The 115,343-nt window shown below is 41.0% G+C and carries 113 protein-coding genes, 8 pseudogenes and 2 other annotated features; of the genes and pseudogenes, 97 read left to right on the plus strand and 24 right to left on the minus strand.

The window, feature by feature from the left end; translation table 11 throughout:
- The first annotated feature begins 129 nt into the window (after positions 1–129).
- The 3 genes from G574_RS0100120 to G574_RS0100130 all read left to right on the plus strand — a co-directional run bounded on the left by G574_RS0100120 (position 130) and on the right by G574_RS0100130 (position 4,192).
- On the plus strand, positions 130–684 hold the full coding sequence (locus G574_RS0100120) for a hypothetical protein (protein WP_029690412.1): 555 nt from the start codon (positions 130–132) through the stop codon (positions 682–684).
- 12 nt (positions 685–696) lie between these two features.
- On the plus strand, positions 697–3,801 hold the full coding sequence (locus tag G574_RS0100125; protein WP_029690413.1) for a type I restriction endonuclease subunit R: 3,105 nt from the start codon (positions 697–699) through the stop codon (positions 3,799–3,801).
- A 61-nt stretch (positions 3,802–3,862) separates the two neighbouring features.
- On the plus strand, positions 3,863–4,192 hold the full coding sequence (locus G574_RS0100130) for a hypothetical protein (RefSeq protein WP_029690414.1): 330 nt from the start codon (positions 3,863–3,865) through the stop codon (positions 4,190–4,192).
- 820 nt (positions 4,193–5,012) lie between these two features.
- Here the strand turns inward: G574_RS0100130 and G574_RS11165 are convergent.
- From G574_RS11165 to G574_RS0100155, 4 genes and pseudogenes are all read right to left on the minus strand, one after another.
- Positions 5,013–5,536 (minus strand): annotated as a pseudogene (locus G574_RS11165) (transposase); the annotation flags it as partial.
- 218 nt (positions 5,537–5,754) lie between these two features.
- Positions 5,755–5,973, minus strand: a pseudogene (locus tag G574_RS0100145) (DinB/UmuC family translesion DNA polymerase); the annotation flags it as partial.
- Complete coding sequence (locus tag G574_RS0100150; RefSeq protein ID WP_281167038.1) at positions 5,970–6,482, minus strand: DinB/UmuC family translesion DNA polymerase; 513 nt, start codon at positions 6,480–6,482, stop codon at positions 5,970–5,972. The pseudogene G574_RS0100145 and the gene G574_RS0100150, both read right to left, overlap by 4 nt.
- Positions 6,483–6,700: 218 nt before the next feature.
- Positions 6,701–7,558, minus strand: a complete 858-nt coding sequence (locus G574_RS0100155) for a LysR family transcriptional regulator (RefSeq protein ID WP_029690419.1) — start codon at positions 7,556–7,558, stop codon at positions 6,701–6,703.
- Positions 7,559–7,676: 118 nt separating this feature from the next.
- On the opposite strand from G574_RS0100155, the gene G574_RS0100160 reads away from it, so the two are divergent.
- The 8 genes from G574_RS0100160 (at position 7,677) to G574_RS0100195 (ending at position 14,563) form a co-directional block, all read left to right on the plus strand.
- Positions 7,677–8,540 (plus strand): aldo/keto reductase, encoded by an 864-nt coding sequence (locus tag G574_RS0100160; RefSeq protein ID WP_029690420.1) that lies wholly within the window; start codon positions 7,677–7,679, stop codon positions 8,538–8,540.
- A gap of 297 nt (positions 8,541–8,837) precedes the next feature.
- On the plus strand, positions 8,838–9,269 hold the full coding sequence (locus G574_RS0100165) for an Rrf2 family transcriptional regulator (RefSeq protein WP_029690421.1): 432 nt from the start codon (positions 8,838–8,840) through the stop codon (positions 9,267–9,269).
- A 79-nt stretch (positions 9,270–9,348) separates the two neighbouring features.
- A complete protein-coding gene (locus G574_RS0100170; RefSeq protein WP_029690422.1) occupies positions 9,349–10,350 on the plus strand; it encodes an NADP-dependent oxidoreductase in 1,002 nt (333 codons plus the stop codon).
- A gap of 26 nt (positions 10,351–10,376) precedes the next feature.
- A complete protein-coding gene (locus G574_RS0100175; protein ID WP_029690423.1) occupies positions 10,377–11,222 on the plus strand; it encodes an alpha/beta fold hydrolase in 846 nt (281 codons plus the stop codon).
- On the plus strand, positions 11,215–12,087 hold the full coding sequence (locus G574_RS0100180) for an SDR family NAD(P)-dependent oxidoreductase (protein ID WP_029690424.1): 873 nt from the start codon (positions 11,215–11,217) through the stop codon (positions 12,085–12,087). Before G574_RS0100175 ends, G574_RS0100180 begins: the two co-directional genes overlap by 8 nt.
- Complete coding sequence (locus tag G574_RS0100185) at positions 12,080–13,291, plus strand: NADH:flavin oxidoreductase/NADH oxidase family protein (protein WP_029690425.1); 1,212 nt, start codon at positions 12,080–12,082, stop codon at positions 13,289–13,291. Before G574_RS0100180 ends, G574_RS0100185 begins: the two co-directional genes overlap by 8 nt.
- Positions 13,292–13,474: 183 nt before the next feature.
- Complete coding sequence (locus tag G574_RS0100190; protein ID WP_029690426.1) at positions 13,475–14,104, plus strand: NAD(P)-dependent oxidoreductase; 630 nt, start codon at positions 13,475–13,477, stop codon at positions 14,102–14,104.
- Positions 14,105–14,113: 9 nt separating this feature from the next.
- Positions 14,114–14,563, plus strand: a complete 450-nt coding sequence (locus tag G574_RS0100195) for an Rrf2 family transcriptional regulator (RefSeq protein WP_029187645.1) — start codon at positions 14,114–14,116, stop codon at positions 14,561–14,563.
- Between the two features lie 319 nt (positions 14,564–14,882).
- Here the strand turns inward: G574_RS0100195 and G574_RS11055 are convergent, their stop codons facing one another.
- Positions 14,883–15,452, minus strand: a complete 570-nt coding sequence (locus G574_RS11055) for a TetR/AcrR family transcriptional regulator (protein WP_029690427.1) — start codon at positions 15,450–15,452, stop codon at positions 14,883–14,885.
- A gap of 117 nt (positions 15,453–15,569) precedes the next feature.
- Here G574_RS11055 and G574_RS0100205 point away from each other — a divergent pair, with 117 nt between their 5' ends.
- Positions 15,570–16,550, plus strand: a complete 981-nt coding sequence (locus G574_RS0100205) for an NAD(P)H-dependent flavin oxidoreductase (protein WP_029690428.1) — start codon at positions 15,570–15,572, stop codon at positions 16,548–16,550.
- A gap of 1 nt (position 16,551) precedes the next feature.
- Positions 16,552–17,868: an NtaA/DmoA family FMN-dependent monooxygenase gene (locus tag G574_RS0100210; protein WP_029690429.1), complete on the plus strand. Its 1,317-nt coding sequence runs from the start codon at positions 16,552–16,554 to the stop codon at positions 17,866–17,868.
- A 98-nt stretch (positions 17,869–17,966) separates the two neighbouring features.
- Here G574_RS0100210 and G574_RS0100215 read toward each other — a convergent pair whose 3' ends face one another.
- Entirely contained in the window at positions 17,967–18,476 is a 510-nt protein-coding gene (locus G574_RS0100215) for a TetR/AcrR family transcriptional regulator (protein WP_029690430.1), read from the minus strand.
- Between the two features lie 141 nt (positions 18,477–18,617).
- Between G574_RS0100215 and G574_RS0100220 the strand changes: the two genes are divergently transcribed.
- Both G574_RS0100220 and G574_RS0100225 read left to right on the plus strand, forming a co-directional pair.
- On the plus strand, positions 18,618–19,736 hold the full coding sequence (locus G574_RS0100220; protein ID WP_029690431.1) for a pectin acetylesterase-family hydrolase: 1,119 nt from the start codon (positions 18,618–18,620) through the stop codon (positions 19,734–19,736).
- Between the two features lie 9 nt (positions 19,737–19,745).
- The gene (locus G574_RS0100225; protein WP_029690432.1) at positions 19,746–20,765 is read left to right on the plus strand and encodes an alpha/beta hydrolase; all 1,020 of its coding nucleotides are present in this window, start codon (positions 19,746–19,748) and stop codon (positions 20,763–20,765) included.
- A 46-nt stretch (positions 20,766–20,811) separates the two neighbouring features.
- Here the strand turns inward: G574_RS0100225 and G574_RS11980 are convergent, their stop codons facing one another.
- From G574_RS11980 to G574_RS0100235, 3 genes are all read right to left on the minus strand, one after another.
- On the minus strand, positions 20,812–20,937 hold the full coding sequence (locus G574_RS11980) for a hypothetical protein (RefSeq protein ID WP_425423275.1): 126 nt from the start codon (positions 20,935–20,937) through the stop codon (positions 20,812–20,814).
- 833 nt (positions 20,938–21,770) lie between these two features.
- Complete coding sequence (locus tag G574_RS0100230) at positions 21,771–22,133, minus strand: DUF1304 domain-containing protein (RefSeq protein ID WP_029690433.1); 363 nt, start codon at positions 22,131–22,133, stop codon at positions 21,771–21,773.
- A gap of 74 nt (positions 22,134–22,207) precedes the next feature.
- Positions 22,208–22,840 carry a nitroreductase family protein gene (locus tag G574_RS0100235; RefSeq protein WP_029690434.1) on the minus strand — a complete coding sequence of 211 codons (633 nt, stop codon included), beginning with the start codon at positions 22,838–22,840 and terminating at the stop codon, positions 22,208–22,210.
- A 137-nt stretch (positions 22,841–22,977) separates the two neighbouring features.
- Between G574_RS0100235 and G574_RS0100240 the strand changes: the two genes are divergently transcribed.
- The 10 genes from G574_RS0100240 to G574_RS0100285 all read left to right on the plus strand — a co-directional run bounded on the left by G574_RS0100240 (position 22,978) and on the right by G574_RS0100285 (position 30,725).
- Positions 22,978–23,421 carry a MarR family winged helix-turn-helix transcriptional regulator gene (locus G574_RS0100240; RefSeq protein WP_029690435.1) on the plus strand — a complete coding sequence of 148 codons (444 nt, stop codon included), beginning with the start codon at positions 22,978–22,980 and terminating at the stop codon, positions 23,419–23,421.
- Positions 23,422–23,705: 284 nt separating this feature from the next.
- Positions 23,706–24,671 carry an alcohol dehydrogenase catalytic domain-containing protein gene (locus tag G574_RS0100245; protein WP_029690436.1) on the plus strand — a complete coding sequence of 322 codons (966 nt, stop codon included), beginning with the start codon at positions 23,706–23,708 and terminating at the stop codon, positions 24,669–24,671.
- A gap of 1 nt (position 24,672) precedes the next feature.
- Entirely contained in the window at positions 24,673–25,131 is a 459-nt protein-coding gene (locus tag G574_RS0100250) for a MarR family winged helix-turn-helix transcriptional regulator (protein ID WP_029690437.1), read from the plus strand.
- Positions 25,124–25,855: an ABC transporter ATP-binding protein gene (locus G574_RS0100255; protein WP_029690438.1), complete on the plus strand. Its 732-nt coding sequence runs from the start codon at positions 25,124–25,126 to the stop codon at positions 25,853–25,855. Before G574_RS0100250 ends, G574_RS0100255 begins: the two co-directional genes overlap by 8 nt.
- Positions 25,852–27,366 carry an ABC transporter permease/substrate-binding protein gene (locus G574_RS0100260; RefSeq protein WP_211209666.1) on the plus strand — a complete coding sequence of 505 codons (1,515 nt, stop codon included), beginning with the start codon at positions 25,852–25,854 and terminating at the stop codon, positions 27,364–27,366. The genes G574_RS0100255 and G574_RS0100260 overlap by 4 nt, the downstream gene beginning before the upstream one ends.
- 10 nt (positions 27,367–27,376) lie before the next feature.
- Positions 27,377–28,138, plus strand: a complete 762-nt coding sequence (locus tag G574_RS0100265; protein WP_029690440.1) for a nuclear transport factor 2 family protein — start codon at positions 27,377–27,379, stop codon at positions 28,136–28,138.
- A 96-nt stretch (positions 28,139–28,234) separates the two neighbouring features.
- Positions 28,235–28,366: a hypothetical protein gene (locus G574_RS11870; protein WP_281167009.1), complete on the plus strand. Its 132-nt coding sequence runs from the start codon at positions 28,235–28,237 to the stop codon at positions 28,364–28,366.
- A gap of 264 nt (positions 28,367–28,630) precedes the next feature.
- Entirely contained in the window at positions 28,631–28,951 is a 321-nt protein-coding gene (locus G574_RS0100275; RefSeq protein WP_051130505.1) for an ArsR/SmtB family transcription factor, read from the plus strand.
- Positions 28,941–29,834, plus strand: coding sequence for a cation diffusion facilitator family transporter (locus tag G574_RS0100280; protein ID WP_037590497.1), 894 nt, complete (start codon positions 28,941–28,943; stop codon positions 29,832–29,834). Before G574_RS0100275 ends, G574_RS0100280 begins: the two co-directional genes overlap by 11 nt.
- Positions 29,835–29,906: 72 nt before the next feature.
- Positions 29,907–30,725, plus strand: coding sequence for a glycosyltransferase family 8 protein (locus G574_RS0100285; RefSeq protein WP_029690443.1), 819 nt, complete (start codon positions 29,907–29,909; stop codon positions 30,723–30,725).
- A gap of 281 nt (positions 30,726–31,006) precedes the next feature.
- Here the strand turns inward: G574_RS0100285 and G574_RS0100290 are convergent, their stop codons facing one another.
- Entirely contained in the window at positions 31,007–31,273 is a 267-nt protein-coding gene (locus G574_RS0100290) for a chorismate mutase (protein WP_029690444.1), read from the minus strand.
- Between the two features lie 322 nt (positions 31,274–31,595).
- Between G574_RS0100290 and aroD the strand changes: the two genes are divergently transcribed.
- The 3 genes from aroD to G574_RS0100310 are packed head-to-tail and all read left to right on the plus strand — an operon-like array spanning position 31,596 to position 34,549.
- Positions 31,596–32,276, plus strand: a complete 681-nt coding sequence (gene aroD, locus G574_RS0100300; protein WP_029690445.1) for a type I 3-dehydroquinate dehydratase — start codon at positions 31,596–31,598, stop codon at positions 32,274–32,276.
- On the plus strand, positions 32,273–33,439 hold the full coding sequence (aroC, locus tag G574_RS0100305; protein WP_029690446.1) for a chorismate synthase: 1,167 nt from the start codon (positions 32,273–32,275) through the stop codon (positions 33,437–33,439). Before aroD ends, aroC begins: the two co-directional genes overlap by 4 nt.
- A gap of 6 nt (positions 33,440–33,445) precedes the next feature.
- The gene (locus G574_RS0100310; protein WP_029690447.1) at positions 33,446–34,549 is read left to right on the plus strand and encodes a prephenate dehydrogenase; all 1,104 of its coding nucleotides are present in this window, start codon (positions 33,446–33,448) and stop codon (positions 34,547–34,549) included.
- Positions 34,550–34,866: 317 nt separating this feature from the next.
- Here G574_RS0100310 and aroB read toward each other — a convergent pair whose 3' ends face one another.
- Genes aroB through G574_RS0100330 form a run of 4 tightly spaced genes read right to left on the minus strand, consistent with a single transcriptional unit; the run spans position 34,867 to position 38,907 of the window.
- Positions 34,867–35,934, minus strand: a complete 1,068-nt coding sequence (aroB, locus tag G574_RS0100315; protein WP_029690448.1) for a 3-dehydroquinate synthase — start codon at positions 35,932–35,934, stop codon at positions 34,867–34,869.
- A 12-nt stretch (positions 35,935–35,946) separates the two neighbouring features.
- Positions 35,947–36,816, minus strand: a complete 870-nt coding sequence (locus G574_RS0100320) for a shikimate dehydrogenase (protein WP_029690449.1) — start codon at positions 36,814–36,816, stop codon at positions 35,947–35,949.
- A gap of 27 nt (positions 36,817–36,843) precedes the next feature.
- Entirely contained in the window at positions 36,844–37,869 is a 1,026-nt protein-coding gene (locus G574_RS0100325) for a 3-deoxy-7-phosphoheptulonate synthase (protein ID WP_029690450.1), read from the minus strand.
- A gap of 18 nt (positions 37,870–37,887) precedes the next feature.
- The gene (locus tag G574_RS0100330) at positions 37,888–38,907 is read right to left on the minus strand and encodes a 3-deoxy-7-phosphoheptulonate synthase (protein ID WP_029690451.1); all 1,020 of its coding nucleotides are present in this window, start codon (positions 38,905–38,907) and stop codon (positions 37,888–37,890) included.
- Positions 38,908–39,132: 225 nt separating this feature from the next.
- On the opposite strand from G574_RS0100330, the gene aroA reads away from it, so the two are divergent.
- The 6 genes and pseudogenes from aroA to G574_RS0100360 all read left to right on the plus strand — a co-directional run bounded on the left by aroA (position 39,133) and on the right by G574_RS0100360 (position 43,948).
- Positions 39,133–40,413 (plus strand): 3-phosphoshikimate 1-carboxyvinyltransferase, encoded by a 1,281-nt coding sequence (gene aroA / locus G574_RS0100335; protein ID WP_029690452.1) that lies wholly within the window; start codon positions 39,133–39,135, stop codon positions 40,411–40,413.
- A 21-nt stretch (positions 40,414–40,434) separates the two neighbouring features.
- The gene (locus G574_RS0100340) at positions 40,435–40,926 is read left to right on the plus strand and encodes a shikimate kinase (protein WP_029690453.1); all 492 of its coding nucleotides are present in this window, start codon (positions 40,435–40,437) and stop codon (positions 40,924–40,926) included.
- Positions 40,917–41,744 carry a prephenate dehydratase gene (gene pheA, locus G574_RS0100345; RefSeq protein WP_029690454.1) on the plus strand — a complete coding sequence of 276 codons (828 nt, stop codon included), beginning with the start codon at positions 40,917–40,919 and terminating at the stop codon, positions 41,742–41,744. The genes G574_RS0100340 and pheA overlap by 10 nt, the downstream gene beginning before the upstream one ends.
- A gap of 901 nt (positions 41,745–42,645) precedes the next feature.
- Positions 42,646–42,747 (plus strand): annotated as a pseudogene (locus tag G574_RS11590) (alpha-hydroxy-acid oxidizing protein); the annotation flags it as partial.
- A 115-nt stretch (positions 42,748–42,862) separates the two neighbouring features.
- Positions 42,863–43,660 (plus strand): annotated as a pseudogene (locus G574_RS10610) (ParA family protein).
- Positions 43,661–43,714: 54 nt separating this feature from the next.
- Positions 43,715–43,948 (plus strand): hypothetical protein, encoded by a 234-nt coding sequence (locus G574_RS0100360; RefSeq protein WP_029690456.1) that lies wholly within the window; start codon positions 43,715–43,717, stop codon positions 43,946–43,948.
- 49 nt (positions 43,949–43,997) lie between these two features.
- On the opposite strand, the gene G574_RS0100365 is transcribed toward G574_RS0100360, so the two are convergent.
- Positions 43,998–44,690 carry an ABC transporter permease gene (locus tag G574_RS0100365; RefSeq protein WP_029690457.1) on the minus strand — a complete coding sequence of 231 codons (693 nt, stop codon included), beginning with the start codon at positions 44,688–44,690 and terminating at the stop codon, positions 43,998–44,000.
- Positions 44,674–45,570 carry an ATP-binding cassette domain-containing protein gene (locus tag G574_RS0100370; protein WP_029690458.1) on the minus strand — a complete coding sequence of 299 codons (897 nt, stop codon included), beginning with the start codon at positions 45,568–45,570 and terminating at the stop codon, positions 44,674–44,676. The genes G574_RS0100365 and G574_RS0100370 overlap by 17 nt, the downstream gene beginning before the upstream one ends.
- A gap of 96 nt (positions 45,571–45,666) precedes the next feature.
- Between G574_RS0100370 and G574_RS0100375 the strand changes: the two genes are divergently transcribed.
- The 18 genes from G574_RS0100375 to rpmA all read left to right on the plus strand — a co-directional run bounded on the left by G574_RS0100375 (position 45,667) and on the right by rpmA (position 60,573).
- Positions 45,667–46,527 (plus strand): Rgg/GadR/MutR family transcriptional regulator, encoded by an 861-nt coding sequence (locus tag G574_RS0100375; protein WP_029690459.1) that lies wholly within the window; start codon positions 45,667–45,669, stop codon positions 46,525–46,527.
- Between the two features lie 253 nt (positions 46,528–46,780).
- Complete coding sequence (locus G574_RS0100380; protein ID WP_029690460.1) at positions 46,781–47,053, plus strand: hypothetical protein; 273 nt, start codon at positions 46,781–46,783, stop codon at positions 47,051–47,053.
- 24 nt (positions 47,054–47,077) lie between these two features.
- Positions 47,078–47,875: an IS982 family transposase gene (locus G574_RS0100385; RefSeq protein WP_156828083.1), complete on the plus strand. Its 798-nt coding sequence runs from the start codon at positions 47,078–47,080 to the stop codon at positions 47,873–47,875.
- 592 nt (positions 47,876–48,467) lie between these two features.
- Positions 48,468–49,421, plus strand: a complete 954-nt coding sequence (locus G574_RS0100390) for an aromatic acid exporter family protein (RefSeq protein WP_029690462.1) — start codon at positions 48,468–48,470, stop codon at positions 49,419–49,421.
- Between the two features lie 93 nt (positions 49,422–49,514).
- The gene (locus tag G574_RS0100395; RefSeq protein ID WP_029690463.1) at positions 49,515–50,453 is read left to right on the plus strand and encodes a nucleoside hydrolase; all 939 of its coding nucleotides are present in this window, start codon (positions 49,515–49,517) and stop codon (positions 50,451–50,453) included.
- A 144-nt stretch (positions 50,454–50,597) separates the two neighbouring features.
- Complete coding sequence (locus tag G574_RS0100400; RefSeq protein ID WP_029690464.1) at positions 50,598–51,158, plus strand: histidine phosphatase family protein; 561 nt, start codon at positions 50,598–50,600, stop codon at positions 51,156–51,158.
- A gap of 14 nt (positions 51,159–51,172) precedes the next feature.
- Positions 51,173–51,577, plus strand: coding sequence for a PaaI family thioesterase (locus G574_RS0100405; protein WP_029690465.1), 405 nt, complete (start codon positions 51,173–51,175; stop codon positions 51,575–51,577).
- A gap of 12 nt (positions 51,578–51,589) precedes the next feature.
- Positions 51,590–52,309, plus strand: coding sequence for an SDR family NAD(P)-dependent oxidoreductase (locus G574_RS0100410; protein WP_029690466.1), 720 nt, complete (start codon positions 51,590–51,592; stop codon positions 52,307–52,309).
- A gap of 402 nt (positions 52,310–52,711) precedes the next feature.
- Positions 52,712–53,941, plus strand: a complete 1,230-nt coding sequence (locus tag G574_RS0100415; protein WP_029690467.1) for an MFS transporter — start codon at positions 52,712–52,714, stop codon at positions 53,939–53,941.
- A gap of 363 nt (positions 53,942–54,304) precedes the next feature.
- Positions 54,305–54,757: a MarR family winged helix-turn-helix transcriptional regulator gene (locus tag G574_RS0100420; RefSeq protein ID WP_029690468.1), complete on the plus strand. Its 453-nt coding sequence runs from the start codon at positions 54,305–54,307 to the stop codon at positions 54,755–54,757.
- 209 nt (positions 54,758–54,966) lie between these two features.
- Entirely contained in the window at positions 54,967–55,689 is a 723-nt protein-coding gene (locus G574_RS0100425) for a GDSL-type esterase/lipase family protein (protein WP_029690469.1), read from the plus strand.
- 105 nt (positions 55,690–55,794) lie between these two features.
- Entirely contained in the window at positions 55,795–57,141 is a 1,347-nt protein-coding gene (locus G574_RS0100430; RefSeq protein ID WP_029690470.1) for a metallophosphoesterase, read from the plus strand.
- Between the two features lie 10 nt (positions 57,142–57,151).
- Entirely contained in the window at positions 57,152–57,724 is a 573-nt protein-coding gene (locus tag G574_RS0100435) for a uracil-DNA glycosylase family protein (protein WP_029690471.1), read from the plus strand.
- Positions 57,725–57,804: 80 nt separating this feature from the next.
- A complete protein-coding gene (gene rpsU, locus G574_RS0100440; RefSeq protein WP_002884573.1) occupies positions 57,805–57,981 on the plus strand; it encodes a 30S ribosomal protein S21 in 177 nt (58 codons plus the stop codon).
- A 241-nt stretch (positions 57,982–58,222) separates the two neighbouring features.
- Positions 58,223–59,398 (plus strand): CapA family protein, encoded by a 1,176-nt coding sequence (locus G574_RS0100445; protein WP_029690472.1) that lies wholly within the window; start codon positions 58,223–58,225, stop codon positions 59,396–59,398.
- 96 nt (positions 59,399–59,494) lie between these two features.
- Positions 59,495–59,568 (plus strand) — a sequence feature (ribosomal protein L21 leader region).
- A gap of 35 nt (positions 59,569–59,603) precedes the next feature.
- Positions 59,604–59,918, plus strand: coding sequence for a 50S ribosomal protein L21 (rplU, locus tag G574_RS0100450; RefSeq protein ID WP_017770476.1), 315 nt, complete (start codon positions 59,604–59,606; stop codon positions 59,916–59,918).
- Positions 59,919–59,923: 5 nt separating this feature from the next.
- Entirely contained in the window at positions 59,924–60,259 is a 336-nt protein-coding gene (locus G574_RS0100455) for a ribosomal-processing cysteine protease Prp (RefSeq protein WP_029690473.1), read from the plus strand.
- A 20-nt stretch (positions 60,260–60,279) separates the two neighbouring features.
- Positions 60,280–60,573 carry a 50S ribosomal protein L27 gene (rpmA, locus tag G574_RS0100460; RefSeq protein WP_000916503.1) on the plus strand — a complete coding sequence of 98 codons (294 nt, stop codon included), beginning with the start codon at positions 60,280–60,282 and terminating at the stop codon, positions 60,571–60,573.
- 84 nt (positions 60,574–60,657) lie between these two features.
- Here the strand turns inward: rpmA and G574_RS10615 are convergent.
- The 3 genes and pseudogenes from G574_RS10615 to G574_RS0100475 all read right to left on the minus strand — a co-directional run bounded on the left by G574_RS10615 (position 60,658) and on the right by G574_RS0100475 (position 63,818).
- Positions 60,658–61,761 (minus strand): annotated as a pseudogene (locus G574_RS10615) (site-specific integrase).
- 252 nt (positions 61,762–62,013) lie between these two features.
- A complete protein-coding gene (locus tag G574_RS0100470; RefSeq protein ID WP_029690474.1) occupies positions 62,014–62,979 on the minus strand; it encodes a DUF3644 domain-containing protein in 966 nt (321 codons plus the stop codon).
- 119 nt (positions 62,980–63,098) lie between these two features.
- On the minus strand, positions 63,099–63,818 hold the full coding sequence (locus G574_RS0100475; RefSeq protein WP_029690475.1) for a LexA family transcriptional regulator: 720 nt from the start codon (positions 63,816–63,818) through the stop codon (positions 63,099–63,101).
- 382 nt (positions 63,819–64,200) lie between these two features.
- On the opposite strand from G574_RS0100475, the pseudogene G574_RS11985 reads away from it, so the two are divergent.
- Positions 64,201–64,494 (plus strand): annotated as a pseudogene (locus G574_RS11985) (ImmA/IrrE family metallo-endopeptidase).
- Here G574_RS11985 and G574_RS11595 read toward each other — a convergent pair.
- Positions 64,478–64,648 carry a hypothetical protein gene (locus G574_RS11595; RefSeq protein WP_169343448.1) on the minus strand — a complete coding sequence of 57 codons (171 nt, stop codon included), beginning with the start codon at positions 64,646–64,648 and terminating at the stop codon, positions 64,478–64,480. The pseudogene G574_RS11985 and the gene G574_RS11595 sit on opposite strands and share 17 nt — an antisense overlap.
- A gap of 58 nt (positions 64,649–64,706) precedes the next feature.
- Between G574_RS11595 and G574_RS11600 the strand changes: the two genes are divergently transcribed.
- From G574_RS11600 to msrB, 10 genes are all read left to right on the plus strand, one after another.
- On the plus strand, positions 64,707–64,850 hold the full coding sequence (locus G574_RS11600; protein WP_169343449.1) for a hypothetical protein: 144 nt from the start codon (positions 64,707–64,709) through the stop codon (positions 64,848–64,850).
- 426 nt (positions 64,851–65,276) lie between these two features.
- A complete protein-coding gene (locus G574_RS0100505; RefSeq protein ID WP_029690477.1) occupies positions 65,277–66,182 on the plus strand; it encodes a LysR family transcriptional regulator in 906 nt (301 codons plus the stop codon).
- A 9-nt stretch (positions 66,183–66,191) separates the two neighbouring features.
- On the plus strand, positions 66,192–66,653 hold the full coding sequence (gene lspA / locus G574_RS0100510) for a signal peptidase II (RefSeq protein WP_029690478.1): 462 nt from the start codon (positions 66,192–66,194) through the stop codon (positions 66,651–66,653).
- Entirely contained in the window at positions 66,637–67,533 is an 897-nt protein-coding gene (locus G574_RS0100515; RefSeq protein ID WP_029690479.1) for an RluA family pseudouridine synthase, read from the plus strand. The genes lspA and G574_RS0100515 overlap by 17 nt, the downstream gene beginning before the upstream one ends.
- Positions 67,534–67,714: 181 nt before the next feature.
- Positions 67,715–68,236 (plus strand): bifunctional pyr operon transcriptional regulator/uracil phosphoribosyltransferase PyrR, encoded by a 522-nt coding sequence (gene pyrR, locus G574_RS0100520; RefSeq protein ID WP_017770481.1) that lies wholly within the window; start codon positions 67,715–67,717, stop codon positions 68,234–68,236.
- A gap of 59 nt (positions 68,237–68,295) precedes the next feature.
- Positions 68,296–69,222 carry an aspartate carbamoyltransferase catalytic subunit gene (locus tag G574_RS0100525; RefSeq protein WP_029690480.1) on the plus strand — a complete coding sequence of 309 codons (927 nt, stop codon included), beginning with the start codon at positions 68,296–68,298 and terminating at the stop codon, positions 69,220–69,222.
- Positions 69,223–69,264: 42 nt separating this feature from the next.
- On the plus strand, positions 69,265–70,347 hold the full coding sequence (locus G574_RS0100530; RefSeq protein WP_029690481.1) for a carbamoyl phosphate synthase small subunit: 1,083 nt from the start codon (positions 69,265–69,267) through the stop codon (positions 70,345–70,347).
- 534 nt (positions 70,348–70,881) lie between these two features.
- Positions 70,882–74,061, plus strand: a complete 3,180-nt coding sequence (carB, locus tag G574_RS0100535) for a carbamoyl-phosphate synthase large subunit (RefSeq protein WP_029690482.1) — start codon at positions 70,882–70,884, stop codon at positions 74,059–74,061.
- A gap of 285 nt (positions 74,062–74,346) precedes the next feature.
- Positions 74,347–75,702 carry a glutathione-disulfide reductase gene (gorA, locus tag G574_RS0100540; protein ID WP_029690483.1) on the plus strand — a complete coding sequence of 452 codons (1,356 nt, stop codon included), beginning with the start codon at positions 74,347–74,349 and terminating at the stop codon, positions 75,700–75,702.
- Between the two features lie 363 nt (positions 75,703–76,065).
- On the plus strand, positions 76,066–76,500 hold the full coding sequence (gene msrB / locus G574_RS0100550) for a peptide-methionine (R)-S-oxide reductase MsrB (protein ID WP_029690484.1): 435 nt from the start codon (positions 76,066–76,068) through the stop codon (positions 76,498–76,500).
- An 89-nt stretch (positions 76,501–76,589) separates the two neighbouring features.
- On the opposite strand, the gene G574_RS0100555 is transcribed toward msrB, so the two are convergent.
- Positions 76,590–77,033: a DUF6556 family protein gene (locus G574_RS0100555; protein ID WP_029690485.1), complete on the minus strand. Its 444-nt coding sequence runs from the start codon at positions 77,031–77,033 to the stop codon at positions 76,590–76,592.
- Between the two features lie 290 nt (positions 77,034–77,323).
- Here G574_RS0100555 and G574_RS0100560 point away from each other — a divergent pair, with 290 nt between their 5' ends.
- The 14 genes from G574_RS0100560 (at position 77,324) to G574_RS0100625 (ending at position 93,362) form a co-directional block, all read left to right on the plus strand.
- Positions 77,324–78,466, plus strand: a complete 1,143-nt coding sequence (locus G574_RS0100560) for a cysteine desulfurase family protein (RefSeq protein ID WP_029690486.1) — start codon at positions 77,324–77,326, stop codon at positions 78,464–78,466.
- 24 nt (positions 78,467–78,490) lie between these two features.
- Positions 78,491–79,708 carry a tRNA uracil 4-sulfurtransferase ThiI gene (thiI, locus tag G574_RS0100565; protein WP_029690487.1) on the plus strand — a complete coding sequence of 406 codons (1,218 nt, stop codon included), beginning with the start codon at positions 78,491–78,493 and terminating at the stop codon, positions 79,706–79,708.
- A gap of 62 nt (positions 79,709–79,770) precedes the next feature.
- Positions 79,771–81,279 (plus strand): accessory Sec system glycosyltransferase GtfA, encoded by a 1,509-nt coding sequence (gene gtfA, locus G574_RS0100570; protein ID WP_029690488.1) that lies wholly within the window; start codon positions 79,771–79,773, stop codon positions 81,277–81,279.
- Positions 81,272–82,594 carry an accessory Sec system glycosylation chaperone GtfB gene (gene gtfB, locus G574_RS0100575; RefSeq protein ID WP_017770493.1) on the plus strand — a complete coding sequence of 441 codons (1,323 nt, stop codon included), beginning with the start codon at positions 81,272–81,274 and terminating at the stop codon, positions 82,592–82,594. The genes gtfA and gtfB overlap by 8 nt, the downstream gene beginning before the upstream one ends.
- A 154-nt stretch (positions 82,595–82,748) precedes the next feature.
- On the plus strand, positions 82,749–84,098 hold the full coding sequence (gdhA, locus tag G574_RS0100580) for an NADP-specific glutamate dehydrogenase (protein ID WP_029690489.1): 1,350 nt from the start codon (positions 82,749–82,751) through the stop codon (positions 84,096–84,098).
- A gap of 65 nt (positions 84,099–84,163) precedes the next feature.
- Positions 84,164–85,042 carry an acetamidase/formamidase family protein gene (locus G574_RS0100585; RefSeq protein ID WP_029690490.1) on the plus strand — a complete coding sequence of 293 codons (879 nt, stop codon included), beginning with the start codon at positions 84,164–84,166 and terminating at the stop codon, positions 85,040–85,042.
- Positions 85,043–85,394: 352 nt separating this feature from the next.
- Positions 85,395–86,327 (plus strand): hypothetical protein, encoded by a 933-nt coding sequence (locus G574_RS11060; protein WP_051130506.1) that lies wholly within the window; start codon positions 85,395–85,397, stop codon positions 86,325–86,327.
- A gap of 75 nt (positions 86,328–86,402) precedes the next feature.
- The gene (locus G574_RS0100595; RefSeq protein ID WP_029690492.1) at positions 86,403–86,813 is read left to right on the plus strand and encodes a peptide deformylase; all 411 of its coding nucleotides are present in this window, start codon (positions 86,403–86,405) and stop codon (positions 86,811–86,813) included.
- An 81-nt stretch (positions 86,814–86,894) separates the two neighbouring features.
- Positions 86,895–87,455 carry an NADPH-dependent FMN reductase gene (locus G574_RS0100600; RefSeq protein ID WP_029690493.1) on the plus strand — a complete coding sequence of 187 codons (561 nt, stop codon included), beginning with the start codon at positions 86,895–86,897 and terminating at the stop codon, positions 87,453–87,455.
- A gap of 308 nt (positions 87,456–87,763) precedes the next feature.
- Positions 87,764–88,975, plus strand: coding sequence for a quaternary amine ABC transporter ATP-binding protein (locus tag G574_RS0100605; RefSeq protein WP_100244370.1), 1,212 nt, complete (start codon positions 87,764–87,766; stop codon positions 88,973–88,975).
- 15 nt (positions 88,976–88,990) lie between these two features.
- Positions 88,991–90,715, plus strand: a complete 1,725-nt coding sequence (locus tag G574_RS0100610) for an ABC transporter permease/substrate binding protein (protein ID WP_029690494.1) — start codon at positions 88,991–88,993, stop codon at positions 90,713–90,715.
- A 99-nt stretch (positions 90,716–90,814) separates the two neighbouring features.
- Positions 90,815–91,432 (plus strand): GTP pyrophosphokinase, encoded by a 618-nt coding sequence (locus G574_RS0100615; RefSeq protein ID WP_029690495.1) that lies wholly within the window; start codon positions 90,815–90,817, stop codon positions 91,430–91,432.
- Positions 91,433–91,441: 9 nt separating this feature from the next.
- Positions 91,442–92,134 carry a response regulator transcription factor gene (locus tag G574_RS0100620; protein ID WP_029690496.1) on the plus strand — a complete coding sequence of 231 codons (693 nt, stop codon included), beginning with the start codon at positions 91,442–91,444 and terminating at the stop codon, positions 92,132–92,134.
- Positions 92,127–93,362: a sensor histidine kinase gene (locus G574_RS0100625; RefSeq protein WP_029690497.1), complete on the plus strand. Its 1,236-nt coding sequence runs from the start codon at positions 92,127–92,129 to the stop codon at positions 93,360–93,362. Before G574_RS0100620 ends, G574_RS0100625 begins: the two co-directional genes overlap by 8 nt.
- Before the next feature lie 10 nt (positions 93,363–93,372).
- Here G574_RS0100625 and G574_RS0100630 read toward each other — a convergent pair whose 3' ends face one another.
- Positions 93,373–94,266, minus strand: a complete 894-nt coding sequence (locus G574_RS0100630) for a LysR family transcriptional regulator (protein ID WP_029690498.1) — start codon at positions 94,264–94,266, stop codon at positions 93,373–93,375.
- A 194-nt stretch (positions 94,267–94,460) separates the two neighbouring features.
- On the opposite strand from G574_RS0100630, the gene G574_RS0100635 reads away from it, so the two are divergent.
- The 9 genes from G574_RS0100635 (at position 94,461) to fni (ending at position 102,967) form a co-directional block, all read left to right on the plus strand.
- On the plus strand, positions 94,461–95,600 hold the full coding sequence (locus tag G574_RS0100635) for an amidohydrolase (RefSeq protein ID WP_029690499.1): 1,140 nt from the start codon (positions 94,461–94,463) through the stop codon (positions 95,598–95,600).
- Positions 95,601–95,684: 84 nt separating this feature from the next.
- A complete protein-coding gene (locus G574_RS11725) occupies positions 95,685–96,065 on the plus strand; it encodes an iron-containing alcohol dehydrogenase (protein WP_281167039.1) in 381 nt (126 codons plus the stop codon).
- An 87-nt stretch (positions 96,066–96,152) separates the two neighbouring features.
- Entirely contained in the window at positions 96,153–96,668 is a 516-nt protein-coding gene (locus G574_RS11730) for a dehydroquinate synthase/iron-containing alcohol dehydrogenase family protein (protein ID WP_245540380.1), read from the plus strand.
- Between the two features lie 151 nt (positions 96,669–96,819).
- Positions 96,820–97,689 (plus strand): aminotransferase class I/II-fold pyridoxal phosphate-dependent enzyme, encoded by an 870-nt coding sequence (locus tag G574_RS0100645; RefSeq protein WP_281167040.1) that lies wholly within the window; start codon positions 96,820–96,822, stop codon positions 97,687–97,689.
- A 207-nt stretch (positions 97,690–97,896) separates the two neighbouring features.
- On the plus strand, positions 97,897–98,583 hold the full coding sequence (locus tag G574_RS0100650) for a gamma-glutamyl-gamma-aminobutyrate hydrolase family protein (RefSeq protein ID WP_029690501.1): 687 nt from the start codon (positions 97,897–97,899) through the stop codon (positions 98,581–98,583).
- A 398-nt stretch (positions 98,584–98,981) separates the two neighbouring features.
- Positions 98,982–99,857 (plus strand): mevalonate kinase, encoded by an 876-nt coding sequence (mvk, locus tag G574_RS0100655; RefSeq protein ID WP_029690502.1) that lies wholly within the window; start codon positions 98,982–98,984, stop codon positions 99,855–99,857.
- Positions 99,839–100,771: a diphosphomevalonate decarboxylase gene (gene mvaD / locus G574_RS0100660; RefSeq protein WP_029690503.1), complete on the plus strand. Its 933-nt coding sequence runs from the start codon at positions 99,839–99,841 to the stop codon at positions 100,769–100,771. Before mvk ends, mvaD begins: the two co-directional genes overlap by 19 nt.
- A 1-nt stretch (position 100,772) precedes the next feature.
- The gene (locus tag G574_RS0100665; protein ID WP_029690504.1) at positions 100,773–101,771 is read left to right on the plus strand and encodes a phosphomevalonate kinase; all 999 of its coding nucleotides are present in this window, start codon (positions 100,773–100,775) and stop codon (positions 101,769–101,771) included.
- Positions 101,772–101,950: 179 nt separating this feature from the next.
- Entirely contained in the window at positions 101,951–102,967 is a 1,017-nt protein-coding gene (gene fni, locus G574_RS0100670; RefSeq protein ID WP_029690505.1) for a type 2 isopentenyl-diphosphate Delta-isomerase, read from the plus strand.
- Positions 102,968–102,977: 10 nt separating this feature from the next.
- On the opposite strand, the gene G574_RS0100675 is transcribed toward fni, so the two are convergent.
- Together G574_RS0100675 and G574_RS0100680 are read right to left on the minus strand one after the other, a co-directional pair.
- The gene (locus tag G574_RS0100675; protein WP_029690506.1) at positions 102,978–104,258 is read right to left on the minus strand and encodes a hydroxymethylglutaryl-CoA reductase, degradative; all 1,281 of its coding nucleotides are present in this window, start codon (positions 104,256–104,258) and stop codon (positions 102,978–102,980) included.
- Positions 104,251–105,426: a hydroxymethylglutaryl-CoA synthase gene (locus G574_RS0100680; protein ID WP_029690507.1), complete on the minus strand. Its 1,176-nt coding sequence runs from the start codon at positions 105,424–105,426 to the stop codon at positions 104,251–104,253. The genes G574_RS0100675 and G574_RS0100680 overlap by 8 nt, the downstream gene beginning before the upstream one ends.
- 200 nt (positions 105,427–105,626) lie before the next feature.
- On the opposite strand from G574_RS0100680, the gene G574_RS0100685 reads away from it, so the two are divergent.
- The 11 genes and pseudogenes from G574_RS0100685 to G574_RS0100735 all read left to right on the plus strand — a co-directional run bounded on the left by G574_RS0100685 (position 105,627) and on the right by G574_RS0100735 (position 115,168).
- Positions 105,627–106,466, plus strand: a complete 840-nt coding sequence (locus tag G574_RS0100685) for a thymidylate synthase (protein ID WP_029690508.1) — start codon at positions 105,627–105,629, stop codon at positions 106,464–106,466.
- A gap of 65 nt (positions 106,467–106,531) precedes the next feature.
- Entirely contained in the window at positions 106,532–107,035 is a 504-nt protein-coding gene (locus G574_RS0100690) for a dihydrofolate reductase (protein WP_029690509.1), read from the plus strand.
- A gap of 190 nt (positions 107,036–107,225) precedes the next feature.
- Positions 107,226–108,455 carry an ATP-dependent Clp protease ATP-binding subunit ClpX gene (gene clpX / locus G574_RS0100695; protein ID WP_017768796.1) on the plus strand — a complete coding sequence of 410 codons (1,230 nt, stop codon included), beginning with the start codon at positions 107,226–107,228 and terminating at the stop codon, positions 108,453–108,455.
- A 14-nt stretch (positions 108,456–108,469) separates the two neighbouring features.
- Entirely contained in the window at positions 108,470–109,069 is a 600-nt protein-coding gene (gene yihA, locus G574_RS0100700; RefSeq protein ID WP_029690510.1) for a ribosome biogenesis GTP-binding protein YihA/YsxC, read from the plus strand.
- A 7-nt stretch (positions 109,070–109,076) separates the two neighbouring features.
- Positions 109,077–109,718 carry a deoxynucleoside kinase gene (locus G574_RS0100705; protein WP_029690511.1) on the plus strand — a complete coding sequence of 214 codons (642 nt, stop codon included), beginning with the start codon at positions 109,077–109,079 and terminating at the stop codon, positions 109,716–109,718.
- A 402-nt stretch (positions 109,719–110,120) separates the two neighbouring features.
- Positions 110,121–110,257 (plus strand) — a sequence feature (ribosomal protein L10 leader region).
- 28 nt (positions 110,258–110,285) lie between these two features.
- Entirely contained in the window at positions 110,286–110,789 is a 504-nt protein-coding gene (gene rplJ, locus G574_RS0100710; RefSeq protein ID WP_017769382.1) for a 50S ribosomal protein L10, read from the plus strand.
- A gap of 74 nt (positions 110,790–110,863) precedes the next feature.
- Positions 110,864–111,232: a 50S ribosomal protein L7/L12 gene (gene rplL / locus G574_RS0100715; protein ID WP_017769381.1), complete on the plus strand. Its 369-nt coding sequence runs from the start codon at positions 110,864–110,866 to the stop codon at positions 111,230–111,232.
- Between the two features lie 663 nt (positions 111,233–111,895).
- Positions 111,896–112,318 (plus strand): cupin domain-containing protein, encoded by a 423-nt coding sequence (locus tag G574_RS0100720; RefSeq protein ID WP_029690512.1) that lies wholly within the window; start codon positions 111,896–111,898, stop codon positions 112,316–112,318.
- A pseudogene (locus G574_RS11610) lies at positions 112,318–112,973 on the plus strand (ABC transporter ATP-binding protein). The gene G574_RS0100720 and the pseudogene G574_RS11610 overlap by 1 nt, the downstream one beginning before the upstream one ends.
- A pseudogene (locus G574_RS10635) lies at positions 112,954–113,717 on the plus strand (ABC transporter permease). Before G574_RS11610 ends, G574_RS10635 begins: the two co-directional pseudogenes overlap by 20 nt.
- A gap of 488 nt (positions 113,718–114,205) precedes the next feature.
- Positions 114,206–115,168, plus strand: coding sequence for an ABC transporter substrate-binding protein (locus G574_RS0100735; protein ID WP_029690513.1), 963 nt, complete (start codon positions 114,206–114,208; stop codon positions 115,166–115,168).
- The last annotated feature ends 175 nt before the right edge of the window (positions 115,169–115,343 follow it).

Raw genomic sequence — 115,343 nt, forward strand, 5'->3', positions numbered from 1 at the left:
TTTCCATTCTGAGGGTAAAGTGCCACCAAAAGGTACATAATCAACAAACCAAGAGTTGAAAATAGCTTGTACTATGACCGATAAATGATGATTTAGAGGATAAAAATAGGTATAGAACGGAGGTATTACATGGAAAATCAAAGTAGTTATTACAAAAATTTGATTAAGCAAGTGCTAGAAAGCTCAGAATCTGACACTTGGAAGTCAGCGGTTACTGAATGGGAAATTTATGATGTAGAGGAGGACGAAAAACAGTTAGAGTCTTGTATCTGTGGTAAAGAAAACTTCCGATACCTATACACAATTCGAAATAAGCTGAACGATAATCAGCTTTATCCTATTGGAAGTCAGTGCATTAAGAAGTTCAATCAAGAAGATTTGACGGATGAGATAAATGTGAAAGAGCAAATGTTTAAACTCTTGCATGCAGTTGAAGATAATGCTTTTCTTAAATTATCCTCGGATTTCTTTTCAAGAAAATTATTATTGCATCTGTATGAACAAGGAGCGTTTAAAGAAACACCTTATAATCATTTTGATGCACGTAAAGAATACCAATTTATGTTAGATATGTTTAATAAACGTTCTCGTTCAGAAAAACAAGATAAAAAAGCTACAGCTATTATATTAAATTCAATAAAGCCATTTCTTCAAGCGCAGCTTGCTGAAAAGGTTAGAAAGTAAGGAGGTGTGAAAATGGCCTATGCTGAGAGCAATTATGAAGAAGCAATACTAGAGTTCTTTGAAGAACTGGGGTACAACCGTGTACTCGGATATGACATTAACCATGACTATTACAATCCATTATTTATGGATGAACTGGAGATTTCTCTGCAACGAATTAATCCTACTTTGCCATTTGTCGCAATTGAGGAGGCAGTTGGGAAATTACAACATTTTGAAAATGGTTCTCTTTTACAAAAAAACAGAGTATTTATGGATTACCTTCAAAATGGACTACCAGTTTCCTATTATCATGCGGGTGAGCAGAAGACTTCGATTGTCTATCTAGTTGATTACGATGAAGTTGAGAATAATACGTTTACTGTTGCGAACCAATGGACAATTATTGAGCAACAAGAACATCGCCCGGATGTCCTCGTATTTCTGAATGGGATACCAGTTGTGGTTTTTGAATTGAAAAGCCCATCAAGAGAAGAAACGGATGCATCCGATGCTTACTTACAGTTGAAGACGTACCAAAAGAATATTCCGATTCTCTTTAACTACAATGCCTTCAATGTCATGAGTGACATGGCAATTTCAAAAGCTGGAACGATTACCGCTGGTGAAGACCGCTTCATGGAGTGGAAAACAAAAGATGGAAGCTATGAGAACACTCAATATGCCCAATTCGATACTTTTATTGAAGGAATGTTCGACAAGAAGCGGTTTTTGGACATTTTGAAAAACTTTATTTGTTTCTCAGAAGATGCCAAAATCCTATCAGCCTATCATCAATACTTTGCAGTTAGAAAGGCAGCTGACTCAACTTTTTCGGCAACAAAAGGTGATGGACGAGGTGGTGTTTTCTGGCATACACAAGGTAGTGGGAAATCGCTATCAATGGTTTTCTATGCTCATTTACTTCAAAAGGTATTGGAGTCGCCAACGATTGTTGTAATCACGGATAGAAATGATTTGGACGACCAATTGTTCAGCCAATTCTCAAAGTGCTCAGATTTCTTGAGGCAGAAACCAATTCAGGCTGAAAGCCGTGAAAATCTGAAAGATTTGCTTGCAGGTCGTGTAGCAAACGGCATTATTTTCACGACAATGCAAAAGTTCGAGGAAACTGACGAAGCGATATCAGACAGACGTAACATTATTGTGATGGCTGATGAAGCGCATCGCGGACAGTATGGTCTTGAAGAAAAAGTAGGAACAGATGGGAAAATACGAATTGGGACAGCTCGCATTATTCGTGATCAGCTTCCAAACGCAACGTATATTGGATTTACTGGGACACCTATTTCAAGTAAAGATAAATCAACTACTGAGGTTTTTGGTAACTATATTGATGTTTACGATATGACTCAAGCTGTCGAAGATGGCGCCACAAGACCTGTCTATTATGAAAGCCGCGTTATTCATCTCAAACTTGATGACAGCGTACTTAAGCTGATTGATGATGAGTACGAGGTCTTAGCAGATCAAGCGGAAGAACACGCTATTGAAAGGAGTAAGAAGGAGTTAGGAAAGCTTGATTCTATTCTTGGTGCTGATACGACTATCAATGCTTTGGTAGATGACATCATTTCACATTATGAAGAAAACCGTGCCAATGAACTAACTGGAAAAGCCATGGTTGTGGCATATTCTCGTCCAATTGCGATGAAGATATACAAAATGATGCTCGAAAAACGCCCCCTTTGGAAAGATAAAGTAGGCGTGGTGATGACTTCCGGGAATAATGATCCTGAAGAATGGCATGATATTATCGGTAATAAACGCCATAAAGAAGAAATGGCTAAAAGGTTCAAAGATAATGACGACTCCTTCAAAATAGCAATCGTTGTTGACATGTGGCTAACTGGATTCGATGTACCAAGCCTCGCAACCATGTATGTTTATAAGCCGATGCAGGGGCATAACCTTATGCAAGCAATTGCCCGCGTTAATCGTGTTTATAAGGACAAAGAAGGTGGGTTGGTTGTTGACTATGTTGGCATCGCTAGTGCATTAAAGCAAGCGATGAACGACTACACCAAGCGTGATAGAGGTAACTTTGGTGATACTGATATCGCTAAGACAGCCTATCCTAAGTTTGTTGAGAAGTTAGAAGTCTGCCGTGACATGTTCTTTGGGTTTGATTATTCGAAATTCATGGATGATTCAGCCACAGACTTGGTACGTGCTAAAACAATCAGTGGAGGGGTTAAGTTTATCACTGGAGTGAAGGAAGAAAAACATAAGGAAACCTTTATTAAGGAATCAATGTTACTCCGCCAAGCACTTCAGCTTTGTAGGTCATTGCTTACGCCAGAGGAACGTTTCGAGGCAGCTTACTTTGAAGCAGTTAGGACACTCCTAACCCGTGTGACAGGCAACTCAAAACCACTGTCTCTTAAAGAAATTAATGCTCGAATTAACGAACTGCTTAAAGCAAGTATTAAGAGTGAAGGTGTAATAAACCTGTTTTCTGATGTAGACACAGGATTTTCGTTGTTTGATCCGAAATTCTTAGATGAGATAGCTAGGATGAAGGAGAAGAACTTAGCTGTTGAATTATTGAAGAAATTGATTGCCGAGCAAGTGGCATTGTATAAGCATACCAATCTCGTTAAGTCCGAAAAGTTCTCTGAAAAACTTGGACGGGCGATGAAAGCATATCTTAATGGGATGTTATCCAATGAAGAAGTTATTCAAGAGCTTATGAAGATGGCAAAAGAGATGGCTTCGGCTAGTGAGGAAGCAAATTCATTAGGGTTAACGGATGAAGAACTTGCCTTCTATGATGCCTTGACCAAACCTGCTGCCATTAAGGATGTTTATGAAAACGACCAATTAGTAGCTTTGACACATGAACTTACAGAAATGCTACGTAAGAGTAGAACGATTGACTGGCAACAGAAAGAATCTGCCCGTGCTCGAATGAGAATGATGGTTAAGCGACTACTTAAGAAATATAAGTACCCGCCAGAAGGTGAAGAAGAAGCGATGAAGACGGTAATCAGCCAATGTGAAATGTGGACGGATACTGGGGCAGAGTATTTTGATGTTCATGCAGTAAAGCCAGCTTATCAGCAGGACCTAGCGATGGTCGCTGAAGATAAGGCTGAATATAAAACAGATAAATAAAAATTCGGCTGTAGTGGATTTACCTCTACAGCAAATGCATAAAGGTTAGGGGAAGAGAGTCATGGTACAACAGCGTTCATTTCAAAAATATGTAAGTAAGCATCACGAGAATGATTTGTTTGATGCCGTGGCGTCTTTTATTTCGGGTAATATCGATGATTTAGAGTTATGGTCAAACACGATTGATGTAGATAATCTTGATGAAGAAAATGTATCTTTTGAAGATATAGTGGTCAAATATGTTTATGTGAACGGGGATAGCATGAGCAATGATATTGAGTTCGATGTTGTCGTATTTGGAGATGTTTGCTTCAAAGAAGTGTCTAGGAACAATGATGAAGAGGGGAGTTGCACCAAGTGGTTCAGGTTGAATTGTCAAGCCAACACTTGATGGTGAACTTTAAAACTTCACGGTTTTGGAAGTAGAACCCTATGATAAAAAGCAGAACCATTTTCAAAGAAGACTATCTGATGCTTTAGTCCCAATCATTTCAAAAGATGATATTGATTTTGAGGCTGAACAATTCTTATGTCAGTATTTCCCAGACGCATTGATGACACCTCAGTTCATTGATCCACTGTATATTGCAGAAAGAATGGGGCTAAATATTGTCTATCATGAAATCTCAGATGATTGTAGCATCTTCGGGCAGATTTACTTTCATGATGCTGCTATCAACGGGAAGGAATTCAAAGCAAGAACCATTCTGATTGACCCTAGAATTACAGACGAACGTGGAATTGGTGGACTGGATATTACAATTATTCATGAGTGCCTCCATTGGCACAAGCACCGACTGGCATTCGAGTTGGTGTGTCTGTATCATCCTGATCTTTCAAATATCACGACAAGTGTTGACGAGTTCAGAGAAATTGTTACTTCTAACATGACACCAACGGATTGGATGGAACTTCAAGCAAGAGTCATAACTCCTAAAATTTTGATGCCAAGAAAAATGGTTGCTCAAGAAATTGAGATGAAGCAACGTGAATTGTCAGCTCAGGGTGTTAGCGACCTAGATGCAACAAATTTGACAATTGAGTATCTTGCAGGCTATTTTGGTGTTTCCATTCTGTCAGCTAAGATTCCTATGGTTGAATTAGGATATGAAGAGGCTATTGGAGCTTTTAATTATATCGATGGCGATTATGTCCCACTGCATCGCTGGAAGAAAGGTGCTCTTGAGACTAATCAAACCTACTTGCTAGGGCTTATTGATGCGACACATCCGCCGGCGAGACAAGGTGATCCCTTGTGCTTCCAGACATTTCTAAATCTTTCTAGCGCCGTATCTGGACTTACTGTCAAGAAAAATGTTCTTCACCATTTCTTCAAGTTGTGCCTCAGATACTGGCACTACAGCTTTGTAGTAATAGCTAGAGAGAGGAATCTTCAACCAACGACACATGGCTGAAATGCTGTATTTATCCTTGTTAGCAGTGATTATTTCCCTTTTCGTGCCATAATCACTGCCGCTTGCTTTAGAATGTCTAATTGCATTTCGAACTCTTTATTTCGTTTTCTGAGTTCTATCAACTCACGTTGTTCATCTGTCAGATTATCGACAGCTTTAAAGGAACCAGTTGTTCTTGCTTGTTTAACCCACTTATCGAAGGTTGAGGGTGTTAAATCATATTCTTTGATCAGTTCACTGCATTTTCTACCTGCATTGTGCAAGTCAACGATTTGTTGTTTGAAGTCATCTGTGAAGTAACGGCGAATTTTTCTAGACATATCTGTTCTCCTCTTTTCTTTAGTGTAGAACACTTTATAAATTCTGTCTAGTTTAGTGTAACCTATTCAGAGTACTACCTTACTGATGTTGAGGACCTAGAAACTAATACATATTACATAGATTCTAGATGGGCGCAATCATTCTCTCGTATCAGTTTGGCATAAATATAAAAATGATGGAAGAACAAAATGACCTAGTATTAATATTAGGTCATTTTAGTTTTCGGACTTTTGAAAGAATGTGGTAATGGTAATCGGTTTTCAGATTTAGCATGTACTAGTCGTATCGATATTTCAGTTGTTTTGAGTTTTCTCTGACGAAGTTTTGAAGTTGCTGTTTCAACGATTCCATGTAAAAATCTTTCAAGCATTTCAATATCATTACATCCTTTGCTATGGATTTCTGAAAATTGTACTGTGTTTTTTTCTTGTTTCATTTTAATCCCTCCAATCCACCAGCGGAATGTCCACCGATAAGTTTACTACGTTCAATATTTCTGGAACCTTCAGTTAGGACGGTTCCTTTTTGTATGGCTAAAAAGCCAAACTGTTCTCTGACAACATCAATAGCTGTCTGAAGTCTATTATCTTTTTCAATTTGTTCTACATCATCAAAGAGTGATAGTAGAGTATAGCTTTCATCTACGAAACCACTATAAGATATACCAATTTGTCTCACTGCACCAGAGATGTATTTCTTTCGGAATAATCCAAGTACATGGCCCACCATTATTTTTGGGAGATTTGCTGGTTCAATTTTTTTCTGAGCATTAATAGATTTTTTCATCTCAGTCCTAGAATAGCTAATATGGATTGAAACAACAGTAGCTTTCTTATGGGCTGATCGTAGCCGATTAGCAACCTGGTCAGCCATTTCAGCTAATACGATTTCAATATAGGCGGTACAGGATGGAGGGAATTCACATTCCCGAGGGTAAAACTTTATTTTTGTGTGCTAAATTGTAAAATAAAATGCAACAAAAAAACTCATAGCTCCTCAATCGTTAGATTTTATGTCTAACTTTTGGGGTGGAGTTCAAAAACAAGGTTTTTTGCTTTTTGGTGGGGAAGTATCAGAGTGAGAGTTGAAGCTGAATGAGTAGGTTTGATAGCATGATAGATTGAGAGTTTAAGAGTTTGTTTCTATAAACTCTAAGGGAATTGTTAGTTCAGTTTTTCTCGAATAGTTGAAAGTAGCGGTGCTAGGCGCTGCTTGTCTTCAATCATATAATTGGCATAGATGGGAACAGTGGCAACCTCGTCAGTGATTTTTAGGGCAATTCTACGGTCGAAATTGTCGATTTCCTCACTGCGTAATTTGTTGGTTAGGTTGGTTGTAAAGACAGGGAAGTTGGCATATCGATTGATTTCTTCAAAGCTATCGTCATTCTGTTGGTAGAGGAATTTTGCACGAGAAATATGTTTCTCGATAATCTCTTGCCAGACCCCTATGTCACTTAGCACCAAGAAACTCTGTCCAGTCAACTCTTTAAAGCTAGTTTCTTTTTTATCGGCGGTGGTCGTCATGGCATCCAAATTGACATAGAGATATTCATCTGCCAGGTAAAGCGATTCTACTTGGTCGGAGTAGAGCTCCTGATCGGAGAGGATAAGTGTTGCTTTACGATTGAACAACTGCTGTATGATGTCAGACGTTTTTAGCAAGCCTGGTAATAATGTGGCATTTTTAACTACCTCAGTTTTCAAAACCAGGGGTGGTCCGGGTAGTGTAGAGCCGATCTGAATACTTTGGTGGTGGCGATCGAAATTTTGAACAGTCTGGATGAAGTTGTCTTGAGCTTTCAGAAGCTTGGCTGCTTCTTTGGTTGCCAGTTGGCCTGTTTCGGTCAGACTGATGCGGTTTGGCTTGCGGTCAAAAAGGGCGACACCTAGGTCATCTTCCAACTTTTGCATGCCGCGCGTGACGGTAGGTTGGGTCACCATGAGGTGCTCTGCTGTGGCGGCCAGCGTCCCGTACTTAGCAAAAGCCACCAATTCTTCTAAGAGGTAATTGTCAATCACAATAGCTCCTTTATTAAGTATACGTTAATTGTATACTACCATACCTAACTAGCAATTTTCAATTCGTTTACAGCAGGTTATACTAATATCATCAAGAAAAACAAGTGAGGTAAACATGATGACAAACACAGTTACAGTAACCCTTAACAACAGCGTAAAAATGCCAGCAGTTGGCTTTGGTGTTTTCCAGATTCAAGATGCCGATACGACCCAACAAGTGATAGAAGAAGCCATCAAGACAGGCTACCGCCTTATTGACACAGCTGAAGCCTATGGTAATGAAGAGGCAGTCGGAAAAGCCATTAAAACCTCTGGTGTGCCACGTGAGGAGCTCTTTATTACGACCAAAGCTTTCATCCAGCATATGAGCTACGAGGGAGCAAAAGAGGCCTTCGCTGAATCTTTGAAAAAATTGGATTTGGATTATATTGACCTCTACCTCCTGCACCAACCTATCGGTGATACTTTTGGAGCTTGGCGTGCGCTAGAAGAACTTTACAAGGAAGGTAAAATTCGAGCTATTGGCATTTCAAACTTCAAAAATGACCAGATTGCTAACTTGTCACTTTTTAATGAGGTCATTCCAGCTGTCAACCAAGTAGAAGTCCATGTTTTTCACCAAAAACAAGTCGACCAAGACTATCTCGCTTCAAAAGGCATTCAAATAGAGAGCTGGGGTGCTTTTGCAGAAGGTAAAAATGATGTGTTCAACAATCCTGTCTTGAAAGCTATTGCAGACAAGTACGGCAAGACAACCGCCCAGGTCATGTTGCGTTGGCAGTTGCAACGTGGTATCGTAAGCCTGTCTAAATCAGCTAATCCAGAACGTGTTCGTCAAAACTTTGATATCTTTGACTTTGAATTGACAGATGATGATATGGCTCAAATTGCCACTCTCAACACCGATACCACCGTCTTTGCCGACCACCACGACACTACAACCGTTGAACTCTTGGCCAGTTTTGTGGGGAAAAGCTTTTAAGCAAAAATATCTTAAACAAAAAGTATAAAGTTAGTCTAGCTAGACTGGCTTTTTTAAGAATTTCACATGAGAAGGGACAACACTATGGAATACACACAATTAGGTCATACAGGATTGATGGTTATCTGATAAAGCATATACGTATGGCAAGAAAATCATAGAAGGAACCCAGCGATTCGTAGTAGTTTATTATAGCTTGTTTCTATTCTCAAATGATATAATCAAAGTGGTTGCGATATGAAAAATAATCTGATAAACTTGTTCTTGTGGTTGATACAAGAACGGAAAGGAACACGAATGGATACAAAGTTTTCAGTAGCCCTTCATATACTGACGATGATTAGTGAGAGTAAGGAGATACTTAGCTCACAAGCCTTGGCTGAGAGTGTCGGTACCAATGCTAGCTACATCCGTAAGGTGATCGCACTCTTGAAAAATGCAGGCTTAATCACTTCGCACCAAGGGCGATCAGGCTACCAATTGAGCAAGTCCCCTAAGGATATTAGCTTATTGGAAATCTACCTTGCGACGCAAGAAGTGGAGCATATCCGCCTATTTCAGATACACCAGAATGCCAATCTTACTTGTCCGATTGGGCAGCATATAGAAGGTGCAATGGTTCCCATCTTTTCCAGCGTTGAACAAGAACTGGAAAATCAACTCAGTCGTCAATCCTTAGATAATGTCATTAATAATCTCTATCAATCCGCACAAGAAACCCGCATCTGACCTTGGTCAGATTTTATTAACTCAAACATAGACTTGTAAGTGATACAGGAACAAACAAAAAAATAGAAAAGAGAAGAACATGAAAGTAGCACAACATACATCTTATAACAAAAACAATATCACTCTCAACCTTACCGAAATTGCTAAGCCACAAATTAAACCCAACCAAGTCCTTGTCAAAGTGACTGCAGCAGGCGTTAATCCATTGGATAATATGATCTCACGCGGAGATGTGAAATTGATTGTCCCTTACAAATTGCCCCAAACAGCTGGAAATGAAGTAGTTGGCTTGGTTGAAGAAGTCGGTGCAACTGTAACCAACTTTGCAGCAGGTGACCGTGTCTTCGGTCGTCTTCCGCTTGATAGTATCGGTGCTTTTGCTGAGTATGTAGCGGTTGACGCTCAAGCTCTTGCTAAGGTTCCTACCTACTTGACAGATGAAGAAGCAGCTGCTGTTCCTCTGACAGCTTTGACCATCATGCAGGCACTCGACCTTATGGGGGCACAATCTGGCAAGACCATCTTCATTTCTGGCGGAACTGGTGGTGTTGGCGGTATGGCTATTCCAATTGCCAAAGCCAAGGGCTTGACCGTTATCACAAATGGTGATGGGGCAAATGCAGAGCGAGTGTTGTCATTGGGTGCAGACCAGTTTATCGATTACAAGATAGAAGATTACACCAAAACACTTAGCAATGTTGACTACGTCTTGGACACACTGGGTGGTGCAGAAACGGAAAAACAAATGTCAATCATGAAAAAAGGTGGACAGCTGGTTTCCCTTCGTGCCATGCCAAATGGTGAATTTGCCAAACGCATGAATTTGCCAATATGGAAACAAATCTTGTTTGGCCTAGCTGGTCGTTCATTTGACAAAATGGCAAAAAAATACGGTGTTCATTACCATTTCATTTTTGTAGAGAGCAACGGTCGCCAGCTGCAAGAAGTAGCAGACATTTTCAGCAAGCTCGAAATCAAACCGTCTATCGATACCGTTTACCCATTTGAAGAAGTCAACGCAGCACTTGATAGGGTTGCCAACGGACGTTCACGCGGAAAAACAGTCCTCCGTTTCAACTAAAATAATAAAATATACAAGGGAAAATCATGTCTTATATTACAACTAAAAACCAATACATCACCGTTTCAAACAATAAAATCGCCTACCGTGAGCTCAGCAAGGGCAAGTCTAATATTCCTTTGGTCATGCTAGTTCACCTAGCCGCGACCTTGGACAACTGGGATCCCAAATTGCTGGATTTGCTGGCTGAACAGCACCATGTGATTGTCCTAGACCTTCCTGGCGTAGGAGCTAGTCAAGGCAAGGTGGCTCCAACTATTCCAGGAATGGCTGAGCAGGCTGTTTCCATTATCAAGGCTTTGGGTCATGAGAAAATCAATTTGCTGGGTCTGTCTATGGGTGGCTTTATTGCTCAAGAAATCGTTCGTCTGGATAGTCAATTGGTCAACCGTTTGATTTTAGCAGGTACAGGTCCTCGTGGTGGTTTTGAAGTCGATAAGGTGACTGGAAAAACCTTCCGCTATATGCTGAAGGCTAGTTTGGAGCGTGTCGATCCGAAACGCTACATCTTCTACAATCATGATGAAACAGGTCTCTTGGAGGCAGAAAAAGTCTTGGGGCGTATGGGGCAAAGAAGTGCTGCTCACGCAGACAAGGACATGAATGTTCCAGGATTTTTGACCCAGCTCAAAGCTATCAAACGCTGGGGAAGAGAGCCGCAAGATGACATGACCTTTATCACCCAACCAACACTTATCGTCAACGGTGATAAGGATATGCAGGTTCCAACAGAAAATTCTTATACCATGCATGAGAAAATCAAAAATAGCAAACTAATCATCTATCCAAATGCAGGCCACGGCTCGATCTTCCAAAATGCAGAAGAGTTTTCGAAAGCCTTACTAGCCTTTTTGGAGGAAAACAATGCCTAAAACCATTTTAATCACTGGTTCGACGGATGGAATCGGCAAACACCTAGCCATGAAACTAGCTAGTGAAGGTCATGAAGTGATCTTGCACGGGCGAAATAGCGAAAAGCTCCGTGTAGCCCTTAGTGATATTCAACTAAAAACAGGAAATAAAAAGATCCACGGCTACCTTGCAGACTTTTCCAAGTTAGCAGATGTCTATCGTTTCAGCCAAGAAATTAAACGCGATTTTGAGCAAATTGATGTCTTGATAAACAATGCGGGAGCCTACTTTGGTGAGGCTCGTGTGGCAACGGCAGAAAATATCGAGATGACCTTTATGCTGTCTGTCCAAGTTCCTTATATCTTGACGACGGAGTTGCTACCCTTGCTGGAAAAAGCACCAGCAGGCAGGGTCATCCACACCTCTTCCTTCATGCACCATTTTGCACAAACCAGAGGCTTGGATTTTGGTTTAGAGCAGAGCTATTCTGCAACCATGGCTTACAATAATGCCAAGCTATACACCATTTGGCTGGCCATTGCTCAGGCAGAGGCCTTAGAAAAGCAAGGTTCATCTGTGACCGTCAATGCCTACCATCCTGGCTTGATTGCGACAAATTTGGGAAATGACGGCGTCAAACGCAACCTGAGAAGTCGGATTCTCACCAGTCTGATGAAACCATTTTCCAAGGATTTGAATCAGGGGATTGAAACTGGTTACTACTTAAGCTTGTCACCAGAGGTGACTGGACAATCAGGTCACTATTTTTCAGAGAAAAAAGTGGCACGGGTCAGCTTGAAAGGATTTGATGTGGCAAAGAGCCAAGCCTTACTAGCCTATCTTGATAAGAAAATTCAAGTATTTAAGGAGAGCTACGGTGACTAAAATCTTGCTAGAAAACCTGCAACTGCCCAATGGTCAGGTCTTAGACAATCGCTTTTTCAAATCCGCCATGAGCGAAACCCTAGCAGATAGTCAGGGAGCTCCCTCGAATGACTTGATTGCTCTATATGATTACTGGGCCAAGCAGGGAATGGGTGTCCTAGTGACAGGTAATGTCATGGTGGACGGCCGCTACCTTGGTGAGCCGGGCAATGTGGTCCTTGATTCAGACGCTCACTTGGCTCAATTTCGGAGATGGGCAGCCGTTGGGAAAAAGAATGGTGTGCCTATCTGGCCCCAGCTCAATCACCCTGGCAAACAGATGTATCGGTCGATCAATCAAATTCCGATTGCACCCAGTGCCATTCCGATTTCTGGAGGTTCAGCTTCGGCCTTTCGTCCACCGAGAGAAATGACCGTGTTTGACATCAAAGAAGCTAGAGATAAATTTATTGCAGCAGGCCTTCGGGCAAAAGCAGCAGGATTTACAGGTGTACAGTTACACGCTGCACATGGTTACTTGATCAATCAATTCCTCTCACCAGCAGATAATCAGCGGACGGACCGTTATGGTGGCAGTCTGGACAATCGCATGCGATTCTTGGTGGAAATCTATCAAGGTCTGCGTGAAAAAGTGGGACCAGATTTTACCATCGCCTTGAAATTGAATGCTTCTGATTTTAAGGAAGAGGGCTTTGGTTTTGAAGATTGCAAGCATGTGGTGAAAACCATGTCTGACTTGGGTATTGACCTGATTGAAATTTCAGGTGGCAATTATGAGACACCTGTTTTTGGTAGTGACTATGAGAATGGTGCTGGATTTGTGACCTACGCCCTTGCCTTAGCGGATTTGACTTCTGTTCCTATTGTTTCAACAGGCGGTTTCCGAAAAGTCACTCAGATGGAGGAGGCTATCAAGGATGGTGTGTCCATGATTGGTCTTGCCAGACCCTTTGTCCTTCATCCAAGTCTTGTCAATGATTACCGTCAAGTCGGTGATTTGCAACTGACAACGCCTCGCCTGACAACAGGTCTTCCAAAAATGGATAAGGCTCTTGGTCCCATTATCGGTGTCAGTTATTACGAGGCCCAGATGAAACGCTTGGCCAAGGGAAAATCTGTCACCGTCAGTCAACATGCCTGGCCTTATCTACTCCAAACCGTCAAGGCACACGGCCTGTCAGCCTTGAAACCGAGGAGGAAGTAGAATAGACTAGAAAAGATTTGAGAGTTCATCTCAGATCTTTTTTCTATGATAAATGAACCTACCAACAATTTTCGAAAAAAATTGTAACAAAACTGTTGACAACTTCAGAAAGTTAGGATATTCTAATCTACGTAAAGTTGTAACAAAAGAATTTACAACAAAAACATTTCGGAGGAAAAGAAAATGAAAATAGCAGTAGTAGCAGCAAACGGTAAAGCAGGTAGCTTGATTGTGAAAGAAGCGGTAGCACGTGGTTTTGAAGTAACGGCTATCGTTCGTGGTGAAAATAAGACAGTCGCACAGAAGGTTCTTCAAAAGGATGTTTTTGACCTGACAGCCGATGATGTGATTGGTTTTGATGCGGTAGTGGATGCAGTAGGTGCCTGGACAGCAGACACTGTGCATACGGTTCCTGATGCAGCCAAACATTTGGCGGCTATCCTAAAAGATTCACAAACACGTTTGCTTGTGGTTGGTGGAGCAGCAAGCCTGTATGTTAATCCAGAGCATACCTTGACTGTGGCTGATGTGACAGAGTTTCCAGCGGAAGTACTGCCTGTGCTAAATGCTCACAAGGAAGCACTTGCTGCCCTTCGTCAAGTAGATGATGTCAACTGGACCTATATAAGTCCGGCAGGTGATTTCCAAGCAGACGGCGAACGGACAGGTAGCTATATTCTTGGAGGTGAAGAGTTGGTATTGAATAGCAAGGGAGAAAGCGTTATTTCCTATGCAGATTATGCCATTGGTATGATTGACGAGATTGCATCGGGTGATCATCTCAAAGCACGTATCAGCCTTGTCAGTGAGTAAAAGAGTGTTATGCAGATTTCAAATAAATTTACCATTGCCATTCATGCCTTGGCCTTTATCCATCTCTTTCAAGACCAGCAACGTGTCACCAGCAAGGTTTTGGCAAACAGCATTCAAGCCAATCCCGTTATCATTCGCTCGGTTCTATCTGGTTTGAAGGATGCGGGAATTGTAGATGCCAAGCAGGGTAGCGGCGGTTTTCGTTTAGCAAAGCCACTTGATGACATTAGTCTTTATGACATCTTTGTTACGGTTGACAATATCGATAAGAAAGGCTTGTTCAATTTTCATGAAAATCCCCATCCCGACTGTATCGTGGGGGGGAATATCCACGCAGCTGTGGACGACAAACTCGTCCAAGTCCAGACAGCTATGGAGAAAGAATTGAAAACGATGTATATGTCTGATGTTCTGGTTGACCTAGAAAAAGCCATTGAAGAAAAAGTGAAAAGGACTTAGTCTGATAAATAAGGACCAGAAGGGAGTGGGACAAAAATCGGTGACCCGTAGGGTTCGATGAGTCGTTAGCCCATCCCCGAACAGTTGAGTAGGGCTGTAAAAGCTGATAAAATCAGCTAATTAGAGTCCACTCAACCACTGCGTCAAGTTTAACTATTGAAAAAATTAAGGAGGCCAGGACTTTTGTCCCAGCCTCTTTTGGTTTTTTTATTGAAAGACTGTTACAGCTAAAGACTTGTTGAGGGGATAGGAAACAAAGCACTGCTATGACTAGCCAGGCTCATTTTTTCAGCTAAGGATGAGAAAAACCAACTGGTTGTTAGTGACTACTTATTTCAGCCGCCTTCCAATGTCCAAGTGTCACAGCCACTAAGGCTTCTACTGCCTGGTCCAAGCCATAGCTAGTCTGGGTCAGCCAGTAGGAGATAAAGCTGGTGATTCCCCCAGCAAAATAGTGGATGTAGTCCAAACTGACCTGTTTCTCCCAGCCACCGACATTCTGCGTCAGAGCGGTGATAATCATAGCCTGGACTTGCTTGGAAAAATCTTCCTGCGGCAACATCAACAGCTGAGTAAGCACACTCCGATTGTCCTCCACAGCGGTCAGGATATTGCTGAGATAGAGCTTCTCCGCCTCAAAATTCACTTCGGATAAACTCTCCACGACCGGTCGGCAACTCTCCTCAATGGCAATGACGATATTTGTGACGATGGCTTGATAGAGGTTTTCTTTCCCCTCGTAGTGCTGGTAAAAGGCATTGCGTGAGCAGTTGGCCAGTTTGCAAATGTCCGTGACAGCGATTTTTTGGAACTCCTTTTCTTTTAGGAGTTGTAACATAGCAGAGCGTAAATTATGTTCGGTCTTGATATAGCGTAAATCCTGGTTCATAGTGACAGCTTCTCCTTTTCTGTAACCTAAGTGACAGATGTTCATTTTCTGTCATTTGACGGATTAAAATGACAGATGTAACATAAAAAGTGTAACAAAAAGAAATGGAGAAATCAAATGGCAAACCGTATCACAGAAATTTTAGGTATTGAAAAACCAATCATCCAAGGACCGCTAGCTTGGTTGACCAATGGTCGCTACGTTGGTGCGGTCAGTGCTGCTGGAGGACTTGGAGTATTGGGTGTCAGTGCTGGCCAGTCTACCGCAGCAACCACTATTGAAGAAACTGTCGAAAACATGCGTCGCGAAATTCGTATCGCTCGTGAGTTGACAGACAAACCAATTGGATTAAATGTTTTTCCGGGAGCTTTCGAGAATGATCCCTACACGCAACCTATGTTGGATCTCATGGTAGAAGAAAAGGTTCCAGTCGTCGTCATGGTTGGCCAATTTTCTGCTGAGTGGGTAGCAAGATTCCATGAAAAAGGCATCAGAGTTGTCTTTCGTGCTGAAACCCCGACCGTTGAAAATACGGAAGAAGCCATTCAAGGTGGGGCAGATATTATCGTGGCGACAGGCTTTGACGAAGGCGGAACTGTTCCTCATAAGGTAGTGGGCACCTTTTCAATCGTCCCTATGATTGTGGATGCGGCAAAAGGTCGTGTGCCTGTCATGGCAGCAGGCGGGATTGCCGATGCTCGCACAGCACGAGCTGCCTTTGCTTTAGGAGCAGAAGGACTCTTTGTCGGAACAGCCTTCATGATGAGTGAGGAGTCAATCTTAGCACAAAACATCAAAGAACAGGCTCTGAAATCGAATGCTAGTGATTTGCTTCTTTACCGCACAGTCCCAGCCTACTACCGTTCATTGCCAGGAGAAATTCCAAATAAACTTTTGGAAATGAGCCAGGCTGGTGCCAGCGAAGAGGAAATTTATGAAGTACAACGAGGCTATTATGGAATGCGTGACGGTATGCTTTTCGGCGATTTGAGCAAAGGCTTCGCCTCCTTTGGTCTGGGAATTTCTATGATTGACAAGATTGAACCAGTAGCAGTTATTATGGATAAATTGATGAGTGGCATTGAGGACTTAGTGTAAGATGGCAGACAAAAAACAAATGGTACTCGGCTTAGCTATGTTTGGTGCAACTGGTTCGAACTTGAAATCCTGGACGGCCCCAGAAGCTAAATTGACAGAGTATCCCAACGTTTCAGTAGATATCAAGGCGGCTCAGCTGGCAGAAAAAGGGAAATTCCAATTTATGTTTTTCGGAGATTTTCCGGGAATAAAAGCCAGTGATAATGGTGATATGCAGACTATGGGGATGGATCCTCTCTTGATTGCTAGCATCATTAGTAGTCATACCAAGCGAATTGGGTTTGGGGTGACTCGGGCAACTTCCTGGTCCAATCCTTACGAACTGGCTAGACAGTTCAAAACCTTGGATGCTGTCAGCAAGGGGCGTGCTGCTTGGAATGCTGTCACAGGGGCAAATGGGATCAGTGCACAAGCATACGGTGTAAATTTGAATTTTGACCGCTATAGCAAAGCCTACGAATTTACAGAGATGGTCCAACACCTTTGGTCAACTTGGGGTGAGGATGCCTTGCAGCTCAACTATTCGACCAAGGAGTTTGCGGATTACAGCCAAGTTAAGACAGTAAACATTAAAGGGGAGTATGTGCAGACCACAGGTACGCTGCCTATTCCACCATCCAAGCAAGGTCAGCCCGTCATCATCCATTCGGGTGGTTCTGAAAACAGCATCGCCTTCGCAGGTAAATATGCAGATGTCTTTGTCGGTGAATTATATACCATTGAACAAGGGCAGGCCATGCGTCAAGCGTTGCGGGATGCAGCTGTTGCTAATGGTCGCAAGCCAGATGATATCAAGTTTATCGCAGGTGTTATGCCGCTGATGGGGGCGACCAAGAAAGAAGCCATTGAACGCCATGGGACCTTCATCGATGGAAAGACACTTCTACAACGCATGGCCTATATCGGTCATATTCTAGGAGTGGAGTTCACGCTTGCGGACATTGAGCAGCCGATTTCTTCAGCTATTTTGGACGCTGTTCAGATTACGCCTTTCAGTGACCCACGAACTGAAAATGTCATTCGTGTGGCGCGTGAGGGTTGGACCCTGCGTGAAGTGGTTTATCATTCAGTGATTGACTTCCACCCAGCTGCAGTTGGTACTCCCCAAGATATTGCTGATTATTTGACAGACTGGTTTGAGGCAGGGGCTGCGGATGGATTCTGGGTTATGCCCGACTCCTATGGAGTTGATTTGCCACGCTTTGTTGATGAAGTTGTTCCAATTCTCCAAGAACGTGGTATCTTCCATAAGGACTATGAGGGTGAAACATTGCGTGACCACCTCGGTCTTGATTACCAGTATGGCGTGAGACAATAGTAAACTGACAACCATATACAAAAAAGACTTAGAGTGACTGAACATCAGTTGTCTAAGTCTTTTTGCTTGGTCTTGTCAAGACAGTTGGTATGCTTGTCCTATTGCTCTCCCATCAACCGCATGATGTCATCGGGGCTTTCCTTACAGCCTCTAGCAACCCAGGTTTTGAGCACTCGGAAAAATCCTCCAACAATGAATTGCAGGTGAAAATCATCGGTCAAGTCCCCCAGTCTTTCTTTGAAGTAGCGCTCCAAGACCTCCTCGAGCAAGTAGTCCAAATGGTTGGCTGTCAACAATCTAATCTTATCCTGTTGCTCATACCAAAAGTCAAAAAATTGCCGTAAAGCTAGTAAGAGATGAGCATCTGACCAATCCGACAAGTCAATCTGCAGCTTTGACAACCATGCTTGCAACTCCAAGTTGAAGGACCGTTCGAGCACCTCTTCCTTATTGGAAAAGTTTCGGTAAAAGGTCACCCGACCGATGCCGGCTCGCTCCACCAACTCAGACACACTAATCTTTTCAAAGGATTTGTCTTCCAGCAACTCCCACAAAGCCTCCACGACACTCTCCACAAATAACGACTCTTTCCGCTTTACTCTTTCCATGCGAAACACTTCCTTTCAGTTGTTTCCTTTTGGGCAAATAGCAGAGCCGGGACTAGTTTTCATGCCCATCATCTGCTAAACTAAGAAAAAACGAAACACTTGTTTCTGAAAATATACCATAAAGGACAGAAAAAAGAAAGTATGAAAAAAGTTTGGAAAATAGTAGCAGCTGTAACAGTTGTACTAGCCTTGCTTGGCTTTATTGCCTACAAAAAGACATTTGGCTGGTCAGCTCCTGAGCTTGTTCATCAGACCCCACAAGTGAATGAATGGTACCGCCTTAGTCTCGAAGGGGTTGTAGATTCTCAGGGCAATCAGGCACACGGGCTGCTTCGTATCGGTAAAGAGAAGAATAAGGTGATGGTCTATTTCTTCGGTGGTGGTGTGAGTATCAATGAAGAGACTGCTAGTGGTGGCACACGCTATTTTTCGACCACAACTGACCGTCAAGATTATGTCGCAACTTGGGGAATTGGAAGTCCTCAGGAAGACAATCCATTTAAGGACTGGACTATGATTGTCCTTCCTTATGGGACAGGTGATTTTCATGCAGGGACTCAGGATTTTTCCTATGTAGATAATAATGGGAAAGAGCGGGTAGTGCATCATCAAGGTTATTCCAATCTGATGAGTATTTTAGCAGCAGCCAAGTCTCACATAGGTAATCCAGATACGCTTCTGGTAACTGGATTTTCAGCTGGTGGGTTTGCAACATCATTGCTTGCGGACGAAGTGATTTCACAATTTCCCACCGCAGAGAATGTCACAGTTGCAGTTGACAGTGCCTTTTTGAGACATGATAATTGGAAAAGCATAGCAGAAAATGTCTGGAAGACACCGACTTCCATTAGTGACCGCCTACATTCAGACAATATTGTTCTAGATAGCTTAGTAGCCCTCCATGAGAAGCGAGGGGATAGGGTTAAGATATTGTTTGATATTTCCTATCGAGATGGGATTCTTCAGCAATATCAATCCTATATTGACCAAGGGAAACTAGCAGATGCAACAAAAGCGAGCAGTGATGACTTTCAAATCAGGCTCAAACAGATGGTACAAGAACTGCAAACTCAGATTGAGGGAGTGGGTGTTTTTATCTGGAATTATGGTCAAGATGATAAAACCACAGCTACTCAGCACACCACCATTAACTTCTCAACATTCTTTACCCCTATGTCTCAAGACAAGAGTGTGGCTGATTGGCTACATGATGCTGTCAATGGACAGGTAAACAGTTATGGATTAGAACTATTAGATTAGGAGAACAAGATGAAAAAATTCAAAAAATTTATCTTATGGACCCTTGGTATTGTAGCTAGTCTCGGTATCATTGTCTATGTGTTGGTTACCAATCATCCGCAGTTGGTAGTCGGGGGCATTCAATCGTTTATGTACAAGGAAAGTTCACCGAACTCTTACAGTCCTCTTTATGATCCCATTGATGGCTTGAAAGAAAATGGTCAGTATCTGAAAAGTGAGATTGCCTATAGCAAGGACTATCCCAACAGCCTTTTAGATATTACCTATCCAGACCCAAATTTGGAAGCTGACCGTCCAACCCTCTTCTATTTCCACGGTGGTGGATTCTTTGGAGGAAGCAAAAATATGGGTGATCCACTGGCTGCCAGCCAATCAACCTATCTCATTGACGATATCGTTTCAAAAGGTTACAACGTTGTCAATGTTGACTATGCGCTTGTGCCAGACTATCATTTTCCAACGCCGGTGATTCAAATGAATCAGGCCATCGCCTACATGAAGGAACACGCTGAAGAATACCATTTGAACATGGACAATGTCGTCTTGATGGGCTCATCAGCAGGTGCCATCATGGTAGCACAATACGGTAGCCTCTTAGCCAACAATGATTACGCTCAGCTATTGAACATTGAACCAAGTATTGCAAAAGAATATGTCAAGGCTCTGGTCATCGACGACGCTCCCTTAGATTACGCCAAGTTTAGCTTAAGCACGAAGATTTTGGTTGGAAATTATGTTTCAGAAACCATTTATCTCAGTGAAGAAGAAATCAATGCCTATAACCCGATTTCCCAAGTGAACAAGGACTACCCAGCTAGTTTCCTTCTGGGAAGCGAATATCGAACAGATATGGTGTCGCTCAATAAGGCCTTGAAGCAATCAGGAGTTGAAAATGAATTGGTCGATCCTTTAGCAGAAGAAGGCCTTGAAAAGCCTCATGGTTTTGTGGCGAATTTACGGACTGACCCGGTGTCTGCCAAAGCATTTGAGCGGTTGTTGGCTTTTATCAATGAACGAATAAAGGAGTAAATGGATGTCATCAACTATCCGAAAGCAGTACATCGTTTCATCGAGACTAACAATCCTGAGAACTAATAGGAGTGACCGCAGGTATGGCCCGTGTGATTAATGCTGAGTAGGAAAGTCTAGCAAAATAGGCAGAAACAGCCGTTAGGGGATTGGTTGTGAGCTTATTAGACACCTTTTATGATACCTACTGGATTGTTCAAGAAAAAGAATTAGGCAAATCCCATAAAAAATAGACAGTCTAACGAGTGCTTAAAATGCAAGAATTGCTTGGGTTAAGATAAAAATCTGAATATAGGAAAGTGTAAAAATCTATATCATCAAAAATATTAAAAAGCTATTCATTAAAAGAAAAAAATTATCCTAATTCTTCAGGAGAGAGCTTCAGCATAATTTTCGAGTAATAACTGATATTTTTCCATTATGATGTGGAGACAAGATTTTTCAAGGCGACTATAGAGGATTATTTTTTATTCTGTCACGTGCTCTTAGAAAAAATTAGTCAATCATTTTTGAAAAAATAAACATAAATTCATAATGGTACGCCATCAGAAATTACTCGAGGAATAGGTGGCTAATAAAGGAAGTTCCCCACTATCCGGGATGAGTTCCCTTAGATTCCTCAGATAAGTTGTCTTTCATATAATTGGATAAAATATCCTATCCAATAGCAAAAGAAATGGTAGCTGATAGTCTTGGGGTTGATAGAGAAGTCGACATTTTTTGCCAGAAGTTGTGTAATCATTATACAACTCTAGATGAAGTGATACTCAGACAGAGTTTCTCAATGGTTTCTGTGATGAAATTAGGCGCTTTCTCCTAACGCGATTCGTGTTGCCAGCCTTCTGGATTTCGATAGAGGATAACTTAGTTTCATAAGTGGATGCTTATTTAGACATGAAAACACCTCCGCTTGCTATTTTACTAGAATGCAACGGAGGTATGTTGTTGGAGGTGGTACCAAGTCTCAACCTTTTTAGCAATGTCAGCTTTGATAAAAGAGTTACTCTAGACAATAAAGGATAAGATTAGGAATAAAATAGATAGGCCTCCCTGTTTGGCTAGGATTGAAGGGTTGACCGTTAGGCCACCGTAAGCTGCAACACCTAGAATATAAAAGTGGATCAAGCGTGAGATTTCGACTTGATTACTGGTTACAAAGGCTGCGTAAAGAAGTCCTAAAGCGATGAGCAAGTTATAGACACCTTGATTTTTAAAGGAGTTGTTGAGAGACTTTTGTTTCAAATCCTCTACCTTCATTCCGAAAGTGTCGGCAGTTTTTTGGGAATCTGTTTTGATGGTCTCCAAGTAGAAGATGTAAGCAAAGAGAAGAGCAGTAATGATAGAAATCAGTTGTAAAATAAGTGACATGATGGTCCTTTCAAATGGGTTATGAATGTATTGTGACGTATGGATAAATGAGTGTCGCAAAACGGCTAGGAGGTTTATTTAAATCTTGTGACTTCCTCAGCTGATAGTCGCACAGATGGGTAACCTTGATCTAGGGCTTTGCCAATGGAAATAATCATAATCGGTAAATAACGATCGCTGTCCATACCAAAGGCTTGCCCGACCTGGTCTTCTTCAAAACCACCGATAGCATTGGTATCATAGCCGTAGGAGCGTGCAACAAGCATGAATTGCATGGCTGCTAAACTACTATCAATGGTAATGACGCGATCCATTTTTTCCTTTGAGTAAGATTGGTAAGTTGGGAGGATAACATTTAGTTGGGCGTCACGAACATCAGCTGGCATTTTACCTTCTTCAACCGCTTGATTGTAAATCTTCTCACCATTTTCATAACATTGTCTATCTCCAAAGATAAGAATCATGGCAGATGAACTATCGTTTTGGAGTGTATTGAAGCGGATGAGCGGTTTTAACTTGGCTTTTTCTTCCTCAGACTCTACGATAACAAAGCGCCAAGGTTGCATATTAACAGATGAAGGCGCTCTAAAGGCTTCATCAAGCATCTGTAACATGTCTTCTCTAGGAATTTTGACGCTGGGGTCGTATGAACGAAGAGAACGTCTCTCCAGGGTAATCTTATCGAATTGATTGTTAATGCGTTGCATGAGTGCTCCTTTTATTTAATCGTGCACGATTGATTTTGATGTAGTATAGCATGACTAGCTGCTGGTGTCAAATGAGACGCTAGACATTGTGAAGTCTGCTAAAATTTGGTAAACTGTAGCAATTAAAGGAGCCAAAGATGAAAGAAAATAATGAATTAGTCGGTGAATTATGCTTATCATTTTACAGTGTTTATAAATTATTCAGCCAATATTATACCAAACTACTATCTGAGTTTGATCTTACTTACACACAGTATTTGGTTTTAATGGTTCTTTGGAAAAATCCTAGGCAAACCTTGAGTGAAGTTGGCAAGCGTTTAGACCTTTCTAGTAACACCTTGACGCCCTTGTTCAAGAGGTTAGAAGAAAAGGGCTATATCAAACGAATTAAAACTGATGCAGATAAGCGTCAACTCTATATTGAGTTAACAGGTGCTGGTAAAGCACTCGAACTTGAGGTCTTGTCAAAAATCAAAGAAACCTATCAACAATTAGACCAACTGGATGAGCAACAAGTTGCTAATACTATCAAAAATAATAACTTATTGATCAAAATCCTACAGGAAGCCAAGGATAGGTAAAGAACTTGGTGTTAAAGTTGGTATTCCATTTTCTATGAGATAATTAAAGGATAGGTGAGATTTTTAGTGAAAACACTGTCCTATAGACCAACCTTTCATAAGCTTGAGTGATATTCATTGCTAAATAAGTAGTAAAACCTTGTTTTCAGGGCTTTTTCTTATATCAGAAATTGTTTGTTTGATAATAGTAAAAATATTATACTAATTTATTGACAGAATATATCGTTGGCATTATACTGTTTATAGAAAGTCAAAAATTTTTACTAAAAAAAGAAGAGTTAGATATGAAAGCAGTAGTGGTTTCAAAAGCAGGTAGTCCAGAGGTCTTGGAGCTTATTCAGCGTGATATTCCCAAAATCAAGCCAGACTGGACTTTAGTGAAGGTCATGGGATTTGGTATCAATCATTCTGAGATTTTCACCAGACAGGGATTGTCGCCAAGCGTGACCTTTCCTCGGATTTTGGAGATTGAATTGGTCGGCCTTGTGGAAGAAAGCAGTGACAGGCAGCGTTTCCCGGTTGGGCAAAAAGTGGTCTCCATCATGGGGGATCTGGGTTGGGCTTTTGATGGCGGCTATGCCGAGTATGCCTTGGTGCCCAACCGCAGTCTTTACACGATTGAGACGGATTTGAACTGGGCAGACTTAGCTGCGGTTCCTGAGACTTACTATACTGCCTTTGGCGCTATGAAAAACCTCAAAATCGAGGCGAAGGATAGGATTTTGGTTCGGGCTGGATCAAGTGGTGTCGGTCAGGCCTTTGCCAAGTTGGTGCGCAGCCAGTTTCCAGACATGAATCTGGTGGCCTCCGTCCGCAATCTAGCCAAGGAAGAGCAGCTGCTCACCGCAGGTTTTTCCAAAGCCATCCTCGAAAAAGACGGGCGTCTGCAAACTCAAGAGACTTTCACTAAAATCTTTGAACTGGTCGGTCCAGCTACTATCAAAGATTCGCTGGCCCATCTAGAAGAGGATGGCATCATCAGCTCGACGGGTCAGCTGGGTGGCAAGTGGTATCTGGAGGATTTTGACCCGATCGAAATGCTGGGTAACAATGTCTATTTGACAACTTTCGCCTCTGGCAATGTCAATCAGGTAAAATTACAAGATATGTTTGACTATATAAAGATCTACGATGTGCCTGTCAGTCCGGAAAAAATCTACACCATTGATCAAATCCAAACAGCTCATGCCTATCTAGAGAGCAAGGAAAGTTTTGGCAAGATTGTTGTGCTCAATCATCAGGAGGTTTAAGATGACAGATATTCGTAAGGAAACTAAGCAACTCATGCGCCTCTTTGACCAGCAGGGCAATCTCTATGAAAATTATGCACGCCAACACGGTCTACAAGGTAAATCGCTCAATATTCTGCTCTGGATTTATTACAATCCTCAAGGTGTGACCCAGAATTGGATTTGCAAGAAAACCTATTCGACCAAGCAGGTAGTCCATGCCACTATTAAAAATTGGCAGGCCAAGGGCTATTTGTATTTCAAGGAAAATGACAAAGATCGCCGTCACAAATTGCTCTTTTTGACGGAAATTGGTCGAGCCTTTGCCTCAGCCATTCTGGATCCCCTGGAGGAGATGGAAATGATGGCTATGTCAACCTTGACAGCGGAGGAACGAGCGGTTTTGCTGAACGTTTTTGGTAAATACAGTAATGCCGTGACGGCTCTATTGACGGAAAAGAAAGAGGAATTAGATGATTGAGTATCAAAACGTCTCCCATTCCTATCAGGGAAATGGTAATATTTTAAAGCAGTTAACCTTTACGATTAAGGAAGGTGAATTTTTTGTTCTGGTTGGTCCCAGCGGTAGCGGTAAGACAACAACGCTCAAGCTGATTAACCGCTTGATTGAGCAGACGGATGGTGACATTCTCTTTCAAGGTAAGCGTCTTAAAGATTATGACTTGCGGGAACTGCGTCTGGAAACGGGTTATGTCCTGCAACAAATCGCCCTCTTTCCCAATCTAACAGTGGCAGAGAATATTGCCCTCATTCCTGAGATGAAGGGGATGGACAAGGCGGAGATTGTAGCCAAAACCCGTCAACTCTTGACCAAGGTTGGCTTAGATCCAGACCAATACTTGTCGCGCCTGCCTCAAGATTTGTCCGGGGGAGAACGTCAGCGGGTTGGTATTCTTCGTGCTATCATTGCCAATCCTAAGGTCTTACTGATGGACGAGCCTTTCTCGGCCTTGGACCCTATCAGCAAGGATCAGTTGCAGGAGTTGATTAAGGATTTGCATGAGGAATTTGGAATGACGACGGTCTTTGTCACCCACGATATGGACGAGGCGGTCAAATTGGCTGATCGGATTAGCCTGATGAAAGACGGCCAGATTGTCCAGATTGGGACGCCAGATGAATTGCGCTATCAACCTGCAAACGACTTTGTCCGTCAATTTATGCAAACTAGGGGAGGTGCCTGATGAATATTATTGATACCTTTATCGAACGACAAGGTGACTGGGTAACGGCCCTCTTTGAGCACCTGCGCATTTCACTCTTGGCGCTTCTGATTGCCATAGTCATTGCAGTCCCGCTGGGCTTGATTTTGTCCAATAAGAAACGCCTAACCGAGTGGAGCCTGCAAATCACAGGGATTTTTCAAACCATTCCCTCGCTGGCTCTTCTTGGGCTCTTCATTCCTTTTATGGGAATTGGTACTCTGCCTGCGGTTGTGGCTCTGGTTATCTATGCGGTCTTTCCCATTTTACAGGCGACTTTGACTGGGCTTGGCGAAATCGACCCTTATCTCGAAGAGGCAGCGACGGCCTTCGGGATGACCAAGTGGGAGAAGCTGAAGAAGTTTGAGTTGGCTCTAGCCATGCCCATTCTCATGTCGGGTGTACGGACGGCGGCTATTATGATTATCGGGACGGCGACGCTGGCTGCCTTGGTCGGAGCTGGTGGTCTGGGCTCCTTTATCCTCTTAGGAATTGATCGCAATGATTCTGCCCTCATCTTGATTGGTGCGGTGTCATCAGCTCTCTTGGCGGTCATTTTCGGCTATGCTGTCAAGCTCCTGCAAAATAAGAAACCCAAGACCATTTTGACGGCCCTTCTAGTTGCTTTATTGGCGGTTGGATCTAGCTATCTTCCAACCTTTAAAGCTCAACCAAAACAAGTGGTCATTGCGGGAAAATTGGGGGCTGAGCCTGAAGTTCTTATCAATCTCTACAAGCTTTTGATTGAGGATCAGACCGATATTTCTGTTGAAGTCAAGCCCAATTTTGGTAAGACATCTTTTCTCTATGAGGCACTCAAGTCTGGTTCTATTGACATTTATCCCGAATTTTCAGGAACGATTACAACCACTCTTTTGAAAAATCCTCCAACAAATTTATCCAACGATCCTGAGAAAGTATACAGCTATGCTCGCGATGCCATTTCGGCACAAGATGATCTAGTCTATCTGAAGCCGACTGCCTTCCAAGATACCTATGCTTTAGCAGTTAAAGAGGACTATGCCAAGGAAAACGGTCTTGAGACCATTTCGGATTTGATCAAAGTTGAGTCGAGTGCGGCAGCAGGCTTTTCTCTGGAGTTTAACGACCGCGAGGATGGCAATATCGGTCTGCAAAAACGCTACGGACTCAACCTCAATGTCAAAACCATGGAACCTGCCTTGCGCTACGAGGCCATTAAAAACAATGATGTTCAGATTGTAGATGCCTATTCGACGGATAGCAAGCTACTTACTTACAAACTCAAAGTTCTTGAGGACGACAAGCAACTCTTCCCGCCTTATCAGGCCGCTCCGCTATTGTCCCAAAAAACATTGGAAAAATACCCAGAGCTTGAGCCTGTTCTCAACAAACTGGTGGACAAAATCAGCGTTGAGGAAATGACACAGATGAACTATGCGGTCGACGTTGAAGGCAAGTCAGCAGAAGATGTGGCGCGTCAGTATTTGGAAAAAGAGGGATTGGTGAATTAGGAGAAATAACATGTCTAAACAACTTGAAAATGCGAAAAATCTATATCTTCGTGGTATTCGTGACGGTGAAATTAAGGAAGTTCACGAACACTATATGGGTGCTAGCTATACGCAACACAGTACAGGTGTCCCTGATGAAAAAGCAGGTTTTGCAAGCTTCTTTGAAGATTTCTTTAAGCGTCATCCTAAGCGTGACATCACGATTGTCCGAACGATTGAAGATGGTAATTTTGTTTTCGTCCATGTCCATCAGAAACTTAACGATGGGGAGTCTCAGTGGGTGACGGCAGATATTTTCCGCTCAGATGACGAAGGCCGTATTGTTGAACACTGGGATGTTATTGACGCTTATCCAACTTCTATTGGGGACTTTGATCCGATCTATGGAGACTTCAGCCTGACAGATTTGGATAAGACGGAAGACAACAAAAAGCTGGTCCGTCGTTTCTTGGTAGATGTTTTGCAAAATGGGGAGGTTGACCTCTTTGATCATTATGTGTCTGAGGGCCTCATTCAGCATAATCAAGAGATACCCCAAGGAGGTTCAGCCTATAAAGAGTATTTGGTGGACAAGCAGGTTAACTATGACTTTGTCTTTAAAGTGATGGGACAAGGTGACTATGTGGTGGCCTATTCCAAGGTCTGGATTGCAGGTCAGGACTATGCCCACTTTGATATCTTTCGCTTGAAAGATGGCAAGATTGTCGAACATTGGGACAATAAAGAAGTCATGCCTGCGAAGGCAGACTTGACCAACCTTGGTAAATTTTAAGAAAATGTGACAAATCTCTCATTCAATCATGTGGAGGAGTTACTGAGCGGCAAAAGCAATCTAGTACCTTTAGGGACGGAGCAGGAGGCCAATAACGTGGGACCGACTTTGTTAAAAAAGACTTTTACCTTTCATGCAGTGCAGGATGGCCGCTTGATTACCGGGCAAAATCCTATGTCAGGTAGGGCAGTGGCGAGCTTATTGGTTGCAAGTTTTGGGAAGAGCTAATCTCTTTGGTGAGCAATTGTTTTTGCGATGTTTCAAAAGAAATGATCATTACTCTCTAAAAATCAATCCTGGAGTTGGAACCAGGATTTTTTTGTTCTCTAATAAACGATCAGTTACCTAGGTATCGCTTGGAAAATGTGATGCTATAAAAATGTATTCTGTCATTTTGGGCTATTTCGATGTGTTTTAGTTGACACTTGAGTGCTTGTTCAAGTATACTCATAATAGTTGAATGAACATTCAAGTGTTATGAAAGGATAAAGAATGCTAACAGTTCAAAATGATTCTCAATTAGTTGACCGAATGGTTGTCTTTTTTAAACAGCTGGGCTATTCCACTCGCGTCCGCATTTTATGCTATCTCATACAGGAACCGCGCAAAGTCAGTGATATTGCTGTTCACCTGAACATGACCCTATCATCCGTTTCGCACCAATTACGGGTTTTACGCGAAGCTGGCTTGGTCAGTGGGCAACGGCAAGGTAAGACCATCACCTATCAAATAAAGGATGACCACGTTGCTACCATCATTCAAAACACCCTCGACCACTTGGCCCATAGTCAGGGGGATGCTTATGACCTCTGATAAAACTATCTTAGTTGCCTTTCTCTTAAATGCTTTTTTTGCCATTGTTGAGCTGATAGGTGGCGTACTGACTGGTAGTGTCGCTATTTTTTCCGATGCCATCCATGATTTAGGCGACGCGGTTGCCATCGGCATTGCTTATGGTTTGGAGCGCAAGTCGAAGCAAGAACCTGATGACACTTATAGTTATGGCTACCAACGCTACTCTATTTTAGGGTCTATTATCACAACCGTGATTTTATTAGTTGGCTCTAGCCTCGTCATTTACCATGCGATCGAGCGGTTGTGGCATCCCGTTCCTGTTCAATACAATGGTATGATTCTCTTAGCTATTATGGGATTGAGTGTGAATGTTATCGCATCCATGAAAACCAGAAAAGGGGATTCTCTGAATCAAAAAGCGGTAAATCTTCATATGTTGGAAGATGTCCTGGGGTGGGGAATTGTTCTCATAGGTGCACTCATCATGCGCGTGACGCACTTTTATTGGCTAGATGCCGTCATGTCTATTGGCGTTTCTGTATTTATTTTTTATAATGCTTATCGCAATTTCGTTCAGTCTTTAGATATCTTTTTGGAAAAAGTTCCCACTGGACTGTCTATTTCTGATGTGACGGCTTGCTTAAAAGAAATCAAAGCCCTAGATAGTGTGCATCATGTGCATATTTGGAGTCTTGATGGACAACATCACTATGCGACTTTGCATGCGGTTACTGACAGCCCGAGTATTGCCTTGAAAGAAGCGATCCGAAAACAAGTCGCCAAGCAGGGAATTTCACATGTGACTATTGAATTTGAGGGCTCCAGTGAAGATTGTGTGCAAAAAGTGTGCGCCACTGATCGTGAAGAGCTATTTTTAGCAGGTCATCACCATGCACACTAAACAATCATCTCTAAAAAGCTATTTAGGAAACGACAACCAATAAGGAAAAAATTAGAAACACAGCTAGCAATGATTAATCTTTTATTTATTATTGATAAAACATATGTTGAACATTTGAAAGTGACCCTTTATTCGATCAAACAAGTCATGAAATATAGGGAGATAAGGGTTTATCTCTTACAGAAAGAGACTTTTGACAAAAATCTTGACTTGGAACAGTACTGTCACACGTTGGGCTTTGATTACCAGCCGATTGTTGTTCCTGAAAACCTGTTTGCCAATGCGCCGACAACTGAGCGTTATCCTGATACTATTTATTATCGCCTACTGGCACATGAGTTTTTGCCAAAAACGGTCATGAAGATTCTTTACCTCGATGCTGATATTTTGTGTCTCAATGATTTTTCAGCATTATACGCCTTAGATTTGGGTGATAACCTTTATGCTGCCGCAAGCCATAATGCGGATGGTAAAATTTTGGATATTGTGAATAAAATGCGTCTGCAAAATTTCGAAATGGAATCGTCCTACTTTAATACAGGTGTCTTGTTGATGAATTTAGAAGTCATTCGATCAGTTGTCAAAAAAGAAGTTATTTTTGATTACATCGCTAAAAATAAAACCTTCCTTATCCTTCCCGATCAAGACATTCTGAATGGTCTATATGCGGATCGGGTACTACCGATTCCTGATGAAATTTACAATTATGATGCCAGATATAGTCTGATATATCAGGCTAGAAGTGCTAATACCTGGGATATTGATTGGGTGATGGCAAATACGGTTTTCCTGCATTTTGCTGGTCGTGACAAGCCTTGGAAAGCTAGCTACACAACGCGTTACTCAGCTTTGTATAAGTATCTGGCAAACCAAGCCAAAGATTTCAAATAACCTCATCATCATCTTGGGTTATGACCTCATTTTTCTGAGAATCTAGCATTCTTATGAGATTGCTGCAGACATAAAAGAAAAACTTAGGTATACCCCTTGGTGGTTAATCTCCCAAAAGAGATTAGTAGCTCATTTTACTTTTTTGATTCCCTGGTAAATGGCAATAAAAAGCTGGACACGTCGATGATGACGTCTCCAGCTTTTTTATGATATCGCAACTGGTTGGTAAGTAGCCACTAATAGACTCTATCTAAAGGGAAGAGGTTACACTGGCACTCATATTACTCTAATTGTTGTGACTGATAATGGCGAGATTGGGCCATGATGTCACGAAAAATATTTTCAATAGTGGGACGATAAGCCTCTTTTTGAACCAACTTAGCTACCTGATCGATCACGATTTTTTCACGATCACGATCCAATACAGCCTTACCATTTTTCCGCTTGTAGGCAGTGACTTGATCAACCAGAGTCATGCGTTTTTCTAATAATGTGACCAGCTGCGCATCAATCGTATTAATATCTTGGCGAATAGCTTCTAAATCCATAGGGAACCTCTATATGTTTTGTTTGAGTGAGACAAAAATATCTATCAGTAGTATTTGTAATAGAGTCATTATACCATATTTTAGTAAGTGAGAACTTTTTCTAAGGATCAGGTTTTTGTTGAGAGGGATTGTCAAAAGGATTAACACAAGATATAAAGGAAATTGTTAGACTATTTTGATTATAATGAGAATCATGATATAATGAAACTTACTAAGATCGGGTCTAAACCTTCCTATGCTGAGGGAGTAAAGGAAGATTTGGCGTATGGTACAAGTATCTTTGATTTTGTTCCCCATAATTGACTAATAAAGAGGTAGACAGATGAGAATCGTAACTCCCATTATGCCTAGAAACGTAGAGGAAATAAAGGCATTAGATAGTGAGCATTTAGCCGAAGCTGATCTGATTGAATGGCGTGCAGATTACCTTTCCAAAGATGCCATTGTTGCCTTAGCACCTATGGTTTTTGAAAAATGTCAGGGCAAGGAAGTTATTTTTACGATTAGAACTAGTCGTGAAGGTGGCCAGCTTGAGATAGCAGCGCAAGACTATGTCGATGTGATAAAAGAAATAGCGAGCCGTCACGAGCCAACCTATATCGATTTTGAATACTATTCTTACTCGTCGGTCTATCAGCAGATTTCGAACTTTCCTAATTTGGTCTTGAGTTATCATAATTTTGATGAAACTCCAGAAAATTATCAGGACTTGATGTCAGGATTGGTTCAGCTATCTCCAGCGGTAGTCAAAATGGCGGTAATGCCTCAAACGGAACAAGATGTTTTAGATGTGATGGCCTATACACGTCATTTCAAAGATCAGCATCAGGATCAGATATTTGCTACCATTGCAATGGGTGAATTAGGCAAGTTGACTCGGATTGCTGGGCGCATATCGGGGTCATCCTGGACTTTTGCCAGTTTGGATGAATCTTCAGCACCAGGTCAATTATCAGTTGCAGTGACGCGACAATTTTTAGAGAATTTGGAGAGAAAACAATGAGATATCTAACAGCAGGAGAGTCCCATGGACCTCGTTTAACAGCCATTATTGAAGGTGTTCCGGCAGGGCTTTCCTTAACCGCTGATCATATTAATGCGGACTTAAAGCGTCGTCAAGGGGGGTATGGACGTGGTAATCGCATGAAAATTGAGACTGATCGTGTGGAAATTACAGCTGGGATTCGTCATGGCAAAACAACTGGAGCTCCTATTACCCTAAATGTTACCAATAAAGATCATCAAAAATGGTTGGACATCATGGCAGTTGATGACATTGAGGAAAAGTTAAAAACGAAAAGACGTATCAAACACCCTCGCCCAGGCCATGCGGATCTGGTAGGAGGTATGAAGTACCGTTTTAGCGATTTGCGTAATTCTTTAGAGCGTTCGTCTGCGCGTGAAACTACTATGCGAGTGGCAGTAGGAGCTGTTGCCAAGCGAATTTTGGATGAACTAGCTATTGAAATTGCTAATCATGTCGTTGTTTTTGGAGGCAAGGAGATCGATGTTCCAGATGCTTTAACAGTGTCAGAAATTAAGGAACGTGTATCTCAATCGGAAGTTTCGATTGTCAATCAAGAACGCGAAGATGAAATCAAAGCTTATATTGACCAAATTAAACGAGCAGGTGATACCATCGGAGGCATCGTTGAAACCGTCGTTGGTGGTGTTCCGGCGGGACTCGGTTCTTATGTGCAATGGGATAAGAAGTTAGATGCTAAAATTGCCCAAGCCGTAGTCTCTATTAATGCTTTCAAAGGAGCAGAGTTTGGTGTTGGCTTCAAAGCAGGCTATTTACAGGGGAGCCAAGTGATGGATGAGATTCTCTGGTCTGAGGAAGAAGGTTACACGCGTCGAACTAATAATCTCGGTGGTTTTGAAGGTGGTATGACTAATGGTCAACCTTTAGTCATTCGTGGTGTTATGAAGCCTATTCCAACGCTTTATAAACCTCTGATGTCTGTTGATATTGATACGCATGAACCATATAAGGCGACAGTAGAACGCTCAGATCCAACGGCTTTACCTGCTGCTGGTGTCGTTATGGAATCTGTCGTAGCGACAGTTATTGCCAATGAAATTCTTGAGAAATTTTCATCAGATAATATGGAAGAATTGAAAGAGGCTGTCACCAAGCATCGTGATTATGTGAGGAATTTCTAGGAAGTCATGACAAAGACAATTTTGATTGCGGGGCTTGGCCTGATTGGTGGCTCGTTAGCTTTGGCTATTAGGAAGCAACACCCCAATTACCACATTCTAGGCTATAATCGTGGGGAAGCTTCTCGGAATATTGCGCTTGAACGGGGAATGGTGGACGATGCTAGCGATGATTTTAAGAGTCTAGCTGTCCAGGCAGATGTGATCATTCTCTGTGTGCCTATCCAGAAAACGATTGATATGATTAAGGATCTGGCTAGCTTTGAGCTGAAACCCAATGTGCTGGTCACAGATGCAGGGTCAACCAAAGGGGCGATTATCGTTGCGGCAGAGCACCATCTTGCTGACAAAGACATTAACTTTATCGGTAGTCACCCGATGGCCGGAAGTCATAAGTCAGGAGCAGTCGCTGCAGACGTTAATCTTTTTGAGAACGCCTACTTTATTATGACGCCTTGTCGTTTGACCAAGCCAGATGCGGTTCCAAGGTTAACAGATTTGCTCACTGCTAGTGGTGCACGTTTCGTACAAATTAACGCTGCGGAGCATGACTTGGTGACCAGTCAGATCTCTCATTTTCCCCACGTTCTTGCGAGTAGTTTAATGTTGCAAGCTGGTGATTACGCCCTAGAACATCCGTTTACCAAGAACTTTGCTGCAGGTGGTTTTAGGGATATGACCCGTATCGCAGAGAGTGAGCCGGGCATGTGGACGAGTATTTTAATGACCAATCCCAAGCCCATCTTAGAACGTATTGAGGAGTTTAAGGAGCGATTGGATCGTGTCTCTGACTTGCTCAAAACAGGGGATCAAGATGCGATTTGGCACTTTTTTGAACATGGACGCCAGACCCGTAAGGCCATGGAGATTCATAAACGTGCTGGTGTAGATTCTTTCTTTGATATCTTTATCAGTATTCCTGATAAAGAGGACAGCATTTTGAGCGTTTTAGAAGTTCTGCGTGGTATTTCCTTGGTCAATATCCGTATTAATGAAGAAAATCGAGCTGATACATATGGTGTGCTTCAGATAACCTTTAAAAATCAGGAAGATCTAGATGAAGCTGTCAAGCGTTTAAGCCAAGAGACAGATTATATCATTTCCTTTGATTAAAGAAAGGCTTTCTGATAAGTTTTTGCCAACTATCAAAGGATTAAGCATTGTGGAATTGAGGGAAAAACGAAGGCAGCATTAGCGAGCAGAAAAGCCGTTTATTAAGGATAAAAGCGGTTGGCAAAATGGTCTTATTTCAGAATGAAAGGGTTAGCTATACCTTTCCAAGCAAACTACCACTGTAATAAAGTATTTTCGCTCGTCTATTTGTGAGCGGTTGGACTGATGTAGGGACTAAATCATTTTAAGGATTATAAAAGGCATGTCATCAAGAGGAAAAAACTTGATGACATGCCTTTTTGTTTAATTAATTATCTTTACTTTTCCAAGTATTCTTTCATTTCCTTAATAGGAATTTGGTGAATGGCTGCCTGGCCTAATGTTGGGACAATGACTAGCTTGATGGATTTGCCGCGAGCTTTCTTGTCGCGAGTCAAGGCTGCGTAGAGCTCCTCACTATTCCAAGGTTGATGGCTGGTCGGCAGTCCAAATTTTTGGCACATAGCGATAATTTGGTCGGTAATGCCAGCAGACACGAGGCCTTTTTCTTCAGCAACGCGCGATAGCTGGACCATTCCGATGGCAACAGCCTCGCCGTGCATAACTTGACCGTAACCAGCAGTAGCTTCGATGGCATGTCCAATGGTATGACCAAAGTTCAGATAGAGGCGGACGCCATTGTCCAATTCATCCTCAACAACGACCTTGCGCTTAACGTCACAAGAGCGATAGATGATGGTTTCAGCATTGGCCAAAATACTCTCGGTAGAACCATCCATGTCTGACAAGAGATCCCAGAGTTCGATATCATCAATCAAACCGTATTTGACAACCTCACCCATGCCCTCAATCAATTCGCGTGTGTCCAAGGTTTCTAGGGTGTTAGGGTCAATGAGAACGCCATCAGGTTGGCAGAAGGTGCCGACCATGTTTTTGGCAAAGGGCGTGTTGACCCCAGTTTTTCCACCGATAGACGAATCAACCTGAGCGGTCAGGCTAGTTGGAACTTGGAGGAAATGAATGCCCCGCATATAGGTTGAAGCCACAAAGCCAGCCAAATCACCGACCACACCGCCACCAAGGGCCAAGATGCCGTCACTTCGGGTCATGCCTTCTTGAACAAGAAATTCATAGGCTTGATTGACCGTGTCCAGATTTTTGGATGTCTCGCCTTCTGGAAAGGCAAATGCGATGGTTTCAAAACCAGCTGTTTCAAGACTAGCTCTGACCGTTTCCAGATACAGTGAAGCAACATGCTCATCTGTAATAATGGCGATTTTTTGTGGTTTCCAGAGCGAGCTTGCCCAAGTACCGACCTGCGCTAAACTTCCTTTTTCGATGAGAATATCATAGGGATTTTTGGGAAGATTAACAGTTAGTTTCATTCTGTGTCCTCTCTAGTTGATGTCATATTTTTCGACTAATTGCTTCCAAATCAGGTCCGTCGGCATCTCCTTGCCTGTCCAAGCCTCAAAAGCCTCAGCGGCTTGAAAGAGTAGCATACCCAGACCATTGATGCTTGGAATACCTTGTTCCTTGGCTAGTTTCAGTAAGGGCGTCTCAAAAGGTTGGTAAATCACGTCTGCCACTAAGCTGTTTTTTGAAAATAGAATATTTTCTTGAATTGGCAGGGAATGACCATCCATGCCGACGCTAGTTCCGTTGACAACCAAGTCAGACTTTGCAACATGTTCTTGAACCAAGTCCTGATTGTCAATCGGCAGTACCTGAATGGAGCGACCAGTTGCTTGGGCAATACGGTTAGCAGTAGCCTGCGTTCTGTCCAGACTTTGTTGGCGACAGAAAATGGTGACTTCCTTGGCACCATCCAAAGCAGCTTGGGTAATGATAGCAGTAGAAGCACCGCCCCCACCCAGAATAGTCAGTCTTTTATTAGCCACATGGAAGTTCATCTGCTTTTCCAAACTCTTGAAAAATCCGATGCCGTCTGTATTGTGCCCAATCAATTGGCCATGGCGGTGAATGACCGTATTGACCGCGCCGATTAAGCGAGCAGACTCTGTCAATTCGTATAGGTAGGGAATAACCGCCTGCTTGTAGGGCATGGAGAGATTGATACCAAACATGTCGTAGCGCTTAATGTTGTCAAGTGTGACTGGTAGGTCTTGCTCTGCTATTTCCCAAGCCACGTAGACCCCATTGACCCCAGTCTCTTCAAAGGCAAGATTGTGAATGAAGGGAGAAATGGAGTGTTTAATGGGTTTGGCTACCACAGCAGCCAGACGCGTATAGCCGTCAATCGTCATGTGAGACCTCCCAAATGTATCAGTAGATTAGAGGGTTTCGTGGATTTCACGAATCAGCGCCTCGGTTTTGTCCCAACCAAGGCAAGGATCGGTAATGGACTTACCAAAGGTTTCTGGGCTATCCTGACGACCATCTTCTAAGTAAGATTCAATCATGAAGCCACGAACATACTTACGAATATCGTCGTTCCAGTCGCGGTTAATCAGGGTTTGGCGGACGATACGGATTTGTTCCAGATAATTTTTACCAGAATTGTCATGGTTGGTGTCGATGACGATAAAAGGATTTTTGAAACCAAAGTTCTGGTATTGCTTGATAGTTTTCAAGAGAATATCGTAGTAGTAGTTCGGTTCGTTGATGCCTTGTTCTGTACTAGCACCACGAAGAATAGCATGAGCCAGCGGATTGCCATCTGTATCGACTTCCGCATCGCGGTAGATGAAATTCTGCTTGTTTTGCGCAGCGTAAATGGCGTTGAACATGACGGTCAAATTGCCAGAAGTAGGATTTTTCATTCCAGTCGGCATGTCAATACCAGAGGCGACAAAGCGGTGCTCCTGATCTTCGACAGAACGTGCACCGATGGCATGGTAGGACACCAAGTCCTCAACCAAGGGGAAATTAGCCGAGTAAAGCATTTCATCCGCAGTGGTCAAGCCGGTTTCTGTGATGACACGGTAGTGCAAATTGCGTACGGCTGCAATACCGTTAATCAAATCAGGCAATTTTGAGGTATCTGGCTGGTGAACCAGTCCCTTGTAGCCTTCGCCATTGGTACGAGGCTTAGCCGTATAAACCCGCATGACCATGAAAATCTTATCTTTGACCTCGTCTTGCAATTTAGACAGACGACGGGCATATTCCAAAACGGCCTCTTCGTTATCCGAAGAACATGGGCCGATGACCAGTAAGAGGCGGTCATCCTCACCGCGGATGACTTTTTTCAATTCCTCGTCACGCTTTTCTTTAGCAACTAGGAAGTCTCCTTCTAGTTTAGATAATTCTTTGACTTGTTCAATGTTGATGCGTGTGCTGCGCTGATGAATTCCCATAGCTTGTTTCCTATCTGTTTATCTGTTGTAAATTTCTCGAATGAGTTCCTCAGTTTTATCCCAACCAAGGCAAGGGTCGGTAATGGATTTTCCGTAAACTTCGGCGTTGTCCTGACGTCCATCTTCCAGATAAGACTCAATCATGAAGCCGCGGACATAGTCACAGATTTCTTGGTTCCAATCGCGGTTAATCAAGGTTTGACGGACAATGCGGATTTGCTCCAAATAATTTTTACCGGAGTTATCGTGGTTGGTATCAATGATAATAAATGGATTTGCTAAACTAAATTGCTTGTAGAGGTCAATGGTTTCCAAGAGATTATCGTAGTAGTAGTTTGGCAGGTATTTACCACTTTCTGTCACCGCACCACGCAGGATAACGTGAGCCAGCGGATTTCCAGATGTTTCAACCTCTGTGTTGTTGAAGAGGAAGGATTGCTTTTTCTGAGCTGCAAAAATACCGTTAAACATGCCCCTGAGATTGCCAGATGTCGGATTTTTCAAGCCAGTTGGCACGTCAATCCCAGAAGCCACAAAACGGTGTTGCTGATTTTCAACCGAACGGGCACCAACGGCAATATAAGAAACCAAATCATCAACAAGTGGCAAGTTTTCAGGATAAAGCATCTCGTCGGCCGTCGTCAAACCAGTCTCTGTGATGACACGGTAGTGGAGATTGCGGACAGCCTTGATACCGTTGATGAGACTAGGTGCCGCATCGGTCTTTGGCTGGTGCATGAGACCCTTGTAGCCGTCGCCATTGGTACGAGGCTTAGCCGTGTAGACCCGCATGACCATAAAAATTTTGTCTTTGACTTCTTCTTGCAACTTGGCTAAACGATGGGCATAGTCCAGAACCGCCTCTTCATTATCAGAAGAGCAAGGCCCGATGACCAAGAGTAGCCGGTTGTCCTCGCCTTTTAAAATCGCCTCCAACTCACGGTCGCGCGCTCCTTTTTTGGCTAAGGTTTCTGGGGATAATTTTGAATGGTCTCTTACATCCTGAATATCAATTTTTTCGCTAATTGGTGTAAACACTTAGTAATCTCCTATTTTTTATCTTAATAAGTTTGCTCAATTATACCATGATTGTCAGGATTTTAAAATCACTATTGACGGTAAAAGTGTGATTTACAGTAAATTCTGAATAGTCATCGTTTTTTCATTTTAGAACAATTGTGTCTAGAAAAATGAATTGTCAAAAAATCTAAAAATAGTCTGAAAATATGATACAATAAATGCAGTTATTTTTGAGGTAAGATTATGAAACTAAGAACAAATACTAGAGCTTTAGAAGGAACAATTCGTGTTCCAGGAGACAAGTCTATCAGCCACCGTTCCATTATTTTTGGATCCTTGGCAAAAGGCGTGACCCGTGTTCATGATATTTTGCGTGGTGAGGATGTCCTGTCGACCATGCAGGTTTTTCGTGATTTAGGCGTGACGATTGAGGATAATGAGGATGTGGTCGAGGTTCACGGTGTTGGTTTTGATGGACTGCAAGCTCCTAAAAATGACCTAGACATGGGAAATTCAGGAACATCCATCCGTCTCATTTCGGGTGTCTTGGCTGGTCAAGATTTTGAGGTGACCATGTTTGGTGATGATTCGCTGTCAAAACGTCCTATGGATCGTGTGACGGTACCGCTAAGCCAAATGGGTGTAACCGTTTCTGGTCAGACAGACCGTGATTTGCCACCTTTGACCATCAAAGGAAGCAAGTCGCTCAAGCCAATTTCCTATCAATTGCCAGTAGCATCTGCTCAGGTAAAATCAGCCCTCTTATTTGCGGTTTTGCAGGCAGAAGGTGAGTCGGTTATTATCGAAAAAGAAATCACTCGTAATCACACGGAGGATATGATTGTCCAATTTGGCGGTCATTTGTCTGTTGATGGCAAGGAAATCCGTATCACAGGTGGGCAGGAATTTACAGCGCAAGAAATTGTTGTCCCTGGTGATATTTCCAGTGCGGCCTTCTGGTTGGTGGCTGGACTGGTTGTGACTGGTTCAAAAATTACCCTCGAAAACGTCGGCATCAATGAAACGCGGACGGGTATTCTGGATGTCATCAAGGCTATGGGTGGAAGGATGACCTTGTCCAATGTGGATGAGATTGCCAAATCAGCGACCATTACGGTCGAGTACTCTAGCTTGCAGGGAACGGAGATTGCTGGTGACCTGATTCCGCGCTTGATTGACGAATTGCCAATTATTGCTCTTTTGGCGACGCAAGCCCATGGCACAACCATTATTCGCGATGCTGAGGAGTTGAAGGTTAAGGAAACGGATCGCATTCAAGTGGTGGCAGATGCCTTGAATGCCATGGGAACCAAGATTGAGCCGACTGCCGATGGTATGATTATTGAGGGACCAACGCCATTGCACGGTGCAACAGTCAACACCTTTGGTGACCACCGTATAGGCATGATGACAGCTATCGCAGCCCTCTTGGCACAAGATGGTGAGGTTGTTCTTGAGCGCGCTGAAGCCATCAATACCAGCTACCCAGCCTTCTTTGACCACCTTGAAAGTCTAGTGAAATAAACTCAGTAAATAGGAGAAACAATGCCAATCGTATTACTTGGTTTTATGGGAGTTGGAAAGACCACGACCGCTAAACTCTTGGATATGCCACTCTATGACATGGACCAGATTATTGAAGAACGGATTAACATGTCCATTGCGGATTTCTTCCAATCAGAGGGCGAAGATGCTTTTCGCCAGTTGGAAACGCAGGTCTTGGAAGAGCTGATGGACTTGCCAAATGATTACTTGGTTTCAACGGGCGGTGGTGTGATTAAATCTGCCAAAAATAGGGAGATTTTGCTCAAAAATAAGCTCAACAATATTCTCTTAACCGCCTCCTTTCCAGTAGCTTATGAACGGATTAGCCGAGATCATCAGTCGCAACGTCCCTTATTCTTACAGCACAGCCGAGAAGAATTTGAGACCATTTACCAAGAACGAATGGCTTTATATGAAGGACTGTCTGATTTGGTCATTGACACAGACCAACTCAGTCCAGAACAAGTAGCAAGGAAGATTATATGCAAGTAGCTTATTTGGGCCCTCGAGGGTCCTTTACGCATCAAGTTGCTCAGCAGGCCTTTCCGGAAGCGGATTTGCAGGCTTTTGGCACCATTACAGAGGTCGTCAAGGCCTATGAGACTGGCTTGGTGACCTATTCGGTCATTCCGGTTGAAAATTCTATCGAAGGTAGTGTTCACGAGACTATTGACTATCTTTTTCATCAGGCGGAAATCCATGCGGTAGCAGAAGTGGTTCAGCCCATTGCCCAGCAATTGTTAGCGACTGCGCCTCATAAAGAAATTAAGGTCATCTATTCCCATCCGCAGGCCATTGCTCAAGGGAAAAAATATGTGCAGGAACATTTTCCGAAAGCTCGTTTGGAGTTGACAGCAAGCACGGCCTACGCAGCCCGATTTGTTGCGGAGCATGCGGACCAGCCTTTTGCGGCCATTGCCCCTCACGCTGCGGCTGAAGAGTACGGTCTGCAGGTCATTGCCCAAGACATCCAAGAAATTGCCGAGAATTTTACCCGTTTTTGGATTTTGGGGCATACGGTGCCTGAATTAGCATTGCGGGAAACAGATAGGAAGGTTTCTTTGGCTCTTACCCTGCCTGATAATCTGCCAGGTGCACTTTATAAGGCCATGTCAGTCTTTTCATGGCGTGGTATTAATTTGACTAAGATTGAAAGCCGTCCTTTAAAGACGAATCTGGGCGAATATTTTTTCATCTTAGATATAGATAGTCCTGGGGATCAATTATTTTCGTTTGCTCTTCAAGAGCTAGAAACTTTAGCTATCCAGTATAAAATTTTAGGCCATTATGGGGTCTATCACATTCATTAATGTAAAAAGCCTTGTGGTCGCGAACTGTATCGTGATTGCTAGATGTCATATCTAGTCATTGCGTTACAGCTCAGTCTCACAAAGCTTTTTTAGTATGTAAAATAGTAATATGGATTTGTCTTAAACCATACCAGCATTCTCATGAATAGCTTTATCAGCTTTACTGTCGACAAATGCAACAATTGTTTTGGCAACATTGTCTACCGGTACTGGACAGTTGGGCTATCTGATGTCAAATGGCTTAGTATTTTTTGAACGAGGTCAACATATCAGATTTGTCGGGACCATACATCAAGCTAGGACGCACAATCTGTGTTGAGAATCCCTTGTCGATGAAATAATTTTCGGCTTTTTCCTTTGCTACTCGGTAGTCTTCGGGGTCTGTGTTGAATTGAGATTGGAAGACATATGGATGATACGACTAGCTGGAGAATCTGACAAACCATCAGCGATTGCTTTTGGCAGCTCTAAAGTTAATCTTATCAAAAGTGAGTCCCTTATCGGGATCTGCTTCAATAGTCCCTACTAAATCTATCACAATCGTTTCATTAGTCACTAAGTTTATCCACTGATCAGCTTGGTAAAGATCTGCTTCAACCTAAGTAACTTCTAGATTAAACTTCTCAGTATTGCTCAGATCAACAGACCGAGAAATAGTTGTTAGATGGTGGTTGTTTTTAAGTAACTCCCTAATAACGGCTTTTCCTAAAAACCACTTGCTCCAAATAATAGAATATTGGCCATATTATTGTCCTCCTTTAAATGATAAAACTGTTATAACACTAATTAGTAGAAACTATTCTATTAAAGATTGGATTGGTTTTTGAGCATATCTTTTGATAAATATACTACATAGTAATAAAATGAGATATCATCTGATTTATGAAAGAAGGTAGACATTATGACAATAATTAATGGTTATGAACAATCTGATCGTGAAGAAGCTTTAGAGATTTTGAACTTACCAAGCCTTGAAAAACGAGCGGAAGACATTATTAGAACTTTTCGGAGGTATAGGCTTAAGTATAATATTTCCAGAAAGAAATAATTTTTAAACACATTTAAAACAACATATTAATTATGTATAATAGAATAAAAAATAAAGAGAGGAAAGATGGATGAAACTAATAAGTTTCGTGGCTATTAAAGGAGGAGTTGGGAAAACAACATTAGCTCTTTTGACAGGTCAATATTTAGCAAGTCAGGGGTATAAGGTTTTGCTTATTGATCTTGATCATCAGTGTAATTTGACACATTTTTATGATGTGTATAAAGATTCTGGAACAGTAGCAAATATTTTTATGGGTTAAGGAGATGTCAATATTCTTTCTGTTGCTCCTAATATTGATTTGATTGCAGGTTCAATGAGATTAGATGAAGCGGAGAGACGCTTGGAAACAAATCCTAATCAGAATATGTTTTTGTATGAATGGTTAGGAGAAAATTTGGAGGCTAAATATTTAGATAAATATGATTATATTATCTTAGACTGCCGTCCTGATTTTGGTATTGCAACTAGAAATGCTATTGCGGTAAGTCATACACTGTTTAGTTCGATTACTCCAAGTGATTTTGCTTTTGAAGCAAAGGAAAATTTAGAAATTAGATTAGAGCAGTATCGAAAAACAGAGATTGTTCGTCCTAGTCGGGATTCATTAATTACAGCTCAGCTCTATTTTTTACCAAATATGATTAAGCATAATACGATGAAATCAAAAGAACTTTTGATAGCTCTCAAAAATGATGCTTCTGTTATTGGACAAATTCCACAAAAGGAATTGTTTAATCGAGCGACAAAAAATGATACGGTTATTGATATGATGACTAAATTTAGTTTAAATGATGAGCATCGTTCTTTCTTCTCAATTTTATCTGATACACTTAATCAGTTACAAAAAGTAACTGATAACTCTTGATTTTAATATTATTTATATCAATATTTAAATAGATATAAAAAAGAGGATAGATATATGGCATTTGAATCTAAAAAAGAAAAGCTTAGTCAAGTTCTTCAAGAACAGTTGAAAGAGAGTCCTGTACGAAAAATAAGGAGAGTTGGTCGTCCTTCGGGAAAAACTAAATTTCCTTATCAGTTTACGCTAAAGCCACAGAATCGTGATAAATTAGATAGAATTGCAGATAAAGCTGGCTATAATGGTGTGTCGACTTTTCTTGATGAATGGATTGAAAATTACATAGAATAAAACAATATAAAAATACCTATATAAAGAGGTATTTTTATATTGTTTTATTCTATTGAAGCTCTTTCTTACTAAAAATAACGTAACTCAGATAGAGATATAGTATAGTAGCCATAAAGCTAACGCCCATGGATAGTCTTGAAATATGTTCTCCTTGTTGAAGCGAAAGAAATAGAAAATAATCTGTTGGTAATTTCATATGGAGTAGGTTACCAGTAATGAGGTTGGAGATATTGTCAAAAAGAAGGCTAATTAAACTAAAGGCAAGATAGGCTTGATTGACCTTATTGGACTTGACAAATATCAGGATGGATAACAGAGAGATACAGATAAATAAAGGTGTTTGAACAATGAAACTTTGTATTATCACTGTAAAATCAACACGATCACCTAGAAGTAATCCAACACTGCTACTCAATAAATAGGCTAGAAGGATATAAGCGAGATCTAGTACAAGGGTTGCTAAGACTTTATAGAAAAACACTCTTTTTCTTGTTTGTTGCTTGATAATAATATTATTGATGGTACGGTAAGTAAAATCTTCTCCAAAGAATAGGTTTGTCGGGACGATAAAAAATAGTGTGATAAATTGAGAAAGCAATTGAATAAAAGAGCTAGTGAAGTCTTCGTTGCCATGCAACAAAAAAGCGGATAAAAAGGACAGTAAAGCCAATATTCCCAATGAAATCGTTAATCTCTGTTCTTTTTGAATCTTAAATAAATCAGCTTTAAAGTAATGTATCATGTTCTTCTCCTTCTTGAAGCAATGTCAGATAATAATCTTCAAATGACATTTGTTGTTTAAAAATTTCTTTGACCTCAATCTTATGGTTTATCAAGAGATGAATGAGGCTCATAACATTCGTATCTGATGACAGACTGATATAATCCTTATCTATTTTGTAAGCGATGCCCTGCTCTTCAAGGATAGTAAAGGTCTTAGGATGGTTGTTTGTTTGTAGATAAAGCTGTTCTTCTAGGGTTTGTTCAAGCTCTTGCTTTGAGAATTCTTTGACGATAAGGCCCTTATGCATAATAATGTATCGATCAACCACCATCTCAAGCTCTGATAGGATATGACTGGAGATAAGGATGGTCATCCCATATTGATTTCGAAGATTTAAAATAATACTTCTCATCTCTTTGATTCCAACAGGGTCAAGACCATTAATCGGTTCGTCTAGGATTAAAAAATCAGGGTCATCTAGAATAGCTAAGGCAATGGCTAAACGTTGACGCATTCCCAGTGAAAAATCTTTGGATTTTTTCTTAGGGTCCACATCCTCTAAACCGACAATTGCTAATGTCTCTAAGATTTTTTCATCAGCTTGCTTAAGGTTTAACTGTAGAGCCATGTAACGAAGATTATCGATCGCAGATAAATTGGGTTGTAGAGCAGGGGATTCAATTAAAGCTCCAATACGACAATCTTTTGAACTAGTAATGGTACCTGAAGTTTGGGATATGAGGCCCGATAACATTCTGAGAAGCGTTGTTTTCCCAGCACCATTTTCCCCGACTAAGCCACAGATTTCTCCTTTATTAATCGTTAAAGAAACCTGATGAACTGCTTTTTGTTTCCCATATTGCTTTGATAATTGTTGGGTAGATAAGAGAGATGACATAGGTCTGCCTTTCTATAAAAAAATGATAAATCTATGATATACTATTACCAAAAAGCAAGAAAAATCGTTACATAAATGTAACGCGTGGAGAATATAATGGGAACTTACGGAAAAATTTTTAAACTCATTCGTGAATCAAAAAATATGTCTCTAAAAGAAGTGGCAGGGGATTTCGTGACACCTGCTCAGTTATCACGCTTTGAAAATGGAAAGAGCAATCTTTCTGTAGATACATTTTTTTATTGCTTGAGACGGATGAATGTGGTAGAGGGCGAATTTTCTACCCTCTACCAGTCCTACTTTCATATAGATAATTTGTTTTCATCAGAGGAATTTGTCCGTGCAGTTTATAGTCACAATTCTCAGTATATGGATGATAGAATTTTATACCATCAAGCAGAGTATGACAGGGATGGACGTTCGTTTGATAGGGTGATGGTTGCGGCCTTTCATATTTTTAAGCAACAATGGTGCGATCCTGATTATGATGTTTCTGAGGATGAAAAAGCTATTCTATCGGACTATTTAATGTCTATAGATGATTGGGGGAAATTTGAACTCTGGATTTTCGGAAATTGTAGCAGAGGTCTTCCTAGCAAGATGTTGGAAGTTCTGGGAATGGAAGTTCTCAATCGAACAAAGTTTTATATGGATATCACAGAAAACAGAGATAATGTCTATAAGGTACTCATCAATATTTCGAGCAGTTTGTTAGATAGGGGAGAGGAGATTGCTGCGATTCGCTTTCTCAAAATTCTTGACTCTGTCAATATCATGGAAAAGAATATGCGGGATCGCTTGCTGCTTAAGCTCCTAAAAGCACGCTTGTCCTACATGAATGGAAATGATGGTGGCCTAGAAATAATTAAGGAATGCCTGCATATTGCCAAATTTTTAGATTGCTATGATTTAATCCACCAGGTCAATAAGGAAATTGAGAAAGTTACAGATATGTAATGAATTTTAAGCGGCTCGTCATTTCCTGTAAGATAATACTAGTAAGTTTTACAACTTTACAAAACAATGTTTAGAAACTGTATTCATAAGAAAAGTGCTTTTAGAGAAGAGATGGGTTTTCGCTAATCAAGGCAGTTTTTTGAGGGAATACTGACTGTATTTTGAAAAAAAGAACGATGAGTAGCTGGAAAACTAGCCTTAGCTAGAAGTGCTGAACTGTGAATACAGTTTCTTAATTATCTTGGAGGAAATAATGATGAAGAAATTACTTGTTTTAGGTGCTCTTGCAATGCTAGGTTTTGTAACTTTTGGGCTTCTAACAACTAATAGCAGTTCAGCAAGTGCTGAAACGGAGGGCAAGGTAGTTCTGTTTGGAAAAGTCGATTTTTCAGACGATGATAATGAAGATGATGTGGACTTAGATTACTCAACAGAAGAGGAATCGGAAGATAGTAATGAAGGAGGTTGGCTTGAAAACTTCATTAAAACGCATAAGACTCCATTTTCAAAAACTATTAAAAAATAATGGAGTGTACGCCAATTATCACAAATTTGTCATCACTTCTACCAAAACTATTGCTCAGATTCCTTTAAATATCGGCGGAATGTTGGCTTAGTTAAAGTTTCAGATGAATCAATCATTGTCTTACTTTTGTTACAAGCAGAACTAGGCATAACATCACAACGCCATTTTTACAGCATCTGCCACTTCTTTCCTTGTGGTCAGTTACTAGAGAGAAGTCGTTTCAATCGTCGGTCAAAACAATTGATTTGGCTCGTCCAATTCATCCGAAAAGCTATGAGTGAAATGCTTCCATCTGATAAACTAGCTATTATAGATAGTTTTCCTTTGCCACTTTGCCAACCCGTCCGTAATAAAAGAGCTACCATTTTTAAAGGAGTAGCCGATATTGGCTACAACGCCTCTAAACATCTTTGGTTCTATGGTTTCAAGATTCTTATGCTGGTGACCTTACCTGGCTATATTCTGAATTATGTTGTGACATCGGCTTCTGTCCATGACATCAAGATGATTTATGAACTATTAGAGGAGTGTAGGCAGTCGGTTATCCTAGGTGATTTAGGCTACCTGAGCAGTGAACTCAAAAAGGACTTGAAACGGGAAGGTTACCATCTATGGACGCCATTTCGACAAGATATGGCAGAGGCTGAAAAACATAACAATTGGAAAGTAATGGCCTTGAGACGAACTATTGAAACACGTTTTTCTGAACTGTGTCGTCTCTTTGACATCGAACATACATTAACTAGAAGCCTAGCCGGACTACAGTTACGAATGGAACAAATTATTCTAGATCATAACTTACGCTATTTTGAAATGAACTAGCACCACGGGTAAGGGATTGTTTTTTATGGGGATATCTAAATACTAACTTTACCTCGAGATTGAGAAGCCTATTACCATGGGAAATATGATGATTTGACCAGCTTTGCTAGGGTCTTAGCGATCAGTTGACAAGAGATGGCATGTTAGCAATTGTTCTTGATGGTATCTGGGAGATAGAGTAATTACTATTTGTACTAAAGCGGTCTGTGGACAAACTGTTGAGAGTTAGCGATAAAGTGAACACATTTGGTATCAGTCATTTGGAACAGCTTTGAAACGTAAAACAACCTTTTAAGAATACCGATGAGATCCTTATATTTCCAATTTAACCAGTTTCAGTGGCTTTTATTGATCCATTCACGTGTCCATTTGTGTATCAATTAGGGTATAAGAGACGTGACTTGAGCTCATTTTTGATGTGATTCGCTTATATCTTACAAGCTATCCATTTAATTTTTAACCTTATATAGCCTTATTCCGGCATCTCTGATCTAATTATTTAGAAGGGCTGATAGCAGCCAGTTATTTTAATCTGTATTTGCTGTCAAAGCATGCTAAAATGAATAGAATGATGATACGATAAGGAGAGGACATGTCCATTTTACAACGTACGATAAAACTGGTCTTGGCGACAACGCTGGCTATTATCATTGCGGATTATCTACATTTAACTTATGCTACATCAGCAGGGGTGATCGCCATACTGAGTGTTTTAGACACTCGCAAAAGTACCTTTGCTATTGCTTGTCAGCGCCTTTTATCTGCTTTGTTGGCCTTGAGTATAGCTATTGCTTTGTTTTATGTTTTTGGGTATTACCTTTGGGTTTTCAGTATTTACATTGCTCTCTATGTGCCCTTAGCTTACTACTGGAAACTTGAGACAGGTATTGCCCCTGTCACGGTTTTGATTCTTCATCTGTTTTCTGAGAAAAGCATTTCACCACTGTTGATCGTCAATGAACTCTCTTTGCTCTTAGTTGGAGCAGGGACAGCACTAGTGCTTAATTTGTATATGCCCTCAAAACAAAAAGCGATTGCAGACTATTTTGTGAAGGTCGAAGAGGAACTAAAGGTGATCTTGTGCAGGTTTGGAACGCTTTTGAGAAGTGGTGACGGGAGTAACAATGGGCAGTTGATTGATCATTTGGAGAAAACCTTGTCAGAAGCCCTAGAGCTAGTCTATATTGAGAGTAATAATCAACTTTTTCAATCCACTAACTATCAGGTCCACTATTTTGAAATGCGTCGAGAGCAGGAGAAAATTTTAAAGGGGATGTCGGAAAGTATTCAAAAGCTTAACCTGCAAAGTCAAGAAAATCAGATTTTAGCGGAACTATTTGAACGAACGGGGCAACAAATTAGTGAAGAGAATCCAGCTAATGATTTGATTGTTGCTATCGAGGATTTCTTGGAACATTTTAGAGAAAGGCCGCTACCAGTAACGCGAGACGAATTTGAAGGGCGGGCTTTATTATTCCAATTATTAGGTGATTTGGAAAGATTCATCCAATTAAAAGTTGATTTTTATGACTCCTATAAACCTTGATTTTATAAAAATCGAATTATATAATCTATTTTAGTTTATTTTGTTCGTTTTTTAAGTTATAATGAGGAGGATAATGAAGAAATAGGAGTTTTTATGCGTAAAGTTTACCTTAATCACGATGGTGGTGTTGATGATTTGGTTTCCTTGTACCTCTTACTCAAAATGGAGGATGTTGAATTAGTTGGTGTTGGTGTGATCGAAGCAGACTGCTACCTCTTGCCAGCTGTTGAAGCCAGTAAGAAGATTATTCAAAAATTTGGATCTAAAAAAGATCAACAGTTGCGAGTGGCTTCTTCTGACTCACGTCCTGTTCATCCTTTCCCTAAGGAGTGGCGTATGCACGCTTTTACAGTTGATGCTCTCCCGATTTTAAATGAGCACAAACCTATTACCGTTGTAGATGCTCCTGTAAAAGCTCATGAAGATTTGGTGGAAGTACTGATGGCTTCGGACGAGTTGGTTGATTTGGTTTTTGTGGGGCCTTTGACTGATTTAGCGCGTGCGCTTGATTTGGAACCTCGTATTGAAGAGAAGATTGGCAAACTTTACTGGATGGGTGGCACTTTCTTGGATCATGGTAACATTGAAGAACCAGAGCATGATGGCACGGCAGAGTGGAATGTTTTTTGGGATCCTTACGCTGCTAAGAGAGTTTGGGACTCCTCTATCAAGATTGAATTGGTGGCCCTTGAGAGTACCCGAATGGTTCCGCTAACGCCAGATGTGCGTGATCGCTGGGCCCAAGTCCGTCAGCATGAAGGCGTTGATTTTTTGGGACAATGTTATGCCATTGTGCCACCATTGACCCACTTTGTGACCAATTCGACCTATTTCCTCTGGGATGTGTTGACAACTGCTTCATTTGGTAAAGAAGATCTGGTGAAGCGAGAAGTTGTTCCTTCAGACGTGGTCACAACAGGAGCTAGTAAGGGACGAACCATTCGCGTAGAGGGTGGACGACCTGTAGATTTGGTCTATCATGTCGATCGTGATGCCTTCTTTGACTATATTACAGCCTTAGCTGAAAAATAGTACCATATATTATTTAGGGATGACTATCATTAAGGGTAGCATTCCTTTTTTGATGTCGAGGATGCATCGGTCACGGTTAATGAGGTTGCGCCATCAGAAATCGTGTTATAATGGAAGTAGCGATTGTAACAGAAAGGAAATCTCATGACTAGATTGTATCTTATGCGACATGGGCAGACATTGTTTAATGTGATGGATGTAAATCAGGGGCATAGTGATTCGCCCTTAACGGCAACAGGCATAACACAAGCTAAGCAAGCAAAACAGTGGTTCCTTGATCAGGATATTAGGTTTGATCGTGTCTATACATCATCGTCAGAGCGGGCGATAGACACGGCAGAACTGATTACGGACTTGTCTTACACCAAGTTAAAAAGCCTAAAAGAAATTAATCTTGGAACTAAGGAGGCCTCGCCTAATAGAGACAATCCTGTTTACCCCTATGGGGATTATTTCGTGACTTTTGGTGGTGAAGATCTAGATGATTTTACACAGCGCATTTACAGCGCCCTAAAAGATATTGCGGAAGCATCATCAGGACAGACTGTTTTGGTGGTGTCACATGGCATGGCGATCAAACGCTTTTTCACAGCCATTGCTTACGAGAAGCAGGAGCTTATTTTAGGCAATTGTGCCATTGTCGATATGGATTATCAAGAGGGACAATTTAGGGTGAATGCCGTCATTAATCCTACACAGATATAAAGGAGACTACTAGATTGATAGATAAATTACATGAAATCCGAGTTTTTGAAAATTATGATTTGATATTAGAAGAAGCGGGACATATTGTTGTGTCGACAGAAGTTGTGGATAAATCGCTTAATTATTATGGCAATGCACATGGTGGTTACTTGTTTACCTTGTGTGACCAAGTGGCAGGTCTGACCTGTCTTTCTTTGGGAAGTGAGGCTGTCACCATGCAGTCTAATATTCATTACATGAGGGCTGGCCGTTTGGGTGATTTTTTGACGATAGATGGCACATGCTTGCACAATGGTCGCAAAACCAAAGTTGTTGAAGTCGTGATTAGCAATCAATCCGGAGAAGCAGTGGCACAAACCTCTTTTACCATGTTTGTGACTGGTGAAAGGGAAATGCCTGCTTCTCAGGAAGTCAAGTGAGAGTTGTAGCGTATGACTGTAACATTTAAAGATAAGGTTGTAATCATTACTGGTGGGGCAAAAGGTATCGGTAAGGCAACGGCCCAGGCTTTCGAAAAAGAAGGTGCTCATGTCGAAATCATTGATATTGCACCAGGAGATCATTTTGTGGGTGATATTGGTCAGAAGGAGACACTAGAGGCTTTTGTGGCTGATGTTTTAACAAAGCATAAACATGTAGATGTGTTGGTAAATAATGCTATACCGCCTATGCTTGGACTTCAGGAGGCTAGTTTTGAGCGTTTTCAAGAGGCACTCACCATTGGTGTAACAGCACCATTTTACCTGACTAAATTGTTAGTGCCTTACTTTGCTGAAGGAGCTAGTATCATCAATTTATCGTCGACACGCTATGCTCAAAGTCAAGCGCAAACCGAAAGTTACTCAGCAGCTAAGGGAGGGATCACCGCTTTAACCCATGCGCTAGCCATGTCTCTTTCAGGAAAAGTCAGGGTTAACGCAGTAGCACCTGGTTGGATTGAGACATCTGAGATTAATCATGTAGGGCCTGATGCCTCTCAGCATCCACTTGGTCGTGTCGGTTTACCAGAGGATATTGCCAATATGATCCTTTATTTAGCATCTGATAAGGCTAGTTTTATCACTGGTCAAACCTTTACGATTGACGGCGGCATGAGTAAGCAGATGATCTATCATGATGATGCGGGTTGGTTGTTTAAAGATAGTCATTAGGAAGCTTGGCTACTGGTTGAGTGATGGTTTATCAGTTGATACCTGCTTGACAAGGCCTTCTTTTTTCTTTAAAATAACGAGTAACTGTTAACTTTAACCGTGTCCCGTGAGGCATGAAAGTCATCATTGTTCTGACAATAAGACCTTTTACCTACGCTACAAGAGAGCGAGGTGAAAGGGATACTTTCGTGAGGTTTGGGAATAACAGAATCCCAAACCTTTTTTGATGCGATGTGCATTACAGAAGCAGTCGACGGGGTTAGCTGACTATTTTGCCATCAAGGACTGTGATGTCACATGTTAGATAACTGTTGCTAACACTGCCCTTTTTCGTGATGACCTTTGTCCGAACTGGAGACACTCAAATAAAGGTAGCCCGTGAGCTATCATTTGGAGGAAAAAATGTTAAACCTATCGCTTGATAAAACCAATCGTCGTGCGCTCATTTCAGCTATTGTTGCTTCCGGAACAGATGACCTTAATGTCATGTTTTTGTCCTTTTCTATGTCAAGTATTATGGCGGACTTGGCTATCAACGGTGCACAGGCTGGCTGGATTGCAACCATTACCAATTTGGGAATGCTACTAGGTGGCTTGGTTTTTGGTGTTTTAGCAGATCGCTATCATAAATTCAAGGTCTTTAAGTGGACCATCGTCATCTTTGCCCTGGCAACGGGCATGATCTATTTGACCTCCAGTTTACCCTATCTTTATCTGATGCGTTTTATCGCTGGCATCGGTGTTGGAGGCGAATATGGTGTTGCTATTGCCATGATGGCTGGCATTGTGCCTAAAGAAAAGATGGGGCGAATCTCATCGCTTAATGGAATTGCAGGCCAGATAGGCTCTATCACCTCAGCCCTTTTGGCGGGTTGGTTGGCACCTAGTTTGGGCTGGAGAGGACTCTTTTTGTTTGGCTTGGCCCCATTACTCTTGGTTTTATGGATGCAGCTAGCCATTGATGACCATGCTATCAATGATCACGCTAGTCACCAGAGTGATGAAGATACAGAAGTCGCTCATCTTAGTCATTTGTTTAAAACCAAGGCATTGACCAAACAAACCTTAGCCTTGATGGTCATGACAACGGTTCAAATCGCGGGCTACTTTGGGATGATGAATTGGTTACCGACTATTATCCAGACGAGTTTGGGCATTTCGGTCAAAGATTCTTCTCTTTGGATGGTGACTACTATTCTAGGCATGTGTCTAGGGATGTTAGTCTTTGGACAACTTCTTGACCGCTTTGGACCTCGCTTGATCTACACCGTTTTTTTGTTGGCTTCAGCAGTTTGTGTCTTTCTCTTTCAGTTTGCCAATTCGCAGTTGGCCATGGTTCTGGGGGGTGCTATTGTCGGTTTCTTTGTCAATGGTATGTTTGCGGGTTATGGCGCTATGATTACGCGATTGTATCCGCACCATATTCGCTCGACGGCCAACAATGTCATCCTAAATGTTGGTAGAGCAGTTGGTGGCTTCTCTTCGGTTATTATTGGAATGATTTTAGATGCCTCAAACCCATCTACTGTGATGATTTTCTTGGCTAGCCTTTATCTAATCAGTTTTCTGGCGATGCTATCTATAAAGCATTTAAAAGCTGAGCACTATCAAACACTGTCTCACCAAGATTAGGGTTTAAAAAATAATATTCTCTCTTTTCCTCGCTATTTTAGGTAAGGATTATAGCTTTTTGTGACTTATGAACCGTTTTGTCCTTAGATTTGACAGAAAGTTTCCCATGTGGTCAGGCTTCAATTTATGGCGAATAGGATGCCCGTTGTTAGGTGGATAGTGTCGCGGCTGAGACGATACGTCATCAAAAGACATCCTCTAAAGTGAAAGCCCTAGATGATTTATGATGATAGTAGTCCTTACCAAAGAGTCCTAGCCAGGAAAGTTTATGCGGTCATCTAGTTCTCATAAGAACCTTTTCTTGACATTGGCTCTGCTTGGCACTATAATACATGAGTGGTTTAGGAAGGAGTTGATGACGTCATGGAAGATCCTTTGCAAAAATATAAGCATCTCATTGGAGAGTTGGAACAGTCGGCCAATGAAATTGCTCAAAAACATCATATTGAGCATCTCGGTGGTCCTCAAGGAAAAGTTCTTTATTATCTGTTTAAACATCAAGATCGCGATATTTTTGTTAAAGATATTGAACAATGGCTCGCTATTTCCAAATCAGTTGCCAGCAATTTAGTTAAGCGTATGGAAAAAAATGGTTTCATTCGCTTAGAGACCTCCTCAAGAGACAAACGCTATAAGCGCCTAGTCTTGACAGAAGAAGGTATGTCGAAAATTGCACCGCTTGAAACATTTCATATAGAGCTCATGAAAGTACTGTTTGCTGGGATTGATCCTCAAGACAGAATGGCTGTGGATCGCATCTATCATCAACTTCGTCAGAATATTGAGCGGTATAGAGACGGCAAAGCATTCAAGTAGCGGCAAGGATGAACGTCTTTATTTTAGAGTTCAGTCAGTGATAAAGAGAGCGCTGTAAAAGGATGTATTTGTAGTATTTTTAGCAAATGTTTGAAATAGAATTAAGCTGAGTTTTAGGACTTAGCTTTTTTTCAGATGATGCTGTTTTTCTTTGAGATTTTTACGAAATTATCCGATAATGTAGGCACTTAAAAAGGAGATTGTTAGTGATGAAACGAAAAAATATATGGCAAGGCATCTTGCTCGGTGGTTTAGTGCTTATGCTTATCTTAGTTTTCCAAAGTTTGTCAGTAATAAGGCAATCTCGGAAAGCTTCAACTGCAAAATCCCCCTTAGCCATTGCAGCGGTTGGGGACAGTATTACTTTTGGCGCAGGAGTGGCAGCAACGCGCGAAACAGACTCCTACCCAGCTTTATTAGAAAAGGCTCTAGGAAAAGAGTACAGGGTCGTCAATTATGGTCTTAGTGGACGGACGCTGCTTTCCAATACTGCCAAACCTTACTTTAAGGAAGCTCTTGCTAAAAAATCTTTTCAAGATAATCCCGATATGGTTATCATTATGCTGGGAACAAATGACTCTAGAATCAATTATTGGCGAGAAGCGGATTATAAGAAAGAGTATCTCAATGTCATCAAACGCTACCAAAAGTTAAAGAGCAAACCAACCGTCTATGTCATGATTCCTCCAAAAGTTTTCTTTGAGAATCCAAGCCCCAATTATCCTAATAATGCGATTGTTGAGAAAAGATTAAGAAAGGTGATCCCTGAGATTGCAGAGAAAGCAGGAGTGGCAGTTATCGATCAGTATGATGCGACCAAAGACCATCCCGAATGGTTTCCTGATCAATTACATCCAGACCTGAAGGGAAATCAAGCGATAGTTAAGACGATTCTAAAACAAACGCCATTAAAAGGGAAATTGACCTATTAATAGTATTAAGCAAACCGTTCCTCACTAATATCTGATAAGATAATAGAGGAAACAGCCTTAGAAAAGGCATCTCTAGGCTTTGGATGATAGAAATAAGGTGGGTAAATGCACAAGAAACGAAAACAACTGCTTGGGCTAGTGATGATTGTTATTCTTGTGGGGATTTTGTCACAAAAAATACTTAAAACCGAAAAAACCTCCATTTCGAAAGTTTGGATTATTAGTGATCTTCACTACCTTTCTCCTAAATTACATGATGGGGGATCGGCTTTCCAGCGTATAGAAGCTACGGCAGCTGGCAAGGATCTCACATATGGTAAAGAGCGTATGGAGGCTCTCTTGGTGCAAGCGCGAAAGGAGAAGCCGGATCTTTTAATTGTCAGTGGTGATTTGACTTTCAATGGTGAATACCAGAGTTTAGCAGATCTAGCAACATTTTTTAAAAAGTTTGAAGCCTCAGGAATAGAGGTTTTGGTAGAGCCTGGCAATCATGATATTGCAGATGGCTGGGCGCGTGAATTTCGTGATGACCATCAATATAAAACAAAACAGATCTCCCCTGAAGCGTTCATTGATTTGATGGGAGACTATGGTTATAACCAAGCAGCTGACAGGGATACAGCTTCCTTAACCTATGTCACAAAAGCGACCCCAAAGCAATGGTTCTTGATGATTGATTCAAATCGTTATGCTAAGGAAACGGGTAAAGGTGCTCCTAAAACGAACGGACGTTTGAAACAAAAGACGTTAAGGTTTGTTGAAAAACAACTTAAACAAGCCAAAAAGGCGGGTGCTCAAATCATCCCGATTATGCACCATAATGTTCTCGATCAGCACGAACGCCCAACCAGAGGTTATACTCTTGATAATGCGTCAGTATTGAGGGAGTTTTATAAGCAGTATCCTCCGCTAGTTGCCTTTTCAGGGCATATCCATACCCAAAACATCCAACAGCAATCCTTAGAGCATCCTCACATGCTAACGGAAATTGTAACAGGTGCTTTCTCTCTTTATCCATCTAGTATCAGCGAACTTCGAATAGATGAACAAAAATTTTCTTATCAGCAGAAGTCATTAGACATGGCGTCTTGGGCGAGGGGAAAGGGGATCTCTCATTCGAATTTGTTAGACCATAAGACTTACTTAAAGGAGAAGTTCGACGCGGCTAGCAATCTTTTAGTTCATGAGCGGCTGCATGATGAAGGATGGTATGATGCTGAATTGGCCGAGGCAATGTCAGCTATTATAGAACCGGTAAATCTAGTCTATTTTTCAGGACAAGCTATTGATGATCAGTGGCTAGAGGAAAAGGTTTATAGTCAACCGATCTATCAGCAAGTTTCTAGAGATCATCCTGAGAGTTTCGTCATATCCTATATTGATCAAGTTGCTGAAGAGAGTCATAGTAGATCTGATCAAAAGATCAACTTACCGCTAAAAGATAAAAACTAGGAGTTGTTTTATGGCCATTTACCAAGATATTCAAAATGATCCTGATAATCGTCTTTTCACTCAAAGGGGTATACTCCCTCTTTATCAAGTGAATGGGAAGGCAAGAGTCTTGATTGTAGGGCAGGCCCCAGGTATCAAAGCCCAGGAGCGTCAGCGGTTGTTTAAGGATCCTAGTGGTGATCGCTTGCGAGAATGGCTAGGAGTGGATGAGGATTTCTTTTATCAGTCGGGTCAGATTGCGATTTTGCCTATGGATTTCTATTTTCCAGGAAAGGGCAAGTCAGGCGATCTTCCTCCACGCCAAGGACAAGCTGATAAGTGGCATCCACGTTTGATTGAGCAGATGCCACATCTCGAGCTAACACTCTTGATTGGAAAGGCTGCTCAAGATTACTATCTAAAAGATAAAGCTAACCTTACTGATCGCGTTCAGCATTATGACAGGTATTTCCCTGACTATTTTCCGCTTCCTCACCCATCTCCGAGAAACAATATTTGGTTAAGTCAGCACCCATGGTTTGAGGAAAACGTTTTACCAACACTTCGACAAAAAGTGGCAAAAGTTTTTGAAAAAGATTCGTAAAAACCTTGCCATCAATCTGGCTTTAAAGTATAATGATATAGACCGTGTAAATGGTATCTTATCTTGAGGAGGTGAAATCAATGTCAAAAACAGTTGTACGTAAAAATGAATCACTCGATGATGCACTTCGTCGTTTCAAACGTTCTGTGACGAAAGCTGGTACTCTTCAAGAGGCACGTAAACGTGAACACTACGAAAAACCATCTGTAAAGCGTAAACGTAAATCAGAAGCAGCTCGCAAACGTAAAAAATTCTAAGTTTAAGTTCACTTAGACTAACCACTCCAAGATATTTGGGGTGGTTTTTATTTTGCAGTGACGAATCTTTTTCTTGTCACCTGTAGTAGGAACTATTAGAAACAAAAATAAAGTGTTTTACTTTTTATTAGTATAAAAAAGCTATTTTCTCATTCAAGGTAGAAATAGGAATACAATCTTTCGTGTATAGGTTCAATTAGGCACTAACGATATGGTATAATGATCCTTAGGAGGTGGCTTTATGAAACGTTTAGGAATGACTAAAAAACTCTGTCTCGCTTTTATAGCATTATCATTGCTAGTGGCTGGTTTGTATGATGGGTACCAAGCGTTTACGAGTGACTCTGTGACGGTAGAAGAAAAAGCCAAGACTGCTCGTATTGTTGCCAACGGTGATATTTTACTTCACGATGTTCTTTACGCCAGTGCTTTAAAAGAAGATGGGACTTATGATTTCGAGCCTTACTTCACCTATGTTAAGGACCGTATCTCTAGTGCTGACTTAGCGATCGGGGATTATGAGGGAACTATCTCACCAGACCACCCCTTGTCGGGCTATCCGTTATTCAATGCTCCACCAAGTATTGCCACTGCCTTGAAAAATACAGGGTATGATGTGATGGATCTGGCGCATAATCATATTTTGGATTCTGGGCTAGAGGGTGCCTTAAACACCAAGAAAACCTTTAATGACCTGGGGATTGATACTATAGGACTTTATGACAAGGATCGATCCAAAGATGGCTTTTTAATCAAAGACGTTAATGGGATTAAAATCGCTATTTTAGGTTATTCTTACGGGTATAATGGCATGGAAGCTAATTTGACGGAAGAAGAATATGATAAGCACTTATCAGACTTGGATGAGACAAAAATAAAATCTGAGTTGCAGAAAGCAGAGAAATCTGCAGATCTGACGATCGTCATGCCTCAAATGGGTGTGGAATATCAGCTAGAACCTACTAAAGAGCAAGAGCAGCTCTATCGTCAAATGGTTAAATGGGGAGCGGACCTTGTTTTGGGCGGTCACCCACACGTTGTTGAACCCGCTGAAATTATTGAGCAAAATGGAGAAAAGAAAGCTATCATCTATTCGATGGGGAACTTTATCTCAAACCAACGTTTGGAAATGATGGGAGATAAGTGGCCAGAACGTGGGGTACTTATGGACGTTACCATTGAAAAGAAAGGTGGAAAAACCACTCTAAAAACGGTTCAAGCTCACCCGACTTTAGTTGACGCTAAACCAACGGGAGAATTAGCCCCGGAAGGGTATAATCTCTACGATTACCGTGTCATGGTTTTGGAAGATTTTATTCAGGGCGGTAAATATCGCGATGCTATTGACGATGGTTTGAAAGCTAAAGTGGACCTTGCTTATCAAGAAATGAATGATCACGTCAATTTAGAATGGTAAGGCGAAAGGGGATTTTGGTGGGAATTGTTTAAATAACGTTAAAATCCTTGATTTAACTTCCTTTTTGTGATAGTATTTGAATGTTGACTAAATGCACATCCTGTGCAACCGCGCGAACATTGTTTAAGTAGGCTTCGTGCCTCGCAATCTAGGCGAGTCTTCACAGAGGGATATCCTCAAACAAAATTTTTATAGGAGGTGCATCATGAGCACATATGCAATCATCAAAACTGGTGGTAAACAAGTTAAAGTTGAAGTAGGTCAAGCTATCTACGTTGAAAAAATCGACGCTGAAGCTGGCGCAGAAGTGACTTTTAACGAAGTTGTTCTTGTTGGTGGCGATTCTACTAAAGTTGGCGCTCCACTTGTTGAAGGCGCAACAGTTGTTGGTACTATCGAAAAACAAGGTAAACAAAAGAAAGTTGTTTCTTACAAATACAAACCTAAAAAAGGTAGCCACCGTAAACAAGGTCACCGTCAACCTTACACTAAAGTTGTTATCGACGCTATCAACGCTTAATCTTTATGATTCAAGCAACCTTTATTCGTACGAATCGGCAGCTCCTTAGTGTTGAACTGACTGGACATGCTGGAAGTGGTGAATTTGGTTATGATATCGTTTGTGCAGCTGTTTCAACGCTTTCGATTAACTTGGTTAATTCGCTGGAAGCACTGACTAACTGTACACCGGATGTAACAATCGATGAGATTGATGGCGGCTATATGAAGATAGCCTTATCTGATTTAGCTGACCGTGAGAATGAGAAAGTTCAATTATTATTTGAATCATTTCTCCTGGGCATGACCAATTTGGCAGAAAATTCTTCGGAGTTTGTGTCTATTAGTGTCATTGCCAATTAAACAAAGAGAGGACAAACATTATGTTAAAAATGAATCTTGCTAACTTGCAACTTTTCGCCCACAAAAAAGGTGGAGGTTCTACATCAAACGGACGTGATTCACAAGCGAAACGTCTTGGTGCTAAAGCTGCTGATGGCCAAACTGTTTCAGGTGGTTCAATCCTTTATCGTCAACGCGGAACTCACATCTATCCAGGAGCTAACGTAGGTCGTGGTGGAGATGACACACTTTTTGCAAAGGTTGAAGGTGTTGTACGTTTCGAACGTAAAGGACGCGATAAAAAACAAGTATCTGTTTACCCAATCGCAAAATAAGTCTGAAAATGGCTTAACAATAGGCTTTCCGAGATTTCGGAGGGCCTGTTTTTTTGTTTTGGTACCCATTTTGGTACCCATATTCTAAAAACCAATGTAGGAAGCGAACTTGTCAACTACCTCATTCTTGGCTTTTTGGGTAACGTGAGCATAAATGTCCATAGTGGTTTGGATGTTTTCGTGTCCAAGTCTTTCTTGTACTTCCTTGATGGTAGCACCGGCTTCAAAGAGTAGGGATCAGTAGCTATGGCGGAAACCGTGAGGTGTGATTCTTTTGAAGTCTGGGTGTTTCCTCCAAACACGATTGAGCATGTTATTGACATGGACGATACTTTTTGGATTGCCGTCCTCATTTTTGAAGAGTAAACCTTTTGTGCTGTATTTTTTCCACGCTTTTAAAATTTCTACAGTTTGAGGATCCAGAGAGATTGTTCTGGCACTCTTTTTTGTTTTTGGGGTCTGGAATATCGTTTTGTTGTTTTCGCCCTTAGCGAGCGTTTTATTGACTTTTAATTGTGCAACTTCTAAGTCTATGTCTGACCAACTCAATGCCCCGACTTCATTTTTTCGCATTCCAGTAAATGCAAGTAGTCTAAAAAATGTTAGCATTTCAAGATCGTTCATTTCTTCCACAATAGCAAAGAAATCTCTTAACTCTTCCTTGTTGTAGAACTCATCAATTTCTTCTTTATCTTTTTTCTGTCGCTTTGGTTTGAGTGTTTTTCTCATAGGGTTGTTATCTATCAATTCCATAGATATGGCATAGTCAAAGATTTGGTTAGCAATGCTGATGATTCCGGAAGATCTTTTGTATTCATCAGCCCATTTATTGACCTGAGTTTGGCACATTGTCAGAGTAATCTTATTAACGGCTTTATCTCCAAAAGTAGGAAGGATGAGCCTATCTGCCTTGTCTATCTGACTGACAAATGTGGACTCTTTGACAGTGTTCTTGTAATGTTCCTTCCAAACTTCATAGACTTGTCGGAAAGTGGTAGTGACATTCCTGGAACGAAAAGTCTTCTTTTCATATTCAGTCAAGCATTTTGCTTCAGCAAGCCTTGCTTCACGTTCTGTTTTAAATCCACGGCGGAAGGTTTGAATTTTCTTCCCAGTTAATGGATCTAAACCATGGTATGCTTTGAAATAATAAGCAGTAGTATCACCTTTTTTATATTGACCAATCATTGTCATTTACCTCATTTTCTGTTAAAATGGGTACAATAAAGAGGGCCATTTAATGCCTAACTTTATTGTACTGATACCCTCACTTCTTAGCTTGCCGGCGGTAGAAGTGGGGGATTTTTTTGGTAAATTCTTTACTTCTTAGAGTAAAGTGGTATAATGTAGTTAAAGATAACTTGTGAAGGATAAACGCTGGGTCCCAGAATGGGGTAGACCGAATGGTCGAGCATTCCTATGTGCCTGGGGTTATCTTTTTTATTTGGACTTTTTAAGGCTCTCAACAAAATTTTGAGGGTCTTTTTCTATTTCTGTAATAATGAAATCAACAAATTGTTGAGAATAGGTGTAGTGTTCAGACCTGCCGATTTTATGGCAGTATGCAAACTTTTCGTCAGATTTGATTGAATAGAAATCAATAATTAAGGTTAGAACGTATTGATTGAACCCAGGTTTGTAATTCAATTTGATATTTTTCTTGTTCAATCGGTCATTTACAACTGAGATGATATTTCCGTAAGAGTATTTATGTGTCTCTGATGGGTCTTTTAAGTCTTTAACAATTGCAACCTGAGAAGGCGATTGGTTAGCAATCGAGACTACAAAATCAGCTTCAGATTTTTTCTTTGTGATGTAAAGGTTTTGTTTGACACCTATCGCAAATTTATCTGAGTTATACTCAGCAACAAGGACATCAATATCATTAGCTTGTTGAATGAACTTTTCAGCAATTTCTGCTGGGTATTTCAATCTGATTTGTTCATTGGTCAGCGGGTCATAACTTGCAGAAATCGTTAAGAAGTTTTGTGCGATGACCTCGGTTATATCTCTATCGTGAAACCGTTTAAGTTCATTGACGTAGTTCAGCACACAGGCTTGAAAGAGCGGGGCGTACTTCAGTTCGTAATCTTCGGTGATGTAATGTGTGCTGATGTTTCTAAGTTCAATTATGCGTTCCAGATTTAATCTAATCCGTGTACTGTCATCTGAATAAATCTTTTTGATAACATTTTCGAGGCTGAGGGTCCTATCTGGATTGTCTTTAAAATAGATTGAGAGGTTCCTATTTAGCATTTCAGCTTTCAGCATCAACTCCCAAGCGTTACAAATGAAAAAGCTAAAACCTTCAATACGATACTTGATTGTAGGTTTATTATATATTTCAAGTCCCATTATAAAGGCTTCAACGCTTTTATCAACAAGACGCTGGCTTAAATTTTCCATAAGTTTCTCCTTGATATAAGAATATATATTCTTAATGCTGTCTGTGTCAACTCTTTTGAGTAATTTTTTACATCAAATTCAAATATTCCTCAATCACCATCGCTTCGTTTGCTATGGTTTTATGTCGTCACTGGTTGGAAGTGCCCAACAATTTTCCCGATGATACGCGGGTCTTCGTCATAAGGTGCGAATTTGTCGGCGTATTTTTTATTGAGCGAGACGAGGCGTAGTCCTGTTTCTTCTTTGTAGACTTTTTTAATATAGGTTTGTCCGTCCCAATCAACAGCATAGATAGCGCCGTCATAATCAAATCCTGTTTGTTTGATAAGGACAACTTCTCCGTTTAGGTAGGTAGGTTCCATGGAATCTCCAAAAACCCAAGAAGCAAAGTCGTGATCCATCTTTTCATCGTGGAAGACAATGTCAAAATTACCATCGTTGAAATAGGTATAACCGTTCCCTGCGGCTAATTTTTCGAATACCTTGTATTCATAAAGAGGTCCGTTGATGGTAGTGCTTTCAGCTTCCTGTTCTTCTAACAAATGCTCACCGTGCGAAATCCACTCAGCATGGCGAGATTCGTGAAGTTTGCGGTCGAGTTTGAGAATTTTGGGAGTAGGGGTGGAAAGGGTATTTTCTTTTTGAACTGGAGGGAACAAATCATCGATAGTAACATTTAATGATTCCGCTATTTTAAATAGTGTATTTTTCTTTGGAGTTCGAAAACCTTTTTCATAATTTGCTATCGTAGTATGTCCAATTCCAACAGATAAAGCTAACTCGTTTTGAGTTAAAAATCTTTTCTTTCGGTATTCTCTAATTTTTGAACCGATATAAATTGCTAATTCCTCATCTGTCATATTTTTCATTTCCTTCCTTATACTTACACGAAAATTATAACACAAAACTTCACGTTTTGAAAAGTTCTTTGTGTTTTCGTAAAAAAATATTCAACACTTCACAAAACGTGAAATATAATATAATCAAGGTCAAGGAAATGACCGAAGAAAGGAGGTAGCCACTGATGGAAAGTAGGCACAATAAAAAGCCTAAACATAAAGAAGTAGAGTTCGAAATCCAAATTCTTTGGTTTAGGCTCAAAATAAAATATCTGATTACTAGGTAATCGGATAGGGGGTGAAAATCCCCCGCCCTTTAAAGGGGTTATGCTTACTATATCATAGTGGTTACTTTCTTTCAAGAAAATAGAGAGGAGAGTAAATGGAGTTATTAAAAGTAGGCGGTATGACCTATAAAGTCATTATTCAGGAGCACTTCAAAGCTTATGACGATGATAGAAACCTTTGGGGATATTGTGATTACGAACAACAAATCATATATATTCGTGAATCTTTATCATAGCAAAAGAAAAAGCAAGTGCTAGTTCATGAACTAACACATGCTATTCTACATGAAGTTGGCTACAAAGAACAAGATGAAGACCTTGTTAATCGTTTTTCAAAAGGTCTACATCAATTTCTTAAAGATAATCCAACACTTACTTTTCAGACCTAACCCCTTTGAACTTTCCACCAGTTGTTTTCGTGTCCATAAACTTGCCAGTAGATGTGTCACGTTTGGTATAAAGTCCAGTTTTAGGGTTATGGGTCTGAGAGCGACCTTTGACGGCTCCGATACGACCGCCCCCTTTAGGTCCGTTTTTAGCCATCAACTTATCCTCCTTTCATTTAGGATAAGCTGATTATAACACACAGAAAGGAAAGGACATGAACATCAAAAAAATCTTATTTGGCTCTTGTGATTACCATAAGACATCGGAAGATGGTAAAGAAAAACTATCGATTAATATCCAAGGTGGTTGGGTAATCGGTCTGATTATCTTAGGGTTGATTGGTTGGTTAGTTTTTTAAAAAAACTCCCTAAGGGAGTGGAAAGGACGAAAGATGATATTAAACAGTATCTGTTTACCCAATCGCAAAATAAGTCTAAAAAGGCTTAACAATAGGCTTTCTGAGATTTCGGAAGGCCTGTTTTTTTGTTTTGGTACCCATATTCTAAAAACCAATGTAGGAAGCGAACTTGTCAGCAGTTTTATTTTTGGAATATTTGGTAATGTGGGCGTAGGTGTTCATATTAGTCCGAAAGTCTTTTATGTCCCAGTCCTACTAGATTTTTGGATTACCTCATCTGTCTCACATAAGAGGAAACGATGAGTCGTATCGGATCTTCTGAGGAAAAATGACTGTTTATTTCTTAGAGAAATGATAAGAGAGCCCCGTAAGTGGCTTCTTTTTGTTATAATAGGAGGAGTGAATTCGAGGAAAGGGGTTCTTGTGATGAACATCCAACAATTGCGTTATGTGGTTGCTATTGCTAATAGTGGGACATTTCGAGAAGCGGCAAGTAAATTGTATGTTAGCCAACCTAGTTTATCTGTAGCTATCAAAGATCTGGAGGCAGAATTGGGCTTTCAGATCTTCACTAGAACCACAACCGGGGCAGTTCTAACAGCTCCTGGCATGACCTTTTATGAGAAATCGTTAGAGGTTGTTAAAAGTTTTGATTCGTTTGAAAAGCACTTCATTCAACCTGATGAGCAGGATAATCAATTTTCAATTGCCAGTCAGCACTATGATTTTTTACCACCATTAATGACGGCTTTTTCGGAGGCATATCCAGAATTTGATGATTTAAGAATCTTTGAATCAACAACGATCCAAATTTTAAACGAAGTCTCTCAAGGGCATAGTCAACTTGGTATCATTTATATGAATCATCAAAATGAAAGTGGTCTTTACCGCCGCATGGAGAAATTGGGGTTGGAAGCGGTCGATTTGATCTCTTTTAGGACCCATATTTACTTGTCGGAAAATCATCCACTAGCCACTAAAGCTCTCTTGGAAATGTCGGATTTGGTAGGATTACCAACAGTGCGGTTCACTCAAGAAAGGGAAGAGTATCTCTATTATTCTGAGAATTTGGTGGATACTTCTGATAGCCCTCTTATCTATAATGTGACGGATCGCGCTACTTTGAATGGTATTTTAGAGCGAACCAATGCCTATGCTACAGGATCTGGCTTTTTAGATGATCGTAGTGTTAATGGAATAACTGTTGTTCCTTTGGAGGATAACTTGGTGAACAAGATGGTTTATGTCAAACGCAAAGATACCAATTTGACCCCTCAAGCGTCATCCTTTATTGCTGTGATGAAAGCTTATTTTGATAAATACAAACCCTAGGAGTTCGTCATGCGGAAATTATTAATTACAGTGATGGTTATGCTACTGGTTCTGTTAGATCAGCTGAGTAAGCTGTGGATTGTTAACCATATCGCTCTAGGTGATGTCAAACCCTTTTTGCCAGGGATCTTTAGTTTAACTTATTTGCAAAATCGTGGAGCAGCTTTTTCGATCTTACAAGATCAACAATGGTTTTTTACGATTGTTACTTGTCTTGTAATTGGTGTAGCTGTGTACTATACCTATAAGTATATAAGGGGCAGTTGGTGGTTTCTCAGCGGTTTGTTGTTAATCATAGCTGGAGGAATTGGAAACTTTATTGATCGACTGCGCTTGGGATACGTGGTAGATATGGTACATTTAGATTTTATGGATTTTGCTATTTTTAACATGGCAGATTCATATTTGACAGTTGGGGTCATTATTCTAATGATTGCCTTGTGGAAAGAGGAAGATGGAACTAATCATTAAAGAGGGCGGAAGTCGCCTTGATAAAGCAATAGCTGATTTGACAGATATATCTCGTCAAAAAGCTAATGAAGGTATAAAGCATGGCAGTATCCTTGTTAATGGGGAGAAGGTCAAAGCTAAATATACGGTTAAAGTCGGAGATCGTATCACTTATGACCTGCCGGAAGAAGAAGTTTTGGAATATCAGGCAGAAGATCTGCCTTTGGAGATTATTTATCAGGATGAGGATGTTGTGGTTGTTAATAAGCCGCAAGGCATGGTTGTTCATCCGTCAGCAGGACATACTTCAGGGACATTGGTCAATGCCCTTTTGTACCATATCAAAGACTTATCTTCTATTAATGGCGTTGTGCGACCAGGTATTGTCCACCGTATTGATAAGGACACGTCAGGTCTCTTGATGGTTGCCAAAAATGACCGTGCTCACCAAGCCTTGGCAGAAGAGTTGAAAGCACAGAAATCCTTACGTCAGTATATCGCTTTAGTTCATGGTAACTTACCAAATGATCGTGGTGTGATTGAAGCACCGATTGGTCGCTCAGACAAGGATCGTAAAAAACAAGCAGTTACGGCTAAAGGAAAGCCGGCCTTGACCCGCTTTCACGTTTTAGAACGTTTTGGTGACTATACCTTGATTGAATTGCAGTTAGAAACAGGCCGCACGCACCAAATTCGTGTGCATATGGCTTACATCGGTCATCCGATTGCTGGTGATACTACCTATGGTCCAAGGAAAACCTTGGCTGGAAATGGTCAATTTTTACATGCTAGAACCTTAGGGTTTACCCATCCTAAAACGGGTGAATTGATGACATTTGAAGCTGAGCCACCAAAGATTTTCCAAGAGACATTGGCTAAACTTCGCAAAGATGAGATTTAGTTATGATTTGACTTGCTATAAACAGGTCATTTTGTTACAATGAATTAACAACATATTCCTTTAATACTGTCCAGAGAGGCAGGCAAGGAGACCAGAAAAAAGTACAGGTTAACTGTACCCTATTTGTCTATCTCCTTGATTTTTCAGGGAGATTTTTGTATTTTTAGAAAGGTCTTAAGACATGAAGACAAAAGAAATTGTTGATGAAATGACAATGAAACGTGCTGTGACACGTATTACTTACGAGATTATTGAGCGCAATAAGGATTTGGATAATCTTGTTTTAGCTGGTATAAAGACGCGTGGTGTTCATTTGGCACGACGGATCCAAGAACGCTTGGAGCAGTTAGAAGGTTTGCAAATTCCTCTCGGAGAACTTGATATTAAACCTTTTCGAGATGATGTGAAAGTAGAAGAAGATACGACAACGATGCCAGTTGATATCACGGATAAGGATGTTATTCTTGTGGATGATGTTCTTTATACCGGACGCACTATTCGAGCAGCTATTGATAATCTTGTCAGTCTTGGTCGTCCCGCTCGCGTGAGTTTAGCGGTCTTGGTTGACCGTGGTCACCGTGAATTGCCGATCCGAGCAGACTATGTTGGAAAAAATATTCCTACAGCTAGTGTAGAAGAAATCGTTGTTGAGGTCGCTGAGGTTGATGGTCGAGATGCTGTCAGTATTATTGATCCGACCTAAAATCGAAACACTCATTGTCACTAGTAACCGAACTCGTATTGAAAAGTAAGGATAAGACCATGTCACAAATCTCTCCAATTGCATTACCTCATTTGGTCAGTATGGAAACACTCGCTATTGATCAGGTGATGGCTTTGATTGAACGTGGATTAGCGTTGAAACGAGGAGCTGATCCGGTTCAGTTTCATCAGCAAATTTTTGTTGCCAATCTCTTTTTTGAAAATTCAACGCGGACACACAAGTCATTCGAAGTTGCTGAGAAGCGATTGGGACTTGATGTCATTGACTTTCATGCAGAGACAAGTTCGGTTAACAAGGGAGAAACTCTCTATGATACCATTCTTACAATGGATGCCTTAGGTGTTGATTTGTGTGTGGTGCGGCACCCGGCTGTCGCTTTCTATCAAGACCTTATTGAGAGTCCGAGTTTGAATACAGCTATCATCAATGGTGGAGATGGTTCGGGACAACACCCGAGTCAGTGCCTTCTAGACTTGATGACTATTTATGAAGAATTTGGGTATTTTAAAGGATTAAAGATTTGTATTGCCGGAGATATTACCCACTCACGAGTAGCCAGATCTAATATGCAGATATTGAAACGTTTAGGGGCAACTCTGTATTTTTCAGGTCCCAAAGAGTGGTATACTAGTGATTTTGATCAATTTGGACAACAGGTTGATTTAGATGAGATTATTGATGATTTGGATGTACTGATGTTGTTGCGCGTGCAGCATGAGCGTCATGCTGGGCAGGGATCTTTTTCGAAACAATCCTATCATGAAGCATTTGGTCTGACGCAAGAGCGCTATGATAGATTAGGGCCGTCGGCTATTGTGTTGCATCCTGCTCCAGTTAATCGTGATGTCGAAATTGCAGATCATTTGGTGGAGTCTCCCAAATCACGGATTGTGACTCAAATGACCAATGGGGTATATGTTAGAATGGCGATTTTAGAAGCCATTTTACAGGCAAGGTATAACTAAACGTTAACAGGTTCCAGTGAGGACTTAACGAAAGGAAATAGTATGGGAAAACGACTCTTAATTTTAGAAGATGGGACCATTTTTGAAGGCACCGCTTTTGGAGCAGATATTGCGGTAACGGGTGAAATTGTTTTTAACACGGGCATGACAGGCTATCAAGAGTCTATCACAGACCAATCCTACAATGGTCAGATCTTGACCTTTACCTACCCTCTCGTTGGCAATTATGGTGTCAACCGGGATGATTATGAATCCATAACACCGACTTGTAAAGGAGTGGTTGTAGCAGAGCACGCTCGTAGAGCTAGCAACTGGCGCCAGCAGATGACATTAGATGAGTTTCTAAAGGCAAAAAACATTCCAGGAATTTCAGGGATTGACACACGTGCCTTAACAAAAATCATTCGTCAACATGGCACAATGAAGGCTACAATGGCAGATGATGGTGATAGTGTTGAACACCTGAAAGATCAGCTAAGAGCAACTGTTTTACCGACTAATAATATTGATCAAGTCTCCACGAAAACGGCTTATCCTGCACCAGGTGTTGGCAAAAATATTGTCCTAGTTGATTTTGGCTTGAAACATTCGATTTTAAGGGAATTTTCGAAACGGAAAGCCAATGTCACCGTGGTACCTTACAATACCAGTGCAGAGACTATTCTGCAATTGAATCCTGATGGTGTGATGTTATCAAACGGTCCAGGAGATCCAACGGATGTTCCTGAGGCGCTTGACATGATCAGGGGGATTCAAGGGACTATTCCTATTTTTGGTATCTGTATGGGACACCAGCTATTTGCTTTGGCTAATGGTGCAGAAACTTACAAGATGCGCTTTGGTCACCGCGGCTTTAATCATGCGGTACGCGAGATTGCGACTGGTCGTATCGATTTTACCAGTCAAAATCATGGCTATGCTGTTAAACGTGAGACCTTACCAGACTGTCTCATGGTAACTCACGAAGAGATTAATGATATGTCAGTTGAAGGTGTCAGACACCGTCATTACCCAGCTTTTTCAGTGCAGTTTCACCCAGATGCTGCACCTGGGCCACATGATGCCGATTATCTTTTCGATGATTTCTTAGAAATGATTGATGCGCATCAGGCAAAAGGAAAATAACTGTAAGAGTTATTCTAGACTATCAAGTGGCTAGTATCATCTCTAATCGACTGCTTTAAGGGTTGAAATCTAGCTATCTTTGCTAGAACCTTGTAAGTCAGTTCTCTCGGTTTTTGTTGGTCATTTGGGACTTGGTCGGTCTGAGAAATTTTTGAAAAATATTTTTTAAATGTAAGGGATATGCTCTGTAAATGCTACTGTCGAAGTAGGAGCTTAGCTGGTTTAAAGGAATAAAGATTCGTTTACAAACTCTTTTTAGACTTGTCGAGTTGAGTTCACTCCCTCCCCATCCCTGTACTAGTTCGGAAAGCCAATTATTATCGACCTGACTTTCCAAATGTCGGACTTATCTTATTTAATGCCAACCTGTGAGTTGACAAATAGAAAGGAGAAAGGGTGTCGTGTTGCTCGAATTTGTAACTGAATTCGGGCTACGGACTTGTTCAAAAAGATCGTTTTTCCTCGAACGCAAGCGTTCTTGGTCAAACTCCTATTTTGACTGTCTCCGCTAAATGCCCTTAATATCTTAACATTATGCCAAAAAGAAACGATATTAAAAAAATTATGGTGATTGGGTCAGGCCCTATCATTATTGGTCAAGCAGCCGAATTTGATTACGCAGGAACGCAAGCTTGTTTGGCCTTAAAAGAAGAAGGTTATAGTGTTGTATTGGTCAATTCTAACCCCGCGACCATTATGACCGATAAAGAAATTGCGGATAAGGTTTATATCGAACCGATTACTTTGGAGTTTGTTTCGCGCATTTTACGTAAAGAACGACCGGATGCTCTCTTACCTACATTGGGGGGTCAAACGGGCCTCAATATGGCCATGGAGTTATCCAAGTCAGGCCTCCTAGATGAACTGGGTGTAGAATTATTGGGGACAAAACTCTCAGCTATCGATCAGGCGGAAGACCGTGACCTTTTTAAGCAGCTCATGGAAGATTTGGGACAACCTATTCCAGAGTCTGAAATTGTTGAGACAGTTGATCAGGCTTTGGAATTTGCCAACCGCATTGGTTATCCTGTCATTGTCAGACCAGCCTTTACGCTAGGAGGTACTGGTGGTGGTATGTGTGCTAACGAGGAAGAGTTGCGCGAAATTGCCAAGAATGGTCTAAAATTATCACCTGTTACCCAGTGTCTAATTGAGCGTTCCATCGCAGGCTTCAAAGAAATTGAGTACGAAGTGATGCGAGATGCCGCAGATAATGCCCTAGTGGTCTGTAACATGGAAAACTTTGACCCTGTAGGGATTCATACGGGTGATTCCATTGTTTTCGCTCCAACGCAAACCCTTTCTGATATTGAAAACCAACTGCTCCGTGATGCCAGTTTAAAAATCATTCGTGCCCTAAAAATTGAAGGGGGCTGTAATGTGCAGCTAGCCTTGGATCCGCATAGTTTCAAGTATTATGTCATTGAGGTTAACCCACGCGTTTCGCGCTCATCTGCCTTGGCTTCCAAAGCAACAGGTTACCCAATCGCTAAATTAGCTGCCAAGATTGCTGTGGGCTTGACGCTTGATGAAATGATTAATCCCGTCACTGGGACAACGTATGCCATGTTTGAGCCGGCCCTTGACTATATGGTCGCTAAAATTCCACGTTTCCCATTTGATAAATTTGAAAATGGTGAGCGCCATCTAGGGACACAGATGAAGGCCACTGGTGAAGTCATGGCTATTGGGCGTAATATTGAGGAATCACTGCTGAAAGCCTGCCGTTCGCTTGAGATTGGTGTTTACCACAATGATATGCCAGAGCTTTCGTCGGTTAGTGATGATCAGCTATTTGATAAGATCGTTAAAGCTCAAGATGATCGTCTCTTCTACATTTCAGAAGCGATAAGACGTGGCATTAGCATCGAGGAAATTGCTGATTTAACCAAGATTGATTTGTTCTTCTTGGATAAATTACTCCATATCTACGAATTGGAACAGTCCTTGGTTAATCTCCCTCAAGATTTAGATGCTTTGAAAGAAGCTAAGCGAAATGGTTTCTCGGATCAAAAGATTGCGGATTTATGGCAAGTAACTGCTGATCGAGTTAGAGATTTCCGCAAGGCCAACAAACTCCTGCCAGTTTATAAAATGGTGGATACCTGTGCGGCCGAGTTTGATAGTAGTACCCCTTATTTTTACTCAACATATGAATGGGAGAATGAGTCGCTTCGCTCCGATAAAGAGTCAGTTCTTGTCCTTGGTTCAGGGCCTATCCGAATCGGGCAAGGTGTCGAGTTTGATTACGCGACAGTGCACTCAGTCAAAGCTATTCAGGCAGCTGGTTACGAAGCCATCATTATGAACTCTAACCCAGAGACGGTTTCCACAGATTTCTCTGTGTCAGATAAGCTATATTTTGAGCCACTTACCTTTGAAGATGTGATGAATGTCATTGATTTGGAGCAACCTAAAGGTGTGGTTGTCCAATTTGGTGGGCAAACGGCTATCAATTTAGCCGAGCGTTTATCTAAAGCTGGTGTTAGCATACTGGGAACGCAAGTGTCAGATTTGGATCGAGCTGAAGATCGCGATTTATTTGAAAAAGCCCTTAAAGAGCTAGGTATTCCACAGCCACCGGGTTATACGGCGACCAATGAGGAAGAAGCAGTAACTGCAGCAGCTCAAGTTGGCTTCCCAGTCTTGGTGCGTCCGTCCTACGTACTCGGTGGTCGGGCTATGGAAATTGTGGAGAATGAGGAAGATCTGCGTTCTTACATGCGCACGGCTGTTAAGGCTAGCCCAGAGCATCCTGTTCTAGTGGATTCTTATATTGTCGGTCGAGAGTGTGAAGTCGATGCGATTTCGGATGGCAATCAGGTCCTTATTCCAGGGATTATGGAACATATCGAGCGCGCAGGGGTTCATTCAGGGGACTCTATGGCGGTTTACCCCCCACAGACTCTTTCTCAAAGCATCAAAGACACTATTGCTGATTACACCAAGCGTCTAGCAATTGGTCTCAACTGTATCGGTATGATGAATATTCAATTTGTCATTAAAGATGAAACGGTTTATGTGATCGAAGTCAATCCACGTGCTAGTCGGACAGTTCCCTTTTTGTCCAAAGTGACCGATATTCCAATGGCTCAGGTGGCTACGCGTCTGATTCTCGGTAAAACCTTATCCGATCTGGGCTACGAGGATGGTCTCTATCCAGAAGCCGAGCAAGTCCATGTTAAGGCTCCGGTATTCTCATTTAGTAAACTAGCTAAAGTAGATAGCTTACTAGGCCCTGAAATGAAATCCACAGGTGAAGTCATGGGCTCAGATAAGACCCTTGAAAAAGCACTTTACAAGGCTTTTGAAGCATCTTATTTCCACTTGCCTGAGTATGGCAACATCGTCTTTACGATTGCAGATGATACCAAAGAAGAAGCATTGGCTTTGGTCAAACGTTTTTCAGAGATTGGCTATGGTCTTTTCGCAACTCAAGGAACTGCTGCTTATTTACAGGAAAATGGTATTGAGGCGCGCGTGGTCAATAAGATTGGGGAAGACGGGGAAGAAAATATCCCTGCACTTGTTCGTTCAGGTAAGATCCAAGCTATCGTCAATACGGTAGGAACTAAGCGAACGGCTGATAAAGATGGTCAGTTGATTAGGAGTTCAGCCATTGAACAAGGGATTCCACTTTTCACAGCCTTAGATACAGCTGAAGCTATGCTGAAAGTGCTAGAAAGTCGTGGGTTCACAACGCAAGCTATTTAAGCCACTAAGAGCATGACAGGAGCTCTTATTTGGATAATATTAGTCTTCTTCAGATTAGAATAAATCGTCATTTGAGTGGAGATAGCGTATTTGCTGGATCTCGCTGTGAGTGCAAGGGCAATATGATTATATAGGCGTACTTAACAGCAATGGCATAGTTGAAAAGCAGGATTGAACGTTGATTGTTTTCAATCCTGCTTTTTGCTGTAGTGAAAAGTTGAGTCCGCTTTCCTTTTGTGTTAAAGTTTAAGGAGATTGAAGATTTTATCAGATAGAAATGAGGATATATTTGTGAAATCATATGATTATATTGTGATCGGTGGCGGTTCTGGTGGTATCGCTTCTGCGAATCGTGCAGCCATGTATGGAGCTAAAACTCTTCTTATAGAAGCCAATGAGGTAGGTGGTACCTGTGTCAATGTTGGCTGTGTGCCTAAAAAAGTCATGTGGTATGGTGCACAAGTGGCAGAAACATTAGAAAAATATGCAAGTGACTATGGTTTTGAGGTAACTCTTAATCAGTTTGATTTTGCGACTTTAAAGGCGAACCGACAAGCCTATATTGACCGTATTCACACTTCTTATGAAAATGGTTTTGATCATAATGGCGTAGAGCGTCTATATGATTATGCGACGTTTATTGATGCCCACACTGTTGAAGTGGCTGGTGAGCGCTACACGGCACCTCATATTCTCATTGCTACTGGAGGACATCCTGTTATTCCTGATATCCCGGGTGCAGAGTATGGCATAACATCTGATGGCTTTTTTGAACTAGATCAAGTGCCTAAGCGGACAGCTGTTATTGGTGCGGGTTATATTGCGGTAGAGCTAGCTGGTGTCTTACACGCTTTGGGTTCAAAGACAGATCTCTTTGTTCGTCGGGACCGTTTTTTACGCTCTTTTGATAAGGGAATTGTTTCCGTACTGATGGATGAGATGGTTAAGCATGGGCCGAACCTCCATACTGAGGCTATTCCGAAAGAAGTGCTCAAAAATGACGATGGCTCCTTGACTCTAGTTTTAGAAAATGAAGAGTCCTACACGGTGGATTGTTTGATTTGGGCTGTCGGCCGTCGGCCGAATGTCACCGGTTTTGGCTTGGAGAAGACAGGTGTAGCTTTGACTGAAAAAGGTCATATTCAAACAGATGAGTTTGAAAATACTTCTGTAGAAGGTATTTATGCTGTGGGTGATGTTAATGGTAAATTAGAGTTGACTCCAGTTGCTATTAAGGCTGGTCGTCAATTATCTGAGCGTTTATTCAATCATAAAGCAGATGCTAAAATGGATTACACTAATGTGGCTACCGTTATTTTTAGTCATCCACCGATTGGTAGTATTGGTCTTTCTCAAGAGGCTGCCATTGCACACTATGGTGCAGACAATATCAAAGTTTACACGTCAACCTTTACACCTATGTACACAGCATTAGCAGATAATCGCCAACCATCAACCATGAAACTAGTCGTACTAGGAGAAGAGGAGAAGATCGTTGGTTTGCACGGTATTGGTTATGGTGTTGATGAGATGATTCAAGGCTTTTCAGTGGCTATTAAAATGGGAGCTACGAAGGAAGATTTTGATGCTACGGTAGCTATTCACCCAACTGGTGCTGAAGAATTTGTAACCATGCGTTAGTCAGGAAATGGCTATTGGAGAAAACCGGTACATGAACTTTTTACTGGTTGAATAGCCTTCATTACAATTGGAAAGACTGCATCTTTCCACCTCCTGCAGACAGGAAGTGGCTGCAGGAGGTATTCACCCAACTGATGCTGAAGAATTTGTAACCATGCATTAGTCAGGAGATGGATAGAAAAAAGATCTGACAAATGAGATTTTTTCTTGTACAGCTAATCGGACCATGCTGTTATTTTGTAGAAGATAGAATGTGTGCTCCAAAGGCAGAAGCTCATAATTTTCCAGTGGCTAATATTTTCCCAAGTGTTGGAGAGATTGTGACAACTCAAGCTGCTCTTAAGGAGTTAGAATAGAGGTATTATGACAGAATCGCAAGAAGCATTAAGAGAACGTATCGGTGATTTGGCGTATGAAGTGACGCAAAATGCCGCTACAGAACGTGCTTTTACTGGAGAGTACGATGACTTTTTTGAAAAGGGTATCTATGTTGATGTGGTCAGTGGCGAGGTTCTCTTCTCATCGCTAGACAAATACAATTCAGGTTGTGGCTGGCCAGCCTTTACGAAACCCATTGATAATAGACGAGTGACCAATCATGACGATCGTTCACATTTTATGAGACGTATTGAAGTGAAAAGTCGTGAAGCCGGATCTCATTTAGGACATGTTTTTAATGATGGTCCCATTGAAGCTGGTGGTTTACGGTATTGTATCAATTCAGCCGCGCTTAAGTTTATTCCTTATGAGTCCATGGTAGAGGCTGGCTATAGCGACTATCTCTTTCTGTTTGATTAAAAAAATCTCTAGGATCATGCGGTGCGTTTCAAAAGTTAGACAGAAAAACTAACTTTTAGGGTGCATCACATGCCTAGAGAATTTTGGTTTTATTGGGAAGTGTCTGTTTGGCTTGTTGTTCCATCTGCCTGAGAGGTGGGTGATGTTGTATCCGCTACAGGAGCTGAAGTATCAGGCGTGGCATTGCTCGCAGCATCAGAAGAACTATCGGGGTTAATGACCTCAGTCTGGTAATCTGATGAAGCTGTTGAGGAAGTTTGAGTATCATTAGAACCGCTATTAGCATTCGAAGCCCCTTGTCCGCCATTATTTTCAATTACAATAGTTGAAGAAGGTGACTTATCTTCTTGATCAGAATGGCGACTATTTAAGTAATTAGTAATGGTTATAGACGCAACAATGATAGATAAAATTGATCCTACAAGGGCTAAGGTTTTTTGAAAAGCAGTCAAGCCTGTTTTGATGTGTTCAGTCGGTCGTCGTCTTTCTTTAGGTAGTTTTTGCTTAGATTGACGTGAGTAGTTTTGTGACATCATATCCTCCTTTTTCATTATTATATGACTTTATTCGAAAAAAATCATGTAAAAATGGTAAGCTACTTTTCAAAGTATGTCTGGACTAGCTCTGGATATGAAAAGAGGCGTTAATATGGTATAATGAATTCGATTAAAAGCCTTTGAAAACTCAAAGGTTTTTCCATTTCGAAAGGCAAATAAGGGACAACAGTCTCCAGGACTGTCTTGACATTTCCAACACGGAAAACATCAACCTGAAAGCTTGTGATAGTCAGGTTTTGAGGGTTTTAGAAAGAATTAAGACGATAATGATTTATTTTGACAACGCAGCCACCACACAAGCTTACCCAGAAGCGCTTAAAACGTATCAAGAAGTGGCAATGAAGATTTGGGGAAATCCATCCAGTCTGCACCGTTTAGGTAACCAAGCGACAAGAATTATGGAGGCTTCACGCCAACAAATAGCCAGTCTTATCGGCAAAGAAGCAGGTGAGATTTTTTTCACGTCAGGTGGAACTGAGGCTGATAACTGGGCTCTTAAGGGTATTGCTTTTGAGAAAACTAGCTATGGCAAGCACATCATTGTATCAGCTATTGAGCATCCCGCAATTAAGGAATCTGCTAAATGGTTAAGCCAACACGGTTTTGAGGTATCTTATGCCCCTGTCGATGCGGATGGTTTCCTGGATGTAGCTGCTTTTCAAGGATTGTTGAGACCCGATACTATTCTTGTATCCATAATGGCTGTTAATAATGAGGTCGGCGCTGTGCAACCGATTCAGGTGATTTCTGATCTTTTGGCGGATCGTCCAACCATCACCTTCCATGTTGATGCGGTTCAAGCGATTGGGAAAATTCCTACGGAATCGTACTTAACTGATCGGGTCGATTTGGCATCATTTTCAGGCCATAAATTTCATGCAGTTCGCGGTGTTGGTTTTTTATATAAAAAATCTGGGAAAAAGATAAGCCCCTTGTTAACTGGTGGAGGTCAGGAGACAGATCTGCGTTCAACAACGGAAAATGTAGCTGGGATTGCTGCTATGGCTAAGGCCCTTCGTCTAGTTAAGGATAAAGAGTCCGTGGCCTTAACTAAAATTGTTAAGATGAAAGAGATTATATTGTCCGAGTTAAGGACTTATGATGATGTGATTCTCTTTTCGGGAACAGATGGCTTTGCGCCTAATATCATTACGTTTGGGATCAAAGGGGTTAGAGGAGAAGTTGTGGTTCATGCCTTAGAAGAGCATGACATTTTTATCTCAACAACATCGGCTTGCTCCTCTAAAGCAGGAAAACCTGCTGGTACTTTGATAGCTATGGGAGTTCCCGTTAAAGCAGCGCAAACAGCAGTTCGTATCAGCCTTGATGATGACAATGATATGGGACAGGTGGAACAATTCCTAACCATTCTCAAACAAGTTTACCAAAAAACACAAAAAGTTAGATAATTACTAGAAAAGGTCATATTAACTATGGAATTACAGTATTCAGAAATTATGATTCGCTATGGAGAGCTCTCTACCAAAGGGAAAAACCGTATGCGTTTTATCAATAAACTTAGACGCAATATTCAGGATGTTTTAGCAGTTTATCCTGAAGTTAAGGTCACCGCTGACCGTGACCGTTGTCATGTCTTTCTTAACGGAGCAGCTTATGAACCGGTGGCTGAATCCTTGAAGCATATTTTTGGTATTCAGGCTTTTAATCCGGTTTATCGTGTAGCTAAGGATGTCGCTGTCTTGAAAACAACCGTGCAAGAGATTATGCGGGATCTCTATCGAGAAGGATTAACCTTTAAAATCTCTAGTAAACGTAGTGATCATCATTTTGAATTGGATTCTCGTGAGCTGAACCATACTTTAGGGAGTGCTGTTTTTGAGGCATTGCCACAAATCACTGCTCAAATGAAGCAACCAGATGTGAATCTGAAAGTTGAAATTCGTGATGAAGCTGCCTATATTTCACATGAAGAAGTGAAAGGAGCAGGTGGTCTACCTGTTGGAACAGCAGGTAAGGGGATGCTGATGTTATCGGGCGGTATCGATTCACCAGTAGCAGGGTTCTTGGCACTCAAGCGTGGTGTTGCCATTGAAGCGGTGCATTTTGCAAGCCCTCCTTACACCAGCCCAGGTGCCCTTAAAAAGGCGCATGATTTAACCCGCAAGTTGACAAAATTTGGTGGCAATATCCAATTTATCGAAGTGCCATTTACCGAGATTCAAGAAGAGATTAAGGAGAAGGCTCCTGAAGCCTATTTGATGACCTTAACGCGGCGCTTTATGATGCGAATCACAGACCGTATTCGAGAAGAACGTGAAGGTCTGGTGATTGTTAATGGGGAGAGCCTAGGACAGGTTGCTAGCCAAACATTAGAATCCATGCAAGCTATCAATGCTGTGACCACCACACCGGTGATTCGTCCTGTTGTTACCATGGACAAATTAGAAATTATTGAGCTAGCTGAAAAAATTGACACTTTCAATATCTCTATTCAGCCTTTTGAAGATTGCTGTACGATTTTTGCGCCAGATCGTCCTAAAACTAATCCCAAGATTAAAAATGTGGAGCAGTACGAAAAACGCATGGCAGTTGATGAACTGGTAGAAAGAGCAGTCGCTGGCATTAAGGTTACAGAAATCACACCCAAAGAAGACGATGAATGGGATCAAATGATTGAGGACTTGTTATAAGATCTCTTTAGACCTTATAAAAGGCTTCACCTGAAGTAATCAGTCAGAGGAAAGGAGTAGGAATGACGGTTTATAATATCAATCTGGGAATTGGCTGGGCCAGTTCGGGCGTTGAGTATGCTCAAGCTTATCGCTCGAAAGCATTCCAAAATAGAGGAATTGACGCCAAATTTGTCTTTATGGAATTTATCTCCCAGGATAATATTTGTGATTTAACACGTAATCTGGGCTTCTCTGATGACCAGATCATTTGGCTTTATACTTTTTTTACGGATCAGAAAATAGCGCCAACGACATATACCTTGGCTGATTTAAAGGCATCTTTTCACGGTCAATTACAAAAGATTGAGCACGATAAGAAAATAGTGAAGTATCACTATCCTGATCAGGATGTCTTTTTGACCGCCTATCTTAAGAATGAAGAGCAAGATATTGTCCATCGTGTTGAATACGTGTCCAGAGGGAACTTGATTCGTAAGGATTTCTTTACCTATACCAAAAGTTTTACAGAATATTATACGCCTAGGGACGGCAAAGCCCATCTCTATCAACGACGATTTTTCAATGAAGATGGTTCTATTGCTTTTGAAGAAATCATTGATGGGAATTCGACCATTTATCGAACCAAAGATTTTATTGGCTATTCAAAAGAGAGTCTGATCGGTCATTTTATGCAAAAACTGCAGTTGACGGCGTCTGATCTGGTGATTCTTGATCGGGCAACCGGAACGGGCCAAGCTGTGTTTCGTCATGTCAAGCCTGCAAAGTTAGCGGTCGTAATCCATGCAGAACACTTTAGTGAAAATACGGTATCAGACCAGAGCATTTTATGGAACAATTACTATGAGTACCAGTTTACCAACGCTGACAAAGTAGATGCCTTCCTAACGGCTACAGATGCTCAAAAAGAATTGCTGGCACAGCAGTTTGAGACTTATACCAGACATCGTCCTAAGATTGTTACCATTCCAGTAGGAAGCTTGGACCACCTCCATTATCCAGATGGTCATCGTCAACCCTACAGTCTCCTAACAGCTTCGCGTTTAGCAGATGAAAAACATGTTGATTGGCTGGTTAAAGCCGTAATTGTAGCGCGTAAGACACTTCCAGACTTACAATTTGATATCTATGGTGCTGGTGGTCAAGAGGCCAGATTAAAAGAGATTATTGAAACGAATAATGCCAAGGACTATATTCACCTCAAAGGTCATCAGAATTTGACCGAGGTTTATAAGACTTATCAGCTCTATCTAACGGCTTCTAAAAGTGAAGGATTCGGCTTAACCTTGTTGGAGGCAATAGGTTCTGGTCTACCTTTAATTGGTTTCGATGCTCGTTATGGCAATCAGACTTTTATTCAAGAACCCTATAATGGTTACGTCATTCCTAAGCCTGAAAATGATGAGGAGGAGATAATTGTAACAGCATTTGCTAATAAGATCATCACATTGTTTAAAGAGGCTTCACTTGATCAGATGCATGCTTATTCTTATCAATTAGCGGAAAAATATCTAACGTCTAACGTTGAGAAACAATGGCAAAGCTTTGTTGAGGAGATGACACATGATTAATTTATTTGATACTTATAATCAAAGTAGTTGGGATCTGCACTATTCACTGATCATCACTGGCTATAACAACCCGACTATCGCTATTAATGATGATGGCTTTCTTCCAGAAGATGTAACCTCGCCTTACCTTTATTTTACGGGTTTTGACAAGGTTGAGGGAGTGCCACTTTATTTTAATCAAGTTCCTGTTCCAGAGTTTTGGGAAATTACGGGGACAAACAATCATGGCGAGATCCATGATTACCATCAGAAACGTGCGCATATTCATTACGCTAATCCTAGTCATCTGCGACAAGTTAAGGCAGTAGATTGGTATGATGAGGCAGGACAGCGCCGCCTAACTGATCGCTACAATAAGCAAGGCTATTGTTTTTCACAAACAGCTTATAATCAAGAAGGGCAAGCGACAATCACTAGTTACTTCACATCAACTAAGCAGGAAGTTATTGTTGAAAACCATACGACAGGTGATGTGATTTTGAATGATGAGGATCAGGTGTTTATTTTTAAAAGCCGTGCAGAATTTGTGATTCACTACCTTAAAAAAGCAGCTTTTAATCTGGATCGTATCTTCTATAACTCACTATCAACGCCTTTTATGGTGGCCTACCGCCTCGGACAGGCCGGTAATGATGTGCTTTTCTGGCAGGAAGACATTGCTGATCAGGTTCCAGGCAATATGGCTATCTTATTGAAAAATACAGGACATCGAACAACTAAGATGGTTGTGCAGAATAAAGATGCCTATGGGAAATTACTCCGATTATTACCACAGGAGGAGCGGTTAATGGTCTCGTTCCTGGGCTTCCATTACCCATTTAAACGGCAGAGTCAATTGAACCGTGATGCGCTGATTATGACCAATTCCGATCAGTTGGAGGGGATAGAGGAGCTGGTAAACAGTCTTCCGCAAATACAATTTCACATCGGTGCCTTAACGGAGATGTCCGCCAAACTTATGGGATTAGGTCAATATACCAATGTCCACCTTTATCCTAATATTTCTCAAGGCAATGTCAATCATCTTTTCCAAACTTGCTCACTGTATCTGGACATTAATCAGGGACCAGAAATCCTATCATCTCTACGAGCTGCCTTTGAAAATCGTATGGTCATTCTCAGTTTTGCGCAGACGAGTCATGGCAATCAATATACGGACGTGAAAAATATAATGGCCCAAGGGCAAGTCTCTGTCATGAGGGATCGGTTAGCAGAGATGGTGGCTGATGAACAAGTGATGATCCAAGCTCTCATATCACAAGAGCAGGCTGCTAATGTTGAAACAAAAGAGCACTATCAAGCTGTCATTGGTTAAGACATACCAGCTTTTGGAAAAGGTGACAGTGTGATGTTTTCTGCCACCATTTAAAAAAAGTAGGGCAATTTTTTAAAAAAATTGCTTGACATAAATATTCAGAAAATTTATACTATTTAAGTAATTAAAAATAAAGTCTCGAAAGGAAACCGTTATGACATCTGGAAAAGCTTATGTTACAAGTGTTTTTGAAAAAGTGAAAGAGCAAAATGCTCATGAAGTAGAATTTTTACAAGCTGTAGAAGAAGTTTTTGAGTCTCTTGTTCCTGTTTTTGACAAGTATCCAAAATACATTGAAGAAAATCTTTTAGAGCGTTTGGTTGAACCTGAACGTATCGTTTCATTCCGTGTGCCTTGGGTTGATGATAAAGGTCAAGTTCAAGTTAACCGCGGTTACCGTGTGCAGTTCTCATCTGCTATCGGTCCATACAAGGGCGGGCTTCGTTTCCACCCATCTGTGAATCAATCTATCGTTAAGTTCCTTGGATTTGAACAAATCTTTAAAAACTCTTTGACTGGCCAACCGATCGGTGGTGGTAAAGGGGGATCTAACTTTGATCCAAAAGGCAAGTCTGATCTTGAAGTGATGCGCTTCACGCAAAGTTTCATGACAGAATTGCAAAAACACATCGGTCCAGATACTGACGTACCAGCGGGAGATATTGGTGTTGGTGGTCGTGAGATTGGCTACATGTTTGGGCAATACAAACGCCTCAACGGCTATGAAAATGGTGTTTTGACTGGTAAAGGTTTGACTTACGGTGGTTCACTTGCCCGTACGGAAGCAACCGGTTATGGTGCTGTTTACTTTGCGGAGCAAATGCTTAAAGCGCGTGGTGAAGATTTCACTGGCAAAACAGCAATTGTTTCAGGTTCAGGTAATGTGGCGATCTATGCGACTGAAAAACTCCATGAGTTAGGCGCTAAAGTTGTTGCAGTGTCTGATTCATCAGGTTACATTTACCACGAAGCCGGTATTGATCTTGACCTTCTTAAAGAACTTAAAGAAGTCAAACGTGCTCGTATCAGTGAGTATGTGGACACTCACACAGATGCTGTCTTTACACCTGCTGGTGGCGACTCTATCTGGACGCTTAAAGCTGATTTGGCCTTCCCATGTGCCACACAAAATGAATTGAACGAAGAAGATGCTAAAACATTGGTTGCTAATGGTGTTATCGCTGTTACTGAAGGAGCTAACATGCCATCAACTCTTAAAGCCATCGATGTCTTCCATGAAGCAGGTGTGTTATTTGGTCCAGCAAAAGCTGCCAATGCTGGTGGTGTTGCGGTATCAGCGCTTGAAATGGCTCAAAACAGTCAGCGCACACCGTGGTCATTTGAAGAAGTTGACAGCAAACTTAAAGGTATTATGAAAGATATCTACGACAATTCTGCAGCTGCAGCTAAAGAATTTGATGCAGAAGGTAACTTGGTAGTTGGAGCGAATATTGCAGGTTTCCTTAAGGTTGCCGAAGCTATGTCTGCTCAAGGTATCGTGTAAATAGTATAATGAAAAGTGAGAAGAGATTGGAGAGATCCAATCTCTTTTCTAAAAAGGAGGTAACTATGACAACATTACATACAGATACCGTTATTTTCGCAATGTCAAAAGAAAATAAGCCGGTAGCAAGGGCTAAAAGCGGTGATCCGGTAACGTTTGAAACCCTGGATTGTTTCTCCAATACTGTCAAGAGTGAGAGTGATGTGGTAAGTCAGATTGATATGGATCATGTTAATCCTGCTACTGGTCCGCTTTTTATCGAAGGAGCGTTACCAGGAGATACGCTTAAAGTTACCATTCATAAGATTACACTTGAGGAACGAGGAGTTGTTATCGCTTCACCAGGATTTGGTCAATTTGCAAATGAGGTGACTACTGAAGAAACAGTGATTTGTCAGGTTATAGGAGAAACTGTCAGCTATAAAGGTTTAACCTTGCCTTTACGAAAAATGATCGGTGTTATCGGAACAGCCCCTTCAGGTGATGCTGTTAACACAGGAACCCCGGATGATCATGGTGGTAATATGGATACAACTGCTATCACAGAAGGTTCTATTCTCTATTTGCCGGTCAATACAGAAGGGGCTTTACTGGCTATGGGGGACGTCCATGCGACTATGGGAGATGGTGAGATCATGGGATCTGGCTTGGAAATTCCAGCGGTCATTGATGTCACGGTTGACGTTCTAAAAGAATGTTCTTATCCTTTACCTTTGGTTGAAACAGAGGATAAGTGGATAACTATCGGATCGCGTCCTTCTATGGAAGAAGCGACCAAATTAGCTTTAGATCACATGAGTCAATTGATTCAAGACTTATCGGATTTGGATTTTAATCAAGCGGGTATGCTTTTATCTTTAGCTGGTGATGTTGTTGCCAGTCAATTGGTGAATCCTAATGTGACGATGCGGGTTGAGCTGTCGAAAGCCATTTTTGAAAAATAGGGTGTCAGGTACTGAGAGGCTTTTAAGGTTTAGTTTTTTGGGAGGATTGGCAGTAACGAAAATACTTAGTGTGGAGAAAGTCAGATGAATCCAGGAATGGTTTAGTCGCGCTGGGACGGCCTTGAAGTCAGGTGTAGAGAGACATGGGGGCTTCTTACTGATACCGAAAAAAGCCTTGGTTTTTCGTTCAAGCGCTTGTTTAGGTGATAGGGAGTCAAAAAGAGACATCAAGAGAGAAATCATTGCATCAATGACAAAAGTGACGAATTTGCTGCTGTGGGGAGTGAAAAGGTTTTGTAAAACGTTTTTTTATCGTACAATAGAACTAAGATGAAAAGAAAGTTGGTTGCCTATGTCTATTTTAACGAAACTTCAAGATGAGATGGGATTAAATCACGATAAAGCGAGTAAAACAGTATCGGGGATTTATAACGATTATTACATAGCGTTACAGCAGGTTGTTCAGGGGAATTCTTACACCTTCGCCTTCTATACTTCTTTATCGGATGCCTCAGGAAATGATGTGTCGCAAGCCTTAGCAGATGAGATTAAAGGGTCCTCAAAACATATTGCTAGTGTCCAAATTTTAGGGCATCAGGTGCAAGTTATCAGTAAATCAGCGATGACGAATAATAAGCTAAAACAAAAAGCGGTGGAGATGACTCAAGCAGTGACAGCATTGTTTAAAGAGAAAGGGTTGGTATCAACTAGTGCTTTTTCGAATCAGACGACAGATTTAGGAATTTACCTCAATGAGGGAGTTCCTATGGTGTTATCTCAAGACAATTATGAGCAGTTGTTGCAGGATAATGCTGTACGAGCAGGTCAGGATTTTCAGAAGAAAGAACATGTAGTCAATGGTATCGTAGGGGCAATCCTAGGCTCACTAATCGGTGTTTTGGCTATTGTGTTATTGAGTCAAATGGGATTTGCTGCTGCTGTTTCGGGTCTTATCATGAGTGTTGCGACTTTGAAAGGGTACGAGTTATTTGCTAAGAAGCAGAGCAAAAAAGGTTTACTGATCTCAATTTTAGTGAGTTTGGTTATGACCTACTTTGCCTTGCAAATTTATTGGGCCATTGCGGTAGCTCAGGTTAATAAGGTTTCCTTCTTTTTAGCCTTCACAGAGATTCCACGTTTGGTTTCAGAAGGGTATATTGAGTCAGATGCTTACTATACCAATATGTTTATCGTCTATCTATTTGTTTTGTTAGGCCTTGTTCCAACAGTGATTTCAACTTACAAGGGCTTGAATCAAAAATTTGATGTTCGGAAAATTTATTAACCACTACAAAAAGCTTAAGATACTAAGTCTTAAGCTTTTTATGGGGACTACTTTTTAGGAGATAAATGGGCTTTTATGCTAAAATCAATTGTTACAGATACTTTCTTTTTAAGTCAGCCGTCACAAATGGTGACCAAAGAGGAATGCTACATCGGCCAAGATTTACAGGATACTTTGACCTATCATCGGGAGAACTGCCTAGGGCTTGCTGCTAATATGATTGGTTATCAAAAACGGGTGATTATCATTAGTTTGGGATTTGTGGATCTGGTCATGTTTAATCCTCAAGTGCTTGATAAACAGGATCCTTACAAGACTGAAGAATCTTGTTTATCGCTTCTCGGAGAACGGCCTGCTAAACGGTTTCGTCAGATTACGGTCTCTTATCGCGATCAAAATTGGCACCCTAAAACAATAACGCTTAAGGATCTCCCAGCTCAAATTTGCCAACATGAGTTGGATCATCTGGAAGGCATTATTATTTAGAGAAGTCGGGAAGTCAAAAAAATTGCAAAATATCAGGAAAGATAATATTATCAATTAGTAATAATTGAAAGGAGAATTTTCGTGATAAAACATATTGGTATCATAAATGGAAGTATTCGTGAAAAATCTTATTCTGCAGCTATTGCGAAAGCTATCCGCCCGTTTTTTCCTGAAAATATGGTTGTAACTGAGATTCAAATTAATGATCTGCCGCTCTTTAACCCAGATTTTGACAAAGATAGTCAAGAAAGACCTGAATCCTATGCTCGTTTTAGACAAGATGTGAAGAAGCAGGACGCTATCATTTTTATCACACCAGAGTATAATCGTACGATTCCTGCCGCTTTAAAAAATGCTATTGAAGTTGGCTCTCGTCCGACGACAGATATTGCCTTTAATGGTAAGCCAGTATTGATCATGACACAGTCTTCAGGACACATTTCTGGCTTTGGGGCTAATCATCATTTGCGTCAAGCACTTGTCTTTTTAAATGCTATTGCCATGCCACAACCAGAAGTTTATTTGGCAGAGATTCACAATGTTGTTACTAAGGATGGTGAATTTCTAAAGGCAGACACAGCCGCTTTTTTGAAGTCAGTGATTCATAATTTCTTGGGATTTGCCACACGACTAGTTGGTTAAACCAAATCACATTTCACCTTTTCGTCGGCTGTAGTGGGCAGTTGTCAGCTTAAATTTTTGAGAAGACCGAGTTGGTCTTCTCTTTTTTTGATGGCTTGATTGGTCAGTTATATCGATGCTGTCTAACATCAGTCATTTAGGGAAGTTAAGGGTTTTCTTTACTTGTCTGTAATTGTGATTTTCGCTCTTTTTTTCTGTAAAATGATGAGCATAGGCCTTGACTATGAGACCACATTAATGTATTATGAAATGGTTACTTAAGTGACGACATAGTTTCTTATCTATGGTGGTCACTATTAGGGAAGGAGATTGTTGTGACATTACTTGAAGTCAAAAACTTGACCAAGGTATTTGGTAAAAAACAAAAAGCCGCGCTTGAAATGGTCAAGCAAGGAAAATCTAAAACAGATATTTTAGAAAAAACAGGAGCTACCGTGGGTGTCTACGATGCTAGCTTCGATATTCAAGAAGGTGAAATTTTCGTTATTATGGGATTGTCGGGATCAGGGAAATCAACCTTGGTACGTATGCTCAACCGTCTTATTGAACCGTCGTCAGGGAATATCTTACTTGATGGTAAAGATATTTCACAGATGAATGCCGAAGAGCTTCGCAATGTCCGTCGTCATGACATTAACATGGTTTTCCAAAGTTTTGCTTTGTTCCCACATAAGACGATTTTGGAAAACACAGAGTTTGGTCTTGAGTTACGGGGTGTTTCAAAAGCAGAGAGACAAGAAGCAGCAGAAAAAGCGCTTGACAATGCCGGGCTCCTTGCTTTTAAGGATCAATATCCTAATCAGCTCTCTGGTGGGATGCAGCAGCGTGTTGGCTTGGCCAGAGCTTTAGCTAATAAACCGAAAATTCTCTTGATGGATGAGGCTTTCTCAGCCCTTGACCCATTGATTCGTCGCGAAATGCAGGACGAGCTTTTGGATTTGCAAGATGCTAACAAGCAAACCATTATTTTCATCAGTCACGATTTGAATGAAGCCCTTCGTATTGGGGATCGTATCGCGCTGATGAAAGATGGTCAAATCATGCAAATCGGTACTGGTGAGGAGATTCTTACCAATCCAGCCAATGATTTTGTTCGTGAATTCGTCGAAGATGTTGATCGTTCAAAAGTCTTGACGGCTCAAAATATCATGATTAAACCTATCACAACAACTGTTGAGTTGGATGGTCCACAAGTTGCGCTGATGCGTATGCATACGGAAGAGGTTTCTATGCTTATGGCGACCAACCGCCGTCGTGAACTGATTGGAGCAGTGACCGCGGATGCGGCCTTGGAAGCTCGTAAAAAAGGCTTACCACTCTCAGAAGTGATTGACCGTGATGTGTTAACCGTTTCAAAGGATACCATTATTACTGACATCATGCCCCTTATTTATGATTCGACTGCACCAATTGCCGTCACAGATGATAACAATAAACTTCTCGGAGTCGTTATCCGTGGTCGTGTGATTGAAGCCTTGGCAAATGTCCAAGACGATACAGAAGAAACGGTTGAGAAATAAAGAAAGAGGTAGTCAATTTTGGATATTTTACAAAAAAAATTACCAGTTGCTCAACTGGTAGAGGTATTTACGGAATGGGTAACAAAGACCTTCTCAGGACTCTTTGATTTCCTACAAATGATTGGTAGTGCCATTATGGATTTTGTGACCAATACCCTGGTCTTTATCAATCCATTACTCTTTATCGTTTTAGCTACGGTAGCCGTATACTTTCTGGCTAAGAAAAAATGGCAAATTCCGACTCTTACCTTCCTAGGTCTCTTGTTTATCTATAACCAAGGTCTTTGGGAAGAATTATTGAACACATTTACTTTGGTACTGGTAGCCAGTCTTATCTCGATTGTTATCGGGGTTCCTTTAGGAATTTGGATGGCTAAAAACAATACGGTTAAGAACATTGTTAACCCAATTCTTGACTTTATGCAAACCATGCCGGCCTTCGTTTACTTGATCCCAGCCGTGGCTTTCTTTGGTATCGGTATGGTACCGGGGGTTTTCGCCTCTGTGATCTTCGCTCTTCCGCCTACGGTTCGTTTTACTAACCTAGCGATTCGCGAGATTTCAACAGAGTTGATCGAGGCTTCGGATTCCTTTGGATCAACACCATCGCAAAAACTCTTTAAAGTGGAATTACCACTGGCTAAAAACACCATTATGGCTGGTGTTAACCAAACCATGATGTTGGCCCTTTCAATGGTTGTTACTGGATCAATGATCGGTGCGCCTGGTCTTGGACGTGAGGTACTATCAGCCCTTCAAAAAGCGGATATTGGTAATGGTTTTGTTTCAGGGATTTCCTTGGTTATTTTAGCCATTATTCTTGACCGTGTGACACAAGCTTTCAATACAAAGTCAGAGGGTGGTAAGCCAAAATCATCTGTTAATAAATGGGTAGGTATTGCAGCATTAGTGGTTTTCCTTGGTGCAGCCCTAGGGCGCGTGTTTATCAATATGAATTCTGACAAGTCTGGTAAAGGCGAAACGGTTCGTATTTCTTATGTCCAATGGGATTCTGAAGTGGCTTCTACAAACGTGATTGCGACAGTCCTAGAAGATGAAGGTTATAAGGTTGATATGACACCGCTTGATAATGCCGTCAACTGGCAAACCATCGCTAACTCAGATGCAGACTTTTCAACCAGTGCTTGGTTGCCAGTCACACATGGTGATCAGTATGCAAAATACAAGGATCAACTGGACGATTTAGGTCCTAACTTAGAAGGCACCAAATTAGGACTCGTTGTTCCATCTTATATGGATGTTGCTAGTATTGAGGATTTGACTGATCAATCTGGTAAGAAAATTACTGGTATTGAACCTGGTGCCGGAATCATGAATGCCGCTGAAGCTTCCCTAAAAGATTATAGTAATCTTTCAGATTGGGAATTAACATCGGCATCAACAGGTGCCATGACATCTTCATTAGAAAAAGCAATAAAAGCTAAGGATGAGATTATTATCACAGGTTGGTCACCACACTGGATGTTCTCAAAATATGACTTGAAATATTTGGAAGATCCTGAAGGTTCCTTTGGAGCAGAGGAAAACATCACCACGATTGCCCGTAAAGGTCTCAAAGAAGATATGCCTAATGTCTACAAAATCATTGACAATTTCCACTGGACCACAGAAGACATGGAAGAAGTCATGCTTGACATGAATGATGGTATGTCTCCAGAAGACGCCGCCCGTAAATGGGTCGACGCTAACCAAGACAAAGTCAAAGAGTGGTTGAAATAATAGAGATGAGGAAGTCCGTAAGGGCTTCTTTTTATGTTTTTCTTAAAGGTAACATGGTATAATGAATGCCAATAAAGCAAATCAAAGAAAGTGAGACTTATGTCAATTTACGGCCCTTACGAACAGTACCTCCCACTGATTCTTGATGATCTGACTCAGAGGATTCAACTGGCTAATCAAACCATGAAATCCGATACAGGTTTCAAATTGTATGAACATTTTCATGCCAGGATAAAAGAAGAGAACTCAATGGTGGAAAAATTGTCTCGAAAAGGGTACGCCATCTCTACCAACTCGGCCTTGAAGAAGGTTAAGGATAGTATTGGGATCCGTATGGTATGTGGCTTTGTTGATGATATCTATAAGACGATCTCTCTCTTACGTGATATGGAAGGTGTCACGATAGTTAAGGAGAAGGATTATGTGCAACATGCTAAGCCTAATGGTTATCGTTCCTATCTTTTGATTTTAGAAATAGAGACGCCTTACCCTGATTGTGAAGGGAATGAGCAGGGATATTATTTTGTTGAAATGCAGTTGAGAACCATTGCTATGGATTCTTGGGCTAGTCTGGAACACCAAATGAAGTACAAGCATGATATTAAAAATCCAGAGGTGATTACAAGAGAGCTTAAGCGTTGTGCTGATGAGTTAGCTTCATGTGATTTGACCATGCAGACTATTAGACATCTTATTGAGAATGATAGGAATCCTTAAGGAGGACGAATGAAAATTTTATTAGCTGAAGATGAGTTGCAAATGTCGCGTGTTCTTAGCGCATCTATCTCACACGAGGGTTATGCTGTCGATGTTGTTCACGATGGCCAAGCAGCTGTTGATATGGCAAACAAAAATATTTATGATGTGATGATTTTAGATATCATGATGCCAATTAAGACAGGCATAGAAGCCCTGAAGGAAATTAGAGCATCAGGAAATGAAAGTCATGTGATTATGCTCACGGCAATGTCAGAAGTTGAAGATAAGGTCACGGGTTTGGATGCTGGTGCCGATGATTATTTAACCAAACCTTTTTCATTAAAAGAATTACTGGCACGGTTGCGTTCGATGGATAGACGCTTGGGGGCTATGTCTTCCAATATCCTTGAAGTTGGTTCAGTACAACTTAATATTGGCGAGCAAGAACTGTTCGCAGCTAATAGTATTCGTTTATCCAGTAAAGAATCTAAGATGATGGCTTATCTGATGCGTAATATTGGAAAATCTTTGAGCCAATCAGCTATTTTTGCTTACGTTTGGCCCAAAGAAGAAGCCAACGGGCTCGATGATTCTTATGTCCTACTATATCTCTCCTATTTGCGGCAAAAATTGCAAGCGATCAATGCTGATATTCGTATAGAAGAAAGGAACCAAGAGCATTTTACCCTGATCCAAGAAGAAGGTGATCCTCATGTTTAAACGCCTTAGAATTCGCTTTATCTTGATAGCTTCCTTAGCTATCTCTATTTTGATGGCGGGTGTTTTGGGAGTGACAACGGCTGTTCGATACTATCAAACGCAACGTGATATTTCACTTGTCCTTCAGCTTCTTTCTGATAATAAGGGGAACTTTCCTAGTTTAAATGAAGCTGAAAAACAGTTGGGTAGACCAACTAGCCAAGATAGTCTCAACCAATACCGTTTTTTAAGTGTTCGTATTGATGAGCATCAGAAGGTGTCAGATATTGATGCGAGTAATATTTCAGAGTTATCTGAAACAGATGCACAAACTTACACTGAAAAACTCATTAAAGGTGACAAAAAAGTCGGTCGCTTTTGGGATAGTAACCGCTATTACGCCTACCATATTCGGTCGATTGGGAATAACCAGCAGCTTCTTATTATTTTGGATGCAACTAATAATATGATGGATTATCAAGCTGTTTTAAATATTTCACTGTGGCTAGGGATAATCGGTATTGGACTATTTATCTTACTGATAAGCGCTCTCTCTCAAAAAGTTATTGAGCCCTATGTTAAAAATTATGAAAAACAGAAACGGTTTATCACCAATGCAGGTCATGAATTAAAAACCCCTTTAGCTATTATTTCAGCTAATAATGAGTTGGTGGAGCTAATGTCTGGTGAGTCAGAGTGGACAAAAAGCACAGCTGATCAAGTCCATCGGTTGACAGGATTGATTAACCAATTGGTTTCTCTAGCCCGACTAGAAGAGCAAGAAGATGTGGAATTGCATAAGGTCAACTTTTCAGAGATCACACAAGATGCAGCGGAAGATTTTAAAAGCCTGGTTATTAAAGATGGCAAATCATTTGTCATGTCTATTGCGCCAGACATCCATGTTAATGCAGAAGAAAAGTCTCTATTTGAATTAGTAACGATTCTAGTTGATAATGCTAATAAATATTGCGATCCGGGAGGACAAGTTCACATCTCATTAAAGACAACTGGAACAGTATCCAAGAAAGCCAAGTTAAGTATTTCCAATACTTACAAAGCCGGTAAGACAATTGATTATAGTCGCTTCTTTGAACGGTTCTACAGGGAAGACGAGTCACATAATAATGCTCATCGATCAGGTTATGGCATTGGACTTTCTATGGCAGAAAGTATGGTAACACTCTTTAAAGGGAAACTTTCAGTAGCCTATAAAAATGATACGATCACATTCACAGTCTTACTGTAAGCACTTGCTGCTAGGTTGCGATCACCAGTTCTTGTCTCACTTCTTCAATAAAAGCTTCCACAATTTGGGAGCTTTTTTTTGTTTTTGGCGTGATGTAGCCTAGAACATGTGGCTGGTCTTCCAGCGGAATGAGTACGATATGTTCCTTGATAAAACCGGTTACAATGCCTAAACCAGAAGCATAAGAAGGTGTAGCCAAGAGTATATTCATTAAACTACCGCGGTCGTTGGCATAAATAATTTGTTGGTCTGCTTCGACACTTAAAGGATCCTCATCAAACAGGATACCGGAGTCATCCTGGCTAAAGCGTATTTGTGTATAGGCTTTTAAATCATCTATTTTTAACAGTTTTTTGTGGGCTAGTGGGTGGTCTTTACTGAGGAAAATACGGGTTGGGAAGTCTCCTAGAGGGACAAAATCCAGCTCTTTTTGTTTGAAATTACGCTCTAAGATGTGGCTATTGGCCTCGTCTAGGTAAAGGATACCGATATCGCTCTTGTAGGAAGCGACATTTTCAATAATGGTCTTGGTCGTGGTCTCGATGAGTTGAAATTCACGATGTGTGTCTGAAAAGCGTTCAGAAATTTTAGCTAAAGGGTGAGATAAAAAATCATAGTGATGGCTAGCAACGCTGAAGCTTTTTTTGAATGATGTATGGTAACGGCCTTGGAGTAAATCGACTTCCCCGATGATACGCTTGGCATACTTAATAAAATCAAAGCCATCTTCAGTAAGTTTTGTACCGGTGTTAGAACGCGTAAATAAGGTAACCCCTAATTCTTCCTCCAATTGATGAATAGAGGCTGAGAGATTAGGTTGGCTAACAAAAAGCCGCTTAGCTGCTTCACTGAAAGAGCCCGCTTCTGCGATAGTAATGACATAACGGCATTGTTGAAAATTCATGAAACCTCCTAAAAAACGCTTAAGATATGACTCTTATTATAACAGAGAGATTTGGGCATTCCTATAAGCTGGTGATAGGAATATAAAAAGCTATCATAAGTAATTTTTATGGCGAAGGATAAAAAATATAGATTGGGCAAGCTATTTGACTCTTGATAAGATAGTTAGCAATTACGATTAAGGAGATCCTTGACATGGCTTCAGACTTTTATGACAAATTGATTCAAACTAGACATCACATTCACCAACACCCTGAAATTTCTGGGGAAGAAATTGAGACAACAGCCTTTATCAAAGCCTACTTACTTCATTTAGGGATTAGGCTGTTGGATCTTCCTTTAAAAACTGGCTTGGTTGCAGAGATTGGCAGTGGTCAACCGATAGTTGCTTTACGAGCAGATATTGATGCTCTCCCGATTAAAGAGAATACAGGCTTGGCTTTTGCTAGCTCTAATAACGCCATGCATGCCTGTGGCCATGACTTTCATCAGGCTAGCTTACTAGGAGCGGCAGAGTTGCTCAAGGCACAAGAAGAACAGCTTAAAGGAACGGTTCGTTTGCTTTTTCAACCAGCAGAGGAAATTTTTCAAGGGGCGCATCAAATGATTGATGCTGGTGCATTGGATGGTGTTTCGGCTATCATTGGATACCATAACAATCCCCATCTAAAACCTGGGCAGATTGGGCTACGAACAGGAGCTATCATGGCAGGTGTTGAGCAGTTCAAAGTGACAGTAACAGGTGTCAGTGCTCATGCGGCGCGTCCAGATTTGGGTATTGACACGGTTTTAGCTATCACAACCATGGTGACAAATTTGCAGGCAATCGTTGCCAGAACGGTGTCTCCTTTTGATTCTGCAGTTGTTTCTGTTGCTCATATTTCTGTTGGTAATACCTGGAATGTGCTGCCAGCGCAAGGATTTTTTGATGGAACTATCAGGACTTTTGATCCCGAAGTTCGTCAAAGGACCATTGACCGATTTACGACAATTGTTGAGTCCGTTGCGAACCAGTTTGGTGCTCAGGTGACTATTGACTGGGGAAACTCACCTGGTGTGACCTTTAATGATGCGGAATTGACCCCAATCGTGTTTGAAGCATCAAAGACATTTGCCGAGGTAGTAGAGCCCTTGCCGTCAACTGGAGGTGAAGATTTTGCGACCTATCAAGAAAAAATACCGGGCGTTTTTGCTTTCGTTGGTTCTAATGGCGATCCAGGAGCACCCGATTGGCATCACGATGATTTTATCGTGAAAGATGAGGCACTTGAAACAGCCGTTAATTACTATGTCCATAATGCTGTTCGATTACTAGATTACCTTTCGCAAAAGTGAGGTACTAATATGGTTAGACATGTGGTACGACAAAGCCCTTCAGAATACATCAATGAAGCAGGTATTTTATAAGCCCTGCCTGAGATACTTCATAACAAAAGACTGATTAGACCGGTTATTGTCACAGACAAGACTGTTGAAAAGGCCATAGCGCCATATTTGCCTAAAGCGTTTTTAACTGATAATCCTCTTGTTTACTTTAAGGGAAACTGTACATTTGAAGAAATTGACCGCCTTTGTGATATTTTGGCACCTTATGATAGCATTATTGCTTTTGGCGGTGGCCAATTAATAGATACGGTTAAGGTGGTTTCGGACAAGCTGAACATTTTCCTGATTAATATTCAGACACTGCCGTCAAATTGTGCTGCCTTAACGTCTAAAAGTATTATTTATGCATCATCAACGCATGAAAAAGTGGCTAATAAGCGAGAACAAAAGCCAGTTGATATGGTATTAATCTAACCAGAACTTTTAAGAAGAGCTCCTAAAGCCTATATTATATCAGGAATAGGAGATACTCTAGCTAAATACTATGAAATCTGACGACGTTTGACCTTGGATAAGACAATGCATGTCACTGCTGCCATTGGTCGGTTCTATATTGAGACTTGTCGTAAGATCATGTTGTCCTTAGAAGATTTTAATGAGATTTCCGATATCGAATGGCATAATGCGCTGGATACGATTTTTTTAGTTGCTGCTTCTGTAGATGGTATTGCGGATCAAGATGGTATGAGTGTGGGTGCCCATGCTTTTCACAATGCTTATGTCAAAGTCATTGAGGGAAGACGGCCAACACATGGTGAGATTGTTGCGCTAGGTAGTCTGTTTCAAATCTTATTAGAAGATCTTCAAGAAAGTAGGGAGTTAGCATTAGAAATTGATCAGTTTTACAAAAAAATTGTTCTACCAAGGAATTTCAAAGAGTTGGGAACAATAACAGATGATCAGTTGTTGGAGATGGCGTCTTTGTTAGTTGATCGCAAAGATAGTCGGATGCAATCTGTTTTTCCGGACATTTCTTTGGATAGAGTGACATCTGTATTAATGCAGTTAAGGGAGTGAGAATGGATATTAAGACAGTACAACGGTTTGAAAAGCTATCAGAACATCAAACCTCACGGCAGCAGGAACTTATCCGATCCCTAGAAGCAAAGGGGAGGGTCTGTAATCAATTTAGGACGAGATAATCCGGATTAAGCAACGTTTTCTTCTAATTGTAAAGGCTTTTGAAAAAGCTATTTTACAAAAATCCAATCATGGCTATCCTCCCTATGGTGGTAAAGAATCTCTGAAAGATCAGATTATTGCTTTTTATGATCGGGAATATCAAGTCACATTGAGCAGAGATGAAGTGACGATTTTTAGTGGTAGTCTAGCAGCCATTTCAGCTCTACCGATGCTGTTAGCGGATACTCATTCTTACTTCTTGTTACCTGACCCTGGCTATTTCGCTTATCAAAAGGCTATTCATCCGGCGGAGGCCATTCCATACTATATGCCTTTAGATGAGACAAATAATTACTTTCCATACTATATGCCTTTAGATGAGACAAATAATTACTTTCCATACTATATGCCTTTAGATGAGACAAATAATTACTTTCCAGACTATGACGAGATCCCGGATAATGTTATTGCCAAAACATCGGGTCTTTTCTTAAATTACCCTCATAACCCGACAGGGTTGGATACCGAAAAAAGTCGCGCATTAATGGATTTATATGAGACAAGTGATACTGTTGACACATCTTTTTCTGATCCTAATCAGGCTCTTATCAACGCTCTAATAAATGGCTTTTCGGCACATGCTGAAGATATCGACGATACGCATGCCAATCTTAGAGGACATCCTAGTGCAGTTATTTTTCCAGCACTGTTAGCGGTCAGTGATGTTGATGATCGGATGATAGATGTCTTGAAAGCTTATGTTATAGGTCTCGAATTTGCGGGAAGACTTGGTTTCCAAGCTCAACCCCAACATGCTTCCAAAGGTTATCATTCCTCAGGAACACTAGGAAGTTTAGGAGCAGTAGTGACTATCGGAATTTTTAAGGGACTAGACGAAGAGTACTTCTTAATATGATTATGCTAGGCATATGGATAGAGGACTTTTACCATTATGAAATGCGTGCCTAGTATCGTTTAAAAAGTGTTGTATACAACGACTGCTATTTTTCCCAAAATGACCACTATAAGTTTTTCTTATACCTACCTATCAAAAATAAAGATTGGTCGAAGGGGCGAAGAAGTGGTAAGATAATAGCAATTATTAAAAGAGAGGTTACATGTCATGGGAAAACCGATTATTGGCGTTACAAGTACTGAAAAAATCGTGTCACCTGATGGCTTGATGGTGCATTCTTCTGTGTCGCGTCATTTCGCACAAGCAATCATCAAGGCTGGTGGTGTACCAATTCATCTCCCAGTCTGTACCCCTGATATGGCTGAAACCTATGTTAGTATGATTGATCGTTTGGTTCTGTCAGGGGGGCAAGATGTTCAGCCAAGTTATTACAATGAACCTAATGCTTCTGATTCTAGCCTCTATTTTCCTGAACGTGATGCCTTTGAGTTCGCTCTGGTGCAGGAGGCTTTGCGTCAAAAGAAACCTATCATGGGTGTTTGCCGTGGCATTCAATTGTTTAACACAGCGCAAGGGGGCAGCCTTAATCTAGATATTCATGGGCATCAAAATAATAATCCTGAGCTGCTCGTGCATGATATTGCTGTCGAGAAAGGCAATGCCCTACATACGATCTTTGGTCAAAAAGGGGCGGTTAACTCGTTACATCATCAAAGTATAAAAAATTTGGCACCAGGTTTAGAGGTAATTGCGCGAGATAGTAAGGACGAAACGATTGAAGCTGTTCAATCTAAGGATAAAAAGACATTTCTAGGAGTGCAGTGGCACCCAGAGTATCTCTTGAGTATCAATCCTAAGAGCCAGCAGGTTTTTAATTACTTTTTAAGTTTATAAGCTTTCTTATGAGAGTCAGGGCATACCTGGCTCTTTTTTACAGTCGTCAGGTCTCTAAAATTTGTGATAACAACCAGGTTTGAAAAGCATTTCACGTCAAATCCAGTGTTTTAATGTTATGCCTTTATGTGCTTTTGAAAATCGCTTCTTAATTGGCAGATACCAAGTTTCAAAAGAGTGTGGGAAAGTAGCGTGATGATTGGATTGCTGCAAAACAGATTTCTTATCAATACTATGTGATAGCGAGAACCTCTGGTTCCCAATTTACCTTGAAAAGGAAAAGTTTTTTAGTTTGATAAATCAAACTAATCATCGGCTATTTGGTTTCCTAGTCGCATTTTCCTTAAAAATAAGGTAAAATAGGACTGCTATTAAACAATAAAGAGAAAAGATGAGTTATGAAACCTATTGGAATAGGTAGGGCACACAGTAAGATTATTTTGATGGGAGAACATTCTGTTGTTTACGGCTTTCCCGCTATTGCCCTTCCTTTAAAAAATATTGAGGTGGTTTGTCAGATAAAACCTGCTAAACAAGCCCTTCAAATGCGGATTGCCGATCCTTTGATTACGGCTATTTTTGCTGCTCTGGAATACTTAGGTATTTCCGATGCCAAGATAAGCTACCAGATTGATTCAACTGTCCCTCAGAGACGTGGCATGGGCTCTTCAGCAGCTGTTGCTATTGCAGCGATTCGGGCTGTTTTCGATTACTATGAGCAAGCACTTGATAACCAAACCTTGGAAATGCTAGTGAATCAGGCTGAGATCATTGCCCATACCAATCCCAGTGGTCTTGATGCTAAAACATGTTTGAGTGACCATGCTATAAAATTTATTCGAAATATTGGTTTTTCAACCCTTAAAGTCGATCTTGGGACTTTTCTGGTTATCGCAGATACAGGCATTCACGGGCACACTAGAGAAGCAGTGCAGAAGGTTGAGGCTCAAGAGGAAAAATCCTTGCCACTGTTACATGGTTTAGGGCAATTGACAGATGCTTTTGAAGTCGCACTCGGGGAAAAAAACTTTGAAGATATGGGATTGGCAATGAGTCATGCTCATACGATTTTAGATGAACTTGGTGTTTCTAGTCCGGAAGCCAACCATTTAGTAGCCGTAGCTAGAAAAGCTCACGCTTTAGGGGCTAAAATGTCTGGTGGAGGCCTAGGTGGCTGTATCATCGCTTTGGTGAAGACGGCTCAAGAAGCGCAGATATTATCACGAGAATTTGAGAAAGAAGGAGCTGTTAACACATGGATCGAAAACCTGTAGAGGTCAAATCGTATGCTAATATCGCTATTATTAAGTATTGGGGAAAAGCAGATGCTGAAAAAATGATTCCTGCCACTAGCAGCATCTCTTTAACCTTGGAGAACATGTCTACGGTAACACAGCTCAGTCCCTTAGAAGATGCCGAAGCAGATGCCTTTTACATCGCTGGAGTTCAACAAAGCGATGCTGAACGTGAAAAAATGAGTAAGGTTCTAAATCTTTTTCGTCAAGATCCGACAGAATATGTCAAAATTGATAGCTGCAATAACATGCCTACGGCAGCCGGTCTGTCTTCGAGCTCTTCAGGTTTGTCAGCGCTTGTAAAAGCAGCCAATGACTATTTCGGTTGTGGCAAGACGCAAAGTGAATTGGCCCAAATTGCTAAATTTGCCTCAGGTTCTGCGTCGCGGTCATTTTTTGGTCCCCTATCCGCCTGGGATAAAGATACTGGGGAGATTTTCCGTGTTGAAACAAATCTAAAATTGGCTATGATTATGCTTGTTTTAAATGATCGGAAGAAACCCATTTCCAGCCGTGATGGCATGAAGCGAGCTGCAGAAACGTCAGCTTATTTCCCAGAGTGGATCAAGCAATCTGAGCAAGATTATAAGGATATGCTAGCTTATCTCAAGGCCAACGATTTTGAAAAGGTTGGGGAGTTGACCGAGGCCAATGCACTCCGCATGCACGAGACCAATCATCAAGCAGAGCCTACTTTTTCTTACTTGACAGACGAATCATACAAAGCCATGGAAGCTGTTAGAGCCCTACGTCAGTCAGGTGAGCAGTGTTATTTCACTATGGATGCTGGTCCAAATGTCAAAGTTCTTTGTCTAGAACATGACCTTGAACGCCTAGCAAGGATCTTTGAAAAAGACTATCACGTTATCCTATCGACGACAAGGACACTATAAGATGACAGCGATCACTGTAAAAACAGGTGGAAAACTCTATATTGCTGGAGAATATGCGGTTTTAGTCCCGGGACAAACTGCGATTATAAAGAACATTCCCATTTATATGACCGCAGAGATTAAGCCTGCTAAGGCTATAGAGCTGTTCTCGGATATGTTTACTTATGGAGTTGGGATGTCACCAGACACCAATTATCAGCTTATTCAGGAGAGTATTCGAACTTTTGCCACTTTTCTTGATAAAGAGGTCAGTGAATTAGCCCCATTTTCCCTGTTGATTACAGGAAAAATGGAAAGAGATGGGAAAAAGTTTGGCATAGGTTCTAGTGGTAGCGTAACTGTCTTGGTTATCAAAGCCTTGGCAGCCCTTTATGGCATCTCGTTAACTAAGGACCAGCTTTTCAAGTTGTCTGCCTATACGCTCTTGAAGCTGGGTGACAATGGCTCGATGGGGGACATCGCTTGTATCGCCTATGATGATTTAGTGGCTTATCAGTCATTTGATCGTCAAGCAATATCGGACTTGCTTTCTAAAAAATCCTTGGTAGCTATTTTGGAAATGGATTGGGGATATCAGATTGATATCTTGATACCATCTTTAAAAACCGATTTTTTAGTGGGGTGGACTAGGCAGCCTGCTTTGTCTAGCCAAATGGTTAGAGAGATAAACAGTCGATTATCTAAGGACTTTTTGATGGCGACTGAAAAAGAAGTTACTTTTGTTAAGTCTGCCTTGCAGAGTGGAGATAAGCTCGTTTTTGCAAGTGCTCTTCAAAAAGTTAGTGATTTATTGGTTTTGTTGAGTCCAACCATCTATACTGATAAGCTAAAATTACTAAAAGAAGCCAGCTCTGATTTGGATGTCGTTGCTAAATCATCTGGAGCTGGTGGAGGAGACTGCGGCATTGCCCTTTCTTTTAATCCCGATGATACGGTCACCCTAAAGGAAAGATGGCAAAAAGCAGGCATTGAGATTCTTTATCAAGAAAGTTGGTCGTGATGACAGCCTGACTTCTAATCAAATTAAAATAAAATGTTATGGAACCACTAATAGCCTATAAAAATGAGTTTTTACAAGCAAAAAAAAAAACATTTTAGCCAATGGTTGCATTTATGAAAACACTGATATTGATCCAGAAGATCATTCCCAAACCAAACGCTTCTGGATAGAGGTAAAGCATGGAAACAAACCGTAAAGATGATCATATAAAATACGCCCTGAAATATCAATCACCTTACAATAGTTTTGATGATATGGAGTTAGTTCACCATTCATTGCCTGATTACGATCTAGCTGACATTGATCTGTCAACGCAGTTTTTAGGGATGGACTTTGACTTTCCTTTTTATATTAACGCCATGACAGGTGGAAGCAAAAAGGGAGGGGAAATCAATCAAAAATTGGCCCAATTAGCAGAAGCAACAGGCATTGTCATGGTAACTGGCTCCTATTCAGCAGCCTTGAAGGACCCATCAGATACCAGCTTTCAAGTCAAAAAAAATCACCCTAATCTGACTTTGGCGACTAACATTGGGATTGATAAGGACTACCACCTTGGATTAAGAGCAGTAGACGACATGCAGCCAGCTTTTCTACAGGTTCATGTCAATCTTATGCAGGAACTTTTGATGCCAGAAGGGGAGCGAGAATTTCGTTTTTGGAAGAAAAACCTCTCTGATTATGCGACAAAGATGCCTGTACCAGTTATGCTGAAAGAAGTTGGCTTTGGATTAGATTTAAAAACCATGGAAATTGCTTATGGCCTAGGTGTTCGAGCCTTCGATATTTCAGGACGTGGTGGGACCAGTTTTGCCTACATTGAAAATGAGCGAGGTGGCGATCGCTCCTACCTTAATGAGTGGGGGCAAACAACTGTACAAGCCCTTTTAAACGCTCAGCCAATGATGGCCAAAGCAGACATCTTAGCTTCTGGTGGCGTTCGACATCCTCTAGATATGATTAAGTGCTTAGTTCTTGGCGCTAAGGCGGTGGGCTTATCGAAAACAGCCTTGGCCCTGGTTGAAAACAAGACCATGGAGGAGGCTATTGCAACAGTAAATGGTTGGAAGGACGACCTCCGACTGATAATGTGTGCCCTAAATTGTCAGAAAGTATCTGATTTAACTAAAGTTGATTACATGCTCTACGGAAAATTAAATCATCTTAAAAAAGAAAACTTGCCAAAAAGAAGCTAGATACTACTGTCTAACTTCTTTTTTCATCTCTTAATGCTTCTAGTAAACTTTTTGAAGTTGCTAAATTCATGTGTTTTTCGTCTAACAATTTTTGAACAAGCGGTCCAACCTCATTTTCCTTGGCACCAGCCAGAAGTGCTAATGACTTAGCATGTAGTTTCATATGACCAGACTGAATTCCTGTAGATGTTAGAGCTTTTAGCGCTGCAAAGTTTTGCGCTAGTCCAAGCGATACAATCACTCCAGCTAGCTCTTTGGCCTCTGGATGCCCTAGTAAGTCATGGGCTACCTGAACAGTTGGATTGAGACCGATTGAGCCTCCACGAGTCGCGATAGGCATGGGAAGGGTCATGCGACCGTGAATAGAAGCTTTTGCTTCATCGTATGTCCACTGACTAAGTCCTCTATATTGGCCGTCTCTACTGGCATAGGCATGAGCGCCAGCCTCGATAGCTCGCCAGTCGTTGCCTGTTGCTATGACCAAGGCATCTATTCCGTTGAAAATCCCCTTATTATGAGTACTAGCACGGTAAGCATCAACTTGTGCTAATCGACTAGCTAGTGCCAGCTTTTTAGCCAATTGATGGGCTTCTTCCTTATTACGACTCAGGCTAGAAATGCTGACATCACATTCGGCTGTTACCAGACTTTCTGTCGCGTAATTAGACAATATAGCCATCAATGATTGTCCTTGGGATAAGTCTTCTAGCCAAGGGACAAGTGCTTCCATCATGGTATTGACCATATTGGCCCCCATAGCTTCTTGCGTATCAACAGCTACATAAACGATTAAAAAGTCTTCTTTTTGCTCTAGCCAGAGATTTCGAGCCCCTCCACCGCGTTTGACAATGGAAGGATAGGCCTGATTAGCCAGATCCAGTAAAAAAACTTTTTGTGTCAAGATGTTGGCACAAGCTTTATCAAAATCTGGAAAATCAAAGAGGGCAACTTGTCCGATCATTTGCCGATTATGAATGGTTGTTTTAAAACCGCCTGAACGTTTAATCAATTTGGCAGCAAAGCTAGCAGCAGCAACAACAGAAGGTTCTTCAGTCACCATAGGCAGTTGATAGCTTTTACCATTGACCAAGAAATCTGGCGCAATAGCAAAGGGTAAGGATAGTTCAGTGACGACATTCTCTGCCAATTGATTGGCAATTTCAAGCGGTAAAGCAAGGTGATTTTGGAGAATCTTTTGGTTCTCATCGTCGAGTAAGCTAAAGTCTTTAATGAGCTCAATCCGCTCTTGAGGTGTTTTTTTGGCGAAGCCATTCCATTTGAGTTTAGTCATGGTCTTTTCTCACATAAATCCGTTGGTGTTGCTGAATACGTTCCAGGGCAAAGGCCCCTGTCTGATAGCTATCAAAAGTCGCATTACCGTCACTGTCTAGGTTAGCTTCTTCATAAAAGACTTTTTCGTAGTCAGATACGGTTAGTGGTGTTCGCTGTTGCAATTGTGTTAAACGATCCGTTAAAAGCATTTTCTCATAACCAGCTACTAAACGTCCAGAAAAAATTTCAGAGACGGCACCAGAACCATAAGAAAATAGTCCGATTTTATCACCAGCTGTCAGAGTCTGACTATTTTCTAATAATGATAATAATCCTAGATAAAGAGATCCAGTATAGATATTGCCGACTTGTCTGCTATAGAGAATGGATTGCTCGAAGTTATCCGTTAATTGTTGTTTAACAGCATCAGATAAATCTTTATCCATAAGTTTTTTCAGACCTTTTAAGGCTAATTTAGGATATGGAATGTGGAAACAAAAGGCCGAAAACTCTTCTAAAGTTACATGGTGACGTTTTTGGTATTCAGACCAAGTTGTTTTTAAGCTATCCAAATATTGTTTGGTTGAATAAATGCCATCAACAAAAGGAGTTGTCGAATAATTAGGACGCCAAAAATCATAGATATCGCGTGTTTGCGAAATATTGTCGTCAGAAAGCTCTAGGATACGTGGGTTGGTAGTCACTAACATAGCGACTGCCCCAGCGCCTTGGGTTGGTTCACCAGCCGATTTGATACCATATTTGGCTATGTCACTGGCAATGACCAAAACCTTACTATTAGGATGTTTTTCGACGTGTAATTTTGCATAGTTTAAACCAGCTGTTGCGGCATAGCAAGCTTCCTTTATCTCTATGGAACGGGCAAAAGGCTGGATACCAAGCAGGTGATGGACATATATGCTGGCTGCCTTTGATTGATCGATTCCCGATTCTGTCGCTAGAATGACCATATCGATAGCTTCTTTATCTGATTCTTCTAAAATATCTTTTGAAGCAGAAGCAGCCATAGTCACGATGTCTTCAGTGATGGGTGTAATGCTCAAAGCATCCAACATCAAACCGGTAGTATATTTTTCAATTTTTTGCCCACGAGCTTGGGCTAATGTTTCTAAATGAAGAACGTATTGACTGGTTGCAAAACCAATCTTATCAATTCCGATGGCCATAAAAACCTTCCTCTATTGTTATAAAATTTTTCAGTAATTAAATTGTAACATAAAATGGGAGAATGGATGTTTTTGGAACCTATTATTTGATTCATCAAACTAATCGGCTCTTTTTACCTTATGTTTGTGAGTGGAAAAATTGAAGAAATTTCGTTAAAATAAGGAAGTTATTAAATGATGTAAAAGAGGAAAAAAAGTCCATGACAAGAGCGGATGAGATTTTTAAAGCCAATATTAAGCGTATCCTAGAAGAAGGCGTCATGTCTGAACAGGCTCGACCAAAGTACAAGGACGGGCAAACAGCAAATTCTAAGTATGTAACAGGAGCTTTTGCAGAATACGATTTAGCCAAAGGTGATTTCCCAATTACAACGCTGCGCCCGATCCCGATCAAGTCTGCAATTAAAGAAGTTCTATGGATTTATCAAGATCAATCTAATAGTTTAGATGTGTTGGAAGATAAGTACAATGTTCATTACTGGAATGACTGGGAGGTTGATAGAACGCGTACCATTGGTCAACGTTATGGCGCTGTGGTGAAAAAACATGATATCATAACCAAGATTTTGAAACAATTGGAAGATAATCCATGGAACCGCCGTAATGTTATTTCGCTTTGGGATTATGAAGCTTTTGAGGAGACACCAGGTCTTTTGCCATGTGCTTTTCAAACCATGTTCGATGTTCGTCGCGTAGATGGCGACATTTATCTGGATGCAACCTTGACTCAGCGATCAAATGACATGTTAGTTGCGCATCATATTAATGCCATGCAGTATGTTGCTCTACAGATGATGATTGCTAAACATTTTGGCTGGAAAGTTGGAAAATTTTTCTACTTCATCAACAATCTGCACATTTACGATAATCAGTTTACACAAGCAGAAGAATTGCTAAAGAGAGAGGCGAGTCCGAGCTTGCCTAAATTGGTCTTAAATGTTCCTGATAAAACCAACTTCTTTGACATCAAAGCTGAAGATTTTGAATTAATCGATTACGATCCTGTCAAACCGCAGTTGACATTTGATCTAGCCATTTAATGGCTTTTTTCCAGTTAATGACATCAAAATGTGTTAGTATAGAAAATGATAAAAGTAGGTAACCAATGACTAAACAATTAATTGCTATCTGGGCCGAAGACGAGCAGGGTCTTATTGGCCGTAATGACCGTTTACCTTGGCATCTTCCAAAAGAATTAAAGCATTTTAAAGAAACGACGATGGGACAAGTTCTAGTCATGGGGCGAGTCACTTTTGAAGGGATGAATCGCCGTATCTTGCCAGGTCGACAGACTATTGTTTTGACGAGAGACCTGTCTTATGAAGCAGATGGCGTTATCGTGTTGCACTCAAAAGAGGAGGTCTTGAGTTGGTTTGCTCAGCAGGATAAGACCTTGTATATCGTGGGTGGTGCTAGCCTTTACAAAACCTTCTTACCTGAAGTTGATGGACTAACCCAGACGATAGTTCATGGTGTTTTTGAAGGGGATACCTATTTCCCTGATTATGACAAGGAGGCCTTCGTAGCCGTTTCGGAAATCTATTTTGACAAAGATGACAAAAATCCTTATGACTTTAGCGTTACCACATATGAGAGAAAGGTAGAATAGCTGTGCAGCGTAGTATATTTGGTGTTTTCACCGCATGTTTGGCAATTATTTGCCTTTTATGTGCATTTCCAGCCTTTAAGAAAAATCGTTACGGTTTAGGTGTGCTCTTTTTATTAAATGCTTTTACCAACCTTGTTAATACCATCCATGCTTTTTATGGGACATTATTTTAGGAGACAGTTGAGAAATTATGGTAGATAATCGAACAAATGACGTTATGGTTTATTGCTCTTTTTGCGGCAAAAACCAAGAACAAGTCAAAAAAATCATCGCCGGAAATGGCGTCTTTATTTGTGATGAGTGTGTTGCATTATCACAGGAAATCATCAAAGAAGAGCTAGCCGAGGAAGTATTAGCAGACCTCTCTGATGTTCCAAAACCTAAAGAACTCTTGGATGTTTTAAACCAATATGTGGTTGGCCAAGATCGTGCAAAACGTGCCTTGGCAGTTGCTGTTTACAATCATTATAAGCGAGTGAGCTTTACGGAGAGCCGCGATGAAGAAGATGTGGTCTTGCAAAAGTCTAATATCCTTATGATTGGCCCAACGGGATCTGGAAAAACCTTTTTGGCACAGACTTTAGCCAAGAGTCTCAATGTCCCATTTGCCATTGCAGATGCCACTTCCTTGACAGAAGCAGGTTATGTTGGTGAAGATGTCGAGAATATCTTGTTGAAGCTGATTCAGGCGGCTGATTACAACGTTGAGCGTGCAGAACGCGGCATTATTTACGTGGATGAGATTGATAAGATCGCTAAAAAAGGGGAGAATGTCTCTATTACACGTGATGTTTCTGGTGAAGGGGTACAACAAGCTCTCTTAAAAATCATCGAAGGAACAGTTGCTAGTGTACCCCCTCAGGGCGGCCGTAAGCATCCAAATCAAGAAATGATCCAAATCGACACGAAAAACATCTTGTTTATTGTCGGAGGTGCTTTTGATGGCATTGAAGAGATCGTTAAGCAACGCCTGGGTGAAAAAATCATTGGTTTCGGCCAAAATAATAAGAAAGTTTCGGATGACTCTTCTTATATGCAAGAGATTATCTCAGAAGACATTCAAAAATTTGGCTTGATTCCAGAGTTTATTGGACGCTTACCAGTCACTGCTGCCTTAGAGCAACTAACCGTTGACGATTTGATTACGATTTTGACAGAACCTCGCAACGCGCTTGTTCGTCAATACGAAACACTCTTGTCTTACGATGATGTTGAGTTGTCCTTTGATCGCGAAGCTTTGGAAGCTATTGCAGAAAAGGCCATTGACCGTAAAACGGGGGCGCGTGGTCTTCGTTCGATTATTGAGGAAACCATGCTAGATATTATGTTTGAAGTCCCTAGTCAAGAAAATGTCAAACGTGTTAGAATCACTAAAGAAGCTGTTGATGGCACAGGCCATCCGATCCTCGAAACGGCTTAGAAGTAGGAGAAGCTATGGCTGAAGAACAGGTTTTAAATACCCACAACGCCTCAATCTTATTGAGTGCAGCCAATAAATCACATTATCCTCAAGATGACCTACCAGAGGTTGCTTTAGCAGGGCGTTCCAATGTTGGAAAATCTAGTTTTATTAACACGCTTTTGGGGCGGAAAAATTTAGCACGCACCTCTGGAAAACCGGGGAAAACCCAATTGCTCAATTTCTTTAATATTGATGACAAATTACGCTTTGTAGATGTTCCTGGATATGGCTATGCCAAAGTTTCTAAAAAAGAACGTGCCAAGTGGGGGAAGATGATTGAAGAATATCTTGTCACTCGTGATAACTTGCGTGTTGTTGTCAGTTTGATTGATTTACGTCATGAACCGTCGGTCGATGATGTACAAATGTATGAGTTTCTGAAATATTATGAAATTCCTGTAATTGTTGTAGCGACTAAGGCAGACAAAATTCCACGTGGCAAGTGGAATAAGCACGAATCAGCAATCAAAAAGAAATTGCAATTTGATGCCAATGATGCCTTTGTGATTTTTTCATCGGTGACCCGTGACGGTCTAGATGAAGCTTGGGACACTATTTTAGAATACCTTTAGGAGAACTATGTTGATTGTACTAGCTGGAACCATTGGAGCAGGAAAAAGCTCCCTTGCCAAGGCTCTAGGAGAACATCTGGGAACAGATGTTTTTTATGAGTCTGTTGATAATAACCCTGTTTTGGATCTCTACTATGAAAATCCTAAACAATATGCTTTCTTGCTTCAAATTTACTTTTTGAATAAACGATTTGAATCCATTAAAGCAGCCTACAAGGACAATAATAATATTCTTGATCGTTCTATTTTTGAGGATGAGCTTTTTCTGACGATTAATTATAAGCAGGGCAATGTCACCAAAACAGAACTGGACATTTACAAGGAGCTTCTGAGCAATATGATGGAAGAGCTGGAAGGTATGCCTAAAAAGCGACCAGATCTTCTGATTTATATCGATGTCACCTTTGAAAAGATGCTAGAGCGTATCCAAAAGAGAGGGCGTTCTTACGAGCAAATCTCAGATAATCCGGGTCTCTATGACTATTACCAGTTGGTACATGGTGAATATCCCGATTGGTACGAAAATTATCACTTTTCACCTAAAATGCGCATTGCAGGTGATGAGCTGGATTTTGTTAACTCTGAAGATGACTTGCAGAGGGTACTTCATCTGATCGATGAGCAGCTAAGCCATCTAGAAACCGAGTAGCAATTGAGAAGAAGAGGCTCACTCGTAGCATTATGAGAGGAAAAGAATGAACGGGGGCCCATGTCAAGGAGTCACCTCCAAGAAGTATTCAGACTGTGACAGATAGGCTGTCAAGGGTCTTGGAATCATCTGAAAGGATGCGCTGTCCTTAATGTTTAGGGATTGTGTCATCTTGAGTGGGGAGTGATTAGTCACAAAGTTCATCCTCCTTTTGTAGTATAATCATTTTGCATCTCAGAGTTTTTTTAGTGTGTTTATGGTGAACGACATTATCTCACTCTGGGATGTTTTTATATTTTTTACTAACCTAACGTCAGTCTAGAACGTTCCATTTTCAAAATAATAGTGCAAAAATAATTAAAACACTTGTCAAATGGAAAAAGTCATGATATGATGTAAAAGGTTTTGAAATAAAACTGACCTAAGACAGCAGGGGAGCAGTGCTCGTAAGATTCCTGCCGAGGCACAAAACGTAACTAAGAATTTGTAACGTATTGTACTTTCGTGTCTAGGTTTAGGTGCGATTTTTTTGTGCCTAGCCCAAAAATTTTAACGGAGGTAAAACTAATGAGTGAAGCAATTATTGCTAAAAAAGCTGAGCAAGTTGAACTTGTTGCTGAGAAAATGAAAGCTGCTGCATCTATCGTTGTTGTAGATTCACGTGGACTTACAGTTGATCAAGACACAGTTCTTCGTCGTTCACTTCGTGAAAGCGATGTTGAGTTTAAAGTGATCAAAAACTCAATCTTGACACGTGCAGCTGAAAAAGCTGGTCTTGACGAATTAAAAGATGTATTTGTTGGACCATCTGCTGTAGCATTTTCAAACGAAGATGTTATTGCACCTGCTAAAGTTATCGCTGATTTTGCAAAAACTGCTGACGCCCTTGAAATCAAAGGTGGCGCAATCGAAGGTGCTGTTTCTTCAGCTGAAGAAATTCAAGCACTAGCGAAATTGCCAAACCGCGAAGGAATGCTTTCTATGCTCCTTTCTGTACTTCAAGCGCCAGTTCGCAACGTGGCATACGCTGTCAAAGCAGTTGCAGAAAGCAAAGAAGACGGTGCTGCATAAGCATCTCTTCTCAAAAAGTAGCCTAAGGTTACAAACACATTTTATTTATTAATCTATATTTGGAGGAAATTACAATGGCATTGAACATTGAAAACATTATTGCTGAAATTAAAGAAGCTTCAATCCTTGAATTGAACGACCTTGTAAAAGCTATCGAAGAAGAGTTTGGCGTAACTGCTGCTGCTCCTGTAGCTGCTGCTGGTGCTGCTGGTGGTGCTGAAGAAGCTGCTAAAGATTCATTCGACGTTGAATTGACTTCTGCTGGCGACAAAAAAGTTGGCGTTATTAAAGTTGTTCGTGAAATCACAGGCGAAGGTCTTAAAGAAGCTAAAGCTATCGTTGATGGCGCACCATCAGTTATCAAAGAAGGTGCTTCAGAAGCAGAAGCTAACGAAATCAAAGAAAAACTTGAAGCAGCAGGTGCTTCAGTTACTCTTAAATAATCATTCTTATAGCTTAACGGCTTAGAAAGATGATGAACCACTATTCTTTGGGATAGTGGTTTTTTGTGTTTGGCTAATAAGTTATTGTTTGGTGTCGTTACCCAAAAGAGAGTAATTATTGAAGGAAAGGTGTAAAAGTGTGCGATTGCGATAAAAAAGCTAAGAAAATACTGATCTAAGTAAAAGTTGATGTCAGTAAAATACAGTCTTTTTAAAACATATCCATGTTATCAAGACTAAGAGTATTGAAACTATTAGTGGCGCTAGGGTTTATCTTGTCAGAGGGAATTATTATGTACAGGGATGAGACTTAAGTCACAATCTCTTAGAGCATAATCGTTTCCTAAAGTGCAAAAAGTAGTCGTTTCTTAGTCAAATACAATAATATCCCGCTAAGTTTAATGTTGGATGAGTATTTTTTCGTCTCCAGATACATAAACCAGACCATCATAGAATTTTCCAACTTTTCTGCAGGTTTTTACGAAATGTCATGTGGTACCAACTTAACTGGATAAATAGGTCAAATAGTGCAAATGTTTATAAGATAAACGATAAAAAATGATTATTGATTTATGTTTGTTTTTGGATTTTAATGATTTTTTAGTTGACAGATAGTTTAGGATATTCTATAATTAGAATCATTATAAATAAGGAGAGTGAAATATGACTACTAAAGATCATGGAAATAAACCATTTGTGACAAATATTGAAGAGGAAACATTAGCTAATACCAATTATCGTACGGCTCTATGGACGGGTGAATTGCTTCAAGCAACTTTGATGAGCATTCCTGTTGGTGGAGACATTGGTGCCGAAGTACATGATGAGAATGACCAGTTTCTACGTGTTGAGCAAGGTCGTGGTCGTGTGATTATGGGAGAATCTGAGAATAAGATTACACTTGATACTGAGGTTGGTCCAGAGTTTGCTATTTTTATTCCAAAAGATACTTATCACAATGTGATTAATATTGGCGATGAAGATTTGAAACTTTACTCTATCTATGGCCCAGCGCACCATGCTCATGGTACAGTTCATGAAACACAGGCGATTGCGATCGCTGCAGAAGAGGCTGAAGGTCACTAATGACGGTTATTTTTGATATCCAAGAGGTGGGCCTGATGGTTACAGAAAAAGTAATCTTAGATAAGATAACCTTTCAAGTTAATCAGGGGGAGCGCGTGACACTTGTTGGTCCCTCAGGAAGTGGTAAATCAAGCATTTTGAAGTTACTTGCTGGTCTTGTTTCACCTACTCAAGGAACGATTTTAGTGAGTGAGAAAAACTTTTCCGACTTAGATATGGTATTTCATCGTCGAACCGTTTCGTACTGTTTCCAGCAGCCTGTACTTTTTGATAAAACAGTCAAAGATAATCTGGCTTTCCCTTTTGAGATCCGTCAATTACCATTTGATCAGTAAAGAGTGGAAGCAGCATTATCTAGTGTTGCCTTGTCACCAGACTTTCTAGAGAAAAAATTACGGAGTTGTCAGGGGGAGAGAAGCAGCGTGTCGCACTCATTCGTAATTTGCTTTTTGAACCTGAGGCTCTCTTATTAGATGAGATGACAGCAGGTCTAGATGCCAAAACAAAAGCGATTGTTCATCAGTTAATTGATAACTATCGTAAGTCAGGTAAAACAGTTATTAAAGTGACACATGATCAGAGTGAGATCGATGCCGCAGAGCGCTTAATCACGATTGAAGAAGGAAAATTGATCCATGACAAATGTCTACGTTGATAATCTTTCTTTATCCCTCGTATTTGGTCTCGTGCTTTTGGCAATGGCAATCAGTCAGAAAGAGAAACTAGGCATTTCCAAAGATATTGTAATGGCGGTTATCAGAACAGTCATTCAGCTCGTCTTTGTTGGTTATGTTTTGAAATATGTGTTTCAAGCCAGCAATATTTTGCTTAGCTTACTTATGGTTTTGGTGATTCTCTTCAATGCCAGTCTGCAGGCGAATAAACGTAATCCTAATAAAGCAGGTAAATTTTGGCAGCCATTTTTGGCGCTTCTGACATCGACTGGTGTTACCTTGAGTATTCTCATTTTATCAGGTGCGATAAAGATGATTCCTTCTCAGGTTATTCCGATTTCAGGTATGCTAGCTAATAATGCTATGACTGCTATTGGTCTCTCTTATCGGTCATGTATCGTCTTTTTAATGATACTCGCCAGCAGGTTTTATAAAAATTGACGCTTGGAGCCACGGTTAAACTAGCTTCCCAGGAAATACTCAGAGAAAGTATCAAAACTGGGATTCAGCCGACCATTGATTCTGCTAAAACGGTGGGGTTAGTCAGCCTTCCCGGTATGATGTCAGGGCTTATCTTTGCTGGTGTCGATCCTGTGCATGCCATTCGCTATCAAATTATGGTTATGTTTATGTTGTTATCTGCGACAAGCTTGGCTTCAGTTATCGCATCGTATGCAGCTTATAAAACCTATTTTAATGAGCGTTCACAACTAGATTTTGATTAATAGATGAGGCAGGAGTCGTGTTTTTGTACGATAACCTACCTTATTTTAATATCTAAAATTTTTTGAAAATAATAGTATTATCAAAAAATTATCAGAAAAAACTTGACAAACGTTACTTGTCATATTATACTGTTATCAATCATAAACGAAGGAGAAAGAAATGCTGTTAAATCGGTCTCATCTAGGTCATGAAACAACTTATTTTTACTTTAGTTTCTTTAGATAGCCGTTTGTAGCTTTTTAGGTACAAACGGTGCGCAAGTTTGTATCTATGAAGCTAGAGCATTTTTCCTATGGACTTGGCTGATTAGATAATATCTAACTGGTCAAGCCAAGGGCTTAAATTATTGACTTTATTGAAAAGTTGATGTCAAACCAGTTAGCTTTTGCCTAGCTGGTTTTTGTTTATGCCAAACAGTGTCTGGTATGGGGAGTTACCTTCCTCATTTCAAGTAACAGATGATAACACCTTATTGGAGGAATTTAACATGAAAAAGGTATTGAAAACATTGGTCACACTTGGAACGGCTTCATTATTATTAGCAGCTTGTTCTCAGTCAGATAATGCATCGGCTTCTAAGGATGCGAAAAAAATTGGTATCCTACAATATGTAGAGCATGAGTCATTAACAGCTGCACGCAAAGGTTTTGAAAAAGGTTTAGCAGCAGAAGGCTACAAGGATGGTAAGGATATCACGATTGCTTATGAAAATGCACAAGGTGATCAAGCTAACCTACAATCCATTTCAGAAAAGTTGGTTTCAGATAATGATTTGGTTTTAGGGATTGCGACACCAGCAGCACAGTCTCTTGTTACGACGACTTCAGACACCCCTATTTTATTCACCGCTGTGACAGATCCAGTTTCTGCTAAGTTGGTCAAATCTATGAAAAATCCGGGCGGTTTAGCAACAGGGACAAGTGATATGTCTCCTATTGACGAACAAGTTAAGTTGGTGCAAGAAGTGATTCCAGATGCTAAAACAGTTGGTATTATGTACACAACAAGTGAACGTAATTCTGAAGTTCAAGTAGAAGAAGCTGAGAAGCTTTTTAAAAAAGCTGGTATTAAAGTCGAAACTAAAGGTATCTCATCGACCAATGATGTGCAAGATACAGCTAAAAGTTTGATGAAAGATGTGGATGTCTTGTTTGTACCGACTGACAATATCATAGCAAGTTCTGTAACGTTGCTAGGAGATTTGTCTAAAGAAACTAAGGTTCCAGTGGTTGGTGGCTCAGCAGATATGGTTGAGAGTGGCGTTCTCTTCTCTTACGGACCTGACTACGAAAAATTGGGTGAGCAGACAGCCAAACTAGCAGTCAAGGTGCTTGAAGGAGAAGACGTTTCAAAACTTTCTGCGGAGTATCCAGATGCTCTAAACGTCGTGGTCAACGAAGAAATGGCTGATAGCCTAGGTGTAGACGTGTCAGCTATCAAAGAAAAATAGGCAGTAGACTAGAAATCGGTAATCGAAGGCTTCATTTGCCGCAGCCACTTACATGCTCATCTTACCTAGCTGGAGGGAAAGTGAGTGTCAAAGTAGTAGGGATAAAAAGCGGATTTTAATGAATGAGTGGGATTGTTTGATGACTCCCGTTGTCCAGTATTAGGGTCTATCACTT

The organism is Streptococcus hyovaginalis DSM 12219 (assembly GCF_000420785.1).
Classification (GTDB): domain Bacteria; phylum Bacillota; class Bacilli; order Lactobacillales; family Streptococcaceae; genus Streptococcus; species Streptococcus hyovaginalis.

Coding starts and splice junctions, on each gene's coding strand:
- G574_RS0100120 (WP_029690412.1), top strand. CDS start 130: ATGGAAAATCAAAGTAGTTATTACAAAAATTTGATTAAGCAAGTGCTA.
- G574_RS0100125 (WP_029690413.1), top strand. CDS start 697: ATGGCCTATGCTGAGAGCAATTATGAAGAAGCAATACTAGAGTTCTTT.
- G574_RS0100130 (WP_029690414.1), top strand. CDS start 3,863: ATGGTACAACAGCGTTCATTTCAAAAATATGTAAGTAAGCATCACGAG.
- G574_RS0100160 (WP_029690420.1), top strand. CDS start 7,677: ATGACAAACACAGTTACAGTAACCCTTAACAACAGCGTAAAAATGCCA.
- G574_RS0100165 (WP_029690421.1), top strand. CDS start 8,838: ATGGATACAAAGTTTTCAGTAGCCCTTCATATACTGACGATGATTAGT.
- G574_RS0100170 (WP_029690422.1), top strand. CDS start 9,349: ATGAAAGTAGCACAACATACATCTTATAACAAAAACAATATCACTCTC.
- G574_RS0100175 (WP_029690423.1), top strand. CDS start 10,377: ATGTCTTATATTACAACTAAAAACCAATACATCACCGTTTCAAACAAT.
- G574_RS0100180 (WP_029690424.1), top strand. CDS start 11,215: ATGCCTAAAACCATTTTAATCACTGGTTCGACGGATGGAATCGGCAAA.
- G574_RS0100190 (WP_029690426.1), top strand. CDS start 13,475: ATGAAAATAGCAGTAGTAGCAGCAAACGGTAAAGCAGGTAGCTTGATT.
- G574_RS0100195 (WP_029187645.1), top strand. CDS start 14,114: ATGCAGATTTCAAATAAATTTACCATTGCCATTCATGCCTTGGCCTTT.
- G574_RS11055 (WP_029690427.1), bottom strand. CDS start 15,452: ATGAACCAGGATTTACGCTATATCAAGACCGAACATAATTTACGCTCT.
- G574_RS0100205 (WP_029690428.1), top strand. CDS start 15,570: ATGGCAAACCGTATCACAGAAATTTTAGGTATTGAAAAACCAATCATC.
- G574_RS0100210 (WP_029690429.1), top strand. CDS start 16,552: ATGGCAGACAAAAAACAAATGGTACTCGGCTTAGCTATGTTTGGTGCA.
- G574_RS0100215 (WP_029690430.1), bottom strand. CDS start 18,476: ATGGAAAGAGTAAAGCGGAAAGAGTCGTTATTTGTGGAGAGTGTCGTG.
- G574_RS0100220 (WP_029690431.1), top strand. CDS start 18,618: ATGAAAAAAGTTTGGAAAATAGTAGCAGCTGTAACAGTTGTACTAGCC.
- G574_RS0100225 (WP_029690432.1), top strand. CDS start 19,746: ATGAAAAAATTCAAAAAATTTATCTTATGGACCCTTGGTATTGTAGCT.
- G574_RS0100230 (WP_029690433.1), bottom strand. CDS start 22,133: ATGTCACTTATTTTACAACTGATTTCTATCATTACTGCTCTTCTCTTT.
- G574_RS0100235 (WP_029690434.1), bottom strand. CDS start 22,840: ATGCAACGCATTAACAATCAATTCGATAAGATTACCCTGGAGAGACGT.
- G574_RS0100240 (WP_029690435.1), top strand. CDS start 22,978: ATGAAAGAAAATAATGAATTAGTCGGTGAATTATGCTTATCATTTTAC.
- G574_RS0100245 (WP_029690436.1), top strand. CDS start 23,706: ATGAAAGCAGTAGTGGTTTCAAAAGCAGGTAGTCCAGAGGTCTTGGAG.
- G574_RS0100250 (WP_029690437.1), top strand. CDS start 24,673: ATGACAGATATTCGTAAGGAAACTAAGCAACTCATGCGCCTCTTTGAC.
- G574_RS0100255 (WP_029690438.1), top strand. CDS start 25,124: ATGATTGAGTATCAAAACGTCTCCCATTCCTATCAGGGAAATGGTAAT.
- G574_RS0100265 (WP_029690440.1), top strand. CDS start 27,377: ATGTCTAAACAACTTGAAAATGCGAAAAATCTATATCTTCGTGGTATT.
- G574_RS0100275 (WP_051130505.1), top strand. CDS start 28,631: ATGCTAACAGTTCAAAATGATTCTCAATTAGTTGACCGAATGGTTGTC.
- G574_RS0100280 (WP_037590497.1), top strand. CDS start 28,941: ATGACCTCTGATAAAACTATCTTAGTTGCCTTTCTCTTAAATGCTTTT.
- G574_RS0100290 (WP_029690444.1), bottom strand. CDS start 31,273: ATGGATTTAGAAGCTATTCGCCAAGATATTAATACGATTGATGCGCAG.
- aroD (WP_029690445.1), top strand. CDS start 31,596: ATGAGAATCGTAACTCCCATTATGCCTAGAAACGTAGAGGAAATAAAG.
- aroC (WP_029690446.1), top strand. CDS start 32,273: ATGAGATATCTAACAGCAGGAGAGTCCCATGGACCTCGTTTAACAGCC.
- G574_RS0100310 (WP_029690447.1), top strand. CDS start 33,446: ATGACAAAGACAATTTTGATTGCGGGGCTTGGCCTGATTGGTGGCTCG.
- aroB (WP_029690448.1), bottom strand. CDS start 35,934: ATGAAACTAACTGTTAATCTTCCCAAAAATCCCTATGATATTCTCATC.
- G574_RS0100320 (WP_029690449.1), bottom strand. CDS start 36,816: ATGACGATTGACGGCTATACGCGTCTGGCTGCTGTGGTAGCCAAACCC.
- G574_RS0100325 (WP_029690450.1), bottom strand. CDS start 37,869: ATGGGAATTCATCAGCGCAGCACACGCATCAACATTGAACAAGTCAAA.
- aroA (WP_029690452.1), top strand. CDS start 39,133: ATGAAACTAAGAACAAATACTAGAGCTTTAGAAGGAACAATTCGTGTT.
- G574_RS0100340 (WP_029690453.1), top strand. CDS start 40,435: ATGCCAATCGTATTACTTGGTTTTATGGGAGTTGGAAAGACCACGACC.
- pheA (WP_029690454.1), top strand. CDS start 40,917: ATGCAAGTAGCTTATTTGGGCCCTCGAGGGTCCTTTACGCATCAAGTT.
- G574_RS0100360 (WP_029690456.1), top strand. CDS start 43,715: ATGGCATTTGAATCTAAAAAAGAAAAGCTTAGTCAAGTTCTTCAAGAA.
- G574_RS0100365 (WP_029690457.1), bottom strand. CDS start 44,690: ATGATACATTACTTTAAAGCTGATTTATTTAAGATTCAAAAAGAACAG.
- G574_RS0100370 (WP_029690458.1), bottom strand. CDS start 45,570: ATGTCATCTCTCTTATCTACCCAACAATTATCAAAGCAATATGGGAAA.
- G574_RS0100375 (WP_029690459.1), top strand. CDS start 45,667: ATGGGAACTTACGGAAAAATTTTTAAACTCATTCGTGAATCAAAAAAT.
- G574_RS0100380 (WP_029690460.1), top strand. CDS start 46,781: ATGATGAAGAAATTACTTGTTTTAGGTGCTCTTGCAATGCTAGGTTTT.
- G574_RS0100390 (WP_029690462.1), top strand. CDS start 48,468: ATGTCCATTTTACAACGTACGATAAAACTGGTCTTGGCGACAACGCTG.
- G574_RS0100395 (WP_029690463.1), top strand. CDS start 49,515: ATGCGTAAAGTTTACCTTAATCACGATGGTGGTGTTGATGATTTGGTT.
- G574_RS0100400 (WP_029690464.1), top strand. CDS start 50,598: ATGACTAGATTGTATCTTATGCGACATGGGCAGACATTGTTTAATGTG.
- G574_RS0100410 (WP_029690466.1), top strand. CDS start 51,590: ATGACTGTAACATTTAAAGATAAGGTTGTAATCATTACTGGTGGGGCA.
- G574_RS0100415 (WP_029690467.1), top strand. CDS start 52,712: ATGTTAAACCTATCGCTTGATAAAACCAATCGTCGTGCGCTCATTTCA.
- G574_RS0100420 (WP_029690468.1), top strand. CDS start 54,305: ATGGAAGATCCTTTGCAAAAATATAAGCATCTCATTGGAGAGTTGGAA.
- G574_RS0100425 (WP_029690469.1), top strand. CDS start 54,967: ATGAAACGAAAAAATATATGGCAAGGCATCTTGCTCGGTGGTTTAGTG.
- G574_RS0100430 (WP_029690470.1), top strand. CDS start 55,795: ATGCACAAGAAACGAAAACAACTGCTTGGGCTAGTGATGATTGTTATT.
- G574_RS0100435 (WP_029690471.1), top strand. CDS start 57,152: ATGGCCATTTACCAAGATATTCAAAATGATCCTGATAATCGTCTTTTC.
- rpsU (WP_002884573.1), top strand. CDS start 57,805: ATGTCAAAAACAGTTGTACGTAAAAATGAATCACTCGATGATGCACTT.
- G574_RS0100445 (WP_029690472.1), top strand. CDS start 58,223: ATGAAACGTTTAGGAATGACTAAAAAACTCTGTCTCGCTTTTATAGCA.
- rplU (WP_017770476.1), top strand. CDS start 59,604: ATGAGCACATATGCAATCATCAAAACTGGTGGTAAACAAGTTAAAGTT.
- G574_RS0100455 (WP_029690473.1), top strand. CDS start 59,924: ATGATTCAAGCAACCTTTATTCGTACGAATCGGCAGCTCCTTAGTGTT.
- rpmA (WP_000916503.1), top strand. CDS start 60,280: ATGTTAAAAATGAATCTTGCTAACTTGCAACTTTTCGCCCACAAAAAA.
- G574_RS0100470 (WP_029690474.1), bottom strand. CDS start 62,979: ATGGAAAATTTAAGCCAGCGTCTTGTTGATAAAAGCGTTGAAGCCTTT.
- G574_RS11595 (WP_169343448.1), bottom strand. CDS start 64,648: ATGGCTAAAAACGGACCTAAAGGGGGCGGTCGTATCGGAGCCGTCAAA.
- G574_RS11600 (WP_169343449.1), top strand. CDS start 64,707: ATGAACATCAAAAAAATCTTATTTGGCTCTTGTGATTACCATAAGACA.
- G574_RS0100505 (WP_029690477.1), top strand. CDS start 65,277: ATGAACATCCAACAATTGCGTTATGTGGTTGCTATTGCTAATAGTGGG.
- lspA (WP_029690478.1), top strand. CDS start 66,192: ATGCGGAAATTATTAATTACAGTGATGGTTATGCTACTGGTTCTGTTA.
- G574_RS0100515 (WP_029690479.1), top strand. CDS start 66,637: ATGGAACTAATCATTAAAGAGGGCGGAAGTCGCCTTGATAAAGCAATA.
- pyrR (WP_017770481.1), top strand. CDS start 67,715: ATGAAGACAAAAGAAATTGTTGATGAAATGACAATGAAACGTGCTGTG.
- G574_RS0100525 (WP_029690480.1), top strand. CDS start 68,296: ATGTCACAAATCTCTCCAATTGCATTACCTCATTTGGTCAGTATGGAA.
- G574_RS0100530 (WP_029690481.1), top strand. CDS start 69,265: ATGGGAAAACGACTCTTAATTTTAGAAGATGGGACCATTTTTGAAGGC.
- carB (WP_029690482.1), top strand. CDS start 70,882: ATGCCAAAAAGAAACGATATTAAAAAAATTATGGTGATTGGGTCAGGC.
- msrB (WP_029690484.1), top strand. CDS start 76,066: ATGACAGAATCGCAAGAAGCATTAAGAGAACGTATCGGTGATTTGGCG.
- G574_RS0100555 (WP_029690485.1), bottom strand. CDS start 77,033: ATGTCACAAAACTACTCACGTCAATCTAAGCAAAAACTACCTAAAGAA.
- G574_RS0100560 (WP_029690486.1), top strand. CDS start 77,324: ATGATTTATTTTGACAACGCAGCCACCACACAAGCTTACCCAGAAGCG.
- thiI (WP_029690487.1), top strand. CDS start 78,491: ATGGAATTACAGTATTCAGAAATTATGATTCGCTATGGAGAGCTCTCT.
- gtfA (WP_029690488.1), top strand. CDS start 79,771: ATGACGGTTTATAATATCAATCTGGGAATTGGCTGGGCCAGTTCGGGC.
- gtfB (WP_017770493.1), top strand. CDS start 81,272: ATGATTAATTTATTTGATACTTATAATCAAAGTAGTTGGGATCTGCAC.
- gdhA (WP_029690489.1), top strand. CDS start 82,749: ATGACATCTGGAAAAGCTTATGTTACAAGTGTTTTTGAAAAAGTGAAA.
- G574_RS0100585 (WP_029690490.1), top strand. CDS start 84,164: ATGACAACATTACATACAGATACCGTTATTTTCGCAATGTCAAAAGAA.
- G574_RS11060 (WP_051130506.1), top strand. CDS start 85,395: ATGTCTATTTTAACGAAACTTCAAGATGAGATGGGATTAAATCACGAT.
- G574_RS0100595 (WP_029690492.1), top strand. CDS start 86,403: ATGCTAAAATCAATTGTTACAGATACTTTCTTTTTAAGTCAGCCGTCA.
- G574_RS0100615 (WP_029690495.1), top strand. CDS start 90,815: ATGTCAATTTACGGCCCTTACGAACAGTACCTCCCACTGATTCTTGAT.
- G574_RS0100620 (WP_029690496.1), top strand. CDS start 91,442: ATGAAAATTTTATTAGCTGAAGATGAGTTGCAAATGTCGCGTGTTCTT.
- G574_RS0100625 (WP_029690497.1), top strand. CDS start 92,127: ATGTTTAAACGCCTTAGAATTCGCTTTATCTTGATAGCTTCCTTAGCT.
- G574_RS0100630 (WP_029690498.1), bottom strand. CDS start 94,266: ATGAATTTTCAACAATGCCGTTATGTCATTACTATCGCAGAAGCGGGC.
- G574_RS0100635 (WP_029690499.1), top strand. CDS start 94,461: ATGGCTTCAGACTTTTATGACAAATTGATTCAAACTAGACATCACATT.
- G574_RS0100650 (WP_029690501.1), top strand. CDS start 97,897: ATGGGAAAACCGATTATTGGCGTTACAAGTACTGAAAAAATCGTGTCA.
- mvk (WP_029690502.1), top strand. CDS start 98,982: ATGAAACCTATTGGAATAGGTAGGGCACACAGTAAGATTATTTTGATG.
- mvaD (WP_029690503.1), top strand. CDS start 99,839: ATGGATCGAAAACCTGTAGAGGTCAAATCGTATGCTAATATCGCTATT.
- G574_RS0100665 (WP_029690504.1), top strand. CDS start 100,773: ATGACAGCGATCACTGTAAAAACAGGTGGAAAACTCTATATTGCTGGA.
- fni (WP_029690505.1), top strand. CDS start 101,951: ATGGAAACAAACCGTAAAGATGATCATATAAAATACGCCCTGAAATAT.
- G574_RS0100675 (WP_029690506.1), bottom strand. CDS start 104,258: ATGACTAAACTCAAATGGAATGGCTTCGCCAAAAAAACACCTCAAGAG.
- G574_RS0100680 (WP_029690507.1), bottom strand. CDS start 105,426: ATGGCCATCGGAATTGATAAGATTGGTTTTGCAACCAGTCAATACGTT.
- G574_RS0100685 (WP_029690508.1), top strand. CDS start 105,627: ATGACAAGAGCGGATGAGATTTTTAAAGCCAATATTAAGCGTATCCTA.
- G574_RS0100690 (WP_029690509.1), top strand. CDS start 106,532: ATGACTAAACAATTAATTGCTATCTGGGCCGAAGACGAGCAGGGTCTT.
- clpX (WP_017768796.1), top strand. CDS start 107,226: ATGGTAGATAATCGAACAAATGACGTTATGGTTTATTGCTCTTTTTGC.
- yihA (WP_029690510.1), top strand. CDS start 108,470: ATGGCTGAAGAACAGGTTTTAAATACCCACAACGCCTCAATCTTATTG.
- G574_RS0100705 (WP_029690511.1), top strand. CDS start 109,077: ATGTTGATTGTACTAGCTGGAACCATTGGAGCAGGAAAAAGCTCCCTT.
- rplJ (WP_017769382.1), top strand. CDS start 110,286: ATGAGTGAAGCAATTATTGCTAAAAAAGCTGAGCAAGTTGAACTTGTT.
- rplL (WP_017769381.1), top strand. CDS start 110,864: ATGGCATTGAACATTGAAAACATTATTGCTGAAATTAAAGAAGCTTCA.
- G574_RS0100720 (WP_029690512.1), top strand. CDS start 111,896: ATGACTACTAAAGATCATGGAAATAAACCATTTGTGACAAATATTGAA.
- G574_RS0100735 (WP_029690513.1), top strand. CDS start 114,206: ATGAAAAAGGTATTGAAAACATTGGTCACACTTGGAACGGCTTCATTA.